The organism is Streptosporangium oxazolinicum (genome assembly GCF_039537505.1).
Lineage (GTDB): Bacteria > Actinomycetota > Actinomycetes > Streptosporangiales > Streptosporangiaceae > Streptosporangium > Streptosporangium oxazolinicum.
Window position 1 is genome coordinate 182,765 of record NZ_BAABAQ010000003.1, and the last position, 90,495, is coordinate 273,259.

At 70.2% G+C, this 90,495-nt stretch carries 76 protein-coding genes, 2 tRNA genes and 1 riboswitch; of the genes, 39 read left to right on the top strand and 39 right to left on the bottom strand.

What is annotated here, in order from left to right; translation table 11 throughout:
- Positions 1–181 precede the first annotated feature (181 nt).
- Complete coding sequence (gene atzF, locus ABD817_RS10515; protein WP_344917615.1) at positions 182–2,170, top strand: allophanate hydrolase; 1,989 nt, start codon at positions 182–184, stop codon at positions 2,168–2,170.
- A gap of 4 nt (positions 2,171–2,174) precedes the next feature.
- Here the strand turns inward: atzF and ABD817_RS10520 are convergent, their stop codons facing one another.
- Together ABD817_RS10520 and ABD817_RS10525 are read right to left on the bottom strand one after the other, a co-directional pair.
- Entirely contained in the window at positions 2,175–3,233 is a 1,059-nt protein-coding gene (locus ABD817_RS10520) for a TrmH family RNA methyltransferase (RefSeq protein ID WP_344917616.1), read from the bottom strand.
- Positions 3,226–3,999 (bottom strand): DUF4184 family protein, encoded by a 774-nt coding sequence (locus ABD817_RS10525; RefSeq protein ID WP_344917617.1) that lies wholly within the window; start codon positions 3,997–3,999, stop codon positions 3,226–3,228. The genes ABD817_RS10520 and ABD817_RS10525 overlap by 8 nt, the downstream gene beginning before the upstream one ends.
- Before the next feature lie 219 nt (positions 4,000–4,218).
- On the opposite strand from ABD817_RS10525, the gene ABD817_RS10530 reads away from it, so the two are divergent.
- The 9 genes from ABD817_RS10530 (at position 4,219) to ABD817_RS10570 (ending at position 18,863) form a co-directional block, all read left to right on the top strand.
- Positions 4,219–4,848, top strand: coding sequence for a cation diffusion facilitator family transporter (locus ABD817_RS10530; protein WP_344917618.1), 630 nt, complete (start codon positions 4,219–4,221; stop codon positions 4,846–4,848).
- Positions 4,849–5,217: 369 nt separating this feature from the next.
- A complete protein-coding gene (locus tag ABD817_RS10535) occupies positions 5,218–7,002 on the top strand; it encodes a substrate-binding and VWA domain-containing protein (protein WP_344917619.1) in 1,785 nt (594 codons plus the stop codon).
- Positions 7,003–7,203: 201 nt separating this feature from the next.
- A complete protein-coding gene (locus tag ABD817_RS10540; protein WP_344917620.1) occupies positions 7,204–9,654 on the top strand; it encodes an RNA polymerase sigma factor in 2,451 nt (816 codons plus the stop codon).
- A gap of 520 nt (positions 9,655–10,174) precedes the next feature.
- Complete coding sequence (locus tag ABD817_RS10545) at positions 10,175–11,302, top strand: GNAT family N-acetyltransferase (protein WP_344917621.1); 1,128 nt, start codon at positions 10,175–10,177, stop codon at positions 11,300–11,302.
- 155 nt (positions 11,303–11,457) lie between these two features.
- Positions 11,458–12,291, top strand: coding sequence for a glycosyltransferase family 2 protein (locus ABD817_RS10550; RefSeq protein WP_344917622.1), 834 nt, complete (start codon positions 11,458–11,460; stop codon positions 12,289–12,291).
- A gap of 2 nt (positions 12,292–12,293) precedes the next feature.
- Positions 12,294–13,244, top strand: a complete 951-nt coding sequence (locus tag ABD817_RS10555) for a glycosyltransferase family 2 protein (RefSeq protein ID WP_344917623.1) — start codon at positions 12,294–12,296, stop codon at positions 13,242–13,244.
- Positions 13,241–14,044, top strand: a complete 804-nt coding sequence (locus tag ABD817_RS10560; protein ID WP_344917624.1) for a polysaccharide deacetylase family protein — start codon at positions 13,241–13,243, stop codon at positions 14,042–14,044. The genes ABD817_RS10555 and ABD817_RS10560 overlap by 4 nt, the downstream gene beginning before the upstream one ends.
- Positions 14,045–14,299: 255 nt before the next feature.
- The gene (locus ABD817_RS10565; protein ID WP_344917625.1) at positions 14,300–17,548 is read left to right on the top strand and encodes a hypothetical protein; all 3,249 of its coding nucleotides are present in this window, start codon (positions 14,300–14,302) and stop codon (positions 17,546–17,548) included.
- 94 nt (positions 17,549–17,642) lie between these two features.
- Positions 17,643–18,863: a DUF418 domain-containing protein gene (locus tag ABD817_RS10570; RefSeq protein WP_344917626.1), complete on the top strand. Its 1,221-nt coding sequence runs from the start codon at positions 17,643–17,645 to the stop codon at positions 18,861–18,863.
- A 68-nt stretch (positions 18,864–18,931) separates the two neighbouring features.
- Here ABD817_RS10570 and ABD817_RS10575 read toward each other — a convergent pair whose 3' ends face one another.
- The 4 genes from ABD817_RS10575 to ABD817_RS10590 all read right to left on the bottom strand — a co-directional run bounded on the left by ABD817_RS10575 (position 18,932) and on the right by ABD817_RS10590 (position 26,697).
- Complete coding sequence (locus ABD817_RS10575; protein ID WP_344917627.1) at positions 18,932–21,229, bottom strand: RICIN domain-containing protein; 2,298 nt, start codon at positions 21,227–21,229, stop codon at positions 18,932–18,934.
- Positions 21,230–21,410: 181 nt separating this feature from the next.
- Entirely contained in the window at positions 21,411–23,588 is a 2,178-nt protein-coding gene (locus tag ABD817_RS10580; RefSeq protein ID WP_344917628.1) for an RICIN domain-containing protein, read from the bottom strand.
- Positions 23,589–23,806: 218 nt separating this feature from the next.
- Positions 23,807–25,285 (bottom strand): glycoside hydrolase family 30 protein, encoded by a 1,479-nt coding sequence (locus ABD817_RS10585; protein ID WP_344917629.1) that lies wholly within the window; start codon positions 25,283–25,285, stop codon positions 23,807–23,809.
- Between the two features lie 227 nt (positions 25,286–25,512).
- Positions 25,513–26,697: an ROK family protein gene (locus tag ABD817_RS10590; RefSeq protein WP_344917630.1), complete on the bottom strand. Its 1,185-nt coding sequence runs from the start codon at positions 26,695–26,697 to the stop codon at positions 25,513–25,515.
- A gap of 123 nt (positions 26,698–26,820) precedes the next feature.
- On the opposite strand from ABD817_RS10590, the gene ABD817_RS10595 reads away from it, so the two are divergent.
- From ABD817_RS10595 to ABD817_RS10615, 5 genes are read left to right on the top strand one after another with little or no spacing between them, the layout of a single operon-like run.
- Positions 26,821–29,136, top strand: coding sequence for a glycoside hydrolase family 2 TIM barrel-domain containing protein (locus ABD817_RS10595; protein WP_344917631.1), 2,316 nt, complete (start codon positions 26,821–26,823; stop codon positions 29,134–29,136).
- Positions 29,133–30,365: an ABC transporter substrate-binding protein gene (locus ABD817_RS10600; protein WP_344917632.1), complete on the top strand. Its 1,233-nt coding sequence runs from the start codon at positions 29,133–29,135 to the stop codon at positions 30,363–30,365. Before ABD817_RS10595 ends, ABD817_RS10600 begins: the two co-directional genes overlap by 4 nt.
- Positions 30,356–31,300: a carbohydrate ABC transporter permease gene (locus ABD817_RS10605; RefSeq protein ID WP_344917633.1), complete on the top strand. Its 945-nt coding sequence runs from the start codon at positions 30,356–30,358 to the stop codon at positions 31,298–31,300. The genes ABD817_RS10600 and ABD817_RS10605 overlap by 10 nt, the downstream gene beginning before the upstream one ends.
- Positions 31,301–31,304: 4 nt before the next feature.
- A complete protein-coding gene (locus ABD817_RS10610) occupies positions 31,305–32,225 on the top strand; it encodes a carbohydrate ABC transporter permease (protein ID WP_344917634.1) in 921 nt (306 codons plus the stop codon).
- Between the two features lie 57 nt (positions 32,226–32,282).
- The gene (locus ABD817_RS10615) at positions 32,283–34,241 is read left to right on the top strand and encodes a beta-galactosidase (protein WP_344917635.1); all 1,959 of its coding nucleotides are present in this window, start codon (positions 32,283–32,285) and stop codon (positions 34,239–34,241) included.
- A gap of 148 nt (positions 34,242–34,389) precedes the next feature.
- Here ABD817_RS10615 and ABD817_RS10620 read toward each other — a convergent pair whose 3' ends face one another.
- Positions 34,390–35,772, bottom strand: a complete 1,383-nt coding sequence (locus ABD817_RS10620) for a GH39 family glycosyl hydrolase (protein ID WP_344917636.1) — start codon at positions 35,770–35,772, stop codon at positions 34,390–34,392.
- Positions 35,773–35,938: 166 nt separating this feature from the next.
- The gene (locus tag ABD817_RS10625; RefSeq protein WP_344917637.1) at positions 35,939–36,964 is read right to left on the bottom strand and encodes a phosphotransferase family protein; all 1,026 of its coding nucleotides are present in this window, start codon (positions 36,962–36,964) and stop codon (positions 35,939–35,941) included.
- A 197-nt stretch (positions 36,965–37,161) separates the two neighbouring features.
- On the opposite strand from ABD817_RS10625, the gene ABD817_RS10630 reads away from it, so the two are divergent.
- Positions 37,162–38,244 (top strand): GNAT family N-acetyltransferase, encoded by a 1,083-nt coding sequence (locus ABD817_RS10630; RefSeq protein ID WP_344917638.1) that lies wholly within the window; start codon positions 37,162–37,164, stop codon positions 38,242–38,244.
- Positions 38,245–38,378: 134 nt separating this feature from the next.
- Here the strand turns inward: ABD817_RS10630 and pdxR are convergent, their stop codons facing one another.
- Positions 38,379–39,773, bottom strand: a complete 1,395-nt coding sequence (gene pdxR, locus ABD817_RS10635; RefSeq protein ID WP_344917639.1) for a MocR-like pyridoxine biosynthesis transcription factor PdxR — start codon at positions 39,771–39,773, stop codon at positions 38,379–38,381.
- 67 nt (positions 39,774–39,840) lie between these two features.
- On the opposite strand from pdxR, the gene ABD817_RS10640 reads away from it, so the two are divergent.
- From ABD817_RS10640 to ABD817_RS10670, 7 genes are all read left to right on the top strand, one after another.
- Positions 39,841–40,491, top strand: coding sequence for a pyridoxamine 5'-phosphate oxidase family protein (locus ABD817_RS10640; RefSeq protein ID WP_344917640.1), 651 nt, complete (start codon positions 39,841–39,843; stop codon positions 40,489–40,491).
- A 330-nt stretch (positions 40,492–40,821) separates the two neighbouring features.
- Positions 40,822–42,534: a serine/threonine-protein kinase gene (locus ABD817_RS10645; protein WP_344917641.1), complete on the top strand. Its 1,713-nt coding sequence runs from the start codon at positions 40,822–40,824 to the stop codon at positions 42,532–42,534.
- A gap of 34 nt (positions 42,535–42,568) precedes the next feature.
- Positions 42,569–43,993, top strand: a complete 1,425-nt coding sequence (locus tag ABD817_RS10650; protein WP_344917642.1) for a protein kinase family protein — start codon at positions 42,569–42,571, stop codon at positions 43,991–43,993.
- Positions 43,994–44,048: 55 nt separating this feature from the next.
- Positions 44,049–45,188 (top strand): DUF2510 domain-containing protein, encoded by a 1,140-nt coding sequence (locus tag ABD817_RS10655; RefSeq protein WP_344917643.1) that lies wholly within the window; start codon positions 44,049–44,051, stop codon positions 45,186–45,188.
- A gap of 22 nt (positions 45,189–45,210) precedes the next feature.
- A complete protein-coding gene (gene orn, locus ABD817_RS10660) occupies positions 45,211–45,813 on the top strand; it encodes an oligoribonuclease (RefSeq protein ID WP_344917644.1) in 603 nt (200 codons plus the stop codon).
- Between the two features lie 76 nt (positions 45,814–45,889).
- A tRNA-His gene (locus ABD817_RS10665) sits at positions 45,890–45,965 on the top strand.
- Positions 45,966–46,118: 153 nt separating this feature from the next.
- Positions 46,119–46,373 (top strand): helix-turn-helix domain-containing protein, encoded by a 255-nt coding sequence (locus ABD817_RS10670; RefSeq protein WP_329084653.1) that lies wholly within the window; start codon positions 46,119–46,121, stop codon positions 46,371–46,373.
- A 38-nt stretch (positions 46,374–46,411) separates the two neighbouring features.
- Here the strand turns inward: ABD817_RS10670 and lat are convergent, their stop codons facing one another.
- Positions 46,412–47,713: an L-lysine 6-transaminase gene (gene lat, locus ABD817_RS10675; protein ID WP_344917645.1), complete on the bottom strand. Its 1,302-nt coding sequence runs from the start codon at positions 47,711–47,713 to the stop codon at positions 46,412–46,414.
- A gap of 252 nt (positions 47,714–47,965) precedes the next feature.
- Here lat and ABD817_RS10680 point away from each other — a divergent pair, with 252 nt between their 5' ends.
- Entirely contained in the window at positions 47,966–49,165 is a 1,200-nt protein-coding gene (locus tag ABD817_RS10680) for a M20 metallopeptidase family protein (protein ID WP_344917646.1), read from the top strand.
- A gap of 62 nt (positions 49,166–49,227) precedes the next feature.
- Here the strand turns inward: ABD817_RS10680 and trhA are convergent, their stop codons facing one another.
- Complete coding sequence (gene trhA, locus ABD817_RS10685) at positions 49,228–49,896, bottom strand: PAQR family membrane homeostasis protein TrhA (protein WP_344917647.1); 669 nt, start codon at positions 49,894–49,896, stop codon at positions 49,228–49,230.
- A 155-nt stretch (positions 49,897–50,051) separates the two neighbouring features.
- Here trhA and ABD817_RS10690 point away from each other — a divergent pair, with 155 nt between their 5' ends.
- The gene (locus tag ABD817_RS10690) at positions 50,052–50,900 is read left to right on the top strand and encodes a spermidine synthase (RefSeq protein WP_344917648.1); all 849 of its coding nucleotides are present in this window, start codon (positions 50,052–50,054) and stop codon (positions 50,898–50,900) included.
- Between the two features lie 25 nt (positions 50,901–50,925).
- On the opposite strand, the gene ABD817_RS10695 is transcribed toward ABD817_RS10690, so the two are convergent.
- The gene (locus ABD817_RS10695; protein WP_344917649.1) at positions 50,926–52,746 is read right to left on the bottom strand and encodes a sensor histidine kinase; all 1,821 of its coding nucleotides are present in this window, start codon (positions 52,744–52,746) and stop codon (positions 50,926–50,928) included.
- Between the two features lie 185 nt (positions 52,747–52,931).
- Between ABD817_RS10695 and ABD817_RS10700 the strand changes: the two genes are divergently transcribed.
- Entirely contained in the window at positions 52,932–54,326 is a 1,395-nt protein-coding gene (locus ABD817_RS10700; protein ID WP_344917650.1) for a serine hydrolase, read from the top strand.
- Between the two features lie 223 nt (positions 54,327–54,549).
- Positions 54,550–55,536 (top strand): pirin family protein, encoded by a 987-nt coding sequence (locus ABD817_RS10705; RefSeq protein WP_344917651.1) that lies wholly within the window; start codon positions 54,550–54,552, stop codon positions 55,534–55,536.
- A 198-nt stretch (positions 55,537–55,734) separates the two neighbouring features.
- Here ABD817_RS10705 and ABD817_RS10710 read toward each other — a convergent pair whose 3' ends face one another.
- From ABD817_RS10710 to ngcE, 7 genes are all read right to left on the bottom strand, one after another.
- Entirely contained in the window at positions 55,735–56,319 is a 585-nt protein-coding gene (locus ABD817_RS10710; protein WP_344917652.1) for a superoxide dismutase family protein, read from the bottom strand.
- Positions 56,320–56,444: 125 nt separating this feature from the next.
- The gene (locus ABD817_RS10715; RefSeq protein ID WP_344917653.1) at positions 56,445–57,386 is read right to left on the bottom strand and encodes a 1-aminocyclopropane-1-carboxylate deaminase/D-cysteine desulfhydrase; all 942 of its coding nucleotides are present in this window, start codon (positions 57,384–57,386) and stop codon (positions 56,445–56,447) included.
- Between the two features lie 5 nt (positions 57,387–57,391).
- Complete coding sequence (locus tag ABD817_RS10720) at positions 57,392–57,682, bottom strand: 4a-hydroxytetrahydrobiopterin dehydratase (protein ID WP_344917654.1); 291 nt, start codon at positions 57,680–57,682, stop codon at positions 57,392–57,394.
- Complete coding sequence (locus ABD817_RS10725) at positions 57,669–58,271, bottom strand: hypothetical protein (protein ID WP_344917655.1); 603 nt, start codon at positions 58,269–58,271, stop codon at positions 57,669–57,671. Before ABD817_RS10725 ends, ABD817_RS10720 begins: the two co-directional genes overlap by 14 nt.
- Before the next feature lie 107 nt (positions 58,272–58,378).
- Positions 58,379–59,284, bottom strand: a complete 906-nt coding sequence (locus tag ABD817_RS10730; RefSeq protein ID WP_344917656.1) for a carbohydrate ABC transporter permease — start codon at positions 59,282–59,284, stop codon at positions 58,379–58,381.
- Entirely contained in the window at positions 59,284–60,195 is a 912-nt protein-coding gene (locus tag ABD817_RS10735; RefSeq protein ID WP_344917657.1) for a carbohydrate ABC transporter permease, read from the bottom strand. Before ABD817_RS10735 ends, ABD817_RS10730 begins: the two co-directional genes overlap by 1 nt.
- A 6-nt stretch (positions 60,196–60,201) precedes the next feature.
- On the bottom strand, positions 60,202–61,656 hold the full coding sequence (gene ngcE, locus ABD817_RS10740) for an N-acetylglucosamine/diacetylchitobiose ABC transporter substrate-binding protein (RefSeq protein WP_344917658.1): 1,455 nt from the start codon (positions 61,654–61,656) through the stop codon (positions 60,202–60,204).
- 331 nt (positions 61,657–61,987) lie between these two features.
- On the opposite strand from ngcE, the gene ABD817_RS10745 reads away from it, so the two are divergent.
- Both ABD817_RS10745 and ABD817_RS10750 read left to right on the top strand, forming a co-directional pair.
- On the top strand, positions 61,988–62,635 hold the full coding sequence (locus tag ABD817_RS10745; RefSeq protein ID WP_344917659.1) for a class II aldolase/adducin family protein: 648 nt from the start codon (positions 61,988–61,990) through the stop codon (positions 62,633–62,635).
- A gap of 4 nt (positions 62,636–62,639) precedes the next feature.
- The gene (locus ABD817_RS10750; protein WP_344917660.1) at positions 62,640–63,860 is read left to right on the top strand and encodes a DUF4032 domain-containing protein; all 1,221 of its coding nucleotides are present in this window, start codon (positions 62,640–62,642) and stop codon (positions 63,858–63,860) included.
- A 203-nt stretch (positions 63,861–64,063) separates the two neighbouring features.
- Here ABD817_RS10750 and ABD817_RS10755 read toward each other — a convergent pair whose 3' ends face one another.
- From ABD817_RS10755 to ABD817_RS10780, 6 genes are all read right to left on the bottom strand, one after another.
- A complete protein-coding gene (locus ABD817_RS10755; protein WP_344917661.1) occupies positions 64,064–64,924 on the bottom strand; it encodes an alpha/beta fold hydrolase in 861 nt (286 codons plus the stop codon).
- A 202-nt stretch (positions 64,925–65,126) separates the two neighbouring features.
- Positions 65,127–65,930, bottom strand: a complete 804-nt coding sequence (locus tag ABD817_RS10760; RefSeq protein WP_344917662.1) for a hypothetical protein — start codon at positions 65,928–65,930, stop codon at positions 65,127–65,129.
- A 276-nt stretch (positions 65,931–66,206) separates the two neighbouring features.
- Positions 66,207–66,356: riboswitch (cyclic di-AMP (ydaO/yuaA leader) on the bottom strand.
- Positions 66,357–66,751: 395 nt separating this feature from the next.
- The gene (locus tag ABD817_RS10765; protein WP_344917663.1) at positions 66,752–67,498 is read right to left on the bottom strand and encodes a DUF4253 domain-containing protein; all 747 of its coding nucleotides are present in this window, start codon (positions 67,496–67,498) and stop codon (positions 66,752–66,754) included.
- Between the two features lie 254 nt (positions 67,499–67,752).
- Positions 67,753–68,592 (bottom strand): carbohydrate ABC transporter permease, encoded by an 840-nt coding sequence (locus ABD817_RS10770; protein WP_344917664.1) that lies wholly within the window; start codon positions 68,590–68,592, stop codon positions 67,753–67,755.
- Positions 68,589–69,530 (bottom strand): carbohydrate ABC transporter permease, encoded by a 942-nt coding sequence (locus ABD817_RS10775; RefSeq protein ID WP_344917665.1) that lies wholly within the window; start codon positions 69,528–69,530, stop codon positions 68,589–68,591. Before ABD817_RS10775 ends, ABD817_RS10770 begins: the two co-directional genes overlap by 4 nt.
- Positions 69,531–69,643: 113 nt before the next feature.
- Positions 69,644–70,906 carry an extracellular solute-binding protein gene (locus ABD817_RS10780; protein WP_344917666.1) on the bottom strand — a complete coding sequence of 421 codons (1,263 nt, stop codon included), beginning with the start codon at positions 70,904–70,906 and terminating at the stop codon, positions 69,644–69,646.
- A gap of 170 nt (positions 70,907–71,076) precedes the next feature.
- On the opposite strand from ABD817_RS10780, the gene ABD817_RS10785 reads away from it, so the two are divergent.
- Entirely contained in the window at positions 71,077–71,862 is a 786-nt protein-coding gene (locus ABD817_RS10785; RefSeq protein WP_344917667.1) for an IclR family transcriptional regulator, read from the top strand.
- Between the two features lie 171 nt (positions 71,863–72,033).
- Positions 72,034–73,005, top strand: a complete 972-nt coding sequence (locus ABD817_RS10790) for a sugar kinase (protein ID WP_344917669.1) — start codon at positions 72,034–72,036, stop codon at positions 73,003–73,005.
- A 141-nt stretch (positions 73,006–73,146) separates the two neighbouring features.
- Here ABD817_RS10790 and ABD817_RS10795 read toward each other — a convergent pair whose 3' ends face one another.
- Positions 73,147–73,464, bottom strand: a complete 318-nt coding sequence (locus ABD817_RS10795) for a hypothetical protein (protein ID WP_344917670.1) — start codon at positions 73,462–73,464, stop codon at positions 73,147–73,149.
- A gap of 268 nt (positions 73,465–73,732) precedes the next feature.
- Between ABD817_RS10795 and ABD817_RS10800 the strand changes: the two genes are divergently transcribed.
- Positions 73,733–74,116 carry a DUF427 domain-containing protein gene (locus tag ABD817_RS10800; RefSeq protein WP_344917671.1) on the top strand — a complete coding sequence of 128 codons (384 nt, stop codon included), beginning with the start codon at positions 73,733–73,735 and terminating at the stop codon, positions 74,114–74,116.
- A 107-nt stretch (positions 74,117–74,223) separates the two neighbouring features.
- Here the strand turns inward: ABD817_RS10800 and ABD817_RS10805 are convergent, their stop codons facing one another.
- From ABD817_RS10805 to ABD817_RS10820, 4 genes are all read right to left on the bottom strand, one after another.
- Positions 74,224–74,676, bottom strand: coding sequence for an NUDIX domain-containing protein (locus ABD817_RS10805; protein WP_344917672.1), 453 nt, complete (start codon positions 74,674–74,676; stop codon positions 74,224–74,226).
- Positions 74,677–74,818: 142 nt separating this feature from the next.
- Complete coding sequence (locus ABD817_RS10810) at positions 74,819–75,025, bottom strand: DUF397 domain-containing protein (RefSeq protein ID WP_344917673.1); 207 nt, start codon at positions 75,023–75,025, stop codon at positions 74,819–74,821.
- 43 nt (positions 75,026–75,068) lie between these two features.
- Positions 75,069–75,275 (bottom strand): DUF397 domain-containing protein, encoded by a 207-nt coding sequence (locus tag ABD817_RS10815; protein WP_344917674.1) that lies wholly within the window; start codon positions 75,273–75,275, stop codon positions 75,069–75,071.
- Complete coding sequence (locus ABD817_RS10820) at positions 75,266–76,093, bottom strand: helix-turn-helix domain-containing protein (protein ID WP_344917675.1); 828 nt, start codon at positions 76,091–76,093, stop codon at positions 75,266–75,268. Before ABD817_RS10820 ends, ABD817_RS10815 begins: the two co-directional genes overlap by 10 nt.
- A 289-nt stretch (positions 76,094–76,382) precedes the next feature.
- On the opposite strand from ABD817_RS10820, the gene ABD817_RS10825 reads away from it, so the two are divergent.
- Complete coding sequence (locus ABD817_RS10825; protein WP_344917676.1) at positions 76,383–76,673, top strand: hypothetical protein; 291 nt, start codon at positions 76,383–76,385, stop codon at positions 76,671–76,673.
- Positions 76,670–77,128: an ATP-binding protein gene (locus ABD817_RS10830; RefSeq protein ID WP_344917677.1), complete on the top strand. Its 459-nt coding sequence runs from the start codon at positions 76,670–76,672 to the stop codon at positions 77,126–77,128. Before ABD817_RS10825 ends, ABD817_RS10830 begins: the two co-directional genes overlap by 4 nt.
- Positions 77,129–77,168: 40 nt before the next feature.
- Here the strand turns inward: ABD817_RS10830 and ABD817_RS10835 are convergent, their stop codons facing one another.
- The 4 genes from ABD817_RS10835 to ABD817_RS10850 all read right to left on the bottom strand — a co-directional run bounded on the left by ABD817_RS10835 (position 77,169) and on the right by ABD817_RS10850 (position 80,421).
- Complete coding sequence (locus ABD817_RS10835; RefSeq protein ID WP_344917678.1) at positions 77,169–77,747, bottom strand: hypothetical protein; 579 nt, start codon at positions 77,745–77,747, stop codon at positions 77,169–77,171.
- An 83-nt stretch (positions 77,748–77,830) separates the two neighbouring features.
- Positions 77,831–78,619 (bottom strand): ABC transporter permease, encoded by a 789-nt coding sequence (locus ABD817_RS10840; RefSeq protein WP_344917679.1) that lies wholly within the window; start codon positions 78,617–78,619, stop codon positions 77,831–77,833.
- A gap of 10 nt (positions 78,620–78,629) precedes the next feature.
- On the bottom strand, positions 78,630–79,391 hold the full coding sequence (locus tag ABD817_RS10845; protein WP_344917680.1) for an ABC transporter permease: 762 nt from the start codon (positions 79,389–79,391) through the stop codon (positions 78,630–78,632).
- A gap of 52 nt (positions 79,392–79,443) precedes the next feature.
- Positions 79,444–80,421 carry an ABC transporter ATP-binding protein gene (locus tag ABD817_RS10850; RefSeq protein ID WP_344917681.1) on the bottom strand — a complete coding sequence of 326 codons (978 nt, stop codon included), beginning with the start codon at positions 80,419–80,421 and terminating at the stop codon, positions 79,444–79,446.
- Between the two features lie 641 nt (positions 80,422–81,062).
- On the opposite strand from ABD817_RS10850, the gene ABD817_RS10855 reads away from it, so the two are divergent.
- Positions 81,063–82,406, top strand: coding sequence for a condensation domain-containing protein (locus ABD817_RS10855; protein ID WP_344917682.1), 1,344 nt, complete (start codon positions 81,063–81,065; stop codon positions 82,404–82,406).
- Positions 82,407–82,514: 108 nt separating this feature from the next.
- On the opposite strand, the gene ABD817_RS10860 is transcribed toward ABD817_RS10855, so the two are convergent.
- Positions 82,515–83,405, bottom strand: a complete 891-nt coding sequence (locus tag ABD817_RS10860; RefSeq protein ID WP_344917683.1) for an NAD(P)-dependent oxidoreductase — start codon at positions 83,403–83,405, stop codon at positions 82,515–82,517.
- Positions 83,402–84,457, bottom strand: coding sequence for an NAD(P)-dependent oxidoreductase (locus tag ABD817_RS10865; protein WP_344917684.1), 1,056 nt, complete (start codon positions 84,455–84,457; stop codon positions 83,402–83,404). The genes ABD817_RS10860 and ABD817_RS10865 overlap by 4 nt, the downstream gene beginning before the upstream one ends.
- A 184-nt stretch (positions 84,458–84,641) precedes the next feature.
- On the opposite strand from ABD817_RS10865, the gene ABD817_RS10870 reads away from it, so the two are divergent.
- On the top strand, positions 84,642–84,977 hold the full coding sequence (locus ABD817_RS10870; RefSeq protein ID WP_344917685.1) for a winged helix-turn-helix transcriptional regulator: 336 nt from the start codon (positions 84,642–84,644) through the stop codon (positions 84,975–84,977).
- A 141-nt stretch (positions 84,978–85,118) separates the two neighbouring features.
- Here the strand turns inward: ABD817_RS10870 and ABD817_RS10875 are convergent.
- Positions 85,119–85,192: transfer RNA gene (locus tag ABD817_RS10875), tRNA-Lys, on the bottom strand.
- Positions 85,193–85,316: 124 nt separating this feature from the next.
- Here ABD817_RS10875 and ABD817_RS10880 point away from each other — a divergent pair.
- Positions 85,317–86,168 carry an AAA family ATPase gene (locus ABD817_RS10880; RefSeq protein ID WP_344917686.1) on the top strand — a complete coding sequence of 284 codons (852 nt, stop codon included), beginning with the start codon at positions 85,317–85,319 and terminating at the stop codon, positions 86,166–86,168.
- Positions 86,165–87,577, top strand: a complete 1,413-nt coding sequence (locus ABD817_RS10885) for a vWA domain-containing protein (RefSeq protein ID WP_344917687.1) — start codon at positions 86,165–86,167, stop codon at positions 87,575–87,577. Before ABD817_RS10880 ends, ABD817_RS10885 begins: the two co-directional genes overlap by 4 nt.
- Positions 87,578–87,751: 174 nt before the next feature.
- Here ABD817_RS10885 and ABD817_RS10890 read toward each other — a convergent pair whose 3' ends face one another.
- Positions 87,752–88,489: a nuclease-related domain-containing protein gene (locus ABD817_RS10890; protein WP_344917688.1), complete on the bottom strand. Its 738-nt coding sequence runs from the start codon at positions 88,487–88,489 to the stop codon at positions 87,752–87,754.
- A gap of 225 nt (positions 88,490–88,714) precedes the next feature.
- Here ABD817_RS10890 and ABD817_RS10895 point away from each other — a divergent pair, with 225 nt between their 5' ends.
- Entirely contained in the window at positions 88,715–89,317 is a 603-nt protein-coding gene (locus ABD817_RS10895) for a TetR/AcrR family transcriptional regulator (RefSeq protein ID WP_344917689.1), read from the top strand.
- 49 nt (positions 89,318–89,366) lie between these two features.
- Here the strand turns inward: ABD817_RS10895 and ABD817_RS10900 are convergent, their stop codons facing one another.
- The gene (locus tag ABD817_RS10900) at positions 89,367–90,467 is read right to left on the bottom strand and encodes an acyl-CoA dehydrogenase family protein (protein ID WP_344917690.1); all 1,101 of its coding nucleotides are present in this window, start codon (positions 90,465–90,467) and stop codon (positions 89,367–89,369) included.
- Positions 90,468–90,495 lie beyond the last annotated feature (28 nt).

The following is a 90,495-nucleotide window of genomic DNA, read 5'->3' on the forward strand; positions in this document are numbered from 1 at the left end:
CTCGCACCCTCGCACCCTCGCACCCTCGCACCCTCGCACCCTCGCACCCTCGCACCCTCGCACCCTCGCACCCTCGCACCCTCGCACCCTCGCACCCTCGCACCCTCGCACCCTCGCACCCTCGCACCCTCGCACCGAGCAGCGCGTAACACCGGAACCACCTACACAACAGGAAAGGCACATGCACCCTCCGCCTGATCCGGACAGCATGTCCCACCCCACCCTGGCCGGCACGGACAGCACGAACAGCCCGCTCCGCCTGGACCTGGAGAGCCTCTCCGCCCTCTACCGCGCCGGGACGGTCCGCCCCGCCGACGTCGCCGGGGAGGTGCTCGCGCGGATCGCGGCGCGGGGTGACGACCACGTGTGGATCACCCTGCGCCCGGCGGCGGACCTGCTCGGCGACGCGGCCGATCTGGCCCGTCGCTGGCCGGATCCGGAGACCCGCCCGCCGCTCTACGGCGTCCCGTTCGCGGTCAAGGACAACGTGGACGCGGCCGGGCTGCCTACCACCGCGGCCTGCCCTGCCTACTCCTACGTCCCGGAACGCGGCGCGCCGCTGGTGGAACGGCTGCTCGCGGCGGGTGCCCTCCTCGTCGGCAAGACCAACCTGGACCAGTTCGCCACCGGCCTGTCGGGCACCCGCAGCCCGTACGGCGCGTGCGAGTCGCCGCTGCTGCCGGGCCTCATCTCCGGTGGGTCCAGCTCGGGCTCCGCGGTGGCGGTGGCCGCGGACCTGGTCTCGTTCGCCATCGGCACCGACACGGCCGGGTCGGGCCGGGTGCCCGCCGCGCTCACCGGCACCGTCGGGGTCAAACCGAGCCGGGGCCTGGTCAGTACGCTCGGCGTGGTGCCCGCGTGCGCGTCACTGGACTGTCCGAGCGTCTTCGCCCGCTCGGCCGCCGACGGCCTGGCCGTCCTGTCCGTCATCGCCGCCTTCGAACTCGCCGACCCCTGGTCGCGCGCACTCCCCGTCCCCGGTCGCGTGCCGCCTTCCGCGCGTCCCCTGCGGATCGGGATACCGCTTCTGCCGGACTTCTTCGGCGACACCGCCGCCGAGGCGGCCTTCGCGGAGACGACGGAACGGCTCACCGGCCTCGGCCACCGGCTCGTCCTCGTCGACCTCGCCCCGTTCCTGGCCGCGGGACGGTTGCTGTACGAGGGGCCGTGGCTCGCCGAACGGCTCGCCGCGGTCGGCGACTTCGTCGCCCGCAACCCCGGCGAGGTTCACCCGGTCACCCTGAAGGTGCTGTCCGGCGGCGGCGCGCTCAGCGCCGTGGACGCCTTCGAGGGGCTCCACCGCCTGCGCGCGCTGGACGCGGAGACCCGGGAGGCGTGGGCCTCGATGGACGTCCTCGCGGTCCCGACCGTACCCACGACCTTCACCGTCGCGGAGATGCTCGAAAGCCCGATCGAACGCAACGCGATCCTCGGCCACTACACGACCTTCACCAACCTCCTCGACCTGGCCGGAATCTCCGTACCCGCCGGCACGACGACCACCGGCCGCCCCCACGGCGTCACCTTCCTGGGCCCGGCGGGCTCCGACGAGCTCCTCGCCGCCCTCGCCGCCACCTTCCACGCCCCAACCGACACCCCCACGATCCCGGCCCAGAACACGCGCCCAACCACCACCCCCCTCCCAGACGGGAGGCCAACCGCCACCCTCCTCCCAGACGGCCCGCCAACGGCCACCCCCGTCCCGTACGCGCGACCGGCAGCCGTCCCCACCTCGGATCCACAACCGGCGGTGGTCACTCCTTCCGCCGGTATCCCCGCCACACGGCCGATACTCGCCGTGGTCGGTGCGCACCGCTCGGGTCAGCCCCTGCACGGTCAGCTCACCTCCCTGGGAGCCACCGGCCTGGGAACAGCCCTCACCGCCCCCCTCTACCACCTCTACGCCCTGAACGACGGCGACATACCACGCCCCGGCCTGGTCCGCTCGACCTCCGGCGGGGTCCCGGTAGAAGTCGAGCTGTACGACCTGAGCCCCTCGGCACTCGGCATCCTGCTGACGCGGACCACTTCACCCCTCGGCCTCGGCACGATCGAACTCGCCGACGGCCGCGCGGTGCACGGCTTCCTCTGCGAGCCGTACGCCACCGAGCAGGCCCCCGACATCAGCCACCACCGCAACTGGCCGGACTATCTCCTCTCCCTGCCGTAGGAGTTCAGCTCGTGCGCATGAGGCCGTGGCAGGCGATGGCGGCGGCGGCTACCACGTTGAGGGAGTCGACGCCCATGCCCATCGCGGCCGGGCTCATCGGGATGCAGACCGCCTCGTCGGCCTCACGCAGCCAGCGGGAGGAGAGCCCGTCCCCCTCCGAGCCGAGCAGCAACGCCACCCGGTCGGCCATGGTGACCCTGTCTATAGGCGTGACGGACTGGTCCGGGGTGAGGGCCAGCGTCTGGAAGCCCGCCGCGCGCAGGTCGGCCAGGCCCGCGTACCAGTCGGTCATGCGGGCGTACGGGATCGCGAAGACCGCTCCCATCGAGACCTTCACCGAGCGCCGGTAAAGAGGGTCGGCGCAGCGCGGTGAGAGGATCACCGCCTCCACACCGAGGGCGGCGGCGCAGCGGAAGATGGCACCGACGTTGCCGTGGTCGACGAGGTCTTCGAGGACCAGGATGCGCCGGGGCGGTGAGCCGGTCCGCGCCACGGGCTCGACGTCCTCGCGGGCGGAACCCGTCGCGGGAGCGCGCGAGGAACGCGCCGTGGATCCGACGTCCTCGCGGGCGGAACCCGTCGCGGGAGCGCGCGAGGAACGCGCCGTGGATCCGACGTCCTCGCGGGCGGAACCCGTCGTGGGAGCGCGCGGGGAACGTGCCGTGAATTCGGCGGCCTCGGGATCGGGCGCTGCCTGGGTGGGGTGCCTTCCATCGCCGGGAGCGGCCCTGCCGGACAGGAGATCCCGCACCCCGGGAAGGGGAAGGCGTTCCATGGCGGCGAGGGCGCCTCGGTGGACCTGGAATCCGGTGACCTCCTCCATGACGGCGTCGTCCACGACGTGGACCCGGTCGCCGAGCGGGCCGAGGAGGTCGGCGAGGGGTTCGGCCCAGCGGGAGGTGAGGAGGACGGAACGCACGGGGTGGCCCGCCGCGACGGCGCGGCGGATGACCTTCTCCCCCTCGGCGATGAAGAGGCCGTGCTCGGCCTCCATGCTCTTGCGCAGCTCGACGTCACGCAGGTTGGCGTAGTCGGCCAGGTGGGGGTCGATGGCTTCAGGCACCCTCGAATACTGCCATGACCCGCCTGAGCTGCCATATCAGAGCGTAGACGAGCAGCATGGCGGAGCAGCCGACCATCACCCCCGCGCCCAGTCTCGTCACGAGCTCGACTTTGCTGCCCGCGGGGAAGGCCACCGACCAGGCGATCGCGCCCAGCGGGATCGACACGGCGGTGGCCAGGAGCACGGCACCGCGCTCGCCCGCGGGCAGGAGCAACCGCTCGGGCACCGGCCTCGGCTCCATCCCGGCCAGTCCGCGCCAGGCCCACCAGAGGACGATCGCCAGGCCGACCACGGTGGAGGTGTACTGCAGCAGGCGGAACAGGGAGATCACTCCCGCCACCCGGACGTCCAGCCAGCTCCAGCCCCACAGGGCCGAGCTGTACGAGTGGGTGAAGGAGTCCCAGACCTTGTGGGTGAGGGCGCCCACGACACCTCCGGCGATCACGGCGGGCAGCCGCCGCGGCCCGTACATACCGGGGGTCAGTGAGGCGGCGCGCCCGGCGAGGGTGGGGGGCAGGAGCGCGGTCAACGGGTCGCGGAGCACCAGGTGGAAGACGGCGAGCAGCACCACGACGGCGAACGGGTCGATCGTGAGAACGCCTCTGAGGGAGTGCCAGATCATGTAGTCGGGCAGGAAGGGGAAGAAGATCGGCAGGTCGGGCACCATGGCGCCCAGGGCGAGGGCCCAGGGGTCGAGGAACCGGCGCGTCCGCTCCGAGGAGATCAGCGGCAGCACGGCCGCGACGTGACTGGGCGTGAACGGCACGGACTTCCCTCCGACGATCTGCTGGACAGGTCCATCTTGCGGCATGACCACCACGCGGCAGCGGACTTTCGCCCGCCCGCGAGGCCCTACCGCTCTCCTGCGGCGACCGCCGCGCGAGAGCACGCCGCCACCGTGAGGAGTTTCGCTCCTTCCCCGCCTTTCGGCACCCTGCGACGTATAGGTTACCGAGAGTCGTCGAGCGGGTACCCGGAGACCGTCGTGACCGATCAGATCGTGCTGGCGCCGCCGAGCGCCGAGTGGTTCCGTGACGCCCGCAGGGCCCGCACCCTCTCCCTGGTCACCCTGGTCTGGCTGGGCGCCGAGAGCGTGCTCGGCATCGCCGCCGGTCTGGGGGCGCACTCGGTCGCCCTCATCGGCTGGGGCGCGTCGGCTCTGGTGGAGGCGGCGGCCAGCCTGATCGTGGTCTGGCGGTTCACCGGGACGAGGACCGGTTCCGCGTACGCCGAGGAGCGGGCCCGCAAGGCCGTGGCGATCAGCTTCTGGATCCTCGCCCCCTACCTGGTGCTGCACGTGGCGTACGACCTGGACGCCGGTCACCGGGCCGTGCCGAGCGTGCTCGGGATCGTGGTGACGGCGGCCAGCGTGGTCGGCATGCCGTTCCTGGGGACGGCCAAGCGGCGACTGGGTGTCCGGCTGCACTCGACGGCGACCGCGGGCGAGGGGACACAGAACCTCATGTGCGCCCTGCTCGCGGCGGGGGTTCTGGCCGGGCTCGCGCTGAACTCCGTCGGGTGGTGGTGGATCGATCCCACCATGGCGGTTCTGCTGGCGGCGGTGGCGGCGCGAGAGGGGTTCAGGGCGTGGCGCGGGCACTCCTGCTGCCACTGATCACCCGTTTACCGCCACCTCTCCAGCCGTCGTCCCCATCTAACACATCGGCCCGTTTACCGTCGGCCCCTTCAACCACCGACCATCCGTTCACCGTCGCCGATCACCCGTTCCCCCGGCCATTGATCATTTGTTTCCCGTGCCGATCTTTCATTGTTTCCGCCGCCCGACCAGGCGATCTTCATCACCACCGGCCGTCGGCCGCCTTCACGGACACAGGGTTTCATGATCAACACATACAGTAACAGCAGTACCGAAATGTGTTTTTTGCCCCAGTAACCATTCCAAGTACAGTTCCGTGAATATTGCGGACGACCTCCCGATAGGGTGACCCGCTAGCTCCATGACATCGACACCGAAGAGGACATCGTGGGCGGACGTCACCGGACGGATGAACTCGAGGACGGCTACACCCCGTACAAGGAACCGCAGCCGAGACGCAGGCGCGGGGGGCGCGGCAAGGTGCTGGTCCCGCTGGCCGGGTCCGTCGCCCTCGCGGTGCTGCTCGGCGTCGCCGCGTTCGTGGTCATCAACCGCGACCGCGACGGCGGGTGCTCGGGTGAGGCGCTCCCGCTGCGGATCACCGCCTCCCCGGACATCCAGCCCGCCCTGTCCCAGATCGCCGGGCGCTTCAACAAGGCGGCTCACGACGTCGACGGCAGATGCGCCGCGGTCACGGTGGCCAAGGGCACCTCGGCGACCGTGGCCTCCTCCTTCGGCGGTGGCAAGGCCGCCGCGATGGACATGTGGGTCCCCGACTCGAAGCTGTGGGTGACGAACCTGCGGGCGAGGAACCAGGAGGTGCCCGAGGCGGGCGCGTCCATCGCCCACTCCCCCATCGTCATGGTGGCCTCGGGCTCGGTGGTGCCGAACCTGAAGAAGAGCTTCGGCGAGGCCAGCTGGGGCGGCATGATCAACGCCGCCAACGTGGCCAACGTGGACGGCCCCGGCCGCAAGGTGCGCGTGCTCGTGCTGGACCCTTCGCTCAACGCCGCCGGGCTCGGCGCGCTCCTGGCCGCCGCCGGGGTGGCCACGGCCTCGGGGGCGGGCGAGGAGCAGCTGGTCGGCGCGCTCAAGAGCCTGTCGGGATCGACGTCGACGGTCCGCGACCAGGACGCGCTGCTGTCCAGCCTCGGTGTCCAGGGCAGCAAGGCCCCGCTGGGCATCTCCTCGGAGCAGGGAATCTGGGCGTTCAACAAGGTCAAGAAGCCCGAGGTCCCGGCCGTGCCGCTCTATCCGGCCGAGGGGACCATCAACCTCGACTACCCGGTGGTGATCACCGCCCAGGACGCCGCCGTACGCAAGGCCGCCGAGGCGTTCCAGAAGGAGCTGGGCAGCGAGGCGTCCAAGAAGACGCTGCAGGAGCAGGGATTCCGCACCCCGGACGGCAAGGGCGGCAAGGCGATCTCCGGCTCCGCCGGCTTCCAGGCCAAGGCCCCGCAGGCGATCGAGCCACCCGACGGCAAGACCGTCGCGAGGATGTCCCAGACCTGGTCCCGGATCAAGCTCGGTTCCAGGCTCCTCACCCTGCTGGACGTCTCGGGGACCATGGCCCTTCCCGTGCCGGGCACCGGCCTGACCCGGATGCAGGCGATCACCAGGATCGCCGTCGAGGGGATGAAGCTCTTCCCCGTCAAGAGTGAGCTGGGGCTGTGGGAGTTCTCCACCCATCTCAACGGCCGGGGGGTCGACTACCGCGAGACGGTTCCGGTGGGGCCGCTCACCCAGGACGTCAACGGCGCCCTGCGCAGGGACGTGCTCAACCAGAGGCTGATCTCGACCCAGGCCAGGTCCACCGGCGACACCGGGCTCAACGACACCCTCGCCGCCGCCTACGAGCAGATGACCGACGAGTACCAGAGCGACAAGATCAACACGGTGCTGATCCTCACCGACGGGGCCGGTAACGACGACCCGGACGGCGGGATCAGCAACCAGCAGATCCTGAAGCGGCTCAGGGACCAGTTCAACCCGGAAAAGCCGGTGAGCGTCCTGATCATCGCCTTCGGCCCCGACGCCCCCAAGGGCAAGCGCCAGATGGACGCCCTGGCCAAGGCGACGGGCGGTGACGCGTACATCGCCAAGGACGTCCTGGAGGTCAGGAAGTTCTTCCTGGAGGGCATGTCACGCCGGCTCTGCGCCCCCAACTGCTGACTCTCCCGCATCACTTTCATCCTGTACGGCTGGCGCCACATTGGTACCAGCCGTATCAGTTTTCCCAGGTCATACCGTGTCGGCATGATATCGACCTCTTTGGTCAACCGGTTGCGGGGAGGTGACGTCCTACGCGTGTGGGCTGGAACGGGTGAGTGGTGAAACCCGTGAACGAGCCCGTCTCGCGGGGGAGGAATGTCCGTGCCCGGATGGCCGACCGTCGGCCGAACCGACGATCAACAACTTGTTGAGGCGCTGCGGCGTGCCGACACAACGGCGCCCGCGAGCCTCTACGACTCCTATGCCGAACGTCTCAACGACTACGCCCACTCGCTGCTGGGCGACCGCGAGACCGCCGCCGGCGCCGTACACGACGCCCTGGTCACGGCCCAGGGCAGCGTGGACCGCCTGCGCGAGCCCGGCCGCCTGCGCGCGTGGCTGTACGCGCTCGTACGGATCCGGTGCGCGGACGGGGGACGCGGCGGCCCGCAGGGGTCGGCGCCGCCGCCCGACATCCACGACGACCCGGCCGAGCGGGAGCTCGCGGCCCTGGTCCACGAGGCGATGGCGGAGCTGAGCGGGCAGGAGCGCGAGGTGCTCGAACTGTCGCTCCGCCACGACCTCGGCAGCGGTGAGGTCGGCGCGGTGCTGGGGCTGACCTCCCGCCAGGTCACGGCGAGGCTCGGCCGGGCCCGCGACCACCTGGAGAACGCGGCCGCCGCCGTGGTGCTCGCCAAGGTCGGCCGGGCGCACTGTCCCGACCTGTCGGCGATGGTGGACTCGTGGGAGGGTCCCCTCACCACGATGCTGCGCAGGCGGCTGTCGGCCCACATCGGCCGCTGCGAGGTCTGTGTCGAGCGCAGGGACCGGCACGTCTCGGCCGGACGGCTGCTGGACCTGCTCCCCCTGGCCTACCCGCCGCTCTCCCTGCGCCGCCGGGTGATCGAGACCTGCGTGAACCCGGAGTCGCGCGAGGAGCGCGCCGCCATCGTGGCCGGGAACGGCTTCGACAAGGCCGGTTTCCCCACGGCCGCCGAACGGCGTACGGGGGGCCGCCGATGGGGCGGGAGGAAGGGCGGCAGGCGGGCGCGCGACGAGGGAACCTCCAGGGGCGAAGGGTCCACACCTCCCTCGGGCACCCGCTCCCGGCACGCGGCGCCCCCCTCGGACACGGGAACACCGGCCGCGGACGCGAGGGCGTGGCCGTCCGGGACGGAGGCGACGGGGACGACGGGGACGACGGGGACAACAGGAGCGCGGTACGCGGAGAGCGGGCCGGCGCCTCGGTACGTGATGGCGTCGCCCACGGACGGCGAGCCCGAGCGCGCGGCGCCGTGGACGGACGCCGGGACCCGGCACGCGTCACGACCGGCGGACGACGGGGTGCGGCACACGCCGCCACCCGTGGACAGCGAGGTCTGGCCGGAACCCGCGGCGAGCGCCGAGGCGTGGCCGGTGCCGACCGTGAACGCCGAGGCGTGGCCGGCACCGCCCGCGGACGACGAGGCGTGGCGCACACCCCCACCGGTGGAGACCGGGATCTGGCCGGCACCGTCCGTGGACGACCAGGCGTGGCCTGGCCGCCTCACCGAGGACGAGCCGTGGCGCGCGACACCGTCTCCGGACGGCGAGCCATGGCGTGCGACACCGCCGGTAACCGACCGGGCGTGGGACGCGACACCGCCCGCGGACGACCAGGCGTGGCAGGCATCATGGCAGGCGGATGACGAGGCCCGCCACACCCCGCCGGGCGGAGGCGGCGACGACTGGCACGTTCCACCCGCGGAGGCTCCCGAGGCACGGCGCACACCACCGGCGGGAAGCACCGAGGCATGGCGTACGTCATCGGCGAAGGACGGCGGCGAGGTCCGGCGTACGCCGTCGCTCCCGGGCGACGGGAAGCGGGGGACGGAGGCGCTGCCCGCGCAGCGGCGGAGGCGGCGCGGGCGCAGGGGGCCGGTGCTGCTGGCGGCGGTGTGCGTGCTGGCCGCCACCGGGGCGGTGGTCGTGGTGGGCGGGCAGGATCTGGCCGGAGGGGCGTTGAGGGACCCCCAGACCGCGCCGGGGACGGAACCCGCGCTGATCACGCTGGAGCCCGGCCCCGCACCGGAGCCCGACCCCCTGCTGGAGGACCCGGAGGACCTGGAAGCCGTGCCGACACCCACCCCGAGGAGAAGCCGAAAGAGCGAGACCCCCGTCCCCACCGCCACCGCCACCGCGGCGCGACCGGCACCGAGCCGCGCCCCCACGACGGGACGGCCCCGCCCCACCCGTACCGCCACCACGCCGCCCGCGGCCGGTCGGCTGAGCGTCTCGTGCCCGGGAGACATCGGGGAGGGCGCCGGGCAGATCCGGCTCGCGGCCCGCGACGCCACGGTCTCGTGGTCGGCGACCACCTCCGGCGGGCTCGACGTGCACCCCGCCCAGGGGCGGTTGAAGGCGGGCGCGAGAAGCGTGATTTGGGTCACTGCCAAGGATCCGTCGGAGAGCGGCACGGGACGGGTCGCGTTCAAGTCCGCCGGGGGCAACGCCGGATGCGCGATCTCGTGGGAAAGTCCTGAACCCGACGCCCCCGCGCCCCCCGACGACCCGGCTCCCGAGCCGACGCCGACCCCCTCCGCCGGGGCGAGCTCCGAGGGGGCGACGGGCTGACTCCCGCATCCCGTTTTACCTAACACCGAGACTTCTCTCAGGGATCCGGTAAACCATGGACTCGTGCCGAGCGTCGGCATTGACGTCCATGCTGAGTGATTGGTCACATGAAAGGCGCGATCAGTCACATCATTACCTACAGGAGCTCGGAGATGTCGATCAACCGCAGGGTGCTCAGATGGGCACTCACCTTCGCGTGCGTCGCGGGGGCTGTGATCGCTTTAGCCGACATCGACACTCCGTTACGCTTGATCCTTACGCCCCTGTTCCTATTGGTTGTTCCGGGCGCTGCGGTGGTAGGACTGTTGCGTGATCGTGACCCGCTTGCGGCACTATCAGTGGGTGCGGCGGCGAGCCTGGTTGTGAACGTTCTCTTGGCCGCTGCCATGCTTACCTTTGACGCATGGTCGCCCCGTGCCGGAGTCGCGACCATCGCGGTGCTCGGTGGCTTCATCTACGTACTACGCGTGTTGTATCGGGGGGGCGGGAGCTTGCAGACCGAACAGGGGGCCAGGTCAAGGTGAACATCGTCATCGTTCGCCCAGGAGACCTCGGGGAGCCCGAGATCTCGCGATGGCGGGAGTTGCAGGTGGCGGATCCGTCGCTGGACAACCCCTTCCTCTCCGTGGAGTTCACCCTCGCCATGGGGCGGCTGCGTGACTACGTCCGGGTCGCGGTCATCCAGGACGGCGGCAAGATCGTGGGGTTCTTCCCCTACGAGCGCCACAGCTTCGGGATCGGCAAGCCTCTCGGCGGTTTCCTGACCACCTGCCACGGACTGATCGCGGTCTCCGGCCTCAAGCTGGACGTCCGGACCCTGCTGCGCGCCTGCAAGCTCTCCGTCTTCGACTTCGACCACCTGGTTCCCGGCCAGCCGACGTTCGCGCCGTACGAGTCGGACGTGCGACCGGCTCCGGTGATGGACCTCAGCGTGGGGTTCGAGACCTACATCGAGCAGGTGAGGGCCAACTCGCCGAAGAACCTCAAGACGGTCCGCTACAAGGAGCGCAAGCTCGGCCGCGAGCAGGGCGAGATCCGCTTCGAGTGGTACTCGGCCGACCCGGGCACGCTCCGCACGCTCACCAACTGGAAGTCCGACCAGTACCGCAGGACGGGCCGGGTCGACCGCTTCGCCCAGCCGTGGATCGTCCAGTTGCTCGACGAGATGCACGCGGAGAGGTCCGAGAGTTTCGCGGGCGTCCTGACCATGGTCTACGCCGGGGACAGGCCGGTCGCCGGTCACTTCGGCCTCCGGACGGCGACGACCCTGGTGGGCTGGTTCCCGGCCTACGACACCGAGTTCGCGCGTTACTCCCCCGGCATCATGCATCACCTGCACATGGCCGAGCACGCCGCGAACTCCGGGCTGCGGCAGGTGGACATGGGCAAGGGCGGGCGCGAGTACAAGAGCTGGTTGAAGAGCGGTGACCTCTTCGTCGCGGAAGGCCGCGTGTCGCGTCCCTCCCCGGCCGCCGCCGTCCACTGGATCGGCCGCACCCCGGTCAACAAGGCGCGAACGATTGTTACAGATCGCCCGAATTTGTACAGGCTTGCTGACCGTGTGCTGAAGGGTTTCGGCCGTATGCGCTCCCCCGCGCAGAACCAATCAGGCACTCCGGTCGTCAAGGAACCATGGGGAGTGGGCTAGCCCGCTTCCGTTCATCATCACACCACCCGCCAGGACCCTCGCATGCATCCCTCATCGCATTCGCCGTTTCCGCCGATCGTCCCGATCGGCCATGGCCCCGGGTCCGTCCGACAGTCGCCACTGACGACCGACCGCCCGGAAGGACATCCGTCACAATGAGCCCCGAGATCACCAAGCAATACAACAACAGGAAGCCACCGCTGAGGGCGGTGCCACCCATCGAGCGGTTCACCCCCATCACCCCCAACATGGCGATCTCCCCCACCGTCAGCGTCGTCGTACCGGCCATGAACGAGGCGGAGAACCTTCCGCACGTCTTCGCGACGCTGCCGCAGTGGATCGACGAGATCGTCCTGGTCGACGGCAACTCCAAGGACGACACCGTCGCCGTGGCGAGGAAGCTGCGCCCCAACGTCCGTGTGGTCCACCAGACGGGCAAGGGCAAGGGCAACGCGCTGACGGACGGATTCGCCGCCTGCACCGGCGACATCATCGTGATGATCGACGCCGACGGCTCCACCGACGGCCGCGAGATCATTCAGTTCGTGGGCGCGCTGGTCACCGGGGCCGACTTCGTCAAGGGCTCGCGCTACGCGTCCGGCGGCGGCAGCGACGACCTGACGTTCATCCGCAAGTTCGGCAACAAGTCGCTCACCGCGCTGGTCAACAGGATGTACGGCACCAGCTACAGCGACCTGTGCTACGGCTACAACGCCTTCTGGGCCCGCCACCTGGACGTCCTCAACCTCGACTGCGACGGCTTCGAGATCGAGACCCTGATGAACGTCCGCGCCGCCAAGGCCGGGCTCAAGGTCCACGAGGTTCCCAGCCACGAGCGCTGCCGCATCCACGGCGAGAGCAACCTGCACGCCGTGCGCGACGGCATCCGGGTGCTGAAGACCATCATCCGCGAGTGGCGGAGCAACCCGGCTCCCGTCGTTCACGAGCCGGCCGCCGCCCCTCCGGCCGCCGACCAGGGCGCCGCGTAGTCATGAGAAGCAGTGTCGTCATCTGCGTCTACACCGAGGACCGCTGGGAGGACATCCGAGCGGCCGTCGAGTCGGTCCAGAACCAGACGCGCGAGCCGCACGAGATCATCCTGGTCGTCGACTACAACCCGGATCTCCACCTGAGGCTCAAGAAGGAGTATCCCGGCGCGATCGTGGTGGAGAACGCTCAGGAGAAGGGGCTGTCCGGTGGCAAGAACACCGGCGCGGCGACCGCCTCCGGCGACATCGTGGCGTATCTGGACGACGACGCCGTCGCGGAGCCCGGCTGGCTGGAAGCGCTGGAGGAGGGCTTCCAGGACCCGACCATCGTGGGGGTGGGCGGGCAGACCAGGCCGCTGTGGGGAATCGGGCACCGGCCCGGCTGGTATCCCCACGAGTTCGACTGGACCGTGGGGTGCAGCTATCTGGGCATGCCCACGGAACGGGCGCGGATCCGCAACGTCATGGGCGGCAACGCGGCCTTCCGCCGGGAGGTCATCGGCGGTGTCGGCGGGTTCCACACCGGCATCGGGCGCAGCGTGCAGGGGCGCAAGCCCCGCCCGCTGGGCTGTGAGGAGACCGAGTTCTGCATCCGGCTCTCGCAGCGGATGCCGGGGTCGGGAATGCTGTTCGAACCGGCGGCGGTGATCGGCCACAAGGTGCCGCCCGTACGCTCGACGTTCGCCTACTTCCGCTCGCGCTGTTTCGCCGAGGGCCTGTCCAAGGCACTGGTGGCCCAGAGCGTGGGAGCGGGCGACGGACTGTCGAGCGAGCGGGCTCACGCGCTGAAGGCACTGCCGCTGGGCGCGCTGCGCGGGGTCGGCGAGGCCCTGCGGGGCGACCCGTCCGGTTTCGGCAGGGCCGGGGCGATCGTCGTCGGCCTCGCCTGGACGACCTGGGGTTACGTCGTCGGTTCCGTACGGCTGAAGCTGAAGCGGGTGCGTTCGGCATGATCCGCGTACCGATCCTGATGTACCACTCTGTCTCCGACCGGCCCAACGCCGAGACGAAGCCGCTGGCGGTACGTCCCTCGGCCTTCGCCGAGCAGCTGGCCTACCTGAAGGAGAACGGTTTCACGCCGCTGACGGTGGCCGACCTGGTCGCCTCGCTGCACAACAACAACGGCCGCTCCATCCCCGAGCGGCCGGTCGTGGTGACCTTCGACGACGGGTACGCCGACTTCCACAGCGAGGCACTGCCCCTGCTCGAACGCTACGACTTCCCCGCGACGGTCTTCCTGACCAGCGGGTGGGTCAGCGACGCGGGCAAGGACGCGGCGGGCAGGCCCCTCGACACGATGCTGTCGTGGAGCCAGGCCCGCGAGGCCGCCTCGTGCGGCATGGAGATCGGCGGGCACAGCCACAGCCACCCCCAGCTCGACCAGCTGCCCGATGACGAGCTCCGTCAGGAGCTACGGCGCAACAAGGCCCTGCTGGAGGACAAGATCGGCTCCCTGGTCTCGACGATGGCCTACCCGTACGGCTACTCCAGCGTGCGCGTGCGGCGCGAGGTCAGGAAGGCCGGATACTGGGCCGCCTGCGCGGTGAACAACGCCATCGCCGCCGACCGGCACGACGTGCTCGCGCTGCCGCGCCTCACCGTCGCCGAGGGCACGTCGATGAAGATGTTCAGCCGGGCGGTCGAGGGAAACCAGGTCCCGCTGATCTACATGCGGGAACGAATGCTGACGAAGGGGTACGCCGTCGTCAGGCGCACGAGATACGGTCTGCGCCGGGTACGCGGCCAGGCGTGAACGACCGGGTACGCCCCGGAGCGGCGCGGGGCGCGCTCCGGTGAGATCGGCGGTCCCCGCACCGTCCGGCGCCCCCCTTCCCTCGGGGGCGGAGGCGCCGGGAGGGGACCACCTGGCTGGAACGAGGCCGCGATAGCGCTTTTTCACCGGTGTACGCGAAGCACCCGGACATGACGGATATCCGTGGCAGCCCGTCACACCCCGGTCCGCGTAGCCGCCATGATGTTAGACGTGAGGCAACGGGCAGGTAATGACGTGACGACGACGGGGGCGGCGGAAACCGCCGAGGTCGGGGAGATCGATCCCACCCACCCCGCGCCTTCGGACGGGGCTTCGGCCGGGTCCGACGGCGAGCCCACCGGCACGGCGCTCCTCGAAGCGCCCGGCGACGAGGCTCCCGACGAGGTCCCGGGCGAGATTCCCGACGGCGAGGCTCCGGGCGGCGAGACGTCCGGCGGCGGGAGCCGGTACGGCAGGAGTCCGTACGGCGAGACTCCCGGCCGTGAGACTCCCAGCCACGGGACTCCCGGCCGCGAGACTTCTGACAGTGAGGCTCCTGGCCGCGAGACTCCCGGCGAGACGTCCGACGAGACGTCCGGCGGCGAGGAGGCTCCGGGGGATGACCCTCGTGGTGACGACGCGCCGGTCGACGACGCTGCCGATGACGACACGCCACCGGACTCCGCGGACGACCCCGACCCCAACACTGACGCCGACGCCGCCACGCCACCGGGCAACACGGATGTCACCGGTGACGACACGCAGAACGACGCGGACGACACCGACACCGACACCACCACCGACAGCGACAGCGACAGCGACACGCCGGACGGCTCTCCGGAGGAGAGCGCCTACGACGACGACCCCGAGGTCACCGCCGTCATCCGGCTCCCCCTCCGCCCGATGTCCCCGTCCCGCGCCGACGCTCCCGAAACCGAGACGGCCGAGCCCCCGCCCGCGCGCCCTGAGGGCCCCGAGGACGACGGGGACAACGACGACGGCGACGAGGACAGGGCCGACACCACGACGGAGATTCGCCTGCCCGGCCGGGCCGCGTCCTCTCTCACGGCATCCCCCGCCCCCTCGGAGCCTTCGGAACCGGGCCTTCTCGGTGAGGAGCCACGGGAAAGCTCCGCGGGGGCGCCCAGGCAGCCCCTGGAAGTCTCGAAGCCCCTCCCCGAGGTCACAGAAACCCCTGCGACCCACCAGGCCCCACAGGGCACGCAGAGGAGCCCGGAAACCGGTTCCGGGAAGAGCACGGCGAAGGGAGCCGGGAGGGCGGTACCGGCGACCAGCGCCATGCCCCCATCCGCGGTGGCCACCACGGCCCCCCCGGACGCGACGCCCACCGCCAAGCCCTCGCGCCTGCAGACCGTGATGCGGTCGGCCATGGTGTGGCTGCCGCCGCTGCTCACCGTCGAGGGCCTGATCATGTACGTGCTGGCCCTGCGCGTGGCGCCGGGCCCGCTGCGGGGCGTCGACCTGACCGAGATCGACGGTGTGGGCCTGATCTCGGCCATGCCGCCGACCGCGTTCGCCGCGATCCTGCTGATGCTCGTCGCGTTCTTCGTCACGATCGCGCAGAACACCGACCGCAAGTTCCTGCTGCTCTTCCAGATCGCGGCGATCACCTTCGCGCTGCACGGGGCGGCGGCCCTGATCGAGGACGAGGCCAGGTTCCACACGGCCTACGTCCACGCGGGCTTCGTGGAGTACATCAACCGCACCGGTGAGGCCTCCGCCATCCTCGACGCCCGTCTGGCGTGGCCGGGGTTCTTCGCGCTGGTGGGGTTCGTCACCAAGGCCGCCGGGGTCACCGACCTGACGACGATCATGCGGTGGACGCCGCTGCTGTCGAACCTGCTCTACCTCCTGCCGTTCGTGCTGATCCTGCGCCAGGTCGTCGCCACCACCAGGGCCCGCTGGTTCGCCGCGCTGCTGTTCGTCATCGTGCAGTGGATCGGCCAGGACTACTTCTCCTCCCAGGGCTTCACGTACGCGATCTACCTGGCCTTCGTGGCGATCGTGCTGCGCTGGTTCGGCAAGGTGGAGCCGCGCGACAAACCGATGCCGGTCAAGGGGCCGATCCGGCGGCTGCTGGCCCGCCTGGACGGGCTGACGCCGGGTGAGCTGCCCCACTCCACCGGCGTCTACGACCGGGCCATCATGCTGATCGTGCTGATCGGCCTGTTCGCGACCGCGACCGCCTCGCACCAGATCACCCCGTTCATGATGCTCGGCGCGCTGACCGGCCTGATCCTGCTCCGGCGCTCCTCGCTCAGCTGGGGGCTGCCCTTCTTCCTGGGCCTGATGGTGCTGGCCTGGATCAGCTACCAGACGGTCACCTTCTGGAGCGGGCACATCGACCAGCTCTTCGGCGGTCTGGGCCGGATCCTGGAGAACCTGCAGAGCAACACCGGCGACCGTATCGACGGCAGCGATCCCAAGCACGCGCTCGTCCTCATGGCCCGCCTGGGCATCTGCGGCGTCATCCTGACGCTGGCCGCCGCCGGGCTGTTCCGCCGCCTGCGGCGCGGCGTCGGCGACCGCGCGGCCCTGCTGCTGCTGTGCGTTCCGGTGCTCGCCCTCGGCCTGCAGAACTACGGCGGCGAGATCGGCCTGCGCATCTACCTGTTCGCGCTGCCCGGCGCCTGCATCCTGGCCGCGTACGCCTTCTTCCCGAACCTCCCCGCGGGCACCGAGGACGCGCCGGAGGAGACGGTGCCGATCCGCAGGCGCAACATCCGGTTCAACCCGGAGCTGACGCGGCGGATCTCGCTGCTGCTCGCCGCCGGGTGCGCCATGGTGCTGGCGATGGTCTTCCTGGTCGCGCGGTACGGCAACGAGCAGTTCGAGCGGGTCTCGGCCAGCGAGGTCGCGGCGATGCACTACATCTACGACCACGACACGCCGAGTGCCCGCGTCCTGTACCTGGTCCCGCTGCTCGGCGAGGAGGTCACCCCGAGCATCCCGTGGGGCGAACGCGACTTCGACAAGATCTCCTACCAGCAGGTGCTGGTGGAGAAGAACCCGGCCCAGCTCCGCTGGGTGATCGACAAACTCCGGGTGTCGCCGCCCAACACCTATCTGGTGGCCACCCGTGGGCAGGCCGGATACCTGCAGCTCAACCACGGCTTCCCGCACGACTGGGCGCCGAGGTTCCGTGCCGCGCTCGACGCCAGCAAGGAGCTCAAGCGGGTCTTCAACGGCGAGGACGCGGCCGTCTACACGCTGAGGTCCTACCCCGAGGGCGCCGAGATCCCCGAGCCGGGGGTGCCGACCGGCGGCAGCGACCCGACCTCGCCCTGGACGCCGGTCGGCCTGGCCGCGCTGGGCCTGACGTGGATCGCGCTGTTCGGCTACGAGGTGGTCCGCCTGCGTGGCCGCGACCAGGCGACCAGGCGGAGGAGGAGGCGCATCCTGTTCGTCGCGGTGCCCGCGTTCGTGCTGGCCGTGGCAGTGATCGCGGAGCGGTTCATCGTCATCGGGTACCAGCTTCAATAAGCGACAAAGTCTCTCGGCGGGCGGCCGGGCCGCGCCATACTGGGCACCGTTCGCCGGGGGAAGCACCTCGCTAAGCTGCTCGAAGGACGGTCAGATGCTCGCAGGGGAGCCCCGCGGCCGGGCGGGGACCTCCACCGGGACCGCGGGGCAGCGGATCGCGGCGGTCGACGCGCTACGCGGTTTCGCGCTGTTCGGCATCGTGGTGGTCAACATCACCTATCTCGCCTCGGGATACCGGATGGCGGGGCTGGCGGCGCCGTCGTTCTCCGCGCCGCTCGACTGGGAGGTGCGCTGGGTCGTCTCGGTCCTCTTCGAGAACAAGTTCTATCTGCTGTTCGCCTTCCTGTTCGGCTACAGCTTCACCCTCCAGATCGACTCGGCCCGCAGGTCGGCGGCGGCGTTCGCGCCCAGGTTCCTGCGCCGCCTGGGCGGCCTGTTCCTGCTCGGCCTGGCCCACGGGATCCTCCTGTTCCCCGGCGACATCCTGGCGACGTACGCGATCGTGGGGCTGGTCCTGCTGGCGGTGCGGCGGATCACCCCGCGCGCCGCGGTGATCGCCGCGCTCGCGCTGACGGTGGCGCTGGCCGTGGGGGTGCTGCTGCTGGCCGTGCTGGCGGCGCTGGGCACCGACGCCTCGGAGGCCGTCTCGGAGAACGCGGCGCAGGCCGCCCTGTCGGACCAGGCCCTGCACGGCTCCGCATCCATGATCATCAATGAGCACCTGCACAGGCTCGCCAAGATCTTCGTGCTGCGGGTCTTCTTCCAGGGGCCCACGGTACTCGCCGCCTGCCTGGTCGGGCTCGCCGTGGGCAAGCTGCGGCTGCTGAACGACCTGTCCGGGCACACGGCCACGCTGCGCCGGATGCAGTGGGCGGGGTTCACCGCCGGGCTCGCCGGGGCGCTGGTCTACGCGCACTCGACCTGGTCGGGCGGCGGGCACGCGTACCACATGGTCGGCCAGGCGGTGAACCTGGTCACCGCGCCGCTGCTGGCCGCGGCCTACGCCGCCACGCTGCTGCGCCTGCTCCCGGCGGTGCCGCGTCTGGCCGGGGCGTTCGCGGCGCCCGGCAGGCTGGCGCTGACGAACTATCTGGGGCAGTCGCTGATCAGCTCACTGATCTTCACCGGTTACGGGCTGAGCCTGGTCGACCAGCTCAGCCCGTTCTGTGTCGTGTCGATCGGCGTCGGCATCTTCGCGGCGCAGGCCGCCTGGAGCCTGTGGTGGCTACGCCGCCACCGCTACGGGCCGGTGGAGTGGCTCCTGCGCTGGTTCACCAACTGGCGCAAACCCTCCACCGCCCCGGACGCCGCCTAGTGCTCCGTTCCTCCGACCTCCCTCCGGGCCGTTTCGGGAACGTTCCGGAAGGAAGGAGGTGCCGGGGCTCAGCTCCGCGGTTGCAGACGGAAGGTCTGGGCGGGGCTATTGTGGCAGCTCCACTGCTGCAGGAGCGCGCCGTTGCCGGTGGACATGTCGGTCACGTCGAGGCATTTGCCGCTGTGCCGGGCGGTGAAGGTGAAGCCGCCGTCGGCGCGCGGGGTGGGCTTCCACTGCTGGTTCGTGCCGCCGCCGTAGGTCCACAGGTTGACCTTGGCGCCGTCGCCGGTGGCTCCGCCGCCGCCGGTGACGTCCCAGGCCAGGGCGGGGGCGCGACGGTAGACGACCCGGTAGAAGCCGTCTCCGGCGGGCTGGAACCGGAAGTCCTGGTTGTCGGCGGCAGGGCTGTTGCAGGTCCACTGCTGCAGAGCGGTGCCGTTGCCGGTGCCCAGGTCACGCCCGTCGACGCACTTGCCGCTGTTGGCGTTGACGACCTGGTACCACGTGGCCGGGTCGATGGGGGCGGTGCCGGTGGCCGAGGTGGTGACGCTCCTGGCGGCGGACGCGCCGGAGACGTTCCCGGCCGCGTCGCGGGCCCTGACGGTGTAGGAGTAGGTCGTCGACGGGGTCAGGCCCGAATCGGTGAACGAGGTCGTGGCGCTGGTGCCGACCTGGGTCGCGCCACGGAAGATCTGGTAACCGCTCACCCCGACGTTGTCGGTGGAGGCGGTCCAGGTCAGGGTGGTGGAGGTCGCGGTCGTCCCCGTGGCGTTCAGGCCGGTCGGTACGGTGGGCGCCTGGTTGTCGACGGGACCGCCGTCGGCGGGCCAGGTGAGGGTGGCGATGGCACCGCCGGGGATGGTGTAGCTGAGCAGCCTGCCGTTCCACTCGACGCCGAAGGTGCGCTGGTCGCCGCTGATGTTCGTGACGACCAGGGCGGTGGAGCCGTTGGGGTTGACGAACGCGGTGTTGTGCAGGTCTCCGGCGTTGTTGGAGTTGAGGCGGACCGCGCCGTCCTTCACGAACCTGCTGAGGTGGCCGAGGGTGTAGTACTCGGCGTTGCGCCTGACGGTGGTGCCGTCGATGGAGACCACGCCGGTGCACATGCCCGCGGGATTGTTGCCGCAGCCGCCGTTGACGGGGCCGCCCTGGGAGTTGAGCGCGAGGTTCCAGGTGGTGATGCCCTTGGCCCAGTTGCGGGTGGTGCCGATCGAGATGTTGCGGGCGTGCCACTTGAGGGTGTCGGAGAAGAAGCGGTTGTAGTCGTCCCCGGCACCGTGCCAGCCGGAGCACTCGGTGAACCAGGTGTCCTTGGCCGGGAAGGCGTTGTGCAGGTTGGTCTGGGCGCTCGGGTCACCGGCGTAGCAGTGGTAGCCGGTTCCGGCGACCCACTGGGCGGCCGAGGAGTTGAGGATGTCGTAGGGGTAGTTCGGCTCGGCCGGGACGCCCATACGGGCGGCGTCGGCGGCGTCGTCGGGGTGCTGGGCCCAGTTGTGGTCGTAGGAAATGATCTTCACTCGGGACAGGCCCGCGTCGCGCAGCATCGGGCCGAGCTCGTTGATGATCGCGACCTGGTGCGCGACGGGCATGTCGGTTCCGGCGTAGGCGTCCGGGGTGCGGTTCTGCGGCTCGTTCTGGACGCTGATGGAGTGGATCGGCACGCCTTCGGCCTCGTAGGCCTGGACGAACTTCAGCAGGTACAGGGCGTAGGAGCGGAAGTAGGCGGGATCATTTTTGATCCGTCCGCCGATGACGGAGTTGTTGGCCTTCATCCAGGCGGGCTGACCCCAGGGGGTCGCCATGACCTTGAGCGCCGGGTTGAGTTGCAGGGCGCGGCGCAGCAGCGGCAGGATCTGGGACTGGTCGTGGGCGATGCTGAAGCGCGCCTGCGGCAGGTCGGTCTGCCCGTTCGGCAGGTCGTTGTAGGTGTAGTGCGGCTCGTCGATGAAGTCCGAGCCGCCGATGGGCTGGCGCAGGAAGCTCATCCCGATGCCCTCGGTCGGGCTGAACAGCGAACGCATCACCTCGTCGCGCTGGGCCGCCGGGAGGTCGTAGAGGAGTTCGGCGGAGGAGTCGGTGAGCGAGCCGCCGAACCCGTCCATGGTCTGCAGGCGCTGGCCGGTGTTGATGATGATCGTGTCCGACGGGCGGTTGCCACCGGTTTCGAAGGTGGCGCTCGGGCCGGGGCTTAGCAGCTGGGACCGGTCGGGGGTGGTGACCCAGGAGGAGACCGTGGGAGCGATCTGCGCGTACGCCGCGGTGTTCGGCAGGCTGGTGAAGGAGGCGAGCGCCGTCGCGAGTCCGGTGAGCACGGCGAGCGCCCGGATGCGGTGACGCGGGGCGTGCCGAGAACGTGGGGCTGTCATCTTTCCTCCGTGTGAGGGGGTCCGCCGGTCGCCGTCTGGCGTACCGGCCGGTGCGGGGGCTCCGGTGGTGCGGGCCACCGGAGCCCGTGGTGCCTCGGGTCGGTGTGGAGGATCCCGGCGCCGAGGTTCAGGAGCGGGAGGCAGGGCTGAGGGGCAGGGCTGAGAGGTCAAAGCTGGGAGGTCAGGGCTGGGAGGTCAGGCGGAAGCTCTGGGCGGGGCCGTTGTGGCAGGACCACTGCTGCAGGCGGGCGCCGTCGGCGGTGGAGACGTCGGTCACGTCCAGGCACTTGCCGCTGTTGCGGGCCTGGAAGGTGTAGGTGCCGCCGGTGCCGACCGGCTTCCACTGCTGGTTGGTGCCGCCGCCGTAGGTCCACAGCTGGACCTTGACGCCGTCGCCGGTGGCTCCGGCTCCGCCGGTGAGGTCCCAGGCCAGGGTCGGCGCGTTGCGGCTGAGGACCTGGTAGAAGCCGTCGGTGGTGGGGCGCAGCTGCCACTGCTGGTTGCCACCGGCCGCTCCGCACGCCCACTGCCGCAGTACGGCACCGTTGCCCGCACCGGCCGCGTCCAGGCACTTGCCGCTGTTGACATTGACCACCTGGTACCAGGCCGTCGGGTCGATACCACCACCGCCGCCGCCGGGCGGCGTGGTCACGCCGTGGGCCCCCGAGGCGGGCGAGAGGTTACCGGCGGCGTCGCGGGCCCTGACGGTGTAGCTGTAGGTGGTCTGCGCCGACAGGCCCGAGTCGGTGAAGGTCGTCGTGGCGCTGGTGCCGACCTGCGCGCCATTGCGGAAGATCACATACCCGCTCACCCCGACGTTGTCGCTGGAGGCTCCCCACGACAGCCGCGTGGAGGAGGCGGTGGTCTGCGAGGCCTGCAGGTTGGTGGGCGCGGTCGGCGGGCTCGTGTCCCCGCCCGAGCCGCCCCCGCCGTCCCAGGTGAAGGTTCCCGCCGCACCGGCCGGCAACGTGTAGGTGAAGGACTGGCCCTTCCAGCGCACCTTGAACGCCTTGCCGCTCGATCCGGCGTTCAGGGCGAGCAGGGCGATCGAGCCGTCGGGGTTCTTGAAGGCGACCGATTCGAGGTCGCCCGCGTAGGTGCTGGAGTCGATCCGCCTCGCGCCGGGGACGACGAACTTGCTGACGTGCCCGAGCACGTAGTACTCGACGTTGTAGGCGACGTTGCCGGAGTTGTTGTCGATCGTCACGACGCCGCGGCAGGTAGTGCAGCCGCCGTTGGTGGGACCGTTGTTCTGGTCCAGCGCCATGTTCCACAGCGTGACGCCCTTGGCCCAGTTCCGCGTCGCGCCGATGACCAGGTTCTGCAGGTTCCATTTCAGGTTGGCGCCGAAGTCGGTGGCCCAGTTGCCGCCGGAGCATTCGGTGAACCAGATGTCACGGTCGGGGTGGGCATTGTGCACGGCGCTCTGCGCGCCGACGTCGCCCGCGTAGCAGTGGAAGGCCGATCCGGCGAGGTACCTCTTGGCACCGGCGTCGTTCAGGACCTCGATCGGGTAGTTGGGCTCGTCCCAGTTGTGGTCCCACGCGATGATCTTGGTGGAGAGGCCCGCCGCGGCGAAGGCGGGGCCGAGGTGGTTCTTGACGACGGCGGCCTGCTCGCCCGGCTCCATCCGCATCGACGCGTACGGCGCTTCGTGGTGGGGCTCGTTCTGCAGGGTGACCGCGTAGATGGGCAGGCCCTCGGCCGCGTAGGCCTGGGCGTATTTGACGAAGTAGTCGGCGAAGGCGGCGTACCTGTCGGTGCGGAGCTTTCCCCCCACGAGGGAGTTGTTGGTCTTCATCCACGCGGGCGGGCTCCAGGGAGTGCCCATGATCTTCAGGTCCGCGTTTCTGGACTTGGCCTGCTTGAGCACCGGGATGATGGCGGAGCGGTCGTGGTCGATGGAGAAACCGCCCAGGTCACAGCAGCTGTCGTCGTAGGTGTAGTTGCTCAGGGCGAAGTCGCTGGTGCCCATCGGCTGGCGCAGGAGGCTGAGGCCGATGCCGGAGCCTCGGTCGAACAGCTTGTCCATGAGCGCGGCGCGCTGGCCGGTGCTGAGCCTGTTGGCCACCAGCCAGGCGGAGGAGTCGGTGAAGGAGGCGCCGAAGCCGTCCATCGTCTGGTAGGCGGCGGCGTCGGAGACGTCGATGGTGCTCGCGCTGCCGCTGTCGGCGCCGAAGGTGACGGCGGGCTGCTGCTGGAGCAGCTTGCCGCCGTCGGCGGTGGTGACCCACACGTTCGCCGTCGGTGCGGCGGCCTGGGCGGGTGCGACGACCTGGAGGGACAGGCCGCCCCCGAGCATCACGGCGGTGGCCCACAGGGCGTGGCGCCTGCCCGTGCCGGGCGTTGGTCTTCTCATCGTCGATCCTTTTCTGGTTGCGGGGGGAGCCGGGAGGATCAGCGCGGAGCGAAAAGCGCGCGGGGAGGATCAGCGCGAGGTGAAGGACTACGGGAAGGGTCGGCGCAGGGCGAAGGGGGCGGGAAGCATCAGCGCGAGGCGAGGAACCGCGGGAAGCATCAGCGCGAGGCAAGAAACCGCGGGAAGCATCAGCGCGAGGCGAGGAACCGCGGGAAGGGTCAGCGCAGGGTGAAGGTCGCCACCGCTCCCGCGGGCAGCGTGTAGGAGAAGCTCCTGGCGCCGAGCGTCACGTTGAACCGCTGCTCCCCGGCGCCCCAGTCGTCGTTGACCGCGATCAGCACGATGTTCCCGTCGGGGTTGCGGAAGGCGACGCCCGTGACGCTGCCCGCGTAGGCCGTGGAGTCGACGCGGACGGCGCCGGGCCTGAGGAACTTCGAGCCGTGGCCCGCGACGTAGTAGTGGGCGGTAGGTGTCACCTCCCCGCTCTCCGGGTCGATGGTCACGGTGCCGAAGCAGGTCGCGCAGCCGCCGTTGTGCGGGCCGCCGGACGGGTCCAGCGCCAGATTCCAGCCGATGGCCGTCTTGGCCCAGTGCCGCATGCCCCAGACGGTCACCTGGCGGGTCTGCCAGTGCAGGGTGTCGGAGAAGGTGGTGGTGGGATCGCTCGACTGGTTGGGCGAGCACTCGGTGAAGTAGATGTCCTTGTCCGGGTACAGGTCGTGCAGTCGCGACTGTCGCTCGGGATCGCCGGAGTAGCAGTGGAAGGCGGTGCCGGCCAGCCAGCGGCGGGCGGTGGGGTCGTCCAGCAGGGATTCGGCGTAGTCGGGGTTCGCCGGGTCGTCGGCGGGGCCGCCGTCGTTGGGGTGCAGGGACCAGTTGTGGTCGTAGCCGAGAAGTTCGGTGGACAGGCCGGCCGCCCGTAGTTCGCGTCCGACCAGGGGGATCAGCCTGATCGCCTCGTCGTGGCGCAGGTCCATGCCCGGGTAGCCGTCGGGGGTGCGGTTCTGCGGCTCGTTCTGCAGGGTGATCGCGTCGATCCTCACCCCGGCTCTGGCGTACGCGCCGACGAACGTGGCGAGGTACTTCGCGTAGGCCCGATACACGCGTTCGTCGTCCTTGAGCCGTCCGCCGACGAGGGAGCCGCTGGTCTTCATCCACGCGGGCGGGCTCCACGGGGACGCCATGATCTTCAGGTTCGGGTTGAGCGCGCGGGCTTCGCGCAGCAGGGGGATGATCTCCTTTCGGTCGCGGTCTATGGAGAAGTGGCGCATCTGGTAGTCGGTCCGGCCCGCCGGCAGGTCGTTGTAGGTGTAGTGCTCTCCGGCGACGAAGTCCGAGGAGCCGATGGGCTGGCGCAGGTAGCTCAGCCCCAGTCCGGTGCGGGGTTCGAACAGCTCGCGCATCAGCGTGCGCCGGTCCCGTCCGGGCAGTTTCGCGATGAGGTGCGCCGACGAGTCGGTGATGGAGGCGCCGAAGCCTTCCACGGTCTGGAAACGGCGTGAGGGGTCGACGGCGATGGTGGGCGACGCGGCGTCGGAGGGGCCGACGAGGTCGGTGCGGTCGGCCAGGAGGTTGGCCTGGTCGCCGGTGGTCAGCCACGCCGTGACGGGACGGGTGTGCGCGGGGGTGGCGGTCGCGGTCGTCGCGGGCACGGCCAGCACCAGGGCTGTCGTCACCGCGACGAGAGGGGTGCGCATGGCGTTACTCCTGAATTACATTAAGGCGAAAATTAACTCTGCATCAGAGTGGCTTCACCTCACAGACCTGTCAAGAGTGAGTTTCCAAACGACCGCGACCTTCCCCATCCGCGGAAGCGCGCCCAAAACCGCTGGTGAACGCGATGATGGGCCTGGCGCACACCAGGCCCATCACGAAAAGGCGCGATCGCGCCGACCACGCGATGCGCCGGAGTCCGAGGCGGCCGCTACTCGGTCGCGCGCTCCGCGGGAGCGCTGTTGAGCAGGAACTCCTCGACGACGAGTGTCGCCGCGCCCAGGGCGATGGAGTCGACGCCCAGCCGGCCCAGCCCGATGGCGGCCGTGGTGTACGGCCTGGCCAGGCAGTTCTTCTCGGTCGCCTGACGGATCTTGACCAGCAGGCGCTCGCCGAGGAGCACTCCCGCCCAGCCGCCGATGACGATGCGTTCGGGGTTGAAGAGATTGATCAGGTTGGCGAGACCGATTCCCAGGTAGTTGACGGTCTCCTCGATCACGGGTGAGCCGCTCGAAAGCAGCCCGGCCAGGGCGGTGGGCTCGTCGATCGTCTCGCTCCACAGCCCGGCTCGTTCCAGGATGCTCTTGGCGCCCACGTACGCCTCCAGGCAGCCCCGCCCCCCACACCGGCAGGCCCGCCCGTCCGCCATGATCTTCGTATGGCCCCACTCGCCGGCGCTGCTGTTGGCGCCCAGGTAGGTGACGCCGTCGGCGATGATGCTCGCCCCCACCCCTGAGCCGATCAGCACGGTCACGACGTGCTGTGCCCCGCGTCCCGCGCCGAACCACAGCTCGGCCTGCCCCATCGACTTGGCGCCGTTGTCCACGTACAGCGGCAGGCTGGTGCCCTCCCTCAGCAGTTTTCCCAGGGGAACCGCGTCCCAGCCGAAGCTGGGGGCGTGGATGACGGCGTCGGGCCCCTTCTCCACGACGCCGGGCACGCCCACCCCGACACCGAGCACCTGGCCGGGGGTGATCCCGGCCTCGCTCAGCACCAGCTCGATGCCCGCCAGGATGTGACGGACGACGATCTCGGGGTCGTGCCGGGCCGGGCGCAGGGCGTACTCGATCTTGGCCTGCCGGTTCATCTCCAGATCGAACAGCTCAACGCGGACGTGGGTCTCCCCCACGTCGATGCCGATGACGTAGCCGTGGCTGGTGTTGATCCGCAGCAGCACCCTCGGCCTGCCCTTCTGGGACTCGGCCTGCCCCGCCTCGTAGATCACTCCGTAGGCGAGCAGCTCGCCGACGACGTTGCTCACCGTGGCGGGGCTGAGCGAGGCGACCTCGCTGAGCTGCTGGCGACTCGCCGGCCCTCCGAGATAGAGGGCGCGGAGTACGGCCGCCCGGTTGCTCCGCCGAAGGTCGTGGACCGTTTTCTGTCGTACTGCTGCCATGCCGACATATTAGGTCACGACGAAAAATAAACGAGCACCACGTCCCCCCCAGAGCATTGACGGGATACCGGAGCAACATTAACGTAAGGCTTAAATTAATTAGACGATCTTGATCGAGGATCCATGAACTCTCCGCACGTCTCGCGTGAGCTGGGTACGCTGGCGCCCTCGGTGGAGCTGCGCACGCTCGCGGGCCGCGTCGTTCCCTACGCTTACGGCAGGCCGCTGCCGGGAGGCGAGCGGCAGCGGTCTCGTCGCGTGATCGACCTGGCCGGCCGCTGGCGTGGCCGGCGGATGGCCTTCGACCACGATCTGTCCCTCACCGACCGCGCGGACTCCCTGGCGGCCATCGAGTCCGACGGGTTCCACTCCCCCGACCTGGACGACAGCCGATGGGCGCTGCGCGACCTGCCCGCCTGCGAGAACGGGCCCGGCGAGCCGTACGAGGACGGGATCTGGTACCGGCGGCGCTTCACGGTGGCACACGCCGACGGCGAACGGGTGCGGCTGACGTTCACGGCGGTCAACTACGTGGCCGACGTGTGGGTCAACGGGCGCTGGATCGGCTGGCACGAAGGCGGTTACACCCCTTTCGCCCTCGACATCACCGACGCGCTGACCGGCGGCGAGAACGTGCTGGTGGTCAGGGTCGACAACCCGCCCTGGGGAAGCAGGACCGACATCGTACCCGCCGTGCCCAGCGACTGGTGGAACTACACCGGCATCATCCAGGACGTCTACCTGGAGATCCTGCCCGCCCAGTCCATCGCGCGCCTCGACGTCGTGCCCTCCCTGAACACCCTCAGCACGACGATCGTGGCCGAGGGCGCCTTCGAGGCCAGACTGCGCCTGCACGAGGCCGTCGTCAGCGAGGACCTGCTCGCGACGCCCTACGCCGAGGATCTGGCGGGCCCGCAGGTGTGGTCGGCGAGCGTGTCCGGTGTCGACGTCGCGACCCTCACGATCGAGGTGCCCGACCCCAGGCCCTGGTCACCGGAGACGCCCCATCTGTATGTGCTGATCGCGACGTTGCCCAACGGCGACGCCTACGCCACCCAGGTCGGGCTGCGCACGGTCGCCATCGCGGACGCCGAGCCGCGGATTCTGCTCAATGGGCGGGCCGCGCGCTTCCACGGCGTGGCCCGGCACGAGGACTGGGCCGACACCGGCCGCACGGTGGGCGACCCTCAGCGCGTCGTGGACGACCTGACCGACATCAAGTCCCTCGGCGTGACCCTGCTGCGGACCGGCCACTACCCCAACCACCCGCTCACCTACCTGGTCGCCGACCGTGTCGGCCTGGCCGTCATGGAGGAGATCCCCACCTGGTGGTTCGAGCCGTACCAGTTCGCCGACCAGCTCCAGCGGGGCATCGGCGAGCAGATGTGGCGGGAGATGATCTTCCGGGACTACAACCGCCCCAGCGTCCTGCTGTGGGGCGGCACCAACGAGTCGATGGGGGTGACCTACCGCGCGGAGTTCCTCCGCCGCCTCCTGTGCGACCTGCGCCTGCACTACGACGACGGCCGCCTGATCACCCAGACCGCCGCGCCCGACCGGCCGGGACCGCACGACGCCACCCAGAACGTCGTGGACGTGCCGGGCTGGTCCACCTACTTCGGGGTCTTCATGGGCGAGGAGGGGCAGGAGAGCGCGCTCACCGCCGCCTTCCTCGACAGGGCGCACGAGGAGTTCCCCGGCAAGCCGATCCTGGTGACCGAGTTCGGCACGTGGGCCCGCGAGGACGACGGGCTCGCCCAGCGCCAGCTCGACGTCTTCGCCGGCACCCACCCCGCCTACGACCGGCCGTACGTGGCGGGAGCCGTGTGGTGGACGGCCTACGACTGGTTCACCCCCATCGCGGGTTTCAACACCTTCGGGCTCACCCACATCGACCGGCGGGCCCACCGCCCCGCCCGCGCCGCGCTCAGGACGGCCTACCGGGCGGCGGCACCGTCCACCTCGGGGCCGCCGCTCGCCCCCAGGAGACCGGCGATCCCCCTGCGCCCGCTGCTGCCGCAGGACTGGCGGGTCGCGCCGCAGCTCCTCGCGGACTTCGCGATCGAGGACACCGCGCACGTCATCCGGGACGCGACCGTGGAACGGGTGGCGCGGCCGGAGCTGAGCACAGGCTGGGCCGGCGAGATCACCGTGACCGGGCCCGAGACCGAGGTCGGTTTCTACCTCTACCACCGGCCGGTCGACCTGTCCGGCCACGAACTGTTCGTCCGGCTGCTCAACCCCGCCGGTGACTGCACGGTGCGCCTGCTCGTCGAGGGCGTGCCCGTCTACCTGCCGGGCCCCCTGCCCGCCGGGCGCTGGACGACCCTCAGCGCCGGGCGCGTCAGCCTCACCACCAGCCACATTCACGTGACCGTCGCCGCGGCGCGGGGACAGCGGCTCTATGTCGACGGCATATTCACCAAGGAGATCTCATGACACCCCCCTTCAGGTCGGCGGCGGTCCTCGTCCTCGTCCTCGTCCTCGCCGGGATCACCGCCTGCGGCCAGAGCGGCGCTCCTGGGCGGACCGGCACGTCCGCCTCCCAGACGGTGAACTTCTGGTACTACCAGCCGACTCCCGAGCAGTCCGTGCGGGTCAAGGACCTCGCCAAGAAGTTCGAGGCCGCCAATCCCGGGATCAGGCTGAAGATCACCGAGATTCCCAAGGACGACTACAACACCAAGCTGGCCTCGGCGATCAGCGGCGGCAGGGCACCCGACGTCGGCTACCTCGACCAGCCGCTAATGGCCCGCTACGCGAACGCGGACCAGATCGTGGAGGTGCCCGCGGGCACCATCGAGGAGGCCGACTACTACGAGGGGGCCCTCAACACCAACAAGGTCGGCGGCAGGCTCTACGGCGTGCCGCTGCAGCAGACCACCGTCGTGCTCTTCTACAACAAGAAGTACGTCACCACCCCACCCACCACCTGGGAGGAGCTGGTCACGGCCTCCCAGAAGGTACACGCCGAACATCCCGGCGTCGCCGGGGTCGAGGTGCCCAAGGGCGACGGCTACGGCGCCTGGCTGTTCCCCGGCTTCGTGGCCTCGGCGGGCGGGTCCATGCTCGACGAGGCCGGCCAGAGGGTCACCTTCACCGAGCGGCCGGCCCAGGACGCGCTCACCCTGTGGCGCACGCTGCTGGCGAGCTCGCCTCGCAAGATCAGCGGCAGCGAGAACGCCTTCCAGAAGGGCCTGACCGCGATGAAGTTCTCCGGCCCCTGGGACGTGCTCGGCATTCGCGAGCAGTTCCCCGGCCTGCGGTTCGGCACGGCGTTGCTGCCCAGGAAGACCCGGGAGGCCAGCACCATCGGTGGCGACAACGGCGTCGTCTTCAAGGGCGCCAAGAACGCCGACGGCGGCTGGAAGTGGCTGAGGTTCCTCACGGACGCCACCCACAACGCCGAGTTCAGCGCCATCACCGGCAACTTCCCCGTCAACAAGCGAGCCGCGGCGAGCGTGAAGGCCGGCACCGACCCCGAGTTCGAAGCGGTCCTCGAACAGCTTGAGTCGGCGACCCCCCGCCCCGCGGTGACCGAGTGGCTGCAGATCAACGACCAGTATCTCGCCAAGGCCATCGAGGAGGCCGTCGACGGCGGCAGGTCTCCTGCCGAGGCGCTCGACACCGCCGCCGTCAGCGCGCGCAAGGTCCTTGGATGGAAGTAGGGTCCGCCCCGCCCATCGCCGGCGGGCGGAATTCCCGTACGGCCCGGTTGAGGCGCGGGCGGAGGAACACCGTCGCGGGCTATCTCTTCGTGGGACCCGCGATCCTGCACACCGTGGTCTTCATGCTGGTCCCCGCGGTGGCCGCCCTCTACTTCAGCTTCACCCGCTGGGACATGCTCTCCCCCGCCGAGTGGGTGGGACTGCGAAACTACACCGAGATCCTCACCGACTCCCAGCTCTATCCGGACTTCTGGAAGTCGGTCAGGGTCACCCTGCTGTACACGGTGCTGGCCGTGCCCGTGTCCCTGCTCACCGGCTTCGTCCAGGCGTACCTGATCGACATGGTCAGGAAGGGGCAGTCGTTCTACCGCCTCGCCTTCTACCTGCCGGTCGTCACCGCCGAGGCCGCCGTCGCCGCCATCTGGCTGTGGCTGTACGACTCCCGGTTCGGGCTCCTCAACGCCGCGCTGGGCGTCGTCGGCGTCGAGGGGCCCGACTATCTCGGCACCCCCGGGCTGGTGGTGCCCGCGCTCGCCCTGATCGCCGCCTGGCAGTCGGGGACCGCGATGCTGATCTTCCTTGCCGGGCTCAAGGGCATCCCGAAAAGCTACTACGAGGCTGCGGAGATCGACCGCGCCGGCCGCTGGCAACGCCTCGTCCACATCACCCTGCCGCTGCTGCGGCCGACCACCTTCTACCTGGTCGTCACCGGCGTCATCGCCTCACTCCAGATGTTCGGGCTGGTGTACGTGCTCTTCAAGAGCAACGCCGGCCCCGAGCGGTCGGGGCTCAGCTACGTGCTCCACCTGTACCTGTTCGGTTACCGCGACGGGCTGATGGGGCCGGCGAGCGCGATGTCGTTCCTGCTGTTCGTGACCATTCTGATCGTGACGTGGGCGCAGTTCCGCCTCGCGCGCCGCCGGAACGGGGAGTGACCCGATGACCGCCACCACACCGATCCGGGCCGCCTCCCCCGGCGCCCGGCCGGCACCCGCGCGCCGTCACGCCCGCCCCGGGAAGTCCCCCGCGGCACCACGCGTGATCGCGAATCTGATCCTCGCGACCGGCTCCGTCGTGGCGCTGACGCCGTTCGTGTGGATGATCGCCACCTCCTTCAAACGACCCCAGGACGTGTTCACCCCCACCCCGAACCTGCTGCCGCTGGACGCCGAGACCGGCCGGTGGGCGCCGACCCTGGCCAACTATCTCAACGTGCTGGACATCGGCGGCTTCGGGACGGCGCTGCTGAACAGCGTGATCGTCGTCGCCGTCCTGATACCGGCCAAGCTGATGTTCGACGCGCTGGCGGCCTACGCCTTCGCGCGCATCGACTTCCCCGGCCGCGACAAGCTGTTCATGGTCCTCCTCGCGACGATCATGGTTCCCGGGATCGCGCTGCTGATCCCCAAGGTGTTCGTCACCCAGGAACTCGGCATGGCCGACAGCCTGACCGGGGTGATCGTGCCCAACCTGATCTCGGCCTTCGACATCTTCCTGCTGCGGCAGTTCTTCCTGACGATGCCCCAGGACGTCGAGGACGCCGCCGAGATCGACGGCGCGGGCAGGCTGCGGGTGTTCTGGCACGTCGCGCTGCCCCTGGCGAGGCCAGCGCTGGCCGTGGTGACCATCACCAGCTTCATCTACCACTGGAACGACCTGCTGTGGCCGCTGGTGATCCTGTCCGACCAGGAGAAGTACACCCTGCCGCTCGCCCTGCAGGCACTGGCCTCCGGCCGGGCCGCACAACCTCACCTGATCATGGCGGGGGCCGTCGTCGCCGTCATGCCGGTCATCCTGATCTTCCTGGTCTTCCAGCGCCGCATCCTCGACGGCATCCAGCTCACCGGCCTCAAAGGCTAGATCCCGGCCGCCCCTCACCCGCCACCGGCCTGCCCCTCTCAGCAACGGAGCACACGCATGACCATCGAGATCCGCGACGGAGTCACCATCATCGACGGAGTGGCAAGGATGCTGGTGACCGCCGACTACCCCTACTACCGCGACGCCCCCTCCCGCTGGGCCGATCGGCTGCGGAGCGTACGAGACGAGCTGGGCATCGACGTGATCACCAGCTATATCCCCTGGCGGCACCATCAGCCCTCGCCCGGCATGGCGCCCGACTTCACCGGCGAAAGCCACCCCGGCACCGACGTCGTCCGGTTCCTCCGGCTGTGCGGCGAGCTGGGGCTGAAGGTCATCGCCAAACCAGGTCCCTTCGTCCACGCCGAAGTCGACTACGGCGGGCTGCCCGACTGGGTGAGCCCCGCCGCCGACCCCGCGATCGAGCCGCTGCTCGACGCCCGGGGCGTACCGTCGCTGTGGTCGCGGGAGGCGCTGCCCGCCCCGCTCTGCCCCGCGTTCGAGGCGCACACCCGGCGGTGGCTCTCGGCGGTGGGCGAGGAGGTGCTGGAGTCCGCGTCGTACCCGGACGGTCCTGTGATCATGACGCAGATCGCCAACGAGGGCATCTTCACCAACGGCGCACTGCCGCTCACCGCCTACGACTACAGCCCGTCCGGCCTGGCCTTCTTCCGTTCCCGCCTGCGCGAGTGGTACGGCACGCTGGAGGACTACAACCACGCCCACGCCACCGGCGTCGCCTCCTGGGACGAGATCGAGCCGCCCGGGGCGCGAACCGGGCCCGGCCGTTCCGAGGGGGCGGCGGCCCACGCCGACTGGGGCCGCTTCCACGCCGCCTACCTCGCCGAGGTGTATCACCGCTGGAGCCGGGCGGTCGGCTGCCGGGTGCCCGTCGTGGTCAACCTCAACCCGCCGACCGTCGGCGACCTCGACGCCTGGCTCGCCCGCGTCCGCCCCGCCGCCTGGGACGGCGTCCACTACGGCTTCACCAACTGGATGGGCGTCGTCTCGGCCGACCCCGACGCCCATGCCCGCTACGTGATGGCCGCCAAACTCGCCCCCGGCCCCAACCTGGAGGAGAACTGGGGCTTCTCCGAGCTCTACGACCGCGCCTACGCCGACGCCACCACCAGCTACCACCAGACCCTGCTCGCCCTGGCCTGCGGCGCGACCGGTTTCAACGTCTACACGGGCGTCTCCACCTCCGGCTGGTCCCCGGCGCTCGACTCCCGGCACACGGCGCCCTACCCCGACTGCGCGCCCATCGACCAGGACGGCGCGGCCACCGCGAAGGCCCCCGTGGTGAAGGCCCTCGCCGACTTCTTCGCCCTGCACGGCGCCGAGTTCCTGGAGTGCGCGCCCGTCACCGGCGCGGCGTTCGGCCTCTACCGCCCCCACGCGGCCCTCGCCGCCTGGCCGGACGGCACGGGGACCCCGGAGTGCGGCCGATCACTGCGCGCCTTCCACGACCGGATGCGGGCGGCCGGAGCCGACTACGCGATCGTCGACCTGGAGACCGCCACCGCCGGGCAGCTGGCGGCGCACCCGTCGATCACCGTCTCCGAGGGCCCGCCCATGCGCGGCGACGTCCAGGATCTCCTCACCGCCTATCAGGCGGGCGGCGGGCTGGTCGGCACCGGCGAGTCTCCCGTCCCGGTGCCGGAGGCCCGGGTCACGCATGGTGAGGCGGACGTGTACGTCCGCCGCCACCCCGGGCGCGACGTGCGGTACATGACCGTCCTGGCCCGCAGCGACAACGACGGCCCGATCCGGGTCGAGACCGGTGAGGGCACCTTCGAGCTGAGCACCTGCCGGGGCGGCGGCGCCGTGCTGAGGCTGGCCGGAGGACGGCTGGACGACTTCATCGTCAAGGGCAGGAACGCTTTCCTCGACTCCGACGTCCCCGCGTCGATCGCCTTCGGCGACACGGTACACGCCTCGGATCGCCCAGCGGACCTGGTCATGGTCGACGCCGTCCTCCGCGTGCTCGGCGACGACCTCGCGCTCCGGCGCTGAGCGCGTCCCGCCCCGGGTTCGGCCCGCCTGCCCGCCGAGGCGGGCAGGTCCTCGCGCCCCGCCCGTTCGCCCCGTCCGGTTCGTCCGCACTGCCCCCCCGGCTCGTTCGCCCTGCCCGCCCCGTCCGCCCGGTCCGGGAAAAGGAGCGCTAAGCTCCCGTGCGCTCGCTCCATCTGACCTCGTACGGCTTGAGCTGGAACTGCCTGCCGTCCACGACGGTGGTGGTGGCGGCGTTGGTGGTGTTGACCATCACGAGCTGGCGCTCCTGGGCCAGGACACGCACCCGGGCGTTGGAGGAGGCGACCGTCTCCAGCGTGACCCCGAGGGGGAACCACTTGGTGAAGCCGCTCAGGATGCCCGCCATGGGCATCTCGACACCGGTGGTCGGGTGCCACAGGCAGCCGGGGCAGGCCTGGTCGTCACCGGTGGACTTGCGCTGGGGGTTCCAGAAGAGCGAGGTGGTGACGCCGCTGGTGGCGAACTCCATCAGCGCGGCCGTGTGGACGGCGATGCGGCGGTCCTCGGGCCAGTCGCTGTTGTTGGGCTCGACGTACCACTCGGCCCACCAGACCGGCAGGTTGCCGCTCTTCTCCTGCAGCCACTTGGTGAGGGCGCCGAACTTGCCCAGGGCGGTGAACTCGTCGGGGAAGGCCCCGGCCTCCTTGGTGACCGAGGCGCCGTCGACGACGATGAAGTCGGCGCCCTTCTTGTTGTCGATCCAGTAGCGGACCGCCTCCAGGTCGCGCTGGACGATGCTCCCCCACGGCCCCTGGATCTCCGCTCCCCGCTCGGGGACGGTGGTGCTGCCGACCGACACGTAGGGACCGCCGATCTTGATGTCCTTGTCGACGGCTTTCAGGGCGTCGTAGACCTTGTTGTACAGCTCGGTGTAGCCCTCGATGTCCCAGCGGTTCTGGGGCGTGTTCCAGAAACCCTTCAGCTCGTTCCAGACCATGAAGTGCTTGACGGTGGGGTAGCGCCTGGCGACGGTCGCCGCGAGCTTGGCGTAGTCGTCGAAGTGCTCGCGCCGGGGCGCGGTCTCCAGCTGCGTCCAGTCGGTACGGCCCGAGCTGCCGCCCTTCATCCAGTCGGGGGCGCAGCACAGCGTGATGATCGGGATGGACTGGGAGCCGGACATGAACCTGATCCGGCGGTCGAGGTCGCGGAAGTCGTTCTGGCCCGGCGCCGGTTCGGGGTTGCCCGCGCCCCAGCCCATGATGTGCTGGTTCTGCAGCATCGGGACCCGGCTCAGCATGTGGGAGGCGGCCTCGGTGACCTCGCCGCCCTCGTTGTCGGCGCTGAACTCCGTGTGGGTGATGCCCCAGCGCGGCCACTCCTGGAGGACGGGGGGCGCCTCCAGCACGGGGGCCGCCTGTGTCGGGGCCATCGTCATGCTCTGTCCGCGGGGAACGTCCGGCTTCGCGGCGTAGGCGATGATGCCGACCACGAGCGCCGCCGTCACGATCATCGCCCCCAGTGCGACCGGCCAGGCCGGGCGCCGTCGCTGGTGCCGTCCGTTAGTCGGTATCACCGATTCCTCGATCCTCGCAGGTCAACGAATGTAGCGTTCCACAGCGGCATTGGACGTGACGGTGCGCTCACCCGGTTCACAGGCAAGCGTTACCAGCCGCGCCGCCAGCGTATCCGCCGCGGCTTGCATGACGCTTGAAACTTCTACCGGCCACCGGAGGGCCGGGTCAGTCTCCCAAAACCCTCAGGGCCCGGTCGACGAGCGTGGGGACGGCGGCGCCGATGTCCTCGAAGCCCTCGCCGACGGTCTTGCCCTGCCTGAACCTGGCGTGGATGCCCTCCGCGATGACGGCGAGCTTGTAGTTGCCGAAGGCCACGTAGAAGTCCAGGTCGGACAGGTCCGCGCCGGAGACCTTCGCGTAGTGGGCGGCGAACTCGCGGGCGGTGAGGAAGCCGGGGGCCACGGTGACGTCCGCCACGACCGAGACCGAGGCGCGCTCCTCGTCCCCGGGATCCTGCCAGTAGGTGAGGGTGAGGCCGAGATCGGCCAGGGGGTCGCCGAGCGTTGACATCTCCCAGTCGACGACGGCGAGGATGTCGGGGTCCGGGGAGAACCGCACGAGCGTGTTGTCGAGCCGGTAGTCACCGTGGACCAGCGTCGAGGCGGACCGCGCGGGCAGGCGCTCGCGCAGGAGGGCCACCAGGCGGTCGTACGCGGGCAGCTCGGCGGTCTTCGACCGCTCCCACTGCTGTCCCCAGCGCTCCAGCTGGCGGGCCATGTATCCCTCGGGACGCCCGAAGTCCCCCAGCCCCACCTCCTCGTGGTCGATCGCGTGGATCGCGGCGAGCACCTCGGCCAGCCGCTCCGACAGCCGCCGGTTCTGATCGGGGGTGAGCCCCTGGGCGTCCTCCCGGGTGCGCACGGCCGCGCCGTCCACGTGTCCCATGAGGTAGAAGGGCGCCCCGATCACCTCCGGGTCGTCGCAGAAGGCGACCGGTTCGGGCACCGGGACCGAGGTCGGCGCGAGCGCGGAGATCACCCGCCACTCGCGCCTCATGTCGTGGGCGGTCGGCAGTACGTGCCCCAGCGGCGGGCGGCGCAGCACCAGGCGGCGCCCGGGGGTCTCGACGACGTACGTCAGGTTGGATCTGCCGCCCGCGATGAGAGAGACCCCGGTAGGCTCACCCGCGTCGGGGACATTGGCCGCGATCCATCCGACAAGGTGTGGCCAGTCGATGCCAGGGGTGCTCATAGCCACCAATTAGAACGTCACTCGGGTCGGCGGCGCCAGCCGGGGTCGCCCAATGAGATCCCGAAACGTTGTGATGGACGCCACCCACCCCCGCTTCCGTCCTTTATCGTTACATTACGTCCCTGCCAGCATGCTTGAGCTTTACGGCATTCTTCACAGGATGACGTAGGGGACCCCGCACATCCCAGTAGGAGCTCATGCGCGTCTCAGTTGTTCAGCCCCGTGACCTCGGCCCGGCCGACATCGACCGATGGAGAAGCCTCCAGGGTTCCGACCCCGCCTTCGACACCCCGTTCCTGTCGCCGGAGTTCACCGTCACCGTCGGCGCGCTCCAGGAACGCGTCCGGGTGGCGGTGCTGCACGACGGGACGGACGTGGTGGGATTCTTCCCCTTCGAGCGCCACCCGATGGGCATCGGCATGCCCGTCGCCGCGGGCCTGACCGACGCGCAGGGGCTGGTGCACGCCAAGGACGTGGAGATCGACGCGCAGCGGCTGATCAGGGCGTGCGGCCTGGCCGTCTACGAGTTCGACCACCTGGTCCCCGGGCAGCCGCTGCTCCAGCCGGGACACGGCAGGCATCCCTCGCCGATCATCGATCTGCGCGACGGCTTCGAGCCGTACATCGAGACGATCAAGGTGACCTCCGGCAAGACCTACCGCTCGACGGCGTACAAGAGCCGCAAGCTCCAGCGTGACGTCGGGCCGCTCCGGCACGACTACGCCACCACCGACCTGGCGCCGCTGCGCACGCTGCTCGGCTGGAAGACCGAGCAGTACCGCCGCACCGGCCGCACCGACCGGTTCGCCCGGCCGTGGATCGTGGAGCTGGTCGAACGCTTCCTCGCCACCGACACCGAGCACTTCGGCGGGGTCCTCGACATGCTGTACGCGGACGGGCGGCCGGTCGCCGGGCACTTCGGGCTGCGCACCGGCACCACCCTCGCGGGCTGGTTCCCCGCCTACGACACCTCCTTCGCGAAGTACTCCCCCGGCCTGATCCACCACCTGGCCATGGCCGAGAAGGCCGCCGACGCCGGGATCCGGGTCATCGACATGGGCCGCGGCGAGAAGGAGTACAAGGAGAAGCTCAAGAACGGCGAGTACGAGGTCGCGGAGGGCCGGGTCGCCCGGCTGAGCCCCGGCGCCGGGGTCCACTGGATGCTGCGGGTGCCGGTGCGCAAGGCGCGCGGCACGGTCCTGGCCAGCCCGCTCCTGCGCACCACCGCCGACCGCGCGCTCAAGACGTACGGCCGCCTGCGAACATCCCTGCAAGCGTGATCCATTCCGCCGTGGTGTGGGAACGGTCCTTCCACGCCCGGCGGGTCCGGTGACGGGAGGGTCTGCGGGCTCAAGCGGCCGACGCCGCGGTCCGTCCGCCGCCCGGAGACCGTTCCCACAATCCGCCCGGACGGTCAGCCGATCAGTTCGGCGACCACCGAGACGCCCCGCCTGACGTCGGCCCGCGACGCGGAGCCGTAGCCGATCACCAGGCCGTGCCGCAGCCTCGGCCCGTGGTAGTGGCGGGCCATCGAGTCGAGCAGCACGCCCCGGGCGCGGGCCGCCTCGACCAGGGGCGCGACCGTGTGCTCCGGCAGCTCCACCATGACGTGCAGGCCCGCGGTGTCGCCCGTGACCCTGGAGCCCAGGATCTCGACCACCACGGCGCGGCGGCGCGCGTACTCCAGGCGCATCCGCCGCAGGTGCCTGTCGAGGTCCCCCTTCTCCAGGAGCACCGCCACCGCCTGCTGGGCCGGGCCGCCCGTGCGGTCGGCCAGGGCGTCCCTGGTCACGGCGAGGGCTTCGACGAAGCTCGGGCGGGCGACCAGCCAGCCGACGCCGATGTCGGGTGTCAGGGCCTTGCTCAGGCTGCCCAGCAGCACCACCTGACCGGGGTCGAGGCCGTGGAGGGCGGGCAGCGGGGCGACGTCGTAGCGGAACTCGGCGTCGTAGTCGTCCTCCACGACGATCGCGCCGGTGCGGCGGGCCCAGGCGAGGAGGCGCTCCCTGCGCGGGATGGGCAGCCGCCCGCCGAGGGGGTACTGGTGGGCGGGAGTGGTGTACAGGACGCGCAGGTCGCCGGGGAGGCCGTCCACGACGACGCCGTCCTCGTCGACCGGGCAGGGCACGATCTCGGCGCCCCGCCCGGCGAAGACGTTCCTGGCGACGCGGTAGCCGGGCTCCTCGACACCCGCCCGGTCACCGGGCCGCAGCAGGGTGGCGGCGACCAGGTCGAGCCCGTTGCCGGTGCCCCGGGTGACCATGACGTTCTCCGGCCCGACGGGGATCGCCCTGGTCCTGCGGAGGTGCTCGGCCAGCGCGGCGCGCAGCCTCGGCAGCCCGCGGGGGTCGGGGTCGCCCTCCGGCGGCAGGTCGGCCGCTCCCCGCCAGGCCCTGCGCCAGGCGGCCCTGTCGTAGTCGTGGACCCACGGCTGCCCCGGGCGCAGGTCGATCACGCCCGGCCCGTGCCCGTTCCCGTATCCGTTCGCGGGAACCGTGAGCGGGACGGGGGCGGGGACGGGTTCCCGCCGGGCCCCCTCGGCGGGAAGCGCCATGTCGGCCACGTAGGTGCCCGAGCCGTGCCGTCCTTCGAGCCAGCCCTCCGCGTACAGCTGCTGGTAGGCCTCGGTGACGACGGTGCGGCTGACCGCGAGCTGGCGGGCGAGGGCGCGGGTGGAGGGCAGGCGCTCCCCGGAGGGGAGGGTGCCGCCGCGCATGGCGTCCCTGAGCCGGTCGCCGAGCTGGACGGCGAGCGCCGTATCGGACCCGCGGTCCACCGACACCGGCAGATCGACGACGGGGCGCGGCAAAGTGGTCTCCTGTAAGAGCATGGGAGTGGACGTGTTCCCGATATCCACTTCTTCCTAGATTAGTGCCATGCTCTCTACGACTCCCCGTACCACCCTCAGGCGCGCGAAGGACAGGGGCAGGACCTCCCGCGAGGATCTGTACGCGGTGCTGGACGCCGGGCTGGTCTGCCACCTGGGCGTCGTGACCGGCGGCTCCCCCATGGTCGTCCCCACCGGCTACGGCCGGATCGGCGACACCCTCTACCTGCACGGCTCCACCGGCGCGACCTCCCTGCGCGACGCGGACGAGGTCTGCGTCACGGTGACCCATGTGGACGGCGTCGTGCTGGCCCGCTCGTCGTTCCACCACTCGCTCAACTACCGTTCCGCGATGGTCTTCGGCCGCGCACGCCGGGTGGAGGACGCCGAGGAGCGCCTGGCCGGGCTGCGGGCGATCACCGAGCAACTCGCCCCCGGCCAGTGGGACGCCACCCGCGAGCCCACCGGCAAGGAGCTCGCCGCGACCATGGTGCTCGCCCTCTCCCTCGCCGAGGCGTCGGTGAAGGTGCGCCAGGGCCCGCCGGTCGACGACGAGGAGGACTACGGGCGGCCGATCTGGGCCGGGGTCCTGCCGCTGCACCAGGTCTGGGGAACCCCCGAGCCCGACCCCGCGCTCACCTGGGACCTGGCCGTGCCCGAGCACATCGCGTCGCGAACCATGCCCGCCGCCGGGAAGTGACGAGCCACTCGCCCACGGTCAGGACGGTCGTCCGTGAAGTCCCCGGTCAGGACGGTCACTCGTGAAGCTTTCGGTCAGGACGGCCATCCGTGAAGCCCACGGTCAGGGCGATCATCCGTGAAACCCTCGGTCACCCGAAGCGCGAGGCCGAAAACCGAGGTTTCGGTCAGCCCTCCACCGTCGCCGTGTTCAGGTCGCTTATAGCGGATAATCACTGATCAGATCCACTCTGCGCGACTTATTCACAGTTAATGCGCGGGATGCGGCTATCTATGGTTAAGCTACGGTCCGTCTGTTATGGGTGGGGGCCCAGACAACTGAGGAGACCGTATGTACGGCACGCCGTCGGCCTGGCGAGTCCCCGGATACACCGAGATCCGCGAGTTGGGCGCCGGTGCGGCCGGGCGTGTGGTGATGGCTCGGCACGACGCCGACGACATCGTTGTGGCGATCAAGTATCTGTCCGACGAGCTCAGGAGCGACGTCGGGTTCGTGGCGCGCTTCCGGCACGAGGCGAGGGTGCTCAACACCCTGAACAGCCCGCACTCCGTCCGGCTGTACGACTACGTCGAGACCGGCGACGGCGCGGCCATCGTCATGGAACTGGTCAACGGCGTCGCCCTGCGGACGTTGCTGCGCTCGGAGGGGCCGACCGGCCCCGAGGCCGCGCTGCTCGTGCTCAAGGGTTCGCTCCTGGGGCTCGCCACCGCGCACTCGACGGGCGTGGTGCACCGCGACTTCAAGCCCGAGAACGTGATGGTGGAGGCCGACGGGCGGAGCAAGCTCGTCGACTTCGGCATCGCGGTCCGCTCCGGCGACGGCGACACCCCTGCGGGCACGCCGCCCTACATGGCTCCCGAGCAGTGGGTGGGCGGACCTGCGGGGCCCGCCACCGACGTCTACGCCGCCACCATCGTGTTCTTCGAGTGCCTGACCGGCACCCGTCCCTTCCGGGCCACGAACATCGCCGCGCTGGCCCGCCAGCACCAGGTCATGCCGCCGCCGATCGAGGAGGTCCCCTCCGCCCTGCAGGGGCTGGTCGAGCGCGGCCTGGCCAAGCACCCCGCCGACCGGCCGCCGACCGCCACCGCGTTCCTCACCGAGCTCGAGGCGGTGGCCGCCGACGCCTACGGCCCCGAATGGCAGGAGCGCGGCCGGCGCCGCCTGGCCGGGATCGCCGGACTGCTCGGCGCGATGTTCCCGATGGACACGCCCATCCCCGGTGCCGACACCTCGCTGGCCATGACCGAGCTCGGCGGCGACGACGGCGGGGGAAAAACCTCCTCGGTCAGCAGGATGAGCGTCAAGATCCTCGTCGGCATCGGCTGCATCGCGGTGATCGGCGGGCTGACCGCGGTACTGGTCGGCTCCGGCGACCCCACGGAGATCCAGTCGCAGAGCTCCGTCACCTCGCAGAGCCCGACCCCCTCGGACCCGCTGGAGACGCTCGTCCCCGAGGACGAGACCGACGAGATCGACGAGCCGGTGGAGGAGTCGCCGTCCGAGGGCACGCCCACCCCGACGCCGACCCCGAGCACCACCGCCACCTCGGGCCTCCCGCCCGTGGCGCCCACCGCGACGTCGGCGGCCGCGACGCCCACACCGTCGGCGCGGCCCACCAGAAGGCCCACCACCCGGCCGACGAGGAAGCCGACGCAGAGGCCACCGTCCACGGCCCCCACCCCGGACGAGAACACCACCCTGGACGGCCCTCGCGACCCCGGCCGTCCCACGACCCGGCCGCCGTCGGCCACCCCGACCCGGCCGACGACCGCCCCGCCCCAGCCCACGACCCGCCCGACCCGGCCGACGTCCTCCCCCACCCGGCCGACGGAGCCGACCCCCACCACGGAGCCCTCCTCTCCCACCACGGAGCCCTCGTCACCGGGTACCGGGACACCCACCCTCACCTCCTCGCCCCTGCCGCCCGCCGAGACGGCTCCCGCGGCGTTCCTCGCCCTGGGCCTGGTGACGAGTGGGGCCCTACCGTTCACACTGGCCGTCAAGCGCGGCCTGACGGGACGGCACCGGAAACGCCGGTAGACAGGGGAACGATCGCGATCATGAACACCGACCCATGAGCACCGATCGCGGAGGTGTCGCCGGGTTCCGGCTGACCGGCCGTACCTGGGCGGACGACCTGGGAGTCTGGTCGTCGGCCGTCGCGGCCGACGGACGGCCGGGGAGCGCGCTCAGGTTCGATCCTCGGCTGGTCGCCGATCCCGCGGCGCGCGAGCGGCTGGTCGCGGCCGTGCTCGCCGACCGCAGGCTCGCGCAGAGCGGCATGACCGGGCTGGTCCCGGTCGCCGACCTCATCACTGCCCGGGACGAGGTCTGGCTGATCACCTCCACCCCGGCCGGACCGACGGTGGGCGACCTGCTCTCGCCCGGATCGCCCGGGTCGCCCCGGCCCGACGCGGGCAGCGCGGCCACCGTCCTGGTGGAGACCGCGCAGGCGCTGCTCGCCGTACACGCCTCCGGGCTCGCCCACGGGGAGCTCCACCCCGGCACCGTGGTGATCGCCCCGGACGGATCGGCGCTGCTCGCGGAGCGGGGGCTCGCCGACGCCCTGTTCGGCCGCCCTCCCGCGCCGGAACGTGACGTGGTGGCCTGGGCGTCGCTCGCCCGGGGGCTCGCCGCGACCTGGGCCTCGGCCGACCGCGGGGCGGCGGAGTTGCTGGAAAGGGCGGCGGCGACGGCCTCCATCAGGGGGCTCGCCCCCGCGCGCGACGCGCTGCTCGCCGGGCGCGACGTCCTGCCGTCCGGGTTCACCACCCGCGACAGGCTCGTGGAGACCCTGCACCGGTGGCCGGCGCACGAGGCGCCCGCCCCGGGCGGGTATCCGGCCCCCGCGCGGTCCGCCCCCGACGAGGGGGAGATCGTCACCCTGCTGCACGTGCCGAGGGCCGGTGATCCGCGCGTCCCGGGGACCGGCGAGCGGCGTGGGTCCGAGGAGGTGGTCATGCGGTTCGGTCCCGGGGTGCCCTCGGAGACCACGGCCGCCCAGCTCTGGCGGGCCGGCCGCGACCAGCAGCGGACCGAGCCACCCTCCGGCGCGCTCGGCGCCGGTGTGGCCCATCACGCGCGCCGCGGGCGCGGCCGGACGATCCTCGCCTCGGTGATCCTCGCGCTGATGGTCGTGGGCGCGCTGGCGCTCTGGCTGTTCCGGGGCCCGGCGACGCCCCTGGAGGTGACGAAGGTGGACATCAGCGCCCCGAAGAAGACGCAAGGGTGCGACACGACGGTCAAGATCACCGGCGTGCTGTCCACCAACGGCGCGGGCGGGGAGGTCAGCTACCAGTGGAAGCGCAGCGACCGCAAGCAGCCGATCACGCAGACCGACAGCGTCCCGTCCGGGGCGGCCTCGCACGAGGTGAGCCTGGAGTGGACGGTCAAGGGCGAGGGAAGTTTCAAGGGAACCGCCACCCTGGTGCTGCTCTCTCCCCTCCCCGAGGGGGAGAAGCTCCAGGACAGAGCCACCTTCACCTATAAATGTTCATGAGTGATCACCAAGGTCCACAATGCGGCACAAAGCCGTTCTTACTACTCTGGCGGCCATGACCACGCAGACCCCTCCCGGCTGGTATCCCGACCCCTACGGCTCGCCGCTGCTGCGGTGGTGGGACGGCACTCAGTGGACCGACGCCACCCATCAGACGGACGCTCCCGCCGGACAGGGCACGGAACGGGGGCCGCAGACCGGCCCCTCCCACCAGCCGCACCTCGCGGGACCGGGCCCTCAGCGGCCGGGGCCGTCTTCCGCCCCCGAAGGACCCCACGGGGTGGGTCCCACCGGCCAGTGGGCCCAGCAGGGCACGCACCAGCAGGGCCCGCCGGGACCGGCGGGCACGGGACAGCCGCAGTGGGGCGGGCCGCCGAACGGCCATACCGCGCAGATGCCCCTCCCTCCCTACGACGGCTACCCGTCCGGGCCGCCACCGCGCAAGAGCGGCCCCCTCCCGTGGATCCTGGGCGGCGGCGGCGCGCTGATCCTGATCGTCGTGATCGTGGTCGCCGCGATGTACCTGATCAACCCCGCCAACAGGAACACCGCGAGTGAGTCCACCGGGCTCCCGACCCCGCCTCCCACCGCGAGCCTGGAGCCCAGCCAGGAGCCGACTCCCGAGGCGACCCCCGCGCCCTCGGGGAGCGCGCCGCCCCAGCCGGTGGACGGTCGCGTCACGGACCCGGTGACCGGCCTGTCGTACGAGATGCCCGAGGGCCCCTGGAAGGTGCCCCCCAGCGGCGGCGGCGGGCTCGGGTTCGTCTGGAGCAGCGCGGTCGTCGCCGTCGCCCAGGAGAACTTCGACGGCAGGGGCGGCGACTGGCTCGGCAACGTGCTGACCGGCGAGCTTCCCGACCAGTACGGCTACCAGGGCGTCGGCAGCATGCGGTCGGTCGCCGCGACGCTGCTGCAGGTCGTGGAGCCCGCCTTCTACAGCCCTCCGCACACCCGGAAGATCGTCGAGGACAAGGCCGTCAAGGTCGGCGGCAAGGACGCCTGGCTGCTCGTCTTCGACCTCGACTTCTCCGAGCAGGCCGAGGCCAACGACTGGAAGTGGAAGCGGGAGCGGGCCGCGTTCCTGATCGTCGACCGTGGCGAGAACACCCGTCCGGCGCTGGCTTACGTCTCCGTACCGGACAATCTCGACATATCCGTAGCAGACAAGGTGATCAAGTCATTCAAGCTCCCATGAAGTGAGTACTACCCTGAGGGCTATGAGTGACCTGCTGGTCTGGATCGACTGTGAGATGACCGGGCTCGACCTTGGCCGTGACGCGCTTGTCGAGGTGGCCTGCGTGGTCACCGACGGCGAGCTGAATCAGCTTGACGAGGGTGTGGACGTGGTCATCAAGCCCCCGCCCGAGTCCCTTGAGCAGATGTCGGAGGTGGTGCGGGAGATGCACACCGCCTCCGGCCTGCTGGACGCGCTGGAGGGCGGTGTCACGCTGGCCGAGGCGGAGTCCATGGTGCTCGAATACATCAGGAGTCACGTCCGGGAGCCGAAGAAGGCCCCGCTGTGCGGCAACTCCATCTCCACGGACCGGTCGTTCATCTACCGGGACATGCCCGCCGTGGACGGGTTCCTGCACTACCGGATGATCGACGTCTCCTCGGTGAAGGAGCTGGCCCGCCGCTGGTACCCCAGGGTTTACTTCGCCTCGCCCGAGAAGCAGGGCGGCCACCGGGCGCTGGCCGACATCGTCGAGAGCATCCGGGAGCTGCGTTACTACCGCGCGGCGGTCTTCGTGCCCCAGCCGGGCCCCGATTCCGCCACCGCCAGGGAGTTGGCCGAGGGCGTGTCCACGCACAGGTCTTGAGCGTTTCACGAGAAACCCGGTACGAAACGACTCCCAAAGACCGCTACACTTTTCATGTGCTGCTGCGGCGGCGATGGTGGGCGTAGCTCAGTTGGCAGAGCGCTAGGTTGTGGTCCTAGATGCCGGGGGTTCAAGTCCCCTCGCTCACCCCACGAGAACGGCCGGTCCTCACGGACCGGCCGTTCTGTATTTCCGGCCCCACTACCCACCAAAAGTGGATATTGCAGGTTATGCTCGCTGCTATCGCTACGCCGTTAGGATCGGGGGTTTCGGCGACCTGACCGTGTTGCAGCCACGGAGGCCGGATGAGAGTCGACGATGCCCCGTTCGACGCAGAGCCCAGAGTCGTGACGGGTCTGAGCAGGCGTGAGACCGAGGTCATGGAACTGATCGCGACGGGTCGCTCCAACGGGCAGATCGCCCAGCACCTGTTCCTGAGCGAGAAGACCGTGAAGAACCACGTGAACCGGATATACGCCAAGCTCGGCGTCGACTCGCGGGTCACCGCGATCGACCTGTGGCTGGAGCGGGCCGCGCGCGAGGAACCTCGGCACTACTAGGGCCTGTGGACGCGGAGGTCGCCGTACCCCCGGCACCGCTAGGCGGAGAGCCGCAGGCAGCGGGAGGCCTCCAGGGCGCGGGCGATGGCGGACGTGCCCTCCTCCAGCTCCTCCGAGGTGATCGAGAGCGCCGGGCGCAGCCGTACCGACCGCTCGCCGCAGGGCAGGACCAGCACGCCCTCCTCCTCCCGCAGGCGGGCCACCAGGAGATCGCGCTCCACGGCGTCCGGCAGGTCGAAGGCGCACATCAGGCCGCGCCCGCGCGCGTTCTCCGCCAGGCCGGGGAAGCGCCCCTGGATCTCCAGCAGGGCCGCGAGGAGCTCGGCGCCGAGCCTGCCCGCGCGCGGGATCAGGCCGTCGCGCTCCACGATCTCCAGTATCCGGCGGGAGCGGACCATGTCGACCAGCCCGCCGCCCCAGGTGGAGTTGATCCTGCCGCTGACCTGGAACACGTTGCCGGGCACCGTGTCGACCCTGCGTCCCGCCATGATCCCGCCCACCTGGACCTTCTTGGCGAAGGCCACGATGTCGGGACGCAGGCCCAGCTGCTGGTGCGCCCAGGGGGTGCCGGTGGTCCCCGCGCCGGTCTGCACCTCGTCCATGACGAGGAGGGCGTCGTACTCGTGGCAGAGCCGTTCCATCGCGAGCAGGAACTCCGCCCGCATGTGGTTGTCGCCGCCCTCGCCCTGGATGGGTTCGGCGATGAAGCAGGCGATGTCGTGGGGGTGGCGTTCGAAGGCCGCCCGCGCCGCGGCCAGGGAGCGCTCCTCGGCCGCCTCGACGTCACCGAGGTGGATCGCGGGCACCTCGATCCTGGGCCAGTCGAACTTCGGGAAGCGGTCGGTCTTGATCGGGTCGGTGTTCGTCAGCGAGAGCGTGTAGCCGCTGCGCCCGTGGAAGGCGCGGGTGAGGTGCAGGACCTTGGTACCGAGCTCCGGGGAGTGCCCCCGCGAGGCATTGAGGCCGCTCTTCCAGTCGAAGGCGCACTTGAGCGCGTTCTCCACGGCGAGGGCGCCGCCTTCCACGAAGAACAGGTGCGGCAGCTCGGGGTCGCCGAGCACCCGGGCGAACGTCTCGGCGAAGTCGGCGAGGTGGGCGGTGTAGAGATCGGAGTTGGCGGGCTTGTTCGCGGCGACCCGGCCGAGCAGCGCCAGGAACTCCGGATCGTCGTCGAACGGGTTCACCCCGAGGGGCGCCGAGGCGAAGAAGGTGTAGAAGTCCAGGTAACTCCGGCCGGTGTGGGCGTCGACGAGCCGGGACCCTCGGCTCCGTTCCAGGTCCAGCACGAGCCGGTAGCCGTCGACGAGCAGATGACGAGCGAGACGGCCATGAACGTCCATGTCCCCTCCACGGTGATCCGAGAAGATGATCCCCCGTCGTTGACACTTATACACGGAGACATTACGCGTTAGAACCGATTCTTGTGAATATTTTCTTGCGTACGCGGGGGTCGGGCGTGAACGTCCGGACCGTGCGGCCCGGCCTTCCCGTATGACCGTTCACCTTCCCGGAGATCACCCCCACCGAGACCACAAGCCGGTCAAATCGGCTTATCGTGCGATAAGGCAGTACGACCGCCAGGAGGAAGCCCGATGTCCCTTCGCGAATCCGCAGCCGACATGCGCGACGAACTGGTCCGTCTCCGCCACGCCCTGCACCGGGAGCCCGAACTGGGCCTCGACCTGCCCCGCACGCAGGAGAAGGTGCTGACCGCGCTGTCGGGCCTGCCCCTGGAGGTACGGCTCGGCAGGGGACTGAGCTCGATCACCGCCGTGCTGCGCGGTTCCCTGCCGGGGCCGACCGTGCTGCTCAGGGGGGACATGGACGCCCTGCCGGTCTCCGAGCGCGGCGACGCGGCGATCATCTCGCAAACGGCCGGGCGGATGCACGCCTGCGGTCACGACCTGCACACCACCATGCTGGCGGGCGCGGCGCACCTGTTGGCCGCCGGGCGCGACCGGCTCGCGGGGAACGTGGTCTTCATGTTCCAGCCCGGCGAGGAGAGCTCCGGCGGCGCGAAGATCATGATCGACGAGGGCGTGCTGGACGTGACGGGCGAGCGTCCGATCGCGGCCTACGCCCTGCACGTGATCAGCTCGCTGATTCCCCAGGGCGTCTTCGTGACCAGGGGCGGTCCGATCATGGCCGCCGCGGACAGGCTCACGGTGACCGTGCGCGGCGCCGGGGGCCACGGCGCCTCGCCGCACCGCGCCAGGGACCCGATCCCCGCGGCGTGCGAGATGGTGACCGCGCTGCAGACCATGGTGACGCGCGGTTTCGACGTGTTCGACCCGGTGGTCGTCACCGTCGGCAGCTTCCACGCGGGCAGCGCCGACAACGTGATCCCCGAGGAGGCCCGCTTCGAGGCCACGATCCGGTCGTTCTCGTCCGCCGCGCACGCGCGCGTCCAGGAACGGGCGGTGACCCTGGTGAAGGGCATCGCGGCGGCGCACGGCCTGGAGGTGGACGCCGGCTACGAGGTGAACTACCCGGTCACGGTCAACGACGGCGCCGAGGCCGGCTTCGCGGGCTCGGCCATCCGCGAGGTCTACGGCGAACGGCGCTTCGTCGAGGCCCCTCAGCCGTTCACCGGCTCCGAGGACTTCTCGTTCGTCTGCGACCAGGTGCCGTCGGCCTTCGTGGCACTCGGCGCCTGCCCCGCGGACCTCGATCCGGGCAGGGCCGCCTACAACCACGCCCCCGAGGCCAGGTTCGACGACGCGGTCCTGCCCGATGGGGCCGCGCTCTACGCCGAACTCGCCACCCGGCGCCTCGCCCTCGCCGCGAGCTGAGCGGGCCGGACGGGACCGGCCGGGCCAGGCGGAGCCGAGCGGGGTGAACGAGCGGCGAGGGGTCACCCCGCCGCGTGGACCACCAGCGAGACCGCCACGTACTGCGCCAGGTAGGCGGCGACGGTGAAGGCGTGGAAGACCTCGTGGAAGCCGAACCAACGGGGCGAGGGGTCGGGCCTGCGCGTGCCGTACACGACCCCTCCCGCCGTGTAGAGCACCCCGCCGAGGAAGAGCAGGGTGACCGCGGCCACCCCCGCGCCCTCCACGAGCTGGGGCAGTACGAAGACGGCCGTCCAGCCGAGGCCGATGTAGAGCGCGGTCGAGAGCCACCGGGGAGCGCCGGTCCACAGCACCCGGAAGAGGACCCCGGCGATCGCGCCGGTCCAGATCACGCCGAGCACCACCGCCTCGGCCGTCCCGTCCAGGGCGAGCAGCGCGAACGGGGTGTAGGTGCCCGCGATGATCAGGTAGATGTTGGCGTGGTCGAGGCGCCGGAGCACCTCCTCCTGGCGCGGGGAGAGCGCCCCCCGATGGTAGGTGGCCGAGATGCCGAAGAGCAGGCCGGAGGTGATCGCGTAGATCGCCGCGGCGATCCTCGCCTCCACGGTGGGCCCCAGCACGACGAGGACGAACCCCGCGACGAGCGCCACGGGCAGCGCCCCGGCGTGCAACCAGCCGCGGAGGCGGGGCTTGACGGACTCTGCGGGCGTTTCCGCGAGGATCGAGGCCATGAACCTACGGTAGCGTAAGTTACGTGTCCGTAGGTTGTGATCTGCCCTACACGGCCGCCAACCGGTCGTGACTGCGCATATGGTTTCCCCCTCGGGTTCACGTCATGGAACCTCGTGGAACGTCACGCAACGTCATGGAGAAGAGGACCGAACCGATGGGCAGGCGGGAAACGCGGGAGCCGATGCCGGGACGGTATCCGGTGACCTTCGGCGAGGTCGACCTCCTGCAGGACCTCGACCGGCCCTCCGGCTGGGTGGTCTCCAAGGACGGTGTGCCGCAGTCGTACGTCGACCTCGACGACGCCACCTACCTCGACTTCGAGTACGTCCGGCTGATGGCCGACGTCATCGACCTCCTCGGCGAGGGCCCGCTGGACGCCGTGCACGTGGGCGGCTGCGCCTGCACCCTGCCCCGCTACGTCGCGGCGACCCGCCCCGGGTCCCGGCAGATCGTCGCCGAACCGGACGAGGGGCTCGTCCAGCTCGTCAGGGACCAGCTCCGGCTCAAGTCGGTGCCCCGGCTCAAGGTCAGGATCCTCGACGGCCGCACCGCCACCGCCGGACTCGGCGACGCCTCGGCCGACCTGCTCGTGCTGGACGCCTTCAGCGGCGCCACGATGCCGATCGAGCTGGCCACCTCCGAGTACATGGGGGACGTCGCCCGCGTCCTGCGCGCGGACGGCACCGTGCTGCTCAACGTCGCCGACGGCAAGGGGCTGGCCTTCACCCGCCGGGTGCTCGCCACCGTCCGCGGCACCTTCCCCCAGGTGGTGCTGCTCGCCGAGCCCGGCGTCATGCGGGGACGCCGCTTCGGCAACCTCATCGTCGCCGCCTCCCGCCTGCCCCTGCCCGTCTCCGACCTGACCCGCAGGGCCGCGGGCGGCCTCACGCAGGCCCGCTGCGTGTACGGCGAGGACATCGGCAACTTCATCGCCGGAGCCCGTCCCCTGAACGACGGCGACGCCGTGGTCATCCCCGTCCCCCCGCCCGCGGTCTTCGGCTGACCCGCAGGCCCACCGGCCCGGCCCGTCAGCCCGGCGCGGGAACCCAGGCACTGACCAGGGTGCCCTCGCCGGGCGTCGAGGAGACGTCGAGGCCGCCGCCGAGCGCGGCGATTCGGTCGGCCAGCGCGCCCAGGCCCCCGTGGCCGGGCGCGCCCCGCTCGAATCCCACCCCGTCGTCGGAGACCGCGACCCGCAGGCGCCCGCCCGACCAGGCCAGCCGTACCTCGATCCTGGAGGCCTCGGCGTGCTTGAGCGCGTTGGCGACGGCCTCGCTGACCGTGAAGTACAGGGCTCCCTCGATCTCGTCGGGGAAGCGCCGCGAGCGGAGCGCCGGATCGGCCGTCACGGTCGTGGCCACCGGCAGCCGCGAGCAGCGCTCCTCGACCGCCTCCGCCAAACCGCCCTGGCTGAGCACGGACGGATGGATGCCCGCCGCCAGCTCCCGCAGGTCGGTGAGGGTCTGGCGGGCCTGCTCACGCAGGAGCGCCAGGCTGCCTGAGCCGCCGCCGGTGGCGCGGGCCAGCTCCAGCCCCGCGATCAGCGCGACGAGCTGCTGCTGCGCCCCGTCGTGGATGTTGCGCTCGATCCGCCGCCGCTCCGCCTCCTGCGCGTTGACCAGGCGTGCCGCCAGCCCCGCGCTCTGGATCGCCAGCCCGATCGGCACCGCGAGCGCGCCGAGCAGCCTGCGGTCCTCGGCGTTGAAGCGCCCCGCAACCTTGGGGCCGCAGGCGATGTGCCCCAGGCCCGCCGGGACGGTGAGCACCGCCTCGCCGTCCTCCCCGCCCGCCACCACCCGCGTGCCGTCCGCGAGCGTCACAGCGGCCCACCGCGTCTCCAGGCCCGCCCGTACGGCCCCCGCCAGCCTTCCCAGCTGCTCCACGGGCTCCGCCTCCTCCAGACCCGGCCCGAGCTCTGTCAGGAGCTCGTCCACCGTCGGCCTGAGGTCGAAGATCAGGAAGAGCCTGGAACCCCTGATCCCCACCCGGATGTCGAGCAGGTTGTGACGGAACACGACGGTGGCGATCACCGCGGGCAGCGCGGCCGCCGCCGTCACGGCGGCGATCCAGCTCACCGCCTGGCTCACCTGCCCGGAGATCGGCATCACCACGGAGCTGCCCAGGGTGGCCACCGCCCCGGCGATCATCCAGCGGAGGCGGCGGCGCTCGGCGAGGAGACCGCGCCGCCCGCGCCGTACGAGGGAGACCAGCACCGACAGCGCCACGAGGAAGACCGTCAGCTGCCCGAGCCCGCCCGCGAACGCGGCGAGCAGCCCGGCCGCGCCTTCGAGCCCCAGCGGGTTACCGTGCGGGAAGGCCGTGGCGTAGACCTCGTCGGGGCTCAGCAGGACGCCCAGCCAGTGGAGGAGGATCGCCACCCCGGCGATCCAGGCGACCGGCCGCCAGCGCGGCGAGGGCAACCTGCCGTCCGGGAAGATCAGTGGGATGAACACCCAGCTCAGACCGTAGAAGACGGAGAACAGCGAGACCAGTGCCGCGGCGGCCACCGCGAGCGGGCCGTGGGAGTCCCCGTACGTCACCATGACACCCACGCCGAGGCAGCCGAGACCGAGGCAGACGGCGGTGACCAGCAGCAGCCAGCCGTAGGGGTTGTCGGGGCGCCTGACCGCGATGAGCAGGCCGACCGACGGCAGGATCACGCAGGCCACGATGAACAGCCACTGGCCGAACGGCACGGGCATGCCGATCTCCAGCAGGCTGCCCGCGACGATCCCGGCGACCGACACCGCGGCCATGGAGGCGGCCAGGACGCGGACCGGGACGGCCGACGTCGGCGAGCCCTGCGGCGGCACGGGTGCCGGAGCGGTTCGGAAGGCCGTGGACGTCATGGGACGTAGGGTGACCCGCCGGGGGTTCCGCCGTCCAGGGGGTTGTCCGCACATCCGGTGCGGTTCGCCGCACCCGCGAGGGGGAGGACCGCCGGGTGTCGCGAGCCGGGAGCGCTTCCTAGTTTCGGATGAGGGCCATCGGGGAGGTGGCCGCGACGCCGGAGAACATCCGAAGGAGTATTTCTATGCGGTTGCCGTTCCGATCGAAGCGCCTGCTCGCCCTCGCCGTCGCCATCACCGCGGTTCCAGCGACGATCCTGCCACTGGCCGTCCCCGCGGCAGCGGTCACAACGGGAACGGCAGGCGCGGGGGCGACCACGGCCGGAAAACCTCTCGCCGAGCCGGAGATCCCGGACAGCCCCGCCGGTCGGCAGCTGCGCTGGTTCCTCGGCGCGCCGGACCGGGCACCGCTGCCGGAGAGCGAGCTCGGGGAGCACCTCAACTCCGGCTACCTCTCGTCGCTGACGGTCAACGGCGTCAACGCCTTCCTCACGGCGTCGAAGGGATTCCGCCTGGAGAGGCTGACCAAGGAGACGCCGTCCGCGCTGGCCGGGACCGGGGCGATCGGCGAGCAGGCGTTCACCCTGCAGCTCGGCGTGGACGGCGACGGGAAGATCAACCTGCTCGGGCTGACGCCCCCCGAGCCCTCCGTGCCCGCCGCTCCCAAGAGCTGGAAGAAGCTCGACGCCCGGCTCCGCGAGGTCGCCCCGAGGGTGGGCTTCCTCGCCGCCGAGATCGACTCGCGGGGCAGGTGCGACGTCGCGCACGCCGTGGCGCCGGACACGGTCCGGCCGCTGGGTTCGATCTTCAAGCTGTACGTGCTGGGCGCCGTGGCCGAGAGGATCCGCGACGGCGGGCTGCGCTGGAACACCAAGCTCACGATCAAGCCCGAGTGGAAGAGCCTGGGCGAGGGCGGGCTCACCGGCCGCCCCGACGGCAGCACCACCACGGTCAGGGAGGCCGCCAAGCTGATGATCTCGATCAGCGACAACACCGCCACCGACATCCTGATCCACACGGTCGGCCGCAAGGCCGTGGAGTCCACGGTACGGCGGTGGTCGAGCCATCCCGAACGGAACATCCCCTTCATCACCACACGCGAGGCCTTCCTGCTCAAGGGCGTGAACCACCCCGCGCAGGCCCGCGCCTACCTGGCGCTCGACACCGCCGGCAAGCGCGCCTACCTGAAGGACACGGTCGCCAAGCAGTCCCTGTCGGACATCGTGCTCTGGAACAGGCCCAGGGAGATCGACACCCTGGAGTGGTTCGGCTCACCCCGCGACGTCTGCCGCGCCTACGCCGGGCTCCTCAAGCCGGGCGGCAAGGAGGTGGGCGCGGTGATGTCGGCCAACGACCTCGGGATCAAGCTCGACAAGAGGAAGTGGCCGGTGGTCTGGGCCAAGGGCGGCTCCGAGATGGGGGTCCTCGACCTGTCGTACGCGGCCCGCTCCGCCGGGGGGAGGACCTACGTCGTGACCGCGCTGACCAGCGACCTCGCCGGTGCGCTGGACGAGCGGGCCCTGGCTCCCGAGCTGATCTCACTGAGCCGGGGCGGCTTCGCGCTGGCCACCCGGAAGTAGTGCCGCCGGGGCGACCGGAACGGGAAGCGGCCCCGCACCGGGTCACGGGTGACGGGCCACGGGAAGCGGTCCCGTCCGGTGACCGGCGGGAGGTGCTCCCCGTCCGGCCGGACGGGTTCGCCGTCGCGGCCGTGGAACTCCGTTGCCACGGTCGCACCCGCCATGGAATAGTTGAAACATCAACTGAGTTATCACCGGCGAACATCGCAGGAAGGAACACAAGATGCCCGCCGTGACCGTAGAGAACCCGCTGACCCTGCCTCGCCTGCCGCAGCCGCTGAACACGACCCGCGAGCGCCGGGTGCTGGCCGTCACCACCGCGCCGAGCGGATTCGAGGGAGAGGGCTTCCCGGTCCGCAAGGCGCTCGCGACGATCAAGTCCCAGTATCTCGACCCGTTCATCATGATGGACCAGATGGGCGAGGTCGACTACGCGCCGGGCGAGCCCAAGGGCACCCCCTGGCACCCGCACCGGGGCTTCGAGACCGTCACCTACATGATCGACGGCGTGATGGACCACGCCGACTCGCACGGCGGCGGCGGCACGATCTCCGACGGCGACACCCAGTGGATGACGGCCGGTGGCGGCATCCTGCACAGGGAGGCTCCCCCGGAGTGGCTGGTCCAGAAGGGCGGCCTGTTCCACGGGATCCAGCTCTGGGTCAACCTGCCGGGCAGCGAGAAGATGGTCGCGCCGAAATATCAGGACATCGGCAGGTCCAACGTCGTCCTGCTCAGCAGCCACGACGGCGGCGCGCTGGTCCGCCTCATCGCGGGGGAGGTCGGCGGGTTCACCGGACCCGGCTCCACCCGGACGCCGATCACCCTGCTGCACGCCTCCCTCAGCCCCGGCTCCCAGCTGACGCTCCCCTGGAGCAAGGACTTCAACGCGCTCGCGTACGTCCTGTCGGGACGCGGCACCGTCGGCGGCGACCGGCAGCCGATCGAGTCGGGCCAGCTGGCCGTCTTCGACGGCTTCGGCGGCCTTCCCGGCCTGGGCACCGACGGCGAGACCATCACGCTCTCGGCGGCCGGCACGCAGGAGAGCCGCAGCCCCAACCTGGAGGTCATCGTGCTCGGCGGTCGCCCGATCGGCGAGCCGGTCGCGCACTACGGGCCGTTCGTGATGAACACCCAGGCGGAGCTGGCCAAGGCGTTCGAGGACTACCAGGCGGGCCGCCTCGGCGTCATCCCCGCCGGTCACGCCTGATCGCGGACCACACGACCCGGTACCGGGATCCGGTGCCGGGTCGGCGTCCCGCGTCGAACGGAGACATCACGGCCCGGAACGCCATGGCCCCGGCAACCCCTAACGCCATCATCGCGAAGCACCGGGATCGGCGCCCGGCGAGAACGGACATCACGGCCCGGAACGCCTTGACCCCGGTCTCGGGGCCCGCCGCCGGGTCTAGCGCTCGGTGAGGGTGACACAGGCGACGCGGGGACCGGCGGCGCCGGCCTCGGCACCGGCGGTGCGGGTGGGCTCGGCGTGGATCACGAGCGACCGGGGCAGCCGCCCGGGGACGAGCGCCCAGTCCTGGGTGGTGGTCGCGGTGGCGTCGCCCCGGAGGTCGGTGGTGAAGTCGAGCCAGACCTCGTTCTCGGCGCTGGCGTGGGTGTGGGAGTGCTGGTAGTGCGGCCCGGCGTCCTCCGGCTGGTAACCGCACGCGTTGACGTGCAAATGTGCCCCGTACGTGCGCCCGGGAAGCATGCCCTTGACGCTCACCGTGGCGGTGGCGAGCACCGCCCCCGACTCCACGGTGACCCGCGCCGAGGCTCTGGGCGGCACCAGCGCGGTGTCGTAGACGATGGCGGAGGCGCGCGGCGCGGGACCGGTGAACGTGCCGCCCCCGCCGAGGCGGATCTCGCGGGCGCCCGGGGTGGTGGCCGCCCCGGCGCTCGGACCGTGCCCTGCCGGGTGGGTTGCGGCGACCTGCTCACCGCAGCCCGCGCAGAGCAGGGCGACGGCGGCGAGAACTCCCAGAATGCGCATCCACGATCTCCTTGACCGGGCCGGAGAAGAGCAGCGCCCACCATATCGAGTAATCATGTGACCACGCTCGGTATTGACCGCTCCCGGCCACGCCACCCCGGAGATCCACGGCACGCGGGGAAGGGTCAGGGACGGGAGGCCGGGCGGGGCGGAGCGGGAGGGTCCGCTGCCATCGGGCCCGTCACGACGGCGACGACCGTGGTGTCGCGGGGGAAGGCCCCGCGTTCGGCCAGGGTGAAGAGGCCCCACATCATCTTCGCCACGTAGATCCGGTCGAGCGACATCCCGTGCCGGTGGGCGAAGTCGTCGGCGAACGCGTCGAGTTCGGGGCCGCGTCTGGCGTAACCCCCGGCGTGGAAGTCGTACTCGATCGTCCAGTTGGCCGACACCTCGCCGTAGGCGGCGGTCTGGAGCCCGGCGACGACGTCGGCCAGGAACCGCCCTCCCCGCAGGACGGAGAAGCCCAGGGCCCGTTGGCCCTCGGCCAGCCCGGCGGCGATGCCCGCGAGCGTGCCCCCGGTGCCGACGGGGCAGCACACGACGTCGAACGGCACGCCGATCTCCCCGGGGAGTTCGGCGCAGCCGCGGACGGCCCGCTCGTTGCTGCCGCCCTCGGGCAGCAGGTAGAACCGGCCGAACTCCCGGCGGAGCTCCTCGACGACGGGCGCGGTGTCCTTGGCGCGGTAGGTGGCGCGGTCCAGGTAGGCCAGCCGCATCCCCGAGCCCGTGGCGAAGGCGAGGACCTCGTTGAGCGGCAGGTGCTCCTCGCCCCGGATGACGCCGACGGTCCGGAACCCGAAGCGGGCCCCGGCCGAGGCGACGGCCCGCACGTGGTTGGAGTACGCGCCGCCGAAGGTCAGCAGGGTCTCGTGGCCCAGCTCGGCGGCCCGCGCCAGGTTGTACTTGAGCTTGCGCCACTTGTTGCCCGGCAGGAGGGGGTGGGTCAGGTCGTCGCGCTTCAGGATCACGCGTACGCCCGCGCGGGAGAGCCGGGGGTCGTCGAGCTCCATGAGGGGCGAGGACGGCGTCCGGTCGAACTCCCGCCGTATGCGTCCGGGGTCACCCATGAGGTTCAGGCGTTGGCCGAGGCTATCTCGTCGATGCGGGCGGCCAGGGTGAAGTCGAGCTCCGTCAGGCCACCCGCGCTGTGCGTGCTGAGCGCCAGGTGGAGGGTGCGCCAGCGGATGTCGATGTCGGGGTGGTGGTCGAGCTTCTCGGCCTCCACCGCGATCTCGTCCACGACGCGGATCGCGGTCGGGAAGTCGGTGGCGGTGATCGTACGGCGGATCTCGTCGCCCTCGCGCCGCCACTCGGGCAGGCCGGTCAGCCGCTCCTCCACCGTGGAGTCGTCAAGCAGGTTCATCCTCCCAGGAGATCATGTCTCCGGCGAAGACGCCAAGCCTGGGCAGGCTTCCGGCGCGCCGGGCCATCGCCATGACGCCCTGGGCCATCGCGGTGGCGTGGCTGGCCTGGTCGAGGAGGGGCTCCAGCTCGGGCAGGAGGCCGGGCAGCCGGGCGAGGCTCCACTCGTGCCACTCCGACAGGCGGGTGCCGCCGCTGTCGGGGTCTTCGGCGCGGTAGGCGGCCAGGATCGGGCACTCCTGGTTGATGCGGAGCAGCCATCTCTCGATGTCGGCGTTGAGCGCGGCGATCCTGGAGGGGGCGGCGTACAGCCAGCCGTCGTCGCCGATGCGGTCGGTCTCGCCGTCGGCGGCCGGGTAGGAGTGGACCACGGTGCCGTGCAGGAACAGGCCGCTGGCCACCATCAGCTGGCGTCCCTCGCACCAGTCGAGCGCGCCGCGCAGGGGCACCGGGACGGTGTCGACGATGACCGCGCGCTGGGAGGTGCTGGGCTGCCGGGCGAAGCGTACGTGCACCTCGGCCCACATGTAGTAACTCGCCTCCCCCGCGCCGAAGAAGGGGAAGGGGAAATCCTGGTCGGGGTGGGCCATGTGTCGGGTTCTCCGCGGAGAGGGGACAGGAGTCGTTCCGAATATGAACGACTCCTGACGACGCCCCTGGGATTACTCGCCGGAACTCTTCGTTTGACCGGATGCGGTCATTTGACGGCGCCGGAGGTCAGACCCGACTGGATCTGGCGCTGGAAGATGATGTAAACGATCATGACGGGGATGATGGCCATGCTCAGCGCGGCGAACAGGCCCGGCCAGTCGGCCTCGTACCCGGCGCTGGTGGAGATGTTGGCGACCCCCTGGGTGATCACCCACTTGTTCTCGACGCTGCCGGTGAGCAGCACGATCGGCAGGAGGTACTGGTTCCACTGGCCCAGGATGTTGAAGATCGTGATGCTGATCAGGCCCGGCTTGGCCATCGGCACCATGATCTGGAAGAACGTCCGGGTGTGCGAGCAGCCGTCCATCATCGCCGCCTCGGCCACCGAGGTGGGCAGCGTCTTGAAGAACGCCGACAGGAAGAAGACGGTGAACGGCAGCGAGTAGGCGATGTAGACCAGGATCAGGCCGAGGTGGGTGTCGAGCAGGCCGAGGTTCTTCACCACGAAGAACAGCGGGACCAGCGCGAGGAAGACCGGGAACGTCATGCCCGACACGAACAGGAAGTAGATCACCCTGTTGCCGGGGAAGGTGTAGCGCGCCAGCACGTACGCGGCCATCGAGCCCAGGAGCATGGTGCCCGCCGTGCTGCACGCCACCACGAAGATGGTGTTCAGCATGTACTGGCCGATGTGGGCCTTCTCCCAGGCCCGGCCCCAGGCGTCCCAGCCGAACGAGGCCGGAAGGGTGATCGCGTCCCCGAAGATCTCGGCGTTGGTCTTGAAGGCGGCCAGGAACGTCCAGACGATCGGGCCGATGATCAGGAGTGCCCAGACCAGCAGCGCGACGTGGGACAGCGCGCCGAAGGCTCCGAGCGGATTCCTCCCCCGGCGCCTGACGGGCGCGGGGGCGGAGAGACGGGAGGTGGGCTTGCGAGCCGTGTCCGTGGCCATCAGAACTCGATCCTCTCGCGCCGGGTCACCCGCAGGGTGAGGGCGGCGAACGTGATGGCCATGAAGAACAGCGCCACGCCCATCGCCGACGCGTAGCCGAACTTGGAGAAGTTGAACGCCGTGCGCCAGATCTCCAGCGGCAGCACCGTCGTGGAGTTGTCCGGCCCGCCCCGGTCGACCGAGAGGACCTGGACCAGGGCGAAGGCGTCGAAGGCGGCGATGCCGAGGTAGACCCAGGCGACCTGCATGGTGTCCCACAGCATCGGCAGGGTGATCCTGAAGAACAGGGTGAACCGGCCCGCGCCGTCCAGCGCGGCGGCCTCGAACACGTCCTTGGGGATGGAGGACATACCGGCCGAGAACAGGACCACGTAGAAGCCGACGGCCTGCCAGACCATCACGCCGATGATCGACAGCAGCGCGATGTCCGGGTTGATGAGCCAGCCGACCGGGTCGATGCCGATCTTGCCCAGCAGGCTGTTGATCACACCGGTCTCGTCCGAGCGGTAGATCGTCTGGAAGAGCACGCCGACGATGGCCACGGCCAGGACCTGGGGCAGGAAGAAGATCACACGGTAGACCTTCGAGCCCCAGAGCCCGGTCATCTGGCCGCCCCGCTGCCCGCCGCTCAGGTTGAGCAGGAAGGCGAAGAACAGGGCGATCACGATCGTGACCAGCGGCATGACAAGTAACAGGACACCGTGGTGACGCACCGCGGCCCAGAAGACCTCGTCGTCGAAGAGCCTCGTGAAGTTCTCCAGACCGATGAACCGGGGGGCCGCCGAGATGCCCTTCCAGTCGGTCAGCGAGATGTAGAAAGCCTGGATGTACGGGCTGATCACGAAGACCACGTAGAGGAGGACGGGCGCGGCGAGAAAGCCGACGATGAACGGATACTTGCCCTGCCGCATCGGGAACTACACCGTCCGGTTCTGCTTGGTGATGGACGAGTCGGCCTTGGTCTTGTCGGCCGCCGCCTGCACCTTCTCGCAGAACTCGTCGGCGGAGATGCGGCCGAACAGGAGCGCGTTGGTCTGCCTGCGCAGCTCGGTCTCGAACTCCTTGTACCAGTTCTCGAAGTTGCTGAAGGTGACGATGTTCTGGCCGGCTGCGGTCTGCGCGGCGCTGAGGCTCGCGTTGCCGGGCGTCAGCTCCAGGCCGTCGGCGGCACCGGTCACCACGGTGATGTTGCCCGACTTCTCGGTGAAGCCCCGCGCGCCCTCCTTGGAGAGCATGATGCGCAGGTACTCCAGGCCGCCCTTGGGGTTCTTGCCCTTGGCGGGGACGATGTAGGCCTCACCGGCGGCGGCGCGGATGGCCTCGAACGGCATCTTGTCGGCCGCGGTGACGCTGGGGGTGGGCGTCAGCGCGTACTTGAAGGTCTCCGGGGTCTGGGCCTTCTGCTCGTTCTCCAGCCAGGAGCCGGAGGGGTACAGGGCGACCTTGCCCTGGTTCTGCTGGAGCTGCACCTGGGTGTGCTCCTTGTCCTCGAAGGACTTGTCCATGTACTTGGCGATCTCGGCCCAGGCCGCGGCGGACTGCTTCATGGAGTCGCGCTGCCAGACCCCGTCGACGAGGTTGTCGACGTCGATCAGGATCTGGTTGCCCTCGATCTTCGCGGCGGAGATGAGGATCATCCAGTACGCGTAGTAGGCGGCGTTCTTGCCCGCGTACGCGAAGGGGGTGATGCCCGCCGCCTTGGCCGTCTCGGCGAAGGTCTTGAACTCGTCGAAGGTCTTCGGCGGGGTCCAGCCGTTCTTCTCGAACAGCGCGGAGTCGTACCAGAGGCCGTACGCGGAGAAGACGTAGTTCATCAGGTAGGGCTTGCCGTCGATGAGGCCCGACTCGACGGTGCCCGGCGCGACCATGTCGCGCACCTTCTTGCTCGGGTCGTCGATCGAGGGGGCGTCCCACAGCTCGGTGAGCTCCAGGAGCTGGCCCTCCTGCTGCAGGGCTCCGTTGTCCATCAGGTCGGTGCCGGAGTTGGCGATCATGTCGGGGACGTCGCCGCCGATGAACCTCGGCTGCAGGGTCTGCGCGATCTTCTGGGTGGCGACGTGCTTGATCTGGGCCTGCGGGAACGCCTTCTTGTACAGCGGCTCGTGGATCTCGGTCGCGTAGCTGTCGCCCAGGCCGCCCTTGAAGATGACGACCTCAAGTGGCGCGTCGGCGGCGACGCCGAACGGGTTCGTCGCGGAGACCGCGCCACCCGCCGAGGGGGCCGCCGAGGCCGGGGCCGCGGGGGTCGTGCCACCGGTGGCGCAGGCGGTGAGCAGCCCGCCGCCGGGGCCGGCGATCAGAGCGGTCATGCCGATCCGGCGGAGCATCTGCCGCCGAGTGATATCTCCGGGCGTACCGGCCGATGTGGACATGTAACCCTCCTGAACGGGGGATCAATTAGGAAAGTTTCCTAAACGTTTGCCCGAAGGTACGTACCCCCGGAGTCCACCGTCAAGGGCTCGTATCCGGTCTAGACCGAGCCGTGATGTCCTTGCGACATATCTGGTAGAAACCAAACGCCAGGGAAGTGCAATCCAATGACAGAACGGCACATAGTAGCTGATATTTCCCCGTAAACCATTGACTAACGGTCCACGGAGAGGTAAAGGAACTATGCTCTCCGGTCATCGATGAGCAACAACCGGTCTAGACCAGATAATGAGGGTTTGCCGCCCGGTACCGCAACCCCCTACTTTTGAGGACATGTTGCTGGCCGAGCAGCGCCGCCTGCTGTGTGAGTACGGCCACCGGGCCGCCACAACCGGACTGGTCGTCGGGACCGCGGGAAATCTCAGCGTTCGCGCGGGCGATCTGGTCGCCGTGACACCCGGCGGCGTCGCCCTCGACCGGCTGGAGCCGGAGGCATGCCCGGTCGTCGACATCGAGGGACACCTCGTCGAGGGCGACCTGCGGCCCTCGTCGGAGACCCCCATGCACCTGGCGGTCTATACGACCACCGGCGCCGGCGCCGTCGTGCACACCCACTCCGTCTTCGGCACCGTGGTCGCCACGACCATGAACGAGCTGCCGCCGATCCACTACAACGTCCTGCTGCTCGGCGGGACCGTCAGGGTCGCCGAGTACGCCACCTACGGCACCCCCGAGCTCGCCGCCTCCGTCAGGGCCGCACTCAAGGACAGGCGTGCCGCGCTGATGGCCAACCACGGCGGGGTCACGATCGGCGACGACCTGGACGGGGCCTTCGAGGCGACCCGGCTGCTGGAGTGGCTCTGCGAGGTCTACGTCCGGGCCAGGAGCGTCGGCGAGCCCCGGGTGCTCACCGAGGAGCAGCTCGCCGCGGTGGTCCGGCGCGCCCTCGACCCGCCCACCTTCCCCCGCCGCGAGGACTGACCCCATGCCCCTCCAGCTCACCGGCGCCCCGAGCGATCCGGACCTCATCCGCCTGCCCTGGGACGTCCCGCTGGAGCGGTGGCCCGAGCACCACCTGGTCTCGCTGCCCCGCGGCATCTCCCGGCACGTGGTGCGCTTCGCCCGCCTGTCGGGCAAGGTGTACGCGATCAAGGAGATCAGCGAGTACTACGCCAAGCGTGAGTATCGCCTGCTGTGGGACCTGAGCCGGTTGGACACCCCGTCCGTCGAGCCGGTGGCCGTGGTCACCGGGCGGACCGGCGCGGACGGCGAGCCGCTCGACTCGGCGCTCATCACCCAGCACCTGCAGTTCTCCCTGCCCTACCGCGCGGTCATGTCGGGGACGGTCCGGCCGGAGACGCTCAACCGGCTCCTCGACGCCCTGGCCGTGCTGTTCGTACGGCTGCATCTCAGCGGCTTCTACTGGGGCGACTGCTCGCTGTCGAACGTCCTGTTCCGCCGGGACGCGGGCTCCTTCGCCGCCTACCTGGTCGACGCCGAGACCGGCGAGCTGCACCCCATGATCAGCGAGGGCCAGCGGCTGTACGACATCGACGTCGCGCACACCAACATCTTCGGCGAGATGCTCGACCTGGAGGCGGGCGAGCTGCTGCACCCCTCCATCGACCCCGAGCAGATCGCCGACTCGGTCGTCCGGCGCTACCACCGCCTGTGGGGCGAGCTCACCTCCGACGACATCATCGACGAGGTCGACTGGCACATGATCGACCAGCGGATCCGCCGGCTGAACTCCCTGGGGTTCGACGTCGCGGAGATGATGGTCCGCCGCAAGGCGGGCACCGGGCGGCTCATCGTCCGGCCCAAGGTCGTGGACGCCGGGCACCACCAGCGCAGGCTGCTGCGGCTGACCGGCCTGGACGTGGAGGAGAACCAGGCCAGGCGCCTCCTCAACGACCTCGACTCCTTCCGCGTGTCGCACGGCCTCCGCCACGAGGACGAGGCGATCGTGGCCCACCGCTGGCTCGCCGAGGTCTTCCAGCCCACGGTGCAGGCCGTGCCGCAGGAGATGCGCGGCAAGCTGGAGCCCGCCCAGTTCTTCCACGAGGTGCTCGACCACCGCTGGTACATGTCGGAGGAGGCCGGGAACGACGTCGGCCTGCCCGCCGCGGTGAATTCCTACGTGAAGAACATTCTTATTTTCAAGCCGGACGAAAAGGCACTCATCGCCGATGACCTAACCGGTTGATTTCCACTCGGGATGGATAACTTCGAGGAGAAGCTCGAAGTCTGATCCTCCGGTGCGGTCCGCGCCCCGGGAGGCGCGGACCGCACCGGGGCCCATCTGAGGAGAAATCGGCGGGCGTGGCGGAGGTCACCGTACGGAGAAGGTCGGTGGCGAGCGTACCGGAGGTCACCGTCCGGGAAGGGCGGTGACGAACGCGCCGGAGGTCACCGTCCCGAGTCGGCGGAGGTGGTGAGCTCGTCGATCGCGTCGACGAAGGTGGGCCAGAGTTCGGCGGGCAGGTCGTGGCCCATGCCGGGGAAGGTCATCAGCCGGGCCCCGGGAATCGCGTCGGCCGTGGCGACCCCGGCGGGCAGGGGGACGAGCGGGTCGTCCTCCCCGTGGAGCACGAGAGCCGGAATCGCGAGTTCCCTGAGCCGGGGCGCGCGGTCACCGGAGGCCATGATCGCGGCCACCTGCCTCGCCGTACCCGCCGGATCGTACGACCGGTCGTAGCCCACCCCGGCGATCTCGGCGTTCCACTCCCGGTCGAACGGGTAGCCGGGCGAGCCGACGGCGGCGCAGTTGTCGAGGGCCCGCCGGACCGCGCTCTCGCGGTCGGGCGTGAAGGCGGGCATGAGCACGTCCGGATCGGTCAGCAGGGCGGCCTGCGGGCTCGGGGTGGACAGAATCGAGGTGAGGCTGCGCACCCGGTGCGGGTGGCGGATCGCGAGTGACTGCGCGATCATCCCGCCCATCGAGAGGCCGACCACGTGGGCGGTGTCCCAGCCGAGCGCGTCGAGCAGCCCGGCGGCGTCGTCGGCCATGTCGTCCAGCAGGTAGGGGACCTCCCCGCTCCCGTCCAGGGCGGGCGTCCCCGCCTCGTCCAGGTGGGTGCTCTCTCCGCTGTCGCGGTTGTCGAAGCGCACCGCGCGGTAGCCTCGGTCCGCGAGCAGCTCGCAGAACCTGTCGTCCCACTGGATCATCTGGCAGCCGAGGCCCGTGATCAGCAGGAGGGGGCGAGCCTCCGGAGAGCCGAAGATCTCGTAGGCGATCTCGATGCCGTTCGCCGGGGCTCGCAGAGTCATGGCACTCCCACCATCCGTACTGTTTGTGCGGGACAGAATGCCATTTGGGGAGAAACGCGACACCGGCGGGGTGGTCCCCACCGGTGCCTCAGGACCGCCCCGTGCGAGCGGGCCGCGGTCCTTCATCGGACCCGCCCCGGCCTTCACGAGCGCACGTGAGCGGATCGGTCATTCCTCGGGCCGCTCCCCACGGAGAGCGAGGTCAGTTCTTCCCGGCACCGAGCTCCGCGGCGCGGATACCGGCGGCCGAGGCGTGCGCGGAGGCGGGCTCGACCATGACCTTGGGCTTGCCGATCCACGGCCGCGCCTCGGCGCTCACCAGCTGGGTCCCCAGACCGATCCCCAGCCGCCTCGCCATGGCGAAGACGGTCGTCGGCGGCTTGGCCGGGCTGGTGTCCCTGCGACCCCAGGCTCCGGTGGAGAACGCCACGGGGTGGTTCTTGATCCCCGTGCCGTCGCCCCACTTGGTGACCACGTACTGGATGTCGATGTGGCCCATGCCACCGTTGCCGTCCACGCCGAGCGTGCTGGAGTTGAACGTGCCGCCGGTCAGGTCGGCGAAGGTCTTGGCGTCGATGTCGACCATGATGCCCTGGTTCGAGGGGTTGCCCGGACCGCGGTCGCCGACGAAGAACTTCGCCTTCTTGCCCTTGTAGAGAATGTAGCCCTCGGTGAGCAGGGGCCAGCTCGGGCTGGCGATCATGCCCTTCTGCATCGGCTTGCCGCTGGCGGGCAGTCCGGTGTCACCGGCCCGGCCGGAGGAGTCGTCCCAGAAGTAGGAGGCCGTGGTCGACCCCTGGAGGAGGACGGCCTCGGAGCCGGCCGGCGCGCCGACCGCGGGGTCGGCGGCGAGGCGGGTGGGGGCCGCCAGGGCGTGGGCCGGAAGCGCCGAGGCGACGCCGACGGAGGTGAGAACACTCGCACCGACGAGGGTGGCGGCGACGAGGCCGCGCTTGAGGGGGACGTTGTTACCCGGGAGATGCTTGCTCAGGCTGTTCTTGTGCAAACCAAACTTGTGCAGACCAAAGAAGGGGTGCATGGAGAAATGGCTCTTTCACGAGGGAACGGGGCGGCCGGATGCGAACGCCGAAGGGGTGCACCGGCGGGGACGCGCTCGTCGGAAAAGGGGCGTAGCCGGATCGGCCGATTCAGCCGATCGCTACGCGGAGCACGGTCCTGAAGATGCCGCGATCAGGCGCGGCGGCGAGGTCGGGGGGAAAGTTCAGGTGGTCGGCGCGGACAGGGGGTGCACCGACGTGGTGACGCGGTGATCCATGAGGGGATCTCCTCTCCATCTCGTCTACCGGGTTAGCTGACGGGTTCGGGCGGTGGAGTTGCCCTACCGCCGCGCGCTCGCGGCGGATTCACCCCGGAAAAGTGGTTCCCCGGCTCCGGGGCCCGGCGGGCCCTCGGGATTCGACGTCGGCCGGCCGCTCCCTCTTGTGAAGGGCAGGTCGCCAACCGATAACAGTGGACACTACTGCCCAAACCGGACAAAGCAAAGCAAACACCATGAAAACCCCAGAAGATCTACCTACAAGCTTCAAGAAAGCCTCATCGATCACCCCGCCAGGCCAACGCCCGCCCTACCAGCACGAATGCCACGCCGATCGCGGAATTCATCCCGGGGCACCCGTGCCCGGAGACCCGCGCGGGGGAATCCGCACACCGCGCTCCCCGCAGACACGGCACACCCGGTAAACGCCCCGGAGACGAGCCCGGACGCCGCACTCCCCGCAGACGCCCCGGAGACTCACACGGAGGCGAGTCCGGAGGCCACGCTCTCCGCAGGCACCCCGGAGACCCGCGCGGGTCAACCCGGGCCGGTCAGTCCCACCAGAACGACCAGGCGTTCCTGCCCTTGATCTGCTCGGCGTAGTCGATGAGGTTCCCAGCCCCCTGGATGATGCTGTCGGGGCAGAACGTCCAGTGTTCGGCGGCGACGTGCAGGGCGTGCTCGGAGGTCGTCGGGGGCGCGGCGACGCTGAGGTCGAGGGTGTTGAAGCCCATGCCGACCACCCGCACCCCGAACCTGTCCTCCCAGCTCCGCACGACGGCCGCGAGCGGGACCATCCACTCGTTGTGGTTCAGCGCGCCCTGCCAGCCCATGACGGCGAGGGCGTCGGCCCCGCGTTCGACCGCGACGAGCCCGAGCGGGGTCCTGCGCTCGGCCACCAGCCCGGCGTACCAGTCGGCGACCACGCCGGGGTCGGCGGCGAGTTTCCCCGACGGGGCCGGGCCGGGGCACTCGGGCCCGAAGGGGTCGAGCAGTTCGAGCTGGTCGAGGTTGGCCCTGGCGATCCAGTCGGACCACACCTCGGCCATGAACGCGGCTGCGTGGTAGTTGTCGATCTGACCGGCGGTGTCCGGGGCGATCTGACCGGCCGACCAGGGCTGGACGGAGTCCTCCAGCAGGACCGGCCACAGGCCCGACTGGCCGTGCTGGGCCCTCAACCGGGCCCAGTACTCGCCGGAGACCGCCACCTCGCTGAGCCAGAACGCCGGACGGCGACGGACCGCGAGCTGAGCGTAACCGGGGTCGGGCCAGACCACGTCTCCCGGTGGCAGCTCCACCGAGAGCCTCCGGCCCGCACTCCCGCCGCCCCCTTCGCTCCCGCCTGCTCCATCGGCTCCGCCTGTTCTGTCGGCTCCGTCGGCGAACAGCTGGCCCAGCACTGGCGGAAGTTGCCCACTCTCCCAATCGCTCATCTCTACCGATCCGATCCTGACCACGGACCAATTTTGGCCTGTCAACCATCCCGAGTGACAGTTCTGTCCTGGTCCAGGCAAAAATTATCGGTACGGGGAGGAACGGAGCCGGGCGGGTGTCAGTCCTTCACCGCCCCGCCCAGCCCGGCGACCAGCCTGCGCTGGACGGCGACGAAGAAGATCAGCACGGGGATGGTCATGAGCGTCGAGGCCGCCATGATGCCGCCCCAGTCGTTCTCGTCGGGCTTGAAGAAGACCAGCAGGGCCGCGGGCAGCGTCTGGTTGTCCCTGGCCGAGATGATGAAGGTCCTGGCGAAGATGAAGTCGTTCCAGGCGGTGATGAACGAGAAGACGCTCGTGGCGACCAGTCCCGGCGCGACGAGGGGGAAGACGATCCGCCACAGGATCACCGGCCGGCTCGCACCGTCGATCATCGCGGCCTCCTCCAGCGTCTCGGGCACCGCGGCCACGAACCCCCGCATCATCCAGATGGCGAACGGCAGTGAGAACGCCAGGTGGACCAGGACGAGCGAGCCCAGGGTGTTGAGTCCCACCCCGGGCACCACCGCGCCGAGGTCGCGGACGAGGAAGAACAGCGGGATGGTGAGCGCCTCCACCGGCACCATCTGCGCCACCAGGAACATGATCAGCACGGTCGTACGGAACCGGAAGTGGAACCGGGTGACCGCGACCGCGGCGAGGAAGGCCACCAGCGCGGACAGCACGACGACCGCGAGGGCGACGCCCAGGCTGTTGAGGAGGTAGCGGCCGAAGTTCTCACCGCCGAGCACCCGCTGGAAGTGGTCGAGGGTCGGCGCCAGGGTCCACGGGCGCGCCTCCAGCGACTGGATCTCCCCGGTGGGCTTGAGCGCCGAGAGCACCATCCAGTAGATCGGGAAGAGGGTGACGAACGCGGCGACCAGCGCCACGACGTTGGCGGCCGTGCGGGACCCGCTCACAGTCTCTCCCCCGTACGGTAGAGGGCGCGGATGTAGAAGAGGGTGACCGCGAGCAGGATCAGGGTCATGACGACGCCGATCGCCGCGCCGAGCCCGTACTCCGAGGAGCCGAACGCCGTCTGGTACGCGTAGACGTTGAGCACCGAGTTCTGTCCCGCTATCCCGCCGCCGTTGGTCATCACGTAGATCTGCGTGAAGATCTTGAAGTCCCAGATGATCGACTGGATGACCACGATCGTGATCAGCGGTCGCAGCATCGGCACGACGATCCGCCAGAACGAGCTCCACGCGGAGGCGCCGTCCAGGGAGGCCGCCTCCAGGACGGAGACCGGGACGGCCTGGATCCCGGCGTAGAGGGTCACCATGACGAAGGGGAAGGAGTGCCAGACCACCGTGGCGCCGACGATCCCGAAGGTCACCCATTTGTCGTAGAACCAGTTGTAGCCCTCGATGCCGAGGACCTGGTTGACCAGGCCCAGGTCGGCGTCGAAGAGGAACATCCAGACCGTCGAGCCGGTCATGGCGGGCGCGGCCCAGGCGGCCATCGCCGCCAGCGACAGCAGCAGCCGGGGCACCCGGCCCGCCCTGGTGAGCACGACGGCCAGGCTCGCGCCGACGGCGAGGGTCGCGACCACCAGGGCCGCGGCGAACACCACGGTCTGCGCCAGCACCGACCAGAAGCGCTGGTCGCCCAGGAGCGTCGCGTAGTTCTCGAAGCCGACGAACCTCGTCGGCTCTCCCCCGCTGACCTGGGCCTGCCGGTAGTCGAACACCGACAGCAGGCCGAGCATGTAGATCGGGTAGCCGAAGAGCGGCAGCAGCACGGCCGCGGAGGGCAGCAGGTAGAGCCACGGCCTGAGCCCGCGCCCCGGGCGCGCTGCCGCCCGGCGGCCCCCGATCCCGGGGGCCGCCGTCGTGGTAGTGCCGGTGGCGCTCATGACCGTGCCCCTGAATCCGCGAAGGTCATGACTGGTTCCCCGGGCCTGCCGGGATCGCGGTTGTATCGGTCATGGTCGCCTCCCCGGATCCGCCGGGCTCTCGACGGCGCCGGTCATGACCGGCCGAACGCCGCCTTCACCGCCGTGGCGGCCTCCTCGGTCGCCTGCTCGACGGTGGACTGCCCGGTGGCGATCTTCTGCAGCATGGTCGGGATGACCTTCTGGTTGTCGATCTTCACCCAGGCCGGGTCGATCGGCACGAAGCGGGTACCCGCCGCGACGGTCTCCAGGAACGGCTTGAGGAAGGGGTCCGAGGCCGCGATCTCGTCCCGCGCGGAGGTCAGCGTGGGCAGGTTGCCCATGGCCTGGTACATCTTGGCCTGGTACGCCTTGCCGCCCAGCAGCTGCAGAAACTTGAACGCCAGCGAGCGGTGCCCGCTGTTCTTCATGACGCCGAGGTTGTTGCCGCCGGAGAAGGCCGGGGCGACCGACCCCTCCTTCGTGCCCGGCAGCGGTACGACCGCGTACTTGCCCGCGGCGGCCCCCGCGTCCACCGCGGACCTGCTGAAGTTGCCCAGGATGCCCATCGCGGCCTTGCCGCTGGCGAACAGCTCGACGGTCTTGCCGCCGGTGAGGCTCGCGCACGCCTGCGGCGGGCAGTTGTCGTCGGCGAGCAGGTCGGTGTACGCCTTCACCCCCTTGCGGGATGCCTCGCTGTCGAGGCTCTCGACGTCGCCTCCGGCGTCCCAGACGAAGGGGAGCGCGCCGAAGGTGTACTCGCCGCCGACGGCGACGCCGTACAGGTCGGGCTTCGCCTTGCGGATCGCGCGGGCGGCCTCGGTCAGGGCCTTGACCGTCGTGGGCGGTTTGAGGTCGAGTTCCTCGAAGACGTCGGTGCGGTAGTAGAGGGCCCGGATGCCGATGTACCACGGCAGGCCGTAGACCTTGCCGTCCACGGTCGCGGAGCCGAGCAGGTCGGTGCCGACGTCCTTGGCGTCCGGCCAGTTCGCGAAGTCGGCGCTCAGGTCGGCGAAACCGCCCGCGGCGGCGTACTCGGCCAGGTCGGTGTTGCCGTACTCGGCGACGTCGGGAGCGCTGGCCGGGTCGTTGAAGGCGCCCTTGAACCTCTCGTGTCTGGCGGGGGTCGTCGGGATGTAGGTGACCTCGACCTTCACCCCCGCGTTGGCCGAGGTGAACTCCTTGATCGCCTCCCCCACGACCTTCTCCTTGGGAGCGCGGTTGGGTTCGTCGAAGAGCCAGACCCTCAGGGTCCCGGACTTCTCGTCGCCACCGCCCGTGGCCGGGGCGGTGGACGGCGCGCACGCGGCGAGGGCCAGCAGGGCCACACCCGCCACGGCCACGTTCAGGATCTTCAAAAGCGTCTCCTCCCGTTGGCGGCAGACCTTAGGAAGCCTCGCCCGCCACGGGAAGTGGGGTGCCGATTTGTTGTGCAGTGCAGAACGTTGTGCTGCAAAGTGGCCGGAGGGCGGTGTACTCGCCTACCTTGACCAGGTATTCGATTGCAGGATCACAATGGGAAGCCGCGATGAGTGAGCCCGCTCCGGAACGCAACCAGTCGGCCTCGCTCCGGCGCGCTCTCGCCGTCCTCGCGCACGTACGCGACCACGCGGGCGCGGGCCACGGTCTTTCCCTCACCCGGCTCGCCGAGGCGCTCGGCCTGTCCAAGAGCACGGTGCTCCGGCTCGCCGCCCCGCTCATCGAGGCCAGGCTCCTGGAGCGCGACCGCAGGAGCGGCGCCTACCGGCTGGGCAGCGGCGCCCTCCACCTCGGGCAGGCGTACCTGGCCACCCTCGACCTGCGAACGGTGGCCGCCGAGGAGTCGCACCGGCTGATGACGGAGGTCAGGGAGACCGTCCATCTCGTGGTCTACGACCCGCCCGACGTGGTCTACATCGACAAGGTCGAGAACGAGACCAACGTGCGGATGGCCTCGCGCATCGGCAGCCGCACCCCCGTCTACCGCACCGCCGTGGGCAAGGCGATCCTCGCCTGGCAGCCGGAGGAGGCCGTCGAGGAGATCGTGGCCGCCGGGATGCCGCACGTCACCCGGTACACCATCACCGACGCCGCGCGGCTGCGCGCCGAGCTGGGCCGGATCCGGCAGCGGGGCTACTCGGTCGACGACCGCGAGAACGAGCCCGAGGTGCGCTGCGTCGCGGCGCCGATCTTCAACCACAACGACGCCGCCACCTCGGCGATCTCCATCTCCGGCCTCACCTCCCGGATCACCGCCACGCGGGTACGGGAGCTGGGCCCCCTGGTGGCCGAGACGGCCCTGCGCATCTCCAGGAAGCTCGGGTCGACTCGATGATCGGAGAGGCCGGGCACCTCCGGCGGCTCCGCGAGCCTGAGGACCCCCGGGCGGCACCACCGGTTCGTCACCGACCCACGAGACCGGGCAACCTCCGGCAGCTCCGTAAGCCCGTCACGACACCCTGTGAAGCCGGGCACGTCCCCTTGACTCCCAAAGGAACCGTTCTCCATGACTGATCTGGTAACGCTCGGTGAGAGCATGGCGCTGTTCACCGCGCGGCGCACCGGCCCGCTCAGGCACGCCCGCGACTTCGGGCTCGGCGTGGGCGGCGCGGAGTCGAACGTGGCCATCGGCGTCTCCCGCCTCGGCGGGCGCGCGGCCTGGATCGGCAGGGTGGGCGCCGACGAGTTCGGGGAGCTGCTGCGCTCGACGCTGGCCGGTGAGGGCGTCGACGTTCGGGGGATGCGGGTCGACCCCGAGGCGCCCACCGGTCTGATGATCAAGAGCAGGCGTACGACCGAGATGGTCGACGTACGCTACTACCGCTCGGCGAGCGCCGGATCCCGGCTGCGCCCCTCCGACCTGGACGTCTCGCTGATCCGCTCGGCGCGCGTGCTGCACGTCACGGGCATCACGCTCGCGCTGTCGGCGTCCGCCGCGGAGGCGGTGCGGGTCGCGATCGCCGAGGCCCGCGCGGCGGGCGTGACGGTGTCGATGGACATCAACTACCGCCGCGCCCTGTGGACCCCCGCCGAGGCGTCCGCCGCGCTGCGGGAGACCGTCGCCTCGGTGGACGTCCTGTTCGCGACCGAGGCCGAGGCCCGGCTGGTCGTCCAGGGCGACGACCCGCTCACCCTGGCCGGAGCCCTGTCGGCCCTCGGCCCGCGCCACGTCCTCATCAAGCGCGGTGCCCTCGGCGCGATCGAGCTCTCCGACGGCGCCGTACGGCACGCGGAGCCGTACCGGGTCGTCGAGCTCGATCCGGTGGGCGCCGGGGACGCCTTCGCCGCGGGCTGGATCGCCGAGACCCTCGCGGGGGCGACCTCCGAGCGGCGCCTCGCCACGGCCTGCGCCGCCGGTGCCTTCGCCGTCACCGCCGACGGCGACTGGGAGAGCCTGCCCCGCCGCGCCGACCTCGACCTCCTGCGCCCGGCCGACCCGGCGGGCGCGGCCGACACGGTCGACGCGGTCAGCCGCTGAGCCGCTGACTCATTGACCCGGTGATCCGCTGATTCACTGATCCGCTGAGCCACGCTCGGCGGATCCCAGCGGCGGCCGGGGTGGAGCAACGGTTCGCCACCCGCGTTCATGAAGCGGACCACGGCCCGCGACGGCGGAGAGCTACGGTTCGAAAAGCACGAGCCGATGCCGCCGCGCCATTTCCAGCACCACGCGGCACACCTCTCCGGCGCGGGGGAAGACCGCGTTCATCAGCACGAAGTCCTCGCTCACGGTCAGCGGCTCGGACCACGGCGAGGCACCGTAGTTGTCGGCGGTGAGGTCGGGGAAGACCGCCGTCAGCTCCTCGTAGAAGGCCGCCACCTCCGGGCGCGGCTCACCGGGCACCGCGTCGCCCTCGTCCCAGACGAGATACCGGCGAAGGGCCTCCTGCGCGGTGATCGGTTCGGCCCCGAGCCAGGCTCCGAGAACAAAGCTCACGTCACTCCTCGTACCGGCCTCGGTCGTCCGGCTGTCGGATACTACGTCTCCTGTGGACGCGCGGCATCTCCGCCCGGACGCCCGGCGCATTCCCGCCGAGGAGGACCGACGCGCACCCCGGCAAAGGACACACCGAGGGCACCGCGAGTCCGTCTCCCCCGCCTATGCGGGGCCCTCTGTTCGACCGCTGCCCCGATCTCCGGGGGCGGGGGCGGCATCGCGATCCGGGGATCCGGCAGACTGGGGGTGAGAGAAAGGGGTTTCCGCCATGACCGACAAGCCCATCCTGCAGCCCAGCCCCAGCCATCCGATCACGATCACGCCGAACCCGGCCCGGATCGTCGTCTCGGTGGGCGGCCGGGTGGTCGCCGACTCGCAGCACGCGCTGACGCTGCGGGAGGCGGCGTACCCGCCGGTGCAGTACATCCCGATCGCCGACGTCGACCGCTCGCTGCTGGAACGGACCGACACCGCCACCTACTGTCCTTTCAAGGGTGACGCGAGTTACTACACCGTCACGGTGGACGGCAAGCAGGTGGTGGACGCGGTGTGGTTCTACGAGTCGCCGTACCCGGCCGTCGCCGAGATCAAGGACCACGTCGCCTTCTACCCCGACCGGGTCGACTCCATCGTCGAAGAGCCGGCCGCCTGACCCCGGGGTCACGACGAAGGACAGCGAACGAGATCGTCGATCGGCCGACAGCCGACCTCTCTCGACGCGCCGCGAAATGGCGGAGGCCGACTTTCCGGCACAGGACGCTAGAGATACTCGCGCCGGACGAGAAGACGATGTGACTCCTGCATCTCCTTCGGCAGGTCGTCCGGCGCGAACCACCTCGCCTCCAGGATCTCGAAATCGTCGATCTTGAGCGTGCCGCCGACGAACGCGGCCTCGTAGGCCACCTCCAGGCGCAACCGGTAACCACTCTTCAGCCGGACCAGCTCTCCGACGTGGACCTTCAGCCCGGTTTCCTCCCGCACTTCGCGACAGACCGTGTCCTCGAAGGTCTCCGACCTGTTCGCGTAACCGGTCGGGAGACCCCACTGCCTGCCCTCCGGCCAGAAACGGTGCTTCAGCAGGAGGACGTTGCCGTCCTCGTCACGCACGATGCCGGTCACACCGACCATGAACGTGGCGTGCCGAAGCCAGTTGATGCGCCACTGGAGCGAGCCGTTGGTCAGCCTCCAGAGCCGGACGATCAGCTTCTTCACGGTTGGTCCCATCCGCAGGCCGGTGCCCACCTGAAGATCAGACGCTACCCGTTCGGACCATGACGCCTGAGCCCGATCTCACGAATCATGGACGTAGGAGGAGTCAACCGCGAGCCAGCAGGTGTAGTTGGGTCCAGCGCAATCAGGCCGGTTGGTCGAACTCACCGGACTTGACGCCACCGACGAAAGCCCGCCACTGAGCGGGGGTGAAGCGCAGCTTGGGACCGTGAGGGTCCTTGCTGTCACGGACCGCGACCGCATTGGGCAGGTTGGTGGCGACCTCGACGCACTGACCCCCGTTATCGGAGGAGCGCGACGACTTCCGCCATACGGCGGCGCTCAGGTCCATCTCTCCTCGCTTCCTGTAGGCAGCACCCAAGTTCCCGGAGGATTCAGACCAGGCGATCAAACTCACCGGACTTGATGCCCCCAACGAAAGCTTGCCACCCGGCGGAAGTGAAGAGCAGCTTGGCGCCATCAGGGTCCTTGCTGTCGCGAACCGCGATAGCACCGGGCAGGTTGACGGCGACCTCGACACACTGAGCACCGTTGTCTCCGGAGAGCGATGACTTCCGCCATACCGCGACACTCAGATCCATTCCTGCCTCGCTTTCTCGATCATTTTGAGGGACATGTGCTCAGGATAAGCCCATCCACGTATTGCTTCATAGCGATTCCATATCGGGGTTACGACGCTAGGGTCGGCCGAAATTTGTCCTTCCGCTGAAGAGTCTGCATAAATCGCGTCCGGTTGCCCGTCTGGAAGCTCCGCGATCATGAAAGCGCCCATCACTCCGGAGAGGCAGAGCCGATCAACGAGTTGGATGGAGATGGAGGGACGCTGGGCGACCTCCAGTAAGTAGCCAAGCTGTTCCCGCATTACTTCGGAGCCGCCGACGTTACGGTACAGCACGCTTTCGTCGATGAGGGCGAGAAAAAGTGGGGGGTTGTCGCCTTCAAGGATTTTCTTACGAAACATCCGACCCTTGACCCGCTCCTCTATCTCCTCCGGGGTGATCCGAGGGGCATGCTTGAAGATCGTTCGGGCGTACGCTTCAGTCTGCAGGAGGCCGGGAATGAGCAGCGGATCCCACCAGCGCAGGACGAGGGCGAACGGCTCGACCTCCTGTGCCCAACTCATGAACCAGACCGGGCCGCTGTAGCGGGCGACGACGTGTTGGCGCAGATCTGTGAAGTACGTACTGCCGTTGGAACCGAAGAGCAGGTCCAGTCGTTCGGCGTCGGACTTCGACGGGGTGCGGCTGCCACCTTCCAGGCGGCTCACCTGGGTCTGGGTGCAGCCGAGGCGTGAGGCCACGGCGGTCTGGGAGAGCTGCGCGGCCTCGCGCAGACGGCGCATCTCGGCGGCGAAGCGCGCGCGGGGGGATCCCGGGTCCAGGGGGACCTCGTCGCTCATCACATTCCTCCCGAATCTGAGAAAAACGGATTTTTGCCTTATCGGCTATTCCAGGCCCGGGTATAGGGAAACCCCCACCCGTCATTCCAGGTCATCTTCCGAGGTGCCAATCCGGCCATGAATTCACCTGCCACATGGGCAATCTAAGCACACGCCCTCTCGATTCGACAGGACGAAAAAGAAACGGATCCGCGCCTTTAAACCAGAGACGAGACGAGTGATGAATGATCAGAACGGCGACCTTTCACGCCTCGATCGTGCTCGCCGGAGGCACCCGGAGGACGGAAGCGTGACGGCGGCCGAGCGGCGCGAGCGGTTCGCGCACCTGACCCGGTTGAGCTGGGACCTGCACGGACTCGGCGTGTGCAGTTCACTGGTCCTTCCGGTGGCGGGGCAGCCGGTCCTGGAGATCCGGTCGGCGACGGGCACGGCACTGGTCAGGATCACGGTCGTCCGGCGCTACTGCGGATGGGCGTTCGTCTGGCGGCCCTGGTGGGCGCGGCTGTGGCAGCGCGGGGAATGGGTCTGGGCGGAGGCCGACAACGCGGCTGACATGATCGTGTCGGCGGTGACCGCGTGAGGTCCGAGAGGGAGACCACGGGGAAGGAGGGTGGCTGTCCTGGACATCACGGCGACGGACCGTACAGCGCGTGGCAGAAGGTCTTTCCCGGCCGGGTCGAATCCGTGCCGGAGGCTCGGGCCTGGGCGCGTGACCTGCTGGCCGGGCGAGTCGGGGTCCCGGTGCTCGACGACGTCCTGCTCCTGCTGAGTGAGCTGGCCACGAACGCGGTGACTCACTCCGACTCCGGGCGTACGGCGGACGGGCGGGTGAGGGTGTACGTGGCCCGTCTCCCCGGTGCGGTTCACGTGGAGGTCACCGACGACGGGTCCGACGCGAGCGCGCCCGCCGTGCGCGTGCCGGAGGCGGACGACGACGGCGGGCGGGGGCTGTGGCTGGTGGAGTCGGTCGCGGCCGGGTGGGGTTCGCACCGCGACGACGCGGGCGGATCGGTCTGGTTCCGGGTGGCGGGATAACCGGAGATCCGACAAGCCGGAGCTCCGGTCGCGGAGGCGGTCAGCCGTCCCAGGTGGCGTTCTTCAGGATCCCGGCCAGGCCGGGGGTGGCCCACTGGTCGACGACCAGGATCCCCGTCTTCGGCAGATACCACTCGCGCTGGTTGAACGTCGACTTCTGCTCGGCGTCGCTGTACGACACGCACCGGCCCGGCCACACCCGGTAGTGCGCCCTGTGCGCGACGCCGATGTCGCGGTAGCCGACCACGATCGCCTTGCCGATGACCTGGCCGTGCTTGGGGTTGGTCGCGCAGGGGACCACGTCGGACGCCGGGTAGTACGGGCCCTGCGTGGGGTCGTAGCGCCGGAAACCCTCTCCCCCGGTCCTGAGCGCCTTCGGTCCCATCACCCAGAAGCTGTCGCACCTGGTCTGGAAGTAGCCCCCGTTGGGACGGGCGCAGGCCCCGGTCACCACCCGGACCCGGTCGGCGGTCCCGTACACGCGCCAGGAGCTCGGGATCTCCAGGGTCAGCCCGCCGCGCAGGCGCAACAACGCGGTGGAGGTGGCGGACGCGGGGAGCTGGGCCGCCAGCACGACGGCCCCGGCGACGGCGGCCAGCGTGATCGTTCTTCTCATCATGGCGGCGATGCTATTGATCCACACTTGCGGTTGATTTGCAGGTTCCTTGCGGCCGGAACGTCGCCCTCCGGTGAAGATTCCGTTCAGTGCAGCATGACGCGCGCCCACCGCCTCCGGGCCACCACGAGTCCCAGCACCCCCATGACCAGGAGATAGGCCACGTTCACGATCATGCCGGGCTCGATCCGGCCGAGGGCGCACCCCCGCAGCAGCTGGATGGCGTGGTAGAGCGGCAGCAGTTCCACGATGACCTGCACCACCCGGGGGTAGACGGTGACCGGGTAGAACGTCGTCGCGAAGAGGAACATCGGCAGCAGCACCAGCTGCACGTACTGGAAGTCGGACCAGGCCCGGATGCGCGTCGTCACGGCCAGTCCCGCGCTTCCGAAGGCGAAGGCGACGAGCAGCGTCCCGCCCGCCGCGACCAGGGCGTCCGGCCAGGAGACCAGCCCGAACACCGTGATCACGAGGAGGAACCCGATCGCGGTGATGAAGCCGCGCAGCACCGCCCACGCCACCTCGCCGACGACGATCCCGGTGAGGGACACGGGGGTGAACAGGATCGCCTGGTAGTACCGCTCGTGGGTGAACTTGACGAAGGCGCCCTCCATCGTCTCGTACAGGGCGCTGTTCATCACCGCCGTGGCGAGCAGGCCGGGCGCGACGAACGCGGCGTAGGTGACGTTCACCCCGTCGACGTCCCCGACGAGTTGTCCGATGCCGACGCCGATGGCCAGCAGGTACAGGATGGGCTCGAAGATCGAGTACATCGCCATGGTCCACGGGTTTCCCCCCGTGTGCACCCGGAGGTTGCGGAACACCAGGAAGTGCGCGCCGCCCCAGCGGGGGACGGTCTCCAGATTCTGCGACATGTGATCCCCCTCAGACGTGGATGTGGCGCCGGTACGTGACCAGGGCCACCGCGATGCCCCCGGCCGTGAGCGCGGCCAGGTAGCCGACGTGGATCGCGGAGGTGAGCGGGGTGGCGGTACCCAGGCTCAGGGTGCGGCACAGGTCGACGCCGTGCCACAGCGGCGTGACGTACGCCAGCGGGCGCAGCCAGCCGGGGAGCGTCTCGATGGCGAAGAAGGTCCCGGAGAACAGGTACATCGGCATCAGCACGAACCGGAACACCGTGTCGAGGGTGTTGAACCTGTCGACGGTCACCGCCCACGCCGCCAGCGGGGCCGCGAAGGCCATGCCGGTGAGCAGCGCGGCGGGCACGGTGAGCACCGCCCACGGGGAGCGGGTGGCGCCGAAGGCCGCCATCACCACGGCGAACGCCAGCGCGCTCGTCCCGATCCTGAACGCCATGAACAGCATGTGCCCGGCCATGATGTCGCGGGGTTCCAGCGGGGTCGCGGCGGCCACCAGGTAGCTCTTGTCCTGCCGCAGGGAGCTGTGGACCACGAACGCCCCCTCGACGTAGGCGTTCTGCATCGCCGCGGCGGCGAGCATCCCGGGGGCGAAGAACTCCAGGTACGTCAGGCCACCCAGCGACGCGGGGTCCACCAGCCGTCCGAGCCCGGCGCCGATGGCGATCAGGAAGAGCAGCGGGTTCGCCACGCTGATGACGATGGTGCCCTTCCAGGATCGGCGGTAGCGGAGCATCCACGAGGAGAACTCGCGCAGGATCATGGGCATGCGTCGTCCGCCTCAGTCGGTCGGGGTCGGGAACACGGGCATGTCGTCCGCCTCAGTCGGTCAGGGTCCGGCCGGACAGACGCAGGAACACGTCCTCCAGCGTCGATCTCCGGACGAGGGCGGTGATCGGGGTCATCCGCGCGGCGGTGACCCCGGCCAGCGTCGCCTCGCCCTCGTGCGTGTAGACCAGCACCCGGTCGGGCAGGACCTCGACCCGCTCCCCCTCCCCGGGGTCGACCAGGTCGTGGAGCTTCTCGGCGGCCTGCTCGTGCTCGTCGATCCGGAACCTCAGCTCCAGGACCTCGCGCGTCGAGTGCCGGCGGATGAGCTCCTGAGGTGATCCCTCGTCCGCGATGAGCCCCTTGTCCATCACCACCAGGCGGTCGCACAGCTGCTCGGCCTCGTCCATGTAGTGGGTGGTGAGCAGCAGCGTCACCCCCTGCTGCTTCAGCCTGAACAGCCGGTCCCACAGCACGTGCCGCGCCTGCGGGTCGAGCCCGGTGGTCGGCTCGTCGAGCAGCAGGATGTCCGGTTCGTTGATCAGGGAGCGGGCGATCGTCAGCCGTCGCCGCATGCCGCCGGACAGCGCCCCCAGGGTCTCGCCCGCCTTCTCCTCCAGCTGCGCGAACTCCAGCAGGCGCTCCGCGCGCTCCCTGATCACGCGGCGGGACAGCCCGAAGTAGAGGCCGTACATCGTCAGGTTCTCGCGCACGGTGAGGTCGGGGTCCAGCACGTCGTCCTGCGGGACCACGCCCAGGCGCGCCCGGATTCTCCGGCCGTCGCGGGCGGGGTCCATGCCGAGGATCCGCAGGGTTCCGGCGGTGGCCGGGGAGACGCAGCCGAGCATGCGCATCGTCGAGGACTTTCCCGCCCCGTTGGGGCCGAGGAATCCGAACGCCTCCCCCCGGTCGACGTGGAAGTCGATCCCGGCCACGGCCTGGAACCCGGCTCCCCGCCTGTCCCTGGGCGGGTACGTCTTCCTGAGCCCCTTCGCCTGGATCAGTGGTGTCGCGCTGTCGTCGCCTGCCATGGACACCTCGGGTTCGCGGTACGGCCAGTCGGGTTACCGATAGATCACAGGATCTTCAGGACTTGATTTTGCAAGAGTTGGTGTAGATCCCGCAATATATTTACCTGGCGGACAGGGTGCCGCATATCGGGCCGGGCTTCCGTGGACGGTGCCCCAGGCCGGGAACGACACCTCGCGAGCGCCCGGCCGGACGCCCTCACCGAGCGGTCGGCGGTGACGTGCCCTCCCCGGCCGCACTTCCCGGCTCTCCGGCTTCCGGGAGCGGATGCCGAGGTGGCCGACGCCACCCCCTTAATGGGCTTGCTCCCTTTTCCGCAATTATTTCGGATTAAAGCGCATATTGTGCATCCAGGGCGGCCGTCCTACGATCGCAGCCGACGCGAAGAAAGGAAGACAGAGACACCCGCGAGCAGGCTTTATGACATAAAACCCTGACCACACGGCCCGTACGGCCTGTCATGAATGACCGAAACCCACCGCGCCCGCTTTCCGGCTGAAATTTTGGTCCCGATTCCACGGTTAACAACGCGTTAATTATGCCTTATGTGCAAGAAGGACGGACAATGCGCACGTCTCACCCTGTCAAGGCGTTTCGCCGGATTACGGTGGCCTTTCGGGCGCCGTACGGGGGCCGGGGGCCCTTGACATGGGGACAGACGGCGATCTGGGAGGTGCTGCGCTGGCTCCCGCCGGGGGACGCCTCGCTGAACCTGCTCGCCGGGTGCGAGGTCGAGCCCGGCCGCGATCTCGACGACGTGCTCGCCGCCGTCCGCGCGCTCGTCGAACGCCACGACGCCCTGCACACACTGTTTCCCCAGGACGACCCGGACGGGGGGAAACCCGTCCAGGTGGTCGTACCCTCGGGCGATCTGGAGGTCGCCGTCCACGAGACGGGGACGCGGAGCCCCGCCAACGTGGCGGCGTACGCCGGGGCGAGGCTGCGTGACGCGCCGTTCGACGTCGGCCGGGAGCTTCCGCTGCGGGTCGCGGTGGTGACCAGGCAGGGCGTCCCGGTCCGGGTGATCCTGGCGATGAGCCACCTGGCGGTCGACGGATGGAGCCTGAAGATCGTCTGTGACGACCTGAGAACACTCCTGTCGGCTCCGGCCGCCCTCGGCCTCCCTGCGGAACAGCCCCTGGTGCGTGCCGCCTACGAGGCGTCGGAACGTGCCGGGCAGCGGGAGCGGCGGGCCTTCGACTACTGGGCCGGGGCCGTGCGCGAGCTGCCGCGCGTCTGGCTGGAGGACCTCAGGCAGGGTGGCGAGGCCAGGCAGGGCTGGTCGGAGATCCGCTCCCGCGCCCTCTCGCGGGCGGTCCGCGCGCTGGCCGCCCGCGCGGGCGTCACCCCCGGCATGGTGCTCCAGGCCGCCGTCGCGCTGCTCCTCGGCCTGTACAAGGACGAGGACGACGTCGCCCTGCGGCTCATCGTGTCCACCCGCTTCAAACCGGAGACGCGGCGCTTCGTGGGAGCCTTCAACCAGAACGCGCTGCTGCGGCTCCGCCTGCGCCACGAGTCGTTCTCCGGCTTCCTGTCCCACGCCGGAAGGGCCGCGCTCGCGGCCTACAGCACCTGCGAGTACGACCCCGTCCGGCTTGAGGAACTCGTCGCCCGTGTCACGGCGGAACGCGGCATCGGCGCGGACGGATACTGCTTCTACAACGACATCAGGTTCGACGCCCCGGCCGCGCCCGCCGGGCGCCACCTGTCCCCGCCGGAGTACGACGCCCTGCTGGACGAGACGGAGCTGGTGGAACCGCCCCACGACACCGACCAGAAGGGCGCGACGTTCTTCCTGTACGTCCACGAGCTGTCCGAACGCGCGGTGCTCACCCTGTGCGCCGACCGGCGGTTCCTGGAACCGAGGGGACCCGCCGACTTCCTTTTGGACCTGGAGTGGCTCGCCGTCGAGGCGCTCCACACGGACGCCGGGCCGCTCCGTCTCGCCGAGGCGCTGGCGAGACGGGTGAGACGGCCCCCGGGGTGACCGCGAGCACGGCGGGGATACCCGGACCCGGCGGCCCCCGATCATCCCCGGGTCCGGGTTCGGGTTCGGGCTCAGGTCCGGGTCCGGCCGGAAGGTCACCGGTCGCGGTCACGATGCCGGTACGGGCCTTCCGAGCACCTCCGCCAGGCGTGAGAAGCTGTCGCCGCCCTGACCGGCGTCGATCGCCCGCCGGGCGACGGCCTGGGCGGCGCTCAGCACCCCCGCGTCGATGCCCTGGTCCTGGGACGCGTGGATGATGTGCTCGATACCGGCGGCGGCCGACAGGATGGTGGACTCGTCGCCCGGGTGACTGCCGCCGTCGACGTGCCGCGCGAACTCGTCGACGATATCGGGCAGCAGGGCGCCGATCCCCTTGGCGAGCGGGGCGAGGTCCGTGGCCGTGATGTTCTCGGCGGCGGCCAGGGCGAAGGCGTGGACGAGACCGCTCATGGACGTCCAGAAGAAGTCGAGCAGGGCCACGTCGTGCGCCGCCGCCCTCCCGGGGTCCGCGCCCAGGTACGCGGAGGTGCCGCCCAGGCTCGCCAGCGCCCGCCGATGGGTCTGGTAGACCTCCTCCGATCCGCTGTACAGGACGACGGCCGCCGGTCCCCCGATGGTCGGCGTCGGGGTCATGATGGCGCCGTCGAGATAGTCGATGCCCCGCCCGGCGGCCCACGCGGCCATCCGGCGGGCGCGTTCCGGCGTGTCGGCGGTGAGGTTGGCCAGGGTACGGCCCTTCAGCGCGTCGGCGGCGGAGTCGACGATCGCCTGCGCGGCGTCATAGTCGATCACGCAGGCGATCGTCAGCGGGCTCGCCGCGACCGCGTCGGCGACCGTGTCCGCGCGGGTCGCCCCCCGGGCGACGAGAGCGTCGGCCCTGGAAGCCGTGCGGTTCCACACGGTCGTGGGGTGGCCCTTCCCGAGGAACGCCCCGGCCAGCGCCTGCCCCATCGGGCCCAGGCCGAGCACCGTCACCGGTGCGGGATGGTCGTCGGTCATTTCCTTCTCCGATTCATGTCGTTCGATCCGGTGTCCGGCGCCCCCGCGAGGTCCGTACGAAGCAGGTCGATCAGGGCTGAGATGTCGCCGCCGCCCAGGTTCGCGGCGACGCCCCGGTGCAGCAGCGTTCCCATGGGCTCCAGCAGCTCGGCGCTGACGCCCTGGTCTCCGCTGGCGTCCAGCAGGTTGACGAAGGCGTCCGCCTGCATCCTCAGGTTCGAGGCGGCGGCGGAGTGGTCGTCCGTGTCGTACGCCTTCGCCATCGCGGGAAGACCGGTGATCATGGCATTGAGCCACGAGACCACCAGCGGCGTGAACTCCGTCGCCGGGACCTTCTCGGAGCCGACCATGGCGATGGCGTGGAAGAAGCCGCCGAACATGCCGTACATCGCGCTGAGCAGCGCGATGTCGTACAGCGACGCCCGGCCCGCGTCCTCGCCCAGGTAGCTGACGGTGCCCGTCGCCGACAGGGTCCGCTCGTGGGCGGTGAAGGCCTCGGGCGATCCGCTGCAGAGGACGAGTGATCCAGGGGTCCCGATCATCGGGGGTACCGCCATGATGCCGCCGTCCAGATAGTCCGCTCCCTGCTCGGACACCCAGCGGGCCAGCTCACGCGCCTGGCGGGGCGTGCCGTTGGTGAGGTTCACCAGGGTCCGGCCCGCCAGGACGCCGGTCACGGTACCGGAGGTGCCGGGAGTGCCGGGGGTGCCGGGGGTGCCGGGGGTGTCGAGGATGTCGAGGATGTCCGCGACGCTCGCGACACCGTCCGCGCCGTCCGCGCCGACCGCGCCGTCCGCGCCCGGTGCCCCCGACGCCCCTTGTGCACCCGGTGCGCCGAGGACGTCGCGCACCGCGTCGTAGTCCAGCACGCAGAGCACGACGATCCGGCTCGCCGCGATCGCCTCGGTGACGGTGGCCGCCTCGGTCGCGCCCCGCTCCGTGAGCTCCCCGCCCTTCCCGGCGGTACGGTTCCAGACGGTCGTGGGATGGCCGTTGTCCAGGAACGCCCCGGCCAGCGCCCTTCCCATCGCCCCCAGACCGATGACTGTCACCGGCGGACGGTCGTCGGTATCCATTCATCCCTCTGTTTCATACGGTGCCAGCATGCGAAAGTCCCAGTCCCGGACCCCTTCGTGACCCCGGCTGGGACGATTCGATGCTGGCGTGCCGCTGAAATTTCCTCAAGTACCTACTATTTTGTCAGGTACTAACCTTTTTGTAAGTATGGAGCGCCGGATGAAGAAGCAGACCTACTCGTGCGGGCTCGACGCCGCCGTCGACGTCGTGGGCGGCAAGTGGAAGGCGCTGATCCTGTGGGCCCTCCACTCGGGGGCCCTGCGGTTCGGCGAGCTGAGCCGGAACGTGTCGGGCATCAGCGAGAAGATGCTGATCCAGCAGCTCAGAGAGATGGAGTCGTACGGCCTGGTGCACCGCGAGGTCTATCACCAGGTTCCGCCGAAGGTGGAATACTCACTGACCGAGTTCGGCCACTCGCTCAACACCGCGCTCATCCCGCTCGGCGACTGGGGCGAGCTCCACATGGAGACCATCGAGGCCCTCCCCCGCCCCTGAGCCTCCGTCGGGTCCCCTTTGAGGCCCCTTTGAGCCCCTTTTGAGTCTCCGCACCAGCCCCTGGGCGCCCGTCGAGCAACGAGCCCACAAACACCTCTGGGCACCCTCCACATGGAGGGTGCCCAGAGGTGCCTCACTCGGTGCGCCGCCAGGGACTCGAACCCCGGACCCGCTGATTAAGAGTCAGCTGCTCTAACCAACTGAGCTAGCGGCGCTTGAAGCCCTTGAAGGATAGCGCACATCGGGCGGCGCCTCGAAATCAGCGGCGACCGGCGACCGTGGGACAGGGACGATCACCGCTAAGCTAGAACAACATTCGGTCCGGTACTGGGAGCACACATGTGGTTCGCCTCACCGAGCGACGCCGGCGAGCGGCTCGACGCCGTCGACTACCTCCCCGACGACTCCATCTCGACCTCGGTCTTCCTGGCGGGCGCGCTCGGCAAACCACTGCTCACCGAGGGCCCTGCGGGAGTGGGCAAGACCCAGCTCGCCAAGGCCGTGGCGGCGGCGACCGGGGCGCGGCTGGTCAGGTTGCAGTGCTACGAGGGGCTGGACGAGGCCAGGGCGCTGTACGAGTGGAACTACAAGAAGCAGCTCCTGCGCATCCAGGCCGGGCAGGGCGAGGAATGGGACGCCACCCACGACGACATCTTCACCGAGGAGTTCCTGCTGGAGCGGCCGCTGCTCGCGGCGATCCGGTCGGAGACACCGGTGGTCCTGCTGATCGACGAGATCGACAAGGCCGACGTCGAGGTGGAGGGGCTGCTGCTGGAGATCCTGTCCGACTACCAGGTCACGATCCCCGAACTCGGCACGATCACCGCCACGCGGAAGCCGTACGTGGTGCTGACCTCCAACGCGACCCGCGAGCTCTCCGAGGCGCTGAAGCGGCGCTGCCTCTACCTGCACCTGGAGTATCCGACGCCGGAGCGCGAGCGCGACATCGTGCTGGCCCAGGTGCCCTCGATCGAGGCGAGCCTGGCCGAGCAGCTCGCCCGCACGGTCGCCACCCTGCGCGGCCTGGAGCTGAAGAAGTCGCCCTCGATCGCCGAGACGATCGACTGGGCCAACACGCTGCTGGCGCTGGGCAGGATCGAGCTGGACGAGGCGGCGATCGGAGCCACCCTCGGCGTCGTCCTCAAGCACGCCTCCGACCAGACGCGGGCCCGTAAGGAACTCGCCCTGTGACGGGCCCCCTGCTCGACCGGCATGTGGGGTTCGTGCGGGCGCTGCGCGAGGCCGGGCTGCCGGTGTCACCGGCCGAGGGGCTGGACGCGGCCAGGGCGCTGGAGGTGATCGACCTGACCGAACGGGAGTCGCTCCGGGCCGCGTACGCCGCGACGCTGGTCAAGCGCCCCTCGCACCGGCCGGGCTTCGACACGCTGTTCGACCTGTGGTTCCCCGCCTCGACGACCGGCCCGCGGGCGTCGCGCGCGGCCGAACCGGACCCACCGGACCCACCGGACCCGCCAGACCCGTCGGACCCGTCGGGACCCCCGGACCTGGAGACCGCCGAGGTTCCCGAGCTGCGCGACCGGCTGGCCGGGCTGCTGCTGGGTGCCGAGGGGATGAACGAGTTCGCGCGGGCGATGGTGGAGCGTTTCGGCCGCCAGGCCGCGGGCCCCGGCAGGCAGAACTGGTTCTCCTACCCGGTGATGCGGGCGCTCTCCCCCGAGACGCTCATGGCGCGACTGCTCGCCGAGGTCCTCGCGGGCCGGGAACGCGGCGGGCTGGCGGAGAAGGTGGCCCGGCAGCGGATCGGCGAGAACACCAGGCGCTTCGAGGACGCCGTCTCCGGCGACGTACGCCGCCGGATCGCCGAGGACTCCGGGATCGAGCGGATCGCCCGCTCCGCCGTACGCCCGCCGCTCGAGCAGCTCGACTTCCTGCGGATCACCAAGGCCGACCTGGCGAGGCTCCGCCGGGAGGTCCACCCGCTCGCCCGCCGCCTCGCCACCCGGCTGACCGTCAAGCACCGGCTCGGCCATCGTGGCCGCCTCGACTTCCGCAGGACCGTACGGGCCTCGCTGTCCAGCGGCGGGGTGCCGCTGACCACTTTCAACAGGCCGCGCCGCCCGCACAAACCCGAGCTGGTCGTCCTCTGCGACGCCAGCGACTCGGTCGCCTCCTTCGCCCACTTCACCCTGCTGCTGACGTACGCGCTGCGCGAGCAGTTCACCAGGGTCCGCGCGTTCGGGTTCGTGGACACCGTGGACGAGATCACCCGGTTCTTCGTGCCGGGCGCCGACGTGGTGGAGGCGATGACCCGGCTGGCGCGGGAGGCCGACATGGTGCGGTTCGGCCGGACCGACTACGGTCGCGCGCTGGAGGGGTTCGCCGAACGGTACGGCGACGCGATCGGGCCGAAGACGTCCCTGCTGATCCTGGGCGACGCCCGGTCCAACTACCAGCCGCCCGCCCTGGAGACGCTGAGGCGCCTGGCCGGGGCCGCCCGGCACGCCTACTGGCTCAACCCGGAACCGGCCGCCCAGTGGGACAGCGGCGACTCGCTGGCGACGGCGTACGGCGGGATCGTGCCGATGCGCGAGTGCCGGAACGTCGCGCAGCTGGCGGCCTTCATCGAGGACCTCGTCTGACGACCGCGCGAGATCCGACGAACGTACGAGATCTAACGAACATGCGAGATCCGACGAACGCGCGAGAGCTCCCGGATTCACCGGGCGTGGATGTCCGGCCCCCGCGCGGGCCGGGCCGCCCGGGGTGTTTCCGGGCGGAGGTGATCAGGCGAACGAGCCGGGCATCGGGCGCGGTCAGCTCATCCGGCGCAGCACCCGGGCGGCGGTCCTGGCCAGGATCTCCACCTGGGCCTCGTCGAAGTCGGCCCGGGGGCCCTTCAGGATCCAGCGCGCGACCAGGCGGGGCTTGAGAAGGGTGAGTCCCTCCGCGGTGACCGACCGCCTGATCTCCCCGCCGTGCACGGCGATCAGCGGCTCGATGGTGATGGGGATGCCCGATTCGCGGGAGAGCACCTCGGCCAGCGACTCGGAGACCTCGACGAGCGCCTTGGCCACCTTCGTGCCGTACTTCTCGCCCAGGAACAACCGGTCGCCGTACCGGGCGATCTCGGTGTCGGGGTCCCACGCCTCGTTGTCCACCACCCAGACGCCGCCGGGGCCGATGACGAGGTGGTCGACCGAGGCCTTGCCCGGCATGGCCCGGCCTTCGAGGATGTGGTAGCCGGCCCTGCGCAGCTTGCGGCGGAGCAGCTTGCCGGTGATGGTCTCACCCCGGCGCCTGCCACGCCAGACGGCGGTGGCGTCGTACTGCCGCCAGGCCAGGACCGCGTCCCCGGCGGCGACGAGCAGGCCGCACAGCAGGCCGAGGATCGGCGGGGACAGGTTGAAGCGGTAGGCGAGCGCGACGCCCACGGCCAGGCCGACCGCCGCCTTGACCGCGCGCATCTTCCTGCGCTGGACGGTTTCCTTGATCCAGAACTGCTCGTACATGACCTGTGGCGACAGGCCGTGAACCTGGTCGACTGGCGTCACGTAGATAGATCCGCCCGGCATAGCGAACCCCCATGGCTAGAACGGTCGGCAAGGAAAGGGAGGGGGGACCTGCCACGCTGAAGATCCTTAGACTATGAAATACCCAATCGGGGGCTCCAGCTATCTCTGGATGGCGAAGGTGACGCAAGTAACACGTATTCGCCAGCCGCCATCGGCATAACCGACCAGTCGGTATGCTTTCCCTCACCACACCATGGGGGACGCATGACTCAGGACCAGGAGCCGGTACGGCAACGCCTGCTCAGCGAGGCCACCCGCCTGTTCGCCGAGCGGGGCTTCGAGGGCACGTCGGTGCAGGAGGTCGTCTCGGCGGCCGGTGTCACCAAGGGCGCCATGTACCACTATTTCGACTCCAAGGATGATCTGCTCCACGAGATCTACGGGCGCGTGCTGCGCCTGCAGATGGAGCGGCTGACCCACTTCGCCGACGGCCCGGGGTCGGTGTCCGAGCGCCTGCACGCCGCCGCCGCGGACGTCGTGACGACCACCGTGGACAACCTGGACGACTCCAAGATCTTCTTCCGTTCGATGCACCTGCTCGCGCCCGAGACCCGCAAGGTCGTCCGCGCCGAGCGGCGCCACTATCACGAGCGCTTCCGCGACCTGGTCACCGAGGGACAGCGCGAGGGCACCTTCAGGAGCGACGTCCCCTCGGACATCGTCGTCGACTTCTTCTTCGGCTCCGTCCACCACCTGGGCACCTGGTACAGCACGGAGGGCGCGCTCTCCGGCCCCGAGCTGGGGGCACACTTCGCCGACCTGCTGCTCACCTCCCTGCGACCGGATCGGCCGACAGTCCCCGCGTGACAGCACCGTGCCCCCGTACGGAGCCGGGGATCATCGCGCCGACGCGTGGTCAGGCCGGACCGGGCAGGTCGGCGAGGTCCGCCAGGGCTTCCCGGTGGGCGCCGGGAGTGCCGAGCGCGATCTCCGTGGACTTGGCACGCTTGAGATAGAGGTGAAGGGGGTGCTCCCAGGTCATCCCGATCCCACCGTGAAGCTGGACGCTCTCCTCGGCGACGCGCACCGCCACCTCCGAACACCACGACGCGGCCACCGCCGCCGCCAGCTCACGATCCCCGGCCGCCCCCTCATCGGACACCCCCAAGTCCGTAGCCAGCAGGTCGGCCGCGTTCCTCGCGGCGGCACGGGCCCGCACCACGTCCAGCCAGAGATCGGCCATCCGGTGCTTGATCGCCTGGAAGGACCCCACCGGCCGGGCGAACTGGCGGCGCTCCTTGATGTAGGCGAGCGTCGTGCTCAGGCACCACTCGGCGACCCCGAGCTGCTCGGAGGCGAGCAGTCCCGCGCCGAGGCTCAGCACCCTCCGCGCGTCGAACCGGCCGATCGCCTCACCGGCGGGGGTGCCGGAGAACGTGACGGTGGCGATCGGCCGCGTCAGGTCGAGTGACGGCACCACGTCGATCCGGACGTCCTCGGCCGCCACCCGATAGAGCGCCGTTCCGACGGGTAGGAGCAGCACGTCCGCCACGTCCGCGCCCGCCACCGCCCTGACCTCCCCGTTCAGGGTCCGCCCGTCCGTGACGGTGACGGTCTCCGGCAGCGGCCGGTACGGCGAGGCCGCCAGCGACACCGCGAGCGCCGCCGTCGTCTCCCCCGAGGCGAGCTCCCGGATCAGGTCCTCCTCTCCGGCCCACAGCAGGGCCGTGGTGGCGAGCACCGAGCTGGTGAGGAACGGCAGCGGCGCCACCGCCCGCCCCAGCTCCTCCAGCACCACCGCGACCTCCCGCGCCGACGCCCCCGCCCCGCCGTACTCCTCAGGCACGAGCAGGCCCGCCACCCCGATGTCCCGGGACAGCGTCCTCCACAGGCCCATGTCGTACGGCGCCCCGGACTCGACCCGCCCCAACACGGCGTCGGCCCCGCAGCGGTCCGCGAGAAGATCCCGCACGGAGGCGCGCAGTTCCTCCTCGACCTCGGTGTACAGCAGTGTCATCGGTCGCTCACCACTCCTCGTTCACTAC

What these genes read in the sequence shown, in the direction of transcription:
- ABD817_RS10775 (WP_344917665.1), bottom strand. Translation starts at nt 69,530, where the DNA reads ATGAGCGCCACCGGCACTACCACGACGGCGGCCCCCGGGATCGGGGGC.
- ABD817_RS10595 (WP_344917631.1), top strand. Translation starts at nt 26,821, where the DNA reads ATGAACTCTCCGCACGTCTCGCGTGAGCTGGGTACGCTGGCGCCCTCG.
- ABD817_RS10840 (WP_344917679.1), bottom strand. Translation starts at nt 78,619, where the DNA reads ATGTCGCAGAATCTGGAGACCGTCCCCCGCTGGGGCGGCGCGCACTTC.
- ABD817_RS10580 (WP_344917628.1), bottom strand. Translation starts at nt 23,588, where the DNA reads ATGAGAAGACCAACGCCCGGCACGGGCAGGCGCCACGCCCTGTGGGCC.
- ABD817_RS10575 (WP_344917627.1), bottom strand. Translation starts at nt 21,229, where the DNA reads ATGACAGCCCCACGTTCTCGGCACGCCCCGCGTCACCGCATCCGGGCG.
- ABD817_RS10835 (WP_344917678.1), bottom strand. Translation starts at nt 77,747, where the DNA reads ATGATGAGAAGAACGATCACGCTGGCCGCCGTCGCCGGGGCCGTCGTG.
- trhA (WP_344917647.1), bottom strand. Translation starts at nt 49,896, where the DNA reads ATGGCCTCGATCCTCGCGGAAACGCCCGCAGAGTCCGTCAAGCCCCGC.
- lat (WP_344917645.1), bottom strand. Translation starts at nt 47,713, where the DNA reads ATGGACGTTCATGGCCGTCTCGCTCGTCATCTGCTCGTCGACGGCTAC.
- ABD817_RS10730 (WP_344917656.1), bottom strand. Translation starts at nt 59,284, where the DNA reads ATGGCCACGGACACGGCTCGCAAGCCCACCTCCCGTCTCTCCGCCCCC.
- ABD817_RS10815 (WP_344917674.1), bottom strand. Translation starts at nt 75,275, where the DNA reads ATGGATCTGAGTGTCGCGGTATGGCGGAAGTCATCGCTCTCCGGAGAC.
- ABD817_RS10705 (WP_344917651.1), top strand. Translation starts at nt 54,550, where the DNA reads ATGCCCGCCGTGACCGTAGAGAACCCGCTGACCCTGCCTCGCCTGCCG.
- ABD817_RS10710 (WP_344917652.1), bottom strand. Translation starts at nt 56,319, where the DNA reads ATGCGCATTCTGGGAGTTCTCGCCGCCGTCGCCCTGCTCTGCGCGGGC.
- ABD817_RS10880 (WP_344917686.1), top strand. Translation starts at nt 85,317, where the DNA reads ATGTGGTTCGCCTCACCGAGCGACGCCGGCGAGCGGCTCGACGCCGTC.
- ABD817_RS10645 (WP_344917641.1), top strand. Translation starts at nt 40,822, where the DNA reads ATGTACGGCACGCCGTCGGCCTGGCGAGTCCCCGGATACACCGAGATC.
- ABD817_RS10850 (WP_344917681.1), bottom strand. Translation starts at nt 80,421, where the DNA reads ATGGCAGGCGACGACAGCGCGACACCACTGATCCAGGCGAAGGGGCTC.
- ABD817_RS10845 (WP_344917680.1), bottom strand. Translation starts at nt 79,391, where the DNA reads ATGCCCATGATCCTGCGCGAGTTCTCCTCGTGGATGCTCCGCTACCGC.
- ABD817_RS10745 (WP_344917659.1), top strand. Translation starts at nt 61,988, where the DNA reads ATGTTGCTGGCCGAGCAGCGCCGCCTGCTGTGTGAGTACGGCCACCGG.
- ABD817_RS10820 (WP_344917675.1), bottom strand. Translation starts at nt 76,093, where the DNA reads ATGAGCGACGAGGTCCCCCTGGACCCGGGATCCCCCCGCGCGCGCTTC.
- ABD817_RS10735 (WP_344917657.1), bottom strand. Translation starts at nt 60,195, where the DNA reads ATGCGGCAGGGCAAGTATCCGTTCATCGTCGGCTTTCTCGCCGCGCCC.
- ABD817_RS10630 (WP_344917638.1), top strand. Translation starts at nt 37,162, where the DNA reads ATGCGCGTCTCAGTTGTTCAGCCCCGTGACCTCGGCCCGGCCGACATC.
- orn (WP_344917644.1), top strand. Translation starts at nt 45,211, where the DNA reads ATGAGTGACCTGCTGGTCTGGATCGACTGTGAGATGACCGGGCTCGAC.
- ABD817_RS10600 (WP_344917632.1), top strand. Translation starts at nt 29,133, where the DNA reads ATGACACCCCCCTTCAGGTCGGCGGCGGTCCTCGTCCTCGTCCTCGTC.
- ABD817_RS10870 (WP_344917685.1), top strand. Translation starts at nt 84,642, where the DNA reads ATGAAGAAGCAGACCTACTCGTGCGGGCTCGACGCCGCCGTCGACGTC.
- ABD817_RS10585 (WP_344917629.1), bottom strand. Translation starts at nt 25,285, where the DNA reads ATGCGCACCCCTCTCGTCGCGGTGACGACAGCCCTGGTGCTGGCCGTG.
- ABD817_RS10715 (WP_344917653.1), bottom strand. Translation starts at nt 57,386, where the DNA reads ATGGGTGACCCCGGACGCATACGGCGGGAGTTCGACCGGACGCCGTCC.
- ABD817_RS10650 (WP_344917642.1), top strand. Translation starts at nt 42,569, where the DNA reads ATGAGCACCGATCGCGGAGGTGTCGCCGGGTTCCGGCTGACCGGCCGT.
- ABD817_RS10690 (WP_344917648.1), top strand. Translation starts at nt 50,052, where the DNA reads ATGGGCAGGCGGGAAACGCGGGAGCCGATGCCGGGACGGTATCCGGTG.
- ABD817_RS10810 (WP_344917673.1), bottom strand. Translation starts at nt 75,025, where the DNA reads ATGGACCTGAGCGCCGCCGTATGGCGGAAGTCGTCGCGCTCCTCCGAT.
- ABD817_RS10800 (WP_344917671.1), top strand. Translation starts at nt 73,733, where the DNA reads ATGACCGACAAGCCCATCCTGCAGCCCAGCCCCAGCCATCCGATCACG.
- ABD817_RS10860 (WP_344917683.1), bottom strand. Translation starts at nt 83,405, where the DNA reads ATGACCGACGACCATCCCGCACCGGTGACGGTGCTCGGCCTGGGCCCG.
- ABD817_RS10615 (WP_344917635.1), top strand. Translation starts at nt 32,283, where the DNA reads ATGACCATCGAGATCCGCGACGGAGTCACCATCATCGACGGAGTGGCA.
- ABD817_RS10590 (WP_344917630.1), bottom strand. Translation starts at nt 26,697, where the DNA reads ATGGCAGCAGTACGACAGAAAACGGTCCACGACCTTCGGCGGAGCAAC.
- ABD817_RS10695 (WP_344917649.1), bottom strand. Translation starts at nt 52,746, where the DNA reads ATGACGTCCACGGCCTTCCGAACCGCTCCGGCACCCGTGCCGCCGCAG.
- ABD817_RS10725 (WP_344917655.1), bottom strand. Translation starts at nt 58,271, where the DNA reads ATGGCCCACCCCGACCAGGATTTCCCCTTCCCCTTCTTCGGCGCGGGG.
- atzF (WP_344917615.1), top strand. Translation starts at nt 182, where the DNA reads ATGCACCCTCCGCCTGATCCGGACAGCATGTCCCACCCCACCCTGGCC.
- ABD817_RS10640 (WP_344917640.1), top strand. Translation starts at nt 39,841, where the DNA reads ATGCTCTCTACGACTCCCCGTACCACCCTCAGGCGCGCGAAGGACAGG.
- ABD817_RS10550 (WP_344917622.1), top strand. Translation starts at nt 11,458, where the DNA reads ATGAGCCCCGAGATCACCAAGCAATACAACAACAGGAAGCCACCGCTG.
- ABD817_RS10720 (WP_344917654.1), bottom strand. Translation starts at nt 57,682, where the DNA reads ATGAACCTGCTTGACGACTCCACGGTGGAGGAGCGGCTGACCGGCCTG.
- ABD817_RS10560 (WP_344917624.1), top strand. Translation starts at nt 13,241, where the DNA reads ATGATCCGCGTACCGATCCTGATGTACCACTCTGTCTCCGACCGGCCC.
- ABD817_RS10625 (WP_344917637.1), bottom strand. Translation starts at nt 36,964, where the DNA reads ATGAGCACCCCTGGCATCGACTGGCCACACCTTGTCGGATGGATCGCG.
- ABD817_RS10785 (WP_344917667.1), top strand. Translation starts at nt 71,077, where the DNA reads ATGAGTGAGCCCGCTCCGGAACGCAACCAGTCGGCCTCGCTCCGGCGC.
- ABD817_RS10605 (WP_344917633.1), top strand. Translation starts at nt 30,356, where the DNA reads ATGGAAGTAGGGTCCGCCCCGCCCATCGCCGGCGGGCGGAATTCCCGT.
- ABD817_RS10700 (WP_344917650.1), top strand. Translation starts at nt 52,932, where the DNA reads ATGCGGTTGCCGTTCCGATCGAAGCGCCTGCTCGCCCTCGCCGTCGCC.
- ABD817_RS10895 (WP_344917689.1), top strand. Translation starts at nt 88,715, where the DNA reads ATGACTCAGGACCAGGAGCCGGTACGGCAACGCCTGCTCAGCGAGGCC.
- ABD817_RS10750 (WP_344917660.1), top strand. Translation starts at nt 62,640, where the DNA reads ATGCCCCTCCAGCTCACCGGCGCCCCGAGCGATCCGGACCTCATCCGC.
- ngcE (WP_344917658.1), bottom strand. Translation starts at nt 61,656, where the DNA reads ATGTCCACATCGGCCGGTACGCCCGGAGATATCACTCGGCGGCAGATG.
- ABD817_RS10900 (WP_344917690.1), bottom strand. Translation starts at nt 90,467, where the DNA reads ATGACACTGCTGTACACCGAGGTCGAGGAGGAACTGCGCGCCTCCGTG.
- ABD817_RS10570 (WP_344917626.1), top strand. Translation starts at nt 17,643, where the DNA reads ATGCTCGCAGGGGAGCCCCGCGGCCGGGCGGGGACCTCCACCGGGACC.
- ABD817_RS10790 (WP_344917669.1), top strand. Translation starts at nt 72,034, where the DNA reads ATGACTGATCTGGTAACGCTCGGTGAGAGCATGGCGCTGTTCACCGCG.
- ABD817_RS10755 (WP_344917661.1), bottom strand. Translation starts at nt 64,924, where the DNA reads ATGACTCTGCGAGCCCCGGCGAACGGCATCGAGATCGCCTACGAGATC.
- ABD817_RS10655 (WP_344917643.1), top strand. Translation starts at nt 44,049, where the DNA reads ATGACCACGCAGACCCCTCCCGGCTGGTATCCCGACCCCTACGGCTCG.
- ABD817_RS10555 (WP_344917623.1), top strand. Translation starts at nt 12,294, where the DNA reads ATGAGAAGCAGTGTCGTCATCTGCGTCTACACCGAGGACCGCTGGGAG.
- ABD817_RS10680 (WP_344917646.1), top strand. Translation starts at nt 47,966, where the DNA reads ATGTCCCTTCGCGAATCCGCAGCCGACATGCGCGACGAACTGGTCCGT.
- ABD817_RS10670 (WP_329084653.1), top strand. Translation starts at nt 46,119, where the DNA reads ATGAGAGTCGACGATGCCCCGTTCGACGCAGAGCCCAGAGTCGTGACG.
- ABD817_RS10610 (WP_344917634.1), top strand. Translation starts at nt 31,305, where the DNA reads ATGACCGCCACCACACCGATCCGGGCCGCCTCCCCCGGCGCCCGGCCG.